Source organism: Salipiger sp. 1_MG-2023, assembly GCF_030547555.1.
In the GTDB taxonomy this organism is placed as follows: Bacteria; Pseudomonadota; Alphaproteobacteria; order Rhodobacterales; family Rhodobacteraceae; genus Salipiger.
The window spans coordinates 1-112,679 of the sequence record NZ_JAUOQN010000001.1; the positions used below are offsets into that span (position 1 = coordinate 1).

Here is a 112,679-nt window from a genome sequence, read left to right on the forward strand (position 1 = left end):
CGAACTTCCCTCAGAACCGATCTTGCCATGAAAAGGGCAGACCGCCGAGGGTTTATGTGATCATCCGGGATGGAACACCTAGGCTCTTCCGGCTCCACGACAAACTCAACACGGCCAGTCAATAGATTCCAGCTGCAGTTCTGAAACGTCCAATCTTCTTCGCTGTAGATCGTATCTGCATCGAAGCCAGCGATAACATAGTCCCCATCCCGGAAAGCGATCACAGTTTCATATCTCTGTCCCGCGCCCTGTAGCACTCCGCTTTCGACTGAGAAGGAACTGTCAGACCGAGACGTGAGGCTCCCATAGCCGTATGCCCGGAATGCATCCTGCAAACGCGCCACGAGACGAAGGTGTCCGTACTCACTACCTTCGTATATCTCGAGATCGGCCAGGAAGTTGTCAGACCCGACTTTGATGACAGCGAGGTCGTCATAACCATCGCGTGTCCAGTCTTGTTTCAGAACAGACTTTACGTCTCCACTTTGCTCTTCGCGCCAGCGCTTTGAGCGGTCGACCCAGAACTCAGGTAGTGTCACGAAAGCAAATTCATCAGGTTCTGCTGCTTGAGCGCCCGAACCGGAGATAAAATAGAATGCAGCCGCTAGCAGACCGGCCATCGCAAACAATCGCATGATAAACATCCTTGTTTTTCAATAGCCTTTTCCGCGAAATCTTGGACGGGATTAAGGCAGATCGATGAAAATCAAAGAACACTCAGATTCGCAAAAAAATACGCCCCGCACATTTCGGCACGGGGCGTCCTGAAACTCAGCTAAGCGTCAGATCACATGCGCGATGCGACGTTTTCCCAGTTCACCAGGTTGTCGAGGAAGTTGGCAAGATAGGCCGGGCGCTTGTTGCGGAAGTCGATGTAGTAGGAATGCTCCCACACGTCGCAGCCCAGAAGCGCGGTCTGGCCAAAGCACAGCGGGTTCACGCCGTTTTCGGTCTTGGTGATCTTGAGGCCACCGTCGGTGTCCTTGACCAGCCATGCCCAGCCCGAACCGAACTGGCCCGCACCGGCGGCGCTGAAGTCTTCCTTGAACTTGTCGACGGTGCCGAAGCTGTCCTTGATCGCCGCTTCCAGCTCCGAGGGCATGGACGAGGCGTCCGGCCCCATCATTTCCCAGAACTGCGCGTGGTTCCAGTGCTGCGAGGCGTTGTTGAACAGGCCCGACTGCGCCACGGCGCCCTTGTCATAGGTGCCGGTCACGATCTCTTCGAGCGACTTGTCGGCCCATTCGGTGCCGTCGATCAGCTTGTTGAGCATGGTGACATAGGCGTTGTGGTGCAGGTCGTGGTGGTATTCCAGCGTTTCCTTGGACATGCCCTTGGAGGCAAGCGCGTCATGTGCGTAGGGAAGATCGGGAAGGGTGAAAGCCATTTTGATATCCTCTCGTGTGTCAGTTTCTTTACGCCAAGACCTAACCCAGCGGGGGGCGAGGTCAAGCGGTCCCTGCTCTGCGCGGCTGCACAGGGCAGAAGTCTTTTTCGACGGTGGTCAAACGGGTTGCGCGATGTGAAAGCCCACCTCGCCGCCCGGCTCCGCCGCCAGCGTCAGCGCCTTGAACGCATACTCCGCCACCGAGCGGAAGCAGAACACCTGCGCCGTTGTTTCCGATTGCAGCCAGATCCCCGCCGCCACCTGCGCAAGCCGCGTGCGGCGGATCGTGCCGGGGGTCAGGGCGTGTGCGGCCATGTCGGCCGGGGTCAGCTTGGCCAGCACGTCGCGTAGCTGCGGGCCTTTGACCGCGATGAACGCCCGCGCGTCCGACACATCGGTGATCGCGATGAACCAGCCATCAAAGACCTTGGTCAGCTCGGCCATGGTCTCGGCGACCTTGTCATAGGGGCACAGCAACAGCAGCTCGTCCTGCGCCATCCAGAGCAGCGCCCCCGTCTCGCCCTGAGCCGAGCCCAGCGGCGCGGGCACCTCGAGGCCGATCGCCCCGCGCAGCGTTTCACGGAAATCGGCGCTGTGCTCGCAGCGGATGGAAATCTGCCCCTGCGCGCCAATCGGCCAGACGGCGCAGAGCCCCTCGGAGCGGGCACCCTGCATCGGGACGCGGATGGTATCAGACATCGGCCTTTTCCCCTTTCGGATCATAGAACACCGGGCTGACGATCCTTGCCTCGACAAGGCTCAGCTTGTGGGTGGTGTGGTCCTGTTCCTCGGCGGTGAACCAGATGCTCTCGCCCATGCGCTCGGGCCCGTTTTCGACCAGCCCCATGGCGATGCCCTTCTTCAGCGTCGGCGAGTAATAGGTCGAGGTGACTCGCCCCTGCACGTTGCGCTGCCCGTTGGCGTTCTTGCCAGCGGCAACGCAATAGGCGCCATCGGGCAGCACCGATCCATCGGGCGTTTCCAGCCCCACGAGCTGCCAGCGCCCTTCGCGCACCATGTCGGGGCGTTCCTGCGCGCGCTTGCCAAGGTAGTCGGCCTTCTTCTTCGAGATCGCCCAGTTCAGGCCCAGATCCTGCGGAATCACCGTGCCGTCGGTCTCGTCGCCGATCATGATGAAGCCCTTCTCGGCTCGCATGACATGCAGCGCCTCGGTGCCATAGGGGGTGATGTTCCACTCGGCCCCGGCCTCGATCAGCTTGTCCCAGAAGGCGCGGCCACGATTGGCGGGGATGGCGATTTCATAAGACAACTCGCCCGAAAAGCTTATGCGATAGACGCGGCAGGGCGTATCGGCCAGCGTGCCATCGACCCAGCCCATGAACGGCAGCGTGTCTTTGCTCAGATCCATGCCGCCCAGCTTTTCCAGCAGCTTGCGGGCATTGGGGCCGACCACGGCAATCTGGGCATATTGCTCGGTCAGGTTGGCGGTATAGACCTTCCAGTCCCACCATTCGCATTGCAGCCAGTCTTCCATATGGGCGTGAACGTGATCCGCGCCGCCCGAGGTGGTGTGGCACAGCCAGCTGTCCTCGGACAGGCGCACCACCACGCCGTCATCCATCAGAAAGCCGTTCTCGTTGCACATTAGCCCATAGCGGCATTTGCCCACCGGCAGGGTCGACATCATGTTGGTGTACATCATGTCGAGGAATTTGCCCGCGTCCGGCCCTTTGACAAGGATCTTGCCCAGCGTCGAGGCGTCGAGAATGCCAAGGCTGCCGCGCGTGGCGTCGATTTCCCGGTTGACCGCATCGCGGCGGGATTCCCCCGCCTTCGGGTAGCAATAGGGTCGGCGCCACTGGCCGACGATCTCCCATTTGGCGCCCTGCGCCTCGTGCCAGTCCTGCATCGGGGTGCGGCGCAGCGGCTGGAACAATTCGCCGCGCGCCTCGCCGGCAATCGCGCCAAAGCTGATCGGGGTATAGGGCGGGCGGAATGTGGTGGTGCCGACCTGCGGGATCGGCTTGCCAAGCGCATCGGACAGGATCGCCAGCCCGTTGATGTTGCTCAGCTTGCCCTGATCGGATGCCATGCCCAGCGTGGTATAGCGCTTGGCATGCTCGACGCTTTCATAGCCCTCGCGGGCGGCAAGCTGCACGTCCGACACCTTGACGTCGTTCTGATAGTCCAGAAACGCCTTCGTCTTCAGGTCCGGCCGCGCCCGTGCGGGCATGATCCAGACCGGCAACAGGGGCGCTTCATCGATGATTTGCGCTGACGGGGTGGCGGCGTCCGCGGCCTCGATCCCGAGGCGGCGGGCGGCGGCGACCCCGGCCTTGGCGGCGCAGCTCAGCGTGTCCGGCAGGCTCAGGAACCCGTTCGCCGCGCCGCAGGCCATCACAAACGGCTTGCCATCCGCGCCACTCGGCGCGCGGGCGGCATCGGGGCGAAAGAACGCCTCGACCTCGTCCCAGCTCAGCTTGCCGCCGCAATGCGACCACAGATGCACCACCGGCGACCAGCCGCCCGACATGGCCACCGCATCGCAAGGGATTTCCTCGATCACCGAGCCTTCGCTGACCTGAAGGCAGGTCGCAACGCCGCTGACGCGCTTGCTGCCCAGAACCTTGCTGACCGCCCGGCCCGGCTCGATGCGGATGCCAAGCGCGCGGGCCTCGTCGGCGATCTTGCCACCTCCAAACGGGCGGGCATCAAGGATCGCCGGAACCTCCAGCCCCGCCTTGACCAGCGTGATCGCGGTGCGATAGCCGTCGTCGTTATTGGTGACAACCACGGTGCGGGCGCCGGGAATGACCCCGTAATTCACCACGTAATCGCGCATCGCCGAGGCCAGCATCACGCCCGGCAGATCGTTGCCGGCAAAGCTGAGCGGGCGCTCGATCGCCCCTGTTGCGGTGATCACCTGCTTTGCCCGCATCCGCCACAGGCGGTGACGCGGACCGGGCGCGCCGGGGGTGTGATCGCTCAGCCGCTCATAGCCAAGGATATGGCCATGATCCTGCACCGCCGCGCCCATGAAGCGCAGGCGCATCTTTACATTGGGCATCGCCTTCAGCTCGGCGACAGTCTTGGCAACCCATGCATCCGGGTCCATGCCATCGATGCTGCCGCCATCGACCGGCGCGCGCCCGCCCCAATGGGCGCTCTGCTCGACCAACAGCACCTCTGCCCCGGCCTGTGCCGCCGATTTCGCCGCCTGCAAGCCCGCAACGCCGCCCCCGATCACCAGCAGATCGACATGGGCGTGGAAATGCTCATAGCGGTCGGCATCGCGGCTTTCGGGGTCGGGCGCCTTGCCAAGCCCCGCCGCCTGCCGGATCACCGGCTCATACAGGTGTTTCCACAGCGGGCGCGGCCACAGGAACGTCTTGTAATAGAACCCCGCCGGCAGGAACCGGGCCAGCTTGGCGCTGATCTCTCCGACATCGGTTTCCAGCGACGGCCAATGGTTTTGGCTGCTGCTTGTCAGCCCGTCGAACAGCTCAGTCGTGGTGGCGCGCTGGTCGGGCTCGAACCGCGCGCCCTGCCCCAGATGCACCAGCGCGTTGGGCTCTTCGGGGCCGGAGGCAACGATGCCGCGCGGGCGGTGGAATTTGTAGCTGCGCCCGACCAGCACCTGATCATTGGCAAGCAGCGCCGAGGCCAGCGTGTCGCCGGCATATCCGGTGAAATGCTTGCCGTTGAAGGTGAAGCCGATCTGCTTCTTGCGGTCGGTGAAACGACCGCCGGTTGTGAGTCTCGCGCTCATGCCTCGGGCCTCGTCGGGATTGCGCCGGGCATCGCCCCGGCCGGAGTGGTCTGAAAAACCAGAGTGGTCTGGAAAGGGTGCAAGCTCATGCGCGGGCGGCTTCGATGCGATCAAGGATGTCTTGCGGCGGCTCCTGCGTCTGGGCGGAATAGGTGCCAAAGACCTGCATGGTCACGCTGTCGCGCGCCGCAAGGAACCACTTTCCGCAGCCATAGCTGTGCCGCCATCGCTCGAGCACCACCCCCTTGGGGTTGTCGCGCAGGAACAGATAGCCTTCGAAATCCGCGTCGCTGCTGCCAGGGCCAAAGCGTTTCAGATGCGCCTCGCCGCCCGGCGTCAGCTCGATCTCGGCGGCGTCCACGCCACAGCAAGGACAATGCAGGATCAGCATGGGAAACCTCCGGCTTCTGGGATGCGGCGTTCGCTGGGCGCCGCTGGAATGACATTCTGTCCGCTCGCCTGCGCAAATGGCAGGCACACGGGTATTTCTTCGGAGTTTCTTAACGCGGCCTGCCCAGCGTCAAGTGGCGGTCTAAAGGTCACGCCTACCTCTGAGGAGAGGCACATAAGAAGGGAAAGCCCATGAGCAGATTGCTGACGCTGACGCTGACGTCCCATCGTGGCCGGGATTACCCGGTCGAACTGTTCACACCGGATACCAGCTTTACCGACAGCGGTGCGGTGTACCTGTTCCTGAGAATGCCGCAGGGCCGCTCGCTTCAGGCGCAGGTGCTGTATGTCGGCGAGGCCGACATGCTGCACAGGCAACTGATCGCCGACCGCCGCGCAGGCGCTGTCTGGCAGCGGGCCGAGGCGATGGGGTTTGATACCATCGGCGCGCTGGCGCTGGCCCGCCCCGAAGACCGCAGCGCCATCGCGCGCGAATTCATCCACAGCTGGAACCCACCGTGCAACGACGGGCATGGCGCGATGCTGGGCCTTGTCGGCCTTGCCGCGCCGATGCCCGAATTGCGGGTCGCCGGCCTGCGCCGTTGATCGATCCGGCTGCATCAATGCGCCACCCCCGCGGCGACGGATTCATCGATGAAGCGCCCTTCGCGGAACCGGTCCATGCCAAAGGCCGCCGTGAGGGGGGATGCGCCGGTGGCCATCAGCTCGGCAAAGCCCCAGCCAGATCCGGGGATCGCCTTGAATCCGCCGGTGCCCCAGCCGCAGTTGAAATAGCAGCCCTCAAGCGGGGTTTTGGACAGGATCGGCGAGCGATCGCCCGTCACATCGACGATGCCCGCCCATTGCCGCAGCATCTTGAGCCGCGAAATCATCGGGAAGGTCTCTACCAGCGCCCGAACGGTTTCCTCGATGTGCTGGAAACTGCCGCGCTGCGCGTAGTTGATATAGCCATCGGTGCCGCCGCCGATCACCAGCTCGCCCTTGTCGGACTGCGACAGATAACCGTGTACGGTGTTGGCCATCACCACCACGTCGATGCAGGGCTTGATTGGCTCTGACACCAGCGCCTGAAGCGCCACCGATTCCAGCGGCAAGCGGAAACCGGCCATCTCGGCCACCACCCCCGAATGCCCGGCCACCACGACGCCCAGCTTGTCGCAATCGATGCGGCCCAGCGTGGTCTCGATGCCGCGCACCCGGCCATTGGACTGGCGCACCGCGGTGACCTCGCAATTCTGGATGATGTCCATGCCCATGTCGGAACAGGCCCGCGCATAGCCCCAGGCCACCGCATCGTGGCGCGCCGTGCCGCCGCGCGCCTGATACAGCGCGCCCAGCACCGGATAGCGCGGCCCTTCGATGTTCATGATCGGGCACAGCCGCTTGACCTCGGCGGGCGAGATCATGTCGGTGTCGATGCCCTGTAGCCGGTTGGCGTGAACGGTGCGCTGATAGCCGCGCAGCTCGTGTTCGGTCTGCGCCAGCATCATCAGCCCGCGCGGGCTGAACATCACGTTGTAATTAAGATCCTGACTCAGCCCTTCGTACAGCGAGCGGGCCTTTTCATACAGCGCCGCCGAAGGATCCTGAAGATAGTTGGACCGGATGATCGTGGTGTTGCGCCCGGTGTTGCCGCCGCCCAGCCAGCCCTTTTCGATGATCGCCACATTGGTGATGCCGAAATTCTTGCCAAGGTAATAGGCCGTTGCCAGCCCGTGCCCGCCAGCACCGACGATAACCACGTCATATTTGGTCTTTGGCGCGGGACTGCGCCATGCGCGCCCCCATCCGCTGTGGTAACGGGCGGCCTCTCGGGCAACGGCGAACATGGAATAGCGTTTCATCAGGCCTCGAATCCGGATGCGTGGGTCGATCTGTCGCCGCAGACTTGATCACGGTCAGCGCCCCTTCCGCAACCGTCTCTTGCTGACGGGTTCGCGACTTTGCGGCGCAATGGGCGATCCGTCGCGCCTCTCGGGGCTTTTGTCCCGGCCCTTGCATCTATACATGAAGCATGGGCGGAAGTCCCGCAGCGCGCGGGAAGACGGGAGAACGCATGACCCTTTTCTGGATCATATCGGGCGCGGCGGTGCTGGTGGTATCGGCAGTGCTTGCGCTTGCCCTGCTGCGCGGGAAATCCGCTGGCGATGATGCACAGGCCAGCGATCTTGCGGTCTACCGCGACCAGCTGCGCGAGATCGAGCAGGGCGCAGCGCGCGGCGCCATCCCCCCCGAAGAGGCCGAGCGCCTGCGCACCGAAGTGTCGCGCCGTATCCTGTCTGCCGACGCACGCAAGGACGGCGCGCCGCAGCGCAAACAGTCGCGCGCCGCGACACTGCTGCTGTCGGGCCTGATTGCCCTGTTGCTGTTGGGCGGTAGCTTTGCGCTGTACTGGCGGCTCGGCGCGCCGGGCTATCGCGATCTTGGCCTGCAATCACGCGTTGCCATGGCCCAGGAGCGGCGCGAAAGCCGCCCCTCGCAGGCCGACGCCGAAGCGCAGCTGCCGCCCGCGCCCGTCCCCGATGCCTCCGAAGAATACCTTGCGCTGGTGGAAAAGCTGCGCAGCACCGTGCAGCAGCGCCCGGATGATCTGCGCGGTTTTCAGCTGCTCGCCCGCTCCGAGGCGGCGCTTGGCAATTACGCCGACGCCTACCGCGCGCAACAGCGGCTGATCGAATTGCAGGGCGACGCCGCGCAAGCGCAGGATTACGCCGATCTGGCCGATATGCAGGTGATGGCAGCGGGCGGCTATGTGTCGCCCGAAACCGAACGGGTGTTGGACGAGATCATGCGCCGCGACCCGGAAAACGGCGTCGCGCACTATTACGGCGGGCTGATGATGGCGCAAACCGGTCGCCCTGACGCCGCCTTCCGCATCTGGGACAAGCTGCTGCGCGAAAGCCCGGACGATGCGCCTTGGGTGCCCGCAATCCGCAACCAGATTGCCGAACTGGCGATGCTGGCCGGGGTCAATGATTATACCCCACCCGTCGCCGCGCTGTCTGGCCCCAGCGCCGAAGACATTCAGGCCGCCTCGCAAATGTCGGACGAAGATCGTCAGGAGATGATCCGCGGCATGGTCGAGGGGCTGAGCGACCGGCTTGCAACGCAAGGGGGCGGAGCGCAGGAATGGGCGCAGCTGATCGGCGCGCTTGCCGTGCTGGGAGAAACCGCCCGCGCCAGTGAGATCTGGAACGAGGCGCAGACCGTCTTTGCCGCGAAGCCTAGCGCACTTGCGACCCTGCGCGAGGCCGCCACCCGCAGCGGGCTGGTCGAATGAGCCGCTGCCACCGCCAGCCCCGCCACAAAAGGACCACCGCCCGATGATCCACGATGATATGGAAAGCTTTGCCGCCGCCCTCCCCCCGATGCGCGCGCTTGCCGGGCTGGACCTTGGCACCAAGACCATCGGGGTTGCGATCTCGGACCGGCTGCGCAGCGTCGCGACACCGCAGGAAACCGTCAAGCGCAAGAAATACACGCTGGATGCACAGCAGCTTCTGGCCATCCTAAAGGACCGCGAGGTCGGCGGCATCGTGCTGGGCCTGCCGCGCAACATGGACGGCTCCGAAGGGCCACGGTGCCAGTCCACCCGCGCCTTTGCCCGCAACTTCTCGCAGCTCTGGGACGGCCCGGTTACCTTTTGGGACGAACGCCTGTCGACCGTCGCCGCCGAGCGCGCCCTGCTCGAAGCCGACACCTCGCGCGCCCGCCGGGCCGAGCTGATCGACCACGTGGCCGCGTCTTACATCCTTCAGGGCGCGCTCGACCGGCTGGGGAACCTGTCGCGATGAGCCTCAGCCCCTGCACCAATATCTGCGTGATCGAGCCGAAAAGCCGTCTGTGCAAGGGTTGCCTGCGCAGCATCGACGAGATCACCGCATGGAGCCGCCTTGGCGACGACGCCCGCCGCACCATCATGGAAACACTGCCCGAACGGCGCCCGCTGCTGGCCGATTAGCCGAACAGCGCCTTGGCCTCTTCGGGGCTATAGCGCCCAAGCCGCACGTCTTCAGCCACCAGCGCCGGATCGCGTTTCGACGGATCGCCGAAACCGCCGCCACCGGGCGTGCAAACCCGCACCCGATCCCCCGCAGCCAGCTGGATGTCTTGCGCCTTGCTCAGATGCTCGGGCACAAAGCTTTCGCCGCCACGCGTCACCAGCACCCGGTTCTTCGCGCCATCCTTGCCGCCAAGCGCCCCCTGCGGGCCAAATCGGCCGTGATCCATCACGAAACTCGCCCGCGCATGACCCGCGCGCAGCTCGACCTCGTAATCAAGGCCAAAGCCGCCGCGATGCTCGCCCGCGCCGCCAGACCCCTCGTGCAGGGCATAGCGGTGATAGAGCACGGGAAACTGCTGCTCCATGATCTCGACGGGGGGCGCCTTGGATATGCCGATGGTCGAACAGCCGTTGGAAATACCGTCCCCTCCAGCATAGCCGCCATAGCCGCCGCCCGAAATCTGGTACATCACATAGGCCTGCCCGGTTTCGGGAACCTCGCCGCCCAGCGCAAAATTGCCCGAAGACCCGGCGGGCGAGGCGCTGACCTTGCCCGGCAGCGCCTGGATGAGCGCCGCAAACACCGCTTCGGCGATGCGCTGGCTGACCTCGGCGGCACAGCCCGACACCGGGCGCGGATAGCGCGCGTCCAGAAAGGTGCCCTCGGGCCGGATCACCTTCAGCGGCTCGAACGCCCCGGCGCTGATCGGAACGTCTGGAAAGATATGCCGCATGGCCAGATAGACCGACGACAGCGTTGTCGCGATCACCGAATTCATCGGCCCCTGACACGGCGGGCTGGTCCCGTCGAAATCAAAGGTCAGGCTTTCGCCGTCGCTTGTCACCGCAAGCTTGATCTCGAGCGGCTCGTTCACCACCCCGTCGCTGTCGATATAGGCGGTGCTGCGATAGGTGCCGACGGGGATCTGCCCGATCTGCACCCGCATCTGATCCGCTGCGCGGACCCGCAACTCGGTAATGGCCGCGCTGACGGTATCATCGCCGTAGCGATCCAGCAGCCGCGTCAGCCGCGCCTCCCCGACATAAAGCGCCGCCGCCTGCGCCTTGACGTCGCCGATGCGCTGATCGGCCACGCGGATGTTGGAACAGATGATGGAATAGATCTCCCGATCCAGCTCGCCGCTCTTGAACAGACGCACCGGCGGCAACCGCAGCCCCTCTTGCTCGACCGCCGTCGCCGAGGCCGAAAAGCCCCCCGGCACCGCGCCGCCGGTATCGGGCCAATGCCCGGTATTCGACAGCCAGCAAAAAATCTTGCCATCCCGCCAAACCGGCATGGCAAAGCGCACATCCATCAGATGCGTTCCGCCAAGATAGGGATCGTTGACGATATAGATATCGCCCGGCTTGGGCGCAGCCACCTTGCCCTCTGCAATCATCGAAATCAGCGTGGCGGTAGAATATTGCATCACCCCCACGAACACCGGCAGCCCCATCGAGCCTTGCGCGATCAGACTGCCATCTTCGGCGGAATAGATCCCGTCCGAGCGGTCATTCGCCTCGGCGATCACCGGCGAGAACGCCGCGCGCGAAAACGACAGGTCCATCTCGTCGCAGACCTGCTGCAAGCCCGACTGGATGACGGTGAGGGTAATCGGATCGAGGCTCATCGCGCTACTCCGGTGTTGGCAAGGGATGTCCGGCGGCCGGGCAGCCTCCGGCGGGAGTTTATCTGGCAAGATGAAGACAGGCGCCGCGCCCCAACTTCATCTTGCCGGGTAAACTCCACGGGGGTCCGGGGGTGTGAAACCCCCGGCCCGGCAGCGCGGGCAGGCACCGCGATCATGTCTGCGCTCCCACGGTGACGATCAGATTGCCATCGGCGTCCTGAGTGGCGGTGTCGCCCACTTCCAGCACCAGCGTGCAATCCATCTGTTCCACGATGGCCGGACCATGCAGCGCGGCATCCAGAGGTAGATGGTCGCGCCAATAGACCGGCACCTCGCACCAGCCATCGAAGAAAACGCGGCGTGCGCCGCTTTGCGCCTCGGCCAGCGTCGCCTTGCGCCCGGAGGCGTCGATCAGCGCGGCAAGGTCGATCTCGGGGCGGCGACCGATCACCGATGTCGCGACATTGACCAATGCGGCGCGGATCTCTGGCAGGCGCACCTGAAAGCGTTTGAAATACGCCTCCTCGAACAGCGCCTGAAGTTCATCCCGCGTGGGCGCATCGCTGGGCAGCGGCACGCGTAGCAGGTGAGTCTGGCCGATGAAGCGCATCTCGACCGAGAAGGCGATCTTTTCCTCGGCGATCTCAACCCGCTCGCGGGCGATGGCGGCGCGCCCATCGGCGACCTGCTTGGTGAACAGCGCATGAACCTCGTCCATGTCGCAGGCATCCAGCGGCCTGTTCACCGTGGCGACGTAATCATGCCGCAGATCGGCGACGATGCAGCCGAGTGCGTTGGTGATGCCGGGCCGGGCCGGCACCAGGACGCGCGGCACGCCCAGTTCGCGCGCGATGGCGCAGGCGTGCAGCGGCCCGGCGCCGCCAAAGGCAAACAGCGCGAAATCGCGCGGGTCTTCGCCCAGCGAGATCGACACCATGCGCACTGCATCCGCCATCTTGGCATTGGCAATGCGCAGCACGGCGGCGGCGGCCTCGTCGGCGCCAAGCCCCAGCTTTGCGCCCAGCGTCGCAAACGCCTCGCGGATGGTGTCCAGCGACACGCCTCCGGCCCCGGTGTTCAGCCGGTCGGGATTGAGCCTCCCGAGCAGCATGTTGGCATCCGAGATCGTCGGCAGCGTGCCGCCCTTGCCGTAGCAGATCGGCCCCGGCGTTGACCCTGCCGAGTCCGGCCCGACCTGCAACAGCCCTGCCGCATCGACCCGCGCGATCGACCCACCGCCGGCGCCGACGGTGCGCACGTCCACCATGGGGACGTGGATCGGCATGGCGTATTCCACCTCGATCTCGTGGCTGACGGCGGGATCGGCGCCCCGGATCATCGCCACGTCTGTCGAGGTTCCGCCCATGTCATAGGTCAGCAGATCGGGGATGCCCGCGCGCCGGCCCGTATAAGCCGCCGCCATCACGCCCGAAGCTGGCCCCGACATCACCGTCTTGGCCGCCTCATCCGCCACCACGCGGGCCGAGACCATGCCACCGTTGCCGTTCATCACCAGAAGGTCGCGATCATAGCCGCGTTCCGACAGCTTGTCGGCCAGCCGTTCCACGTAGCGCCGCAGCAGTGGCTGTACGCTGGCGTTCACCGCCGCCGTCACGCCGCGTTCGTATTCGCGCGATTCCGAAATCAGCGCGTGGCCCATGGTGATGTTGCCATTGGGCCAGACCTCGCGGGCGATCTGCCCGGCGCGCTGTTCATGCGCGGGATTGGCGTAAGAGTGCAGGAAGTGGATCACAAGCGCCTCGCAGCCCTTCTCCACCAGCTCCGCCAGCGCCGCTCGCAGTGCCTCCTCGTCCAGCGCCGTGTAAACCGCGCCGTCCGCCAGCATCCGCTCGGGCACTTCAAGCCGCAGATCGCGCGGGATCAGCGGGCGGAACTGCCCGGTCATGCCATAGGCATGGGGGCGGGTGCGGCGGCCCAGTTCCAGCACGTCGCGAAAGCCCATGGTGGTGACCAGCCCGGTCTTGCACAATTGCCGTTCCAGCACGGCGTTTGTCGTGGTCGTGGTGCCGTGCACGATCAGATCCAGCGCGGCGGCATCGACACCGGCCGCATCGAGTGCATCCAGAACACCGCGCGACTGGTTGTCGAGCGTGGTCGGCACCTTGGCCAGCTTCACGCTGCTGGCGCGACTGTCGTAATAGACAAGGTCGGTAAAGGTGCCGCCCACGTCGATGCCCGCGAAGGTGCCGGTAAGGGTGCTGTCGGTCATCTGCGGGGCCTTTTCAGAGTTATCCAGCATTCAAAGCGCCTTGATCGCGGCCCGCAGGCGCGCGGGCGTTGCGGGCAGGTGGTGGATGCGAGCGCCCGTGGCATGGGCAATCGCGTTGAGAACGGCAGGGGCGGTCGGGATCAGGCAATGCTCGCCCAGACCCTTGGCCCCATACGGCCCATGCGCATCGCCGCTTTCGATGATCAGCGTGTCGATGGGGGGGACGTCGCCAATGGTGGGGATCAGGTAATCGTGCAGATTCTCGGTGCGCCCGGGCAGGAATTCTTCCATCAGTGCAAGGCCGATGCCCTGCGCGACGCCGCCTTCGACCTGACCTTCGACCAGCAGCGGGTTGATGGCTTTGCCAACATCATGCGCCGCAACCATGCGGATCAATTTCGTAGTGCCAAGCGCCAGATCCACCTCGGCCACGCAAAGCTGCGCGGCGGTGCCAAAGACCGCATAAGGGTCGCCCTGCCCGTTCTCGTCCAGCGGCGTGGTGGGCGGATCGTAGCTCTCAACCGCCTCTAGCGCATAACCGTCGCCGGACAGCGGCACCTGAACCGTGGCGTCGCCATCGCTCAGCGTCAGGCCGTTGTCGAACGAGATGACCGCCGTATCCGACACGTTGCCAAGGCGCAGGATCTGCGCCCTGAGCGCCTCGCCGCACAGCCGCGCGGCATTGCCCGAGATATAGGTCTGGCGGCTGGCCGAGGTCTTGCCCGCGTCCGGCGTGATATCCGTGTCGGCGCCGATCAGCGAGACATCGGCGACGGACACGCCCAGCGCCTGCGCAAAGATCTGGGTGATCACGGTGTTAGAGCCCTGCCCGATATCGACAGCGCCCTGATGCAGGAACAGCTCGCCCGCAGCAGTGATCCCGGCGTGGATGGTCGAGGGGTTGGACATCGAGGTGTTGCCGCAGCCATACCAGCCCGACGCCACGCCGACGCCGCGCTTGACGCCCGAGTGTTCTGCGTTGAACGCCGCGCAGTCGGCCAGCGCCGTTTCCCACGCGGGCTTCAGCGCTTCGAGGCAAGCGTCGATGGCCATGCCGCGTTCGAACACCTGCCCGGTGACGGTGGGCTCGCCATTGCGCAGCGCGTTGCGCAGGCGGAACTCCAGCCGGTCGATGCCCAGCTTTTCCGCCATCATGTCGTACAGCTGTTCCTGTGCCACCGCCGATTGCGGCACGCCAAAGCCCCGGAACGCCCCGGCAGGCGCGGTGTTGGTGTGGATGCCAGCGCTGCGGGCCTCGTAATTGGGCGTGCGATACGGGCCCGAGGCATGGATCGGCACCCGGTTCGCCACGGTTGGCCCCCAGCTGGCATAGGCGCCGGTGTTGAACACCCCGTCGAAGCGGGCACCAAGGATATGGCCGTCGTCATCGGCGGCGATCTCCATATGCACCTCGGAGGGGTGGCGCTTGGTCGAGGCCATCAGGCTTTCGGTCCGGGTGAAGGCGATGCGCACCGGCTTGCCGGTGATCCACGCCGCCAGCGCCACAAAGGGCTGCGCCGTCAGGTCCAGCTTGGACCCGAAGCCGCCGCCGACCGCCGTGGGCAAGATGCGCACCTGATCGGGCGCAAGCCCCATCAGCCCGGCGATGCCGTCACGATTCATGAACGGTGCCTGCGTGCAGCAGCGGATTTCCAGCCGATCGCCAACGCGCACCGCCGAGGCAGCCTCGGGCTCGATATAGCCGTGTTCGATGAAGCCGGTGGAAAAATCGCCGCTGACAATGTGCGGCGCGCTGGCCAGCGCCGCGCCCGCGTCGCCGCGTGCGACATAGCCCCGGCACATGACGTTCTCGGCCCGGTCCGCGTGCAGCAGTGCCGCCTTGTCCGCGCCTTTCGGCGTGATGATCGACGGCAGTTCTTCCCATGTCACCGGAAAGGCGGGCATGGCGGCGATGGCCTCGGGGGTGCCGACAACGCAGGCAACCGCCTCGCCCTTGAACCGGGTCTCGCCCTCGGCCAGCATCGGCTGGTCCTCGAAGCCGGGGATGACGCCAAAGCGGTTCTCTCCGGGGATGTCGGCGGCGGTCAGAATGACCTCGAGCCCATGCGCATCGCGAAAGGCATCCAGATCGCCAAAGCGGAAGGCGGCGCGGTGATAAGGCGCGCGGATGGGCCGGGCGAGCAGCGCGCCCTCGGGGGCGACGTCATCGCCGAAACGCTCCGTGCCGCTGACCTTGGGCCAACCATCCAGCCGCGCGATGGGCGCGCCAACGCCCCCGGTGGCCAGCGGCGCGGTGCCCGATGCGTCCAGCACCGCGTCGATGATCTTGCGGTACCCGGTGCAGCGGCAGAGCACGCCGCCCAGCGCATCCTCGACCGCCTCGGAGCTCAGCGGCGCGCCAGAGCGCAGCAGCGCCACCGCCGACACCATCATTCCCGGCGTGCAGATGCCGCATTGCGCCGCCTGATGGCGCTGAAAGCTTTGCGCCAGCCTTGCCGCGTGCGGATCATCGGCCACCAGCCCAACCTGTGTTTCGATCACCGCGCCCTGCGCCTGCCCTGCCGCGATCATGCAGGCGCAGACCGGCGCGCCGTCGAGCAATACGGTGCAGGCACCGCAATCGCCGGCGTTGCAGCCGATCTTGACGTCCTTGGCCCCGGCGCTTTCGCGCAGCACCTCGGACAGGCGGGCGGTGGGCGAGGTGGCAACGGTGACGCTGTCGCCGTTCAGGGTGAAACCGATATGGTCGTGCGGGGCGTCGAGCGACATCAGAGGGTCTCCATGGCATTAGCAACGGTGCGGGCGACCAGCGCCGTCACCGCGTCAAGGCGGTAGCCCGCGCTGGCGCGGACGTCGTCGATGGGGGAAAGCTCGTCAAAAGCATAGGCGCCGGTGCGGGCAAAGACCTCGTCCTGCGTCGCCCCGACAAGCTGCGTCTCGAGCGCGCTCAGGCGGCGGGCGACGGGCGAACAGGCGCCAACGGCGATGCGCGCGGTTTCGATCCGGCCTGCGCTTGTGGTGACGGTGGCCGCGACCATGGCGATCGAGATCACAAGATACTTACGCGCCCCCAGCTTGAGGAACGCGCCCTGCCCCGGCACATCGGGGATATGAATGGCCGACAGGATCTCGCTCGGCTCAAGCGCGGTGCGGCGCGGGCCAAGGATGAACCCCTCCAGCGGCAGCACCCGCGTGCCCCCCGCCGAGGCCAGCTCCACCGACGCATCCAGCGCCAGCAGCGCCGGCACGCCGTCGGCCGCCGGCGAGGCGTTGCACAGGTTGCCCGCCAGCGTTCCGGCGTTCTGGATCTGCACCGATCCCACCTCGCGCGCGGCGGCCTTCAGCCCATCGAACAGCGGCGGCAGATCGGCCTTTACGATAGCGGTCCATGTGGTCGCACCGCCAATGCGCCAGCCGCTGTCGCTGCGCGTGATGCCCTTCATCGAGGCGATTCGCGTCAGGTCGATCAGCTTGGGCGGCGGCGCGCCGTCGCGCAGGCCCGGGTACAGATCGGTTCCGCCCGCCAGCAGCGCCGCGCCCCCGCCGCTCAGCGCAAGCGCGTCTTCAAGCGATTCGGGTCGGTGCAGGGTCATGGTCTCTCTCCGGGCGATCAGCTGGGTCATTTTCATTCGTATGCAAACGAAGATATTCGAGCCTAGGAGCAGGATATCAAACCTGTCAATGGCCGAAGACCGCCGCGCCGCATGGCATTTCGCGCTTTGCTGAATTTCGCATCATACGCCCTGCACGCCTAGCCCCGAACGCACGACAGGCTTGACAGCGCGCAAACCGCTGTGCGTTCGTATACAAACGAACTGACCCTGCCAGCCCCAAACGATGGAGCCCGCGAAGTGACGGCCGAAACCTCTCCCGTGAAACGTGACCGCCCCGAGCAGCCCGCAAAGATCCGCTGCGATGCCTGCCCGGTCATGTGCTACATCGCCGAGGGTCGCGCTGGCGCTTGCGATCGCTATGCCAACGAGGGCGGCGCGCTGGTGCGGCTTGATCCGCTGACCATCCTGTCGAACACGGATGTGCCGGTTGTGCCGTTTCTCGATCGTGAATGGGACGGCGAGATCGTCAGCGGCGAGGACAGCTTCATCACCGCCGTGGGCAGCGGCACGACCTACCCCGATTACAAGCCCGCGCCCTTCATCGTCGCCTCGACCGCGGCCGATACCGACATGATCACCGTGGTGACCGAAGGCATCTTTTCCTATTGCGGTGCCAAGGTGAAGATCGACACCGACCGCCATCTTGGCAATGAATGCGCCCCGGTGCGCAGCGATGGCGAGATCATCGGCCATGTGACCACCTCGGAATACGGCTCGCAGATGCTCTCGCTCGGGGGGGTGCATCACCTCACTGGCGGGTCCAAGAAGGAAGGGCGCGCCACCTGCGCCGCGCTGCTGGCGCTGTGCAACGGCGAAGAGGTGCCGCTGACCATCGATCAGGGCGCCGAGCTGCAGATCGCCGCCGGGCAGGCCCCCATCGTCAATGGCTTGCGCGAAGAACGCATGCGCGTCGGCTGCGGGTCGGCCACGGTGGGCATGTTCGCAGCGCAGTGGAAGGGGCTGGTCGACGAGGTCGTGGTGGTCGACGATCACATCACTGGCGTCATGTCCGAACATCAGGCTGGCAAGGTCATCGGCTGGGCCCCGACGGGCATCAAGATCAAGGGCCGCCGGTCCACCCCGGGCCGCTACTTTCAGGTCGCCGAGCCGGGCACCGGCTGGGGCGGCACCGACCTGACCGACCCGCTGGACATCCTTGATACGTTCAAGCCGCAGGCGTGGCCGGGGCTGTCGATCCTGATGGTGTCGACCACTGGCGAGCACGCCGCCTATTACGAACTGGATGACGCGCTTGTCCCCGTGCAGAAGGACATGCCCGAGCGGCTGCTGCCCTCGGTCGCGCGGATCGAGGAAAACTGCGAGCCGTCGCTGACCTCGGTGCTGTTCATGGCGGGGGCTGGCGGCTCGCTACGCTCGGGCGTGACGGAAAACCCGGTGTCGCTGACCCGTTCCGTGCAATCGCGGCTGACCCGCGTCACCTGCGGCGGCGCCCCGGTGATGATGTGGCCGGGCGGCGGCATCACCTATATGGCCGACGTGACGCAGATGCCCAAGAATGCCTTTGGCTACGTGCCGACCCCGGCGCTGGTCGCGCCCATCGAATTCACCATGACCCGCGACGATTATCAGGCGCTTGGCGGCCATATGGATTATGTCATGCCGCTCGAAGAGGCGCTGCAGGGCATGACGGGTCGGCAATCGGATCATCGCCTGTCGGGCCGCCGCGGCGAGGCGCGCAAGCCCGGCGCACCCTGGCCCGTGGGTCCGAAATGAGCTTTCTCGAGCGCCCCCAAATGCAATTGGCCAGCGGTGGCCGGATGCGCCTGACCCATGGGCCGATCGACGTGATCGTCACCGCAGAAGGCCCGGCAGAGGCGATGGACAAGGCGCTGATGCGCGCCCGCGATGGCTTTGCGCCGATCCTGACCGAGCTGAGCGCCGAACTGCCCCGCCTGCGCGCCCCCACTGGCCCTGCGCCGAAAGGCATCGTGGCGCGCCGGATGCAAAGCGCCGCCGATCTTTTCGCCCCGGCGTTTGTGACACCGATGGCGGCAGTGGCAGGCTCGGTTGCCGATCATCTGCTGGCCGCAATGCTGACGCCCGGCCACGGGCTGACCCGCGCCCATGTCAACAACGGCGGTGACATCGCGCTGTATACCCGCGCCGCGCCGCTGCGCCTTGCGATCTGCGAAGACCCGGTGACCCGTGCCCCCGGCGCCCGCGCGCTGATCGGCCCGCAGGATGGCATCGGCGGCGTCGCCACCAGCGGCTGGCGCGGACGCTCGCATTCGCGGGGCATCGCCGACGCCGTCACCGTGCTGGCCCGCGACGCAGCGCTGGCCGATGTGGCCGCCACTCTGATCGCCAATGCGGTGGATCTGCCCGACCATCCCGCCGTGACGCGGCAACGCGCCTGCGATCTGGCCCCCGACAGCGATCTTGGCCCGCGCCTTGTCACCACCGATGTCGGCCCGCTGACGCCGGATGACATCACCACCGCCCTTGGCGCCGGGCGCGCGCTGGCGCAGGATTACATCGCCTCCGGGCTGATCCGCGCCGCCTGCCTCGCGCTGGCCGGAACCCGCATCGCCCTTGGGCAACAGATTGAAACAAAGGAACTCCGCAATGCCTGAGGTCAAGGTCCGCAAGACCCTCGTACAGGTCGAAACCATCTATCACGAGGGCGGCCCCGCCCCGCAAACCCCGGCCAAGCGCGCCGCCGCCATGGCGGTGATCGAAAACCCCTACGCCGGGGATTACGTCGAAGACATCACGCCCTTCATGAAGGATCTCGAACCGCTGGGCGCTGAAATGGCGCAGATGTGCATCGATGCGCTTGGCGGCGATGCGAGCATCGTCGAAGGCTACGGCAAGGGCGCCATCACCGGCGTCAACGGCGAGATCGAACATGGCGCGCTGTGGCACGTGCCCGGCGGCTACGCCATGCGCGACAGCATCGAGAAAAGCCTCGCCATAGTGCCCTCGACCAAGAAGGTCGGCGCGGCGGGCACACGGATCGACATCCCGGTGACCCACACCAACGCATCCTACGTGCGCACCCATTACGACGCCATCGAGGTCGGCATCCCCGACGCCCCCCGCCCCAATGAAATCCTGCTGGTGCTGGTGATGACCACCGGCGGGCGCATCCACGCCCGCATCGGCGGGCTGACCAAGGACGCGATCAAGGGCGAGGACGGGCTCCGTTGAAGCTGCGCAAGCTCGTCACCCAGGTCGAAGAGGTCCGCAGCGAGATGGGCCACCCCGTCCAGCCTCCAGCCCGCCGGGCGCTGGCGGCGGCGGTGATCGCCAACCCGTTTGCCGGGGCGTTCACCGATGACCTGTCAGAGCTGATCGAGATGGGCGAGGCGCTTGGCGAACTGCTTGGGACCGAAGCGCTGGCCGCGCTTGGCGGCGCGCCCATCGAAGGCTACGGCAAGGCCGCGCTGGTGGGTGAAAACGGCGAACTGGAACACGCCGCCGCGCTGTTGCACCCGAAACTCGGCGCGCCGCTGCGCGCCGTGATCGGCGGTGGCAAGGCGCTGGTGCCCTCCTCCAAAGCCATCGGGCGCGCCGGCGAAATCCTCGACGTGCCGCTCGGCCACAAGGATGCCGCTTATGTGCGCAGCCATTTCGACGCCATGCGCATCCGCATCAACGACGCCCCGCGCCCCGGCGAAATCGTCGTTGCGGTGGCGCTGCAACAACATGGCCGCCCGCAGCCCCGCGTCGGCGGGCTGACACAGGACCAGATCACCGGCGCCGACGGTCTGCGCTAACCCAAGGAGACGGACACATGACGCAATTCGTAAGAAACGCCTGGTATGTCGCCGCATGGTCGACGGAAATCGACGACGACCTGCGCCGATTTACCATCCTTGGCGATCATGTCGTGATGTTCCGCAAATCCGATGGCACCGTGGCCGCGCTGGACGACCGCTGCCCGCACCGCCTGCTGCCGCTGTCCAAAGGCAAGCGCGTCGGCGATACGGTGCAATGCGGCTACCACGGGCTGACCTTCGATTGCTCGGGCGCCTGTGTGCGGGTACCGGGGCAGACCAACCTGCCCAAATCCGCCTTTGTCGATGCCTTCCCCATCGTGGAAAAGCACGGCATCGTCTGGATCTGGATGGGCGATCCGGACAAGGCCGACCCGGCAAAGATCTTCGACATGCCCGAATTCAGCGATCCGAACTGGGCGGTGCACCACGGCGATGCGCTGCATCTGGAATCGCATTACCTCAACGTTGCGGAAAACCTTGTCGACCCGGCGCATGTCAGCTTTGTCCACCCGACCACGCTGGGCAACGCCGCATCGGAAAACGTCCCCGTGCATGTGCAGACCGAAGGCGAGGCCATCGTCGCCTGGCGCTGGATCCGCGACGGCGAGCCCATCGGGTTTTTCAAGGCGTTTGGCGGGTTCACCGGCAATGTCGACCGCTGGCATTACTATTATCTTTACACCCCCTGCACCGCCGTCATCGACTTCGGCTCGATCGAGACCGAAAAGCAGTGCCGCGAAGAAGACCGCAATCAGGGCGTGCGCATCTTTGCGCTGCATTTCATCACACCGGTCACCGAGACCCACAGCATCGACCGCTGGATGCACATCCGCAACGCCGCCATCGACGATGACGAGGCCGCTGAGCGCATGGACGCGATGTTCCGCACCGCCTTCGCCGAGGACAAGGCCATCCTCGAAGCGGTTCAGGCCGAAGAGCTGCGCCCGCAAAAACGCCGCCCCCTGCGCATCGCCATCGACAAAGGGCCACTTGTCTATCGCAAGCGGATCAACGACCTTCTGGAACTGGAAAGGACCGAGGATATCGCCTCCGACCCTTCTCCAGCATTTGTTTACCACGATTAACCGGCAGAAAAGACCGGGCATCAAGGGCCAACGCGCCCACCCAACAGAGAGAAACCGCATGACCCTCATCAGACGCACCGTGCTTGGCATGATCGCCGCCACAGCCCTCGCCCCCGCCGCCATGGCGCAAGACACCATCAAGGTCGGCGAGATCAACCACTACAAGCGCATGGCCGCCTTCGCCGAACCCTATAAAAAGGGCATCGAACTGGCGCTGAGCGAAATCAACGCAGACGGCGGTGTGCTGGGCAAGCCGCTGGAATTCGTGTTCCGCGACGATCAGGGCGACCCTGCCGAAGCGGTCAAGATCGCCGAAGAGCTGATGACCCGCGAAGGCGCGGTGATGTTCACCGGCACCATCCTGAGCCACGTCGGCCTCGCACTGTCGTCCTTTGCTGCCGAAAAGGGCTATCTCTACCTCGCGTCCGAACCGCTGGCCGACAGCCTCGTGTGGAATTCGGGCAACCCCTGGACCTTCCGCCTGCGCGCCTCGACCTGGGTGCAGGCCGCGATGCTCGCCGAAGAGGCTGCCAAGACCGACGCCATCACCTATGCCACCATCGCGCCGAACTACGCCTATGGGCAGGACGCGGTGAATGCGTTCAAGGAAAACCTGCAACGGCTCAAGCCCGAGGTTGAATTCGTCGCCGAACAATGGCCCGCTCTGTTCAACATCGACGCCGGCGCCGAAGTGCAGGCCATCGAACGCGCCAAGCCCGACGCCATCTACAACGTCACTTTCGGCTCCGACCTTGCCAAGCTGGTGCGCGAAGGCGGCGATCGCGGCCTGTTCGACGGGCGCTCGGTCTACGGCCTGCTGACGGGTGAGCCTGAATACCTCGAACCGCTGGGCGACGAGGCCCCCGAAGGCTGGTACGTCACCGGCTTCCCTTGGTATGCCTTTGACGAGGGCACCCCCGCAGGCACCTTCGTCGCCGCCTATGAGGCCGCCACCGGCGAAACCCCCAAGATCGGCAGCCTCGTCGGCTACATGACCGCCCAATCCATCGCCGCCGCGATCAACACGGCCGGCAGCACCGACGGCGACGCCATCCGTCAGGCCTTCGAAGACCTCACCGTCGATGACACCCCCATCGGTGCGCTCACCTATCGCGCCATCGACAACCAGTCGACGCTGGGCGCCTGGGTCGGAACGACGGCTGTCGAAGATGGCAAGGGCGTGATGGTCGACTGGGAATACAAGGACCCGGCCCCCTACATGCCCAGCGACGAAGACATCACCGCGATGCGCCCCGCCGAATAAGCGCATCCGGGGGCGCCCCAGGCGCGGCGCCCCCCTTCATCTTGCCAGTTAAACTCCGGGGGAAATTCGCGCGGCACGCGCGAAGGGGGGGCAGCGCCCCCGGCCTGCGCCGTCCACGCGCGCGGCCTTTCCCCCGAATACCCCGCCGCACAAGGACACTTCCCCGGACCATGGCCTTTTTCCTCGCCCAGTTCCTGACCGGTCTCGCCAATGCGGCGGCCCTGTTTCTCGTCGCCTCCGGGCTGTCGCTGATCTTCGGCGTCACGCGGATCGTCAACTTCGCCCACGGCAGCTTTTACATGCTCGGGGCCTTCATCGGCATCACGCTGATGGATATCCTGTCCGGCCATGTCGGCTTCTGGGGCGCAATCCTGCTGACCGGGCTTGCGGTCGGGGTGATTGGCGCGCTGACCGAGATGATCGTTCTGCGCCCGATCTACCGCGCGCCCGAGCTGTTCCAGCTGGTCGCCACCTTCGGTGTGATCCTCGTCATTCAGGATCTGGCGCTGATGATCTGGGGCGCCGAAGACAAGCTTGGCCCCCGCGCCCCCGGCCTGCGCGGCGTCTGGCGCATTTTTGGCGAGCCGGTGCCGAAATACGACATCGTGCTGATCGCCATCACCCCCTTCATCCTGTTTGCGCTGTGGTACCTCATCACCAAGACCCGGCTTGGCATCCTCGTGCGCGCCGCGACGCAAGACCGCGAGATGGTCGGCGCGCTTGGCGTCAATCAGGCGTGGCTGTTCACCGGCGTCTTTGCCCTCGGCTCGGCGCTGGCGGGCCTTGGCGGCGCGCTGCAACTGCCCAAGGGCGGCGCCGACCTGCTGATGGATTTCAACATCATCGGCGAGGTCTTCGTGGTCGTCGTCATCGGCGGCATGGGCAGCCTGCCCGGTGCCTTCATCGCCGCCGTGCTGATCTCGGTGCTTAACGTCTTTGGTGTCACCTACCTGCCGCAATCGACGCTGGTGCTGATGTATGTGGTCATGGCCATCGTGCTGATCATCCGCCCCTGGGGCATCCTCGGGCGCGAGGAAGCCGCCGGCGAGCACGGTCAGGTCGGCAGCCCCGAGCGCCCGATCCGCCCCTATGGCCCCAAGGGCATCGCGCTGACCTCTGCCTTCGTGCTGGCCTTGGCGCTGGTGCCGCTGTTCGCCGAACAATTCGTGCTGACGCTGATCGTCGACATGATCGTCTTTGCGCTGTTCGCCGCCAGCCTGCATTTCATTCTCGGCACCGGCGGGCTTGTCAGCTTCGGCCATGCCGCCTTTTTCGGAGGCGGGGCCTATGCCGCCGCCCTGCTGGTGTTCCATACCGGCACCCCGATGGAACTGGCCTTCCTGTTCGCCCCCCTCGCCGCCGGGCTGCTGGCGCTGGCCATCGGCTGGTTCTGCATCCGGCTGTCGGGGGTCTATTTCGCCATGCTGACGCTGGCGTTCTCGCAGCTGGTCTGGAGCCTCGCCTTCCAATGGCGCGACGTGACGCGCGGCGATGACGGGCTGGTCAACATCTGGCCCGCCGAATGGCTGAATGCCCCGGCGCCGTTCTATTACTTCACCCTGATCCTTGGCACCGGCGGCATCATCTTCCTGCGCCATGTCATCCATTCGCCCTTTGGCTATGCCCTGCGCGCCGGCCGCGACAGCCCGCGTCAGGCCGAGGCCATGGGCATCGACGTCAAGCGCGTGCAATACGCCGCCTTCTGCCTTGCAGGCATCATGGCGGGCCTTGCCGGGGGGATCTTTGTCTTCTCCAAGGGCTCGGTCTTCCCGACTGTGCTGGAAATCGGCGAAAGCTTCGATGCGCTGATCGTGGTCTTCCTTGGCGGCGTGAAAACCCTTGCGGGCGGGGTTGTCGGCGCGGGCTTCATGACCGGCGTCGAAGACTGGCTGACCCGCCTTGAATACTGGCGCCTGCTGCTGGGTCTCGTGATCATCTCGGTGGTGATCCTGATGCCCGAAGGCATCGTGGGCACCCTGTCGACCCTCTGGCGCAAGATCCGCCACACCGACGAGGAAACCATCCGATGACCGAGATCCTGCGCGTCGAAAACCTCAAGAAAAGCTACGATGGCTTCGTTGCCGTGGGCGGCGTCACTTTCAGCGTCAAACAGGGCGAGCTCAAGGCCCTGATCGGCCCCAACGGCGCGGGCAAATCCACCTGCTTCAACATGCTGATGGGCCAGCTCAAACCCACCGAAGGCCGGGTGTTCTTCGACGGCAAAGACATCACCGGTCACAAGCCCCGCGACATCTGGCGCAAGGGCGTGGGGCGCACCTTCCAGATCACCGGCACCTACCAGTCGATGACGGTGATCGAAAACGTCCAGATGGCGCTGATGTCGCACCACCGGCGGATCTTTACCATCGGCCCGCGCGCCTGGAAACTCTACCGCGACGAGGCGATGGACCTGCTCGGCGTCGTCGCCATGCAGGATCAAGCCGACCGCCCCTGTTCGGTGCTGGCCTACGGCGATCTCAAACGGCTCGAACTGGCCATCGCGCTGTGCCACAAACCGCGCCTGTTGCTGATGGACGAGCCAACCGCCGGCATGGCCCCCTCGGCCCGGATCGAGCTGATGCAGCTGACCGCCGACATCGTGCGCGATCAGGGCGTCAGCGTGCTGTTCACCGAACACGACATGGACGTGGTCTTCGCCCATTCCCATCACATCATGGTGCTGAACCGGGGCGAGCTGATCGCCGATGGCAACGCCACCGAGGTGCGCAACAACCCGCAGGTGCAAGAGGTCTATCTTGGCGGCGGAACCCTCTTCAAGGAGGAAACCCATGCTTAGCGTCGAAGGCATCCACAGCTATTACGGCAAGGCTCACATCCTGTCGGACCTCAGCTTCGAGGTCCGCCGCGGCGAGGTCGTCGCGCTACTGGGCCGCAACGGCGCCGGCAAGTCGACCACGATGAAATCGGTGATGCAGCTGGTCAGGCCGCGCAAGGGCGGCGTGATCTTTCAGGGCCGCGAGCTGGTCGGCGAGCCCGCCTTTCGCGTCGCCAAATGCGGCATCGGCTACGTGCCCGAAGACCGGCGCATCTTTACCGACCTCACGGTGCTGGAAAACCTCGAAGTCGGCCGCCAGCCCGCCCGCAAAGACGCGCCGCACTGGACCACCGACCAGCTGTTCGAGATCTTCCCCAACCTCGATGAGCGCCGCGCCAACCGCGGCAAGCACATGTCGGGGGGCGAACAGCAGATGCTGACCATCGCCCGCACCCTGATGGGCAACCCGGCGCTGCTGCTGCTCGACGAGCCTTCCGAAGGCATCGCCCCGGTGATCGTCGAACAGATGGCCGCCACCATCCTGAAACTGAAAGCCCAAGGGCTGACGGTGATGATCTCGGAACAGAACCTGCATTTCGCCCGCGCCGTGGCCGACCGCGCCATCATCATCGAAGGCGGTGAAAAGAAGTTCGACGGCAGCTTCGCCGAGCTCGAAGCCCACCCCGAGATCCGCGATGCCTATCTGTCGGTCTGAGCCCCCAGCGCCAGCAACCCAAAAGCCGCGCCCGGTCTTCATCTTGCCGCATAAACTCCGGGGGGAGTCGCCCCTCAGGCGACGGGGGGCAGCGCCCCCCATGCCCCCGCGCAGACACGCGCCACAACAGATGCGCCGCCACCGTTGCCCTTGGCCGCGAATAGATCTAAGCCGCGCTCGCGCCATAGGAGACACCCCGTTTGAACGAGTACCCCAAAGCCCGCACCTCCGCCGATCACGGCTATCTTCTGGATGAGCAGATCGGCTTCCTGCTGCGCAAGGCCTACCAGCGCAATTCCACCATCTTCACCGAAAAGGTGCCGGGCAAGCTGACCCCAACCCAGTTTTCCGTGATGCATCGCCTCGCCGAAGACGGGCCGATGTCGCAGAACCGGCTTGGCCGCTCGGTGGCCATGGATGGCGCGACCACCAAGGGCGTGGTCGACCGGCTGATCCGGCGCGGCCTGCTCACCACCTCGGCAGACCCGGATGATCGCCGTCGCCACCTTGTCGCGCTCACCCTTGAGGGCATCGCGCTGATCGACGAGGCGACCGTCAAGGCCATCGAGGTCAGCGCCGAAACCCTCGCCCCCCTGCGCGAGCGCGAAAAGGAAACGCTGCTGCGCCTGCTGTCAAAGCTGGGCTAGCCCCGCCGCCGCGCCTCCCTCGCCCGCGCTCAGGCACACAGGCTTGGGAAACGCGGTGTGCCAGAAGCTCACTCGGGCGCCGCGTCGCCCAGGGCAAAGACCACCGTCACGCTGGCGCTCAGGCTCTGCTCGCCCGCCGCCACAGGGGCCGACATGACGCGCGCCATGTCCATCTTGGGCGAGGGCGCCTCATAGCTGCCACCCTCGGCGATGGTGACGATCGGCCCAAGCGTCACGCCCGCCGCCTCGGCCAGCACGCGCGCCCGCGCCATGGCATCGGCCACCGCGTTGCGCCGGGCGGCATCCATCACCGGCCCCGGCTCCTGTAGGCCAAAGCTCAGCCCGGCCAACCGGTTCGCCCCGCCCTCGGTCACCGAGGCCAGCACATCGCCCAGCGTGGCAAGGTCGCGCACCCGCACGGTCAGCTGGTTGCTCGCCTCATAGCCGGTGATGCGCGGATCTTCATTGTCGGACCGGGCCCAGACCGGCTGCAAACCAATATCCGAGGTCTGCCGGTCGCGCGCCGCGATGCCAAGCGCATCAAGCCGGGACAGGATCTCGGCCGCAACGCGCGAGGCCTCATCCATCGCAACGCCAGCTTCGGCGTTCTGCGCCGAGACGCCAAGCGACACCGTCGCCATGTCAGGCACCGCCGAAGCGCTGCCCTCGCCCGTCACTGTCAGGCGGGCCTGCTGTGCAAGCGCGGAAACCGGGGCCAGCGCCAGCGCGGCGGCAAGGCAAAGCGAAGCAGGGGCAAAGCGGATCATCTCAATCTCCCATGGGTCGTATACCTTGGGCAACATGTTCATGCGCTGCGCTGCGCACAACCCCGGTGGCATTGCTTTCTTCCGCTCGGCGGGCTGCTGCTGTATGATCTGCGAGGCCTCCCCATGATGACAGAGCAGTGATAAACAATGCGCATGGTACCGAACAACGCGCTTCTTATTTCATCTGATGGCATCGCCCTGCTGCGCCGCGACGAAGACGTCTGGCTCCGGCTGGGCGAGATGTCCTTTGCCGACGACGATCCGGGCGGCGCGCTGCAGGCGCTGAGCGCACGCGCCACCGGCCCGAACGGCACGCAGGTGCTGCTGATCCTGCCCGACGATCAGCTGCGCTATCTCGCGCTGCCCGATCCCGGCGATGACGCCAGCCGCGAGGCCGCCGTCAGCGCGGCGCTTGACGGCGCGACGCCCTATCCGGTCGACGAGCTGGTCTATGACTGGCTCATCGGCGCAAACGGCATTCAGGCCGCCGCCGTCGCGCGCGAGACCCTCGCCGAGGCGGAGGCCTTCATCGGCGCCCATGGGTTCACGCCCGTCGGGTTCTGCGCCGCGCCACAGACGCGCGATTTCCCCGGCATTCCGTTTTTCGGCAGCGCGCCGGGATGGACCGGGCCGCTGCCGCAGCGGCCGGACTGGCCCTTGCGCATCACCGATGCACCCCCACCCGGTCTGGAACAGGGGCCGCCTGCGGCTCAGGATGTGCCCGATCTCGGTCAGTCCGACGACGCTGTTGCCGACCCGCTGCCCAAAGCCGCCGAGCCCGAGTCCGGCGCACCGCTGCCGGTGATGCAGCCCGAGGCTATGGACGCGCCGACGCCCCTGCCTGACCCTGGACCTCCCCCTGCCTTTCTGGCCACCCCCAGTCCGACCCCGCCCAGTCCGACCCCGCCCAATCCGACCGCGCCTGCCCCCGAACCTGAACCTGAACCTGAACCTGAACCCGGCGTGGAACCAGCGCCGGCCAGCTTCAAGACCGGCATCTTCGGTCCCGGAGGCGAGGCACGCGCAACGTCGCTTGCCCCCCTGCCAGAGCCTGCCCAGAGCCCCATGCGCCCCGACCCGGCCCGCAGCGCCGATGCCGGGCCCGACGCCGCGCGCTTCAGCAGCATGCGCGCCAGCCGCGCCTTGCCAGAGGGCAGCAAGCCCGTACAGACCCAGAGTGCGCCACCAGCACTCACCACTGCCGCCCCATCGCCAAAGCCTGCCGAACCGGCAACGCCAACACCGGCGCCGGGCGTCTTGACCCCTGCGCGCGCCAAGCGTCAGGATGGGGGCGCCGCACCGAGCCAAGGCGGAGCGGCCAAGCCAAAGCCCGCTCCAGCGGCGCGGCAGAGCGCGCCGCCCCACACGGCCCCGCCAAAGATCGGGCCGAAGGCGGCGCCGGTCGATGCCACTCCGGTTGCCCCGGTCGAGGCCCAAGCACCCCGCCCCGGCTTCCCCATTCGCCAGCCCCTGCGCGAGAGCAAGCCCACGCAAATCAAAGACCCCGGCGAAGCGCCTCCGCCGTTGCAGGCCGCGATGGCAGGCCCTGTCGATCTCGAAGACGAACGTCGCCGCATGACCGTTTTCGGGGCGCGGCGCGGTGAGGATATCGGCGGCAAGCCCCGCTTTCTCGGGCTGATGCTGACCTTGGTGCTGCTGCTGTTCCTTTTGGGCGTCGCGGCATGGGCGGCGGTGTTCCTCGAAGAGGAACTGTCACGCTTCTTTGGTACCGGAGACGAAGCGAGCGAGATTGCCGCGACCCCACCCCCCGAGCCCGCCGCTGCGCCCGAGATCACCGCGCCGCTGCCACCCGCGCCAGCGGTCGAACCCGACGTGGTCGCCGTTGCCGTGCCCGAGCCCGCCGGAATTGCCCCGTCGCCCGAAGAGGCCGCGACCAGCTATGCCGCCACCGGCATCTGGCAACGCTCGCCCTCCGCGCCGCCCGAGGCGACGCCGGACACGCTCGACGATGTCTATGTCACCTCGGTTGATCCCAAGGTCGAGAAATCCGACGCGGTCGCGCTGCCCCCCGCGGCGCAGGCCGAAGACACCCCGCAGCCGATGCTGCTGCCACCGGGGCCGCAGGTGCGCTTTGACCTCGACGAGCGCGGGTTGGTGCGGGCGACGCCCGAAGGCGCGGTGTCCCCCGATGGCGTGCGCGTCTTTACCGGCCCGCCGCCGCAGGTGCCGCCGCCACGCCCCACGCAAGCCGGGGAACAGGCTGAGGCGACGCCCCCTAATGCAACGGACGGCCCTGCCGCCGATCCCGAGCTTGAAGCGCGCCGCCCCAGCGCACGCCCCGGCGATCTGATCGAGCAAAGCGAACGGGCAACGCAGGCCGGGTTCTCGGTGGCGGAGCTGGGCGGCAAGCGCCCGGTGTTGCGCCCGCAAACCGTGCAGCCCCCTGTCACCGCCGCAATCGCCGAGGCGCTGGACGCACCGGAACCCGCGCCCGAGCAAGCCGCGCTTGCTGAACCGGACGCCCCCGAGCAACCCACTGGCACCGATCTGGCGGTCGACCGCTCTGTCGGGCCCAAGCTGCGCCCCGGCAACATGGACAGCATCGTGCGCCGCGCCGAACCTGCGCCGGTTCAGACCGCATCGGCAGCAGCGGTGCGCCAGCCCGCGCCCAACATCCCGCAGAACGCCAATGTCGCCAGACAGGCGACGATCGAGAACCAGCTGAACCTGCGCGAAACCAGCCTGATCGGGGTCTTCGGCTCGTCCTCGAACCGGCGCGCTCTGGTGCGGCTGTCGAACGGACGGCTTCAGAACGTCAAGGTCGGTGACAGGCTGGACGGCGGGCGCGTCGCCGCCATCGGCGAGGCCGAATTGCAGCTGTCCAAGGGCGGACGCAATGTCGTGCTGCGGATGCCCAAAGGCTAAAACCCGCCCCCTTGTCAGAACGGCACGTCGTCCGATGCGTGCACGAAGCGCGCCACCACCTTCTTGGTCCCGGCTTTTTCGAACGCGATCTCCAGCTTGTCGCCCTCGATCCCGACGATCTCGCCATAGCCGAACTTCTGGTGGAACACCCTCTGCCCCATTTCGAACGCCGAGACCGCGGTCAGGTCGATCACCTGATGGCTGCTTTCGCGCGGCTGGCTGACCGGGCGCTGGGTTGAGCGCTGTTGCAGCCGCTTCCAGCCCGGAGAGTTGTAGACATTTGCCTCGGCGGCCTTGGTTTCCAGCCCCGAGCCCGCGCCATAAGGCGAGGCCGCGCCATAGGTGCCGCCGTACAGGCCCGGCGGGGTCAGCACCTCGACATGGGCTTCGGGCAGCTCGTCGATGAAGCGCGAGGGCAGCGCCGATTGCCATTGCCCGAACACCTGCCGGTTGCCCGCGAACGAGATCGTGCACAGCTCTTCGGCGCGGGTGATGCCGACATAGGCCAGCCGCCGCTCTTCCTCGAGCCCCTTGAGACCGCTTTCATCCATCGAGCGTTGCGAGGGGAACAGCCCATCCTCCCAGCCGGGCAGGAACACCGCCGGAAACTCCAGCCCCTTGGCGGCGTGCAGGGTCATGATGGATACTTTTTCACCCGCCTCGTCATTCTCATTATCCATGATCAAGGCGACATGTTCGAGAAATCCTTGCAGATTTTCGAACTGTTCCAGCGCCTTGACGAGCTCTTTCAGGTTTTCGAGCCGCCCCGGCGCTTCGGGCGTCTTGTCGTTTTGCCACATCGCGGTGTAGCCGGACTCGTCAAGGATGATTTCCGCCAGTTCCATGTGGGTCATGGTCGGCTTGCCGCGCAGGGCATCGTTCACCTCGATCGGCGCATCGTCTTCGATCACGTCGAACCCATCATCCGGCATCGGATCGCCAGCGCGGCGCAGCGGGCCAAGCATGGCCTCGCGCCAGCGGGCCAGCCCTTCGCACAGATGGCGCAGCTGGCCGCCGCCCTTGCCCTTGATGCGCCCCTCATCCACGGCAATGCGCGCACCGTCGATCAGCGACACGCCAAATTCGCGCGCCGTCTGCTGGATCAGCTGCTGCGCCTTGTCGCCAAGCCCGCGCTTGGGCGTATTGACGATGCGTTCGAAGGCCAGATCGTCGTCGGGCGACACCACCAGCCGGAAATAGGCCATGGCATCGCGAATCTCCATCCGCTCATAGAACCGGGGGCCGCCGATCACCCGATAGGGCAGACCGATGGTCAGGAACCGATCCTCGAAGGCGCGCATCTGGTGGCTGGCCCGCACCAGAATCGCCATGTCATCCAGCGAATAGGGTCGCAGGCCGCGCGTGCCCTTTTGCAGCGATTCGATCTCTTCGCCGGTCCAGCGGGCCTCGTCGACGCCATCCCAATGACCGATGAGCCGGACTTTTTCACCGCCCGCCGCCTCTGTCCACAGCTCCTTGCCAAGCCGCCCCTCGTTGCCGCGAATGACGCCGGAGGCGGCGGCAAGAATGTGCTCGGTCGAGCGGTAGTTCTGTTCCAGCCGCACCACATGCGCGCCGGGAAAATCCTTTTCGAACCGCAGAATGTTGCCGACCTCTGCGCCGCGCCAGCCATAGATCGACTGATCGTCATCGCCTACGCAGCAGACGTTGCGATGCTTGTTCGCCAGAAGCCGCAGCCAGAGATACTGCGCCACGTTGGTATCCTGATACTCGTCGACCAGAATATAGCGGAACCATTTCTGGTATTGTTCCAGCACGTCCGCATGTTGCTGAAAGATCGTCACCATGTGCAGCAGCAGGTCGCCAAAGTCGCAGGCGTTCAGCTCGCGCAGGCGGGCCTGATACCGGTCATACAGTTCGGTGCCACGGTTGTTATAGGCCGACGCCTCGGAGGCGGGCACCTTGGCCGGCACCCATGCGCGGTTTTTCCAACTGTCGATCAGCCCCGCCAGCTGACGGGCCGGCCATCGCTTTTCATCAATACCCGCTGCCGAAATCAGCTGTTTCAGCAGGCGGATCTGGTCGTCCGTGTCGAGAATTGTAAAGTTCGACTTCAGCCCGACCAGCTCGGCATGGCGCCGCAGCAGCTTGACGCAGATCGAATGGAAAGTGCCAAGCCACGGCATGCCCTCGATCTGCTGGCCGAGCATCCGGCCGACCCGGTTCTTCATCTCGCGCGCGGCCTTGTTGGTGAAGGTCACCGACAGGATCTCGTTCGGACGCGCCCGCCCGGTCATCAGCAGGTGCACGATGCGCGCGGTCAGCGCCTTGGTCTTGCCGGTCCCGGCCCCGGCCAGCATCAGCACCGGCCCGTCGAGCCGTTCGACCGCCTCGCGCTGCGCCGGGTTGAGATCGTCGAGATAGGGCATCGGCCGCGCGGCCATGGCGCGGGCGGACAGCGATGCGCCCTCGAAGGCGTCCATGTCATCGAATGTGCTCATGGCGGGTAATCTAGCGATCTGGCGCCCTGATGGGAAGAGACCGTTCCCCTTACGTTCGCAAGAAACCTGTGGACGGTTCAAAGCTGTGTGAAACTTGCGGAAAAACGGCGGCGCATCGGCCCGGGCCTGAGCCCGGATTTTAACGACCCGATAACACCTTGGGCGCAAACCGGGCATACTCTCTACAAGCGAAAGGTATGACAAATGTCCATGTCCGCGTTGGGCAGCGCAAGTGCTGGGCTTTACAGCGCCAGTGCCGTGTCCCTGTCCACCCCTCCCACCACCGAGGCCGCCGCCGAAGCGGGCGCCACCGGTGGCCAACCGCCCTCGGGCCCGCCGCCGGGAGGTGGGGCGCCGCCCTCAGGCCCGCCTCCGGGGGGATCCGCCGCAGCCAGTGGCGGGGTTGATGCCGAATCTCTGGTGGTTTCGTTGTTCGAAACCGATACCGAGAGCAGCAGCGACAGCACCTTGATCGACACCTACCCGGATGCCGATACCAATGACGACGGCACCGTCACCGACGCCGAACTGGCCGCCTATCAGGCCGCCCAGGCCGCAGACGCCAGTGCTGACGCCAACGCCGACGCGGCGGCCGAGATCGCCTCGGCCGCGGCCTCCTATACCCAGGCGCGCACCACGCTCAGCGCGCTTGACTGACCCGATTGCGGTGCCTGAATTTCCCTCTGGCGCCGCAAGCCCCGGCGGGTCCTGCGCCGTCATCCCATGGCGCAGGATATGCCCACGGCTGACCGTTGTTCGGCACGGCTATGCAAACCCGTCGCAATTCGTGGCAAAACTTGCAAACCCGCCTTGCGCCGCAACGCGGCATGGCGTTCACTCTGCGTCACGGTCGACAAGGCCTTAGACGGAGGAAAGAGACGCAATGCCCGAGTTCAACAAGATTCTCATTGCGAACAGGGGGGAGATCGCCATTCGCATCATGCGGGCGGCGAACGAGATGGGCAAGAAGACGGTCGCCGTCTTCGCCGAGGAAGACAAGCTTGGCCTGCACCGCTTCAAGGCGGACGAAGCCTACCGGATCGGCGAGGGGCTTGGCCCCGTTGCGGCCTATCTGTCGATCCCCGAGATCATCCGTGTGGCCAAGCTGTCGGGGGCGGATGCGATCCACCCGGGCTATGGCCTGCTGTCGGAAAACCCCGAGTTCGTCGATGCCTGCGATGCCGCCGGGATCACCTTTATCGGCCCCAAGGCGGCCACCATGCGCGCCCTTGGCGACAAGGCGAGCGCCCGCAAGGTTGCCATCGAGGCCGGCGTGCCGGTCATCCCCGCCACCGAGGTTCTGGCCGATGACTGGGACGCCATCACCAAAGAAGCCGAGGAAATCGGCTATCCGCTGATGCTCAAGGCCTCCTGGGGCGGCGGCGGGCGCGGCATGCGCCCGATCAACGGCCCCGAAGAGCTCAAGGAAAAGGTGCTTGAAGGACGGCGCGAAGCCGAGGCTGCCTTTGGCAACGGCGAAGGTTATCTGGAAAAGATGATCATCCGCGCCCGCCACGTCGAGGTGCAGATCCTTGGCGACAAGATGGGCAACATCTATCACCTGTACGAGCGCGACTGCTCGGTGCAGCGCCGCAACCAGAAGGTCGTCGAGCGCGCCCCCGCGCCGTATCTGTCCGAGGCGCAGCGCGAGGAAATCTGCGAGCTTGGCCGCAAGATCTGCGCCCATGTGAATTACGAATGCGCCGGTACCGTCGAATTCCTGATGGATATGGACAGCGGCAAGTTCTACTTTATCGAGGTGAACCCCCGCGTTCAGGTCGAACACACCGTCACCGAAGAGGTGACCGGCATCGACATCGTTCAGGCGCAGATCCTGATCGCCGAGGGTAAATCCCTCGCCGAGGCCACTGGCAAAGCCTCGCAATACGATGTGCGCCTGACCGGCCACGCGCTTCAGACCCGGATCACCACCGAAGATCCGACCAACAATTTCATCCCCGATTACGGCCGCATCACCGCCTATCGCAGCGCCACCGGCATGGGCATCCGCCTAGACGGCGGCACCGCCTATGCGGGCGGCGTTATCACCCGCTACTACGATTCTCTGCTGGTGAAGGTGACCGCCAAGGCCCCCACCCCGGAAAAGGCGATCAAGCGGATGGACCGCGCCCTGCGCGAATTCCGCATCCGGGGGGTTAGCACGAACATCGACTTCGTGATCAACCTGCTGAAACATCCGGTGTTCCTGAACAACCAGTACAGCACCAAGTTCATCGACACGACGCCCGAGCTGTTCGATTTCAAGAAGCGCCGCGACCGGGGCACCAAGGTGCTGACCTATATCGCCGATATCACGGTGAACGGTCACCCCGAGGTACAGAACCGCCCCAAGCCTGCCGCCGAACTGAAACCGGCGCGCCCGCCCCTGCTGCAGCACGAGGTGCCCCCCGCCGGCACCCGCACCCTGCTGGAAGAAAAGGGAGCGCAGGCGGTGGCAGACTGGATGTCAGCCCAGAAACGCCTGCTGATCACCGACACCACCATGCGGGACGGGCACCAGTCGCTGCTGGCGACGCGGATGCGGTCCATCGACATGATCAAGGTGGCGCCCGCCTATGCCGCGAACATGTCCGATCTGTTCTCGGTCGAATGCTGGGGCGGCGCGACCTTCGACGTGGCCTACCGCTTCTTGCAGGAATGCCCGTGGCAGCGGCTGCGCGACATCCGGGCACGGATGCCCAACATCATGACGCAGATGCTGCTGCGCGCCTCGAACGGGGTCGGCTATACCAACTATCCCGACAACGTGGTGCAAAGCTTTGTCGCACAGGCGGCCGCCAGCGGCGTCGATGTGTTCCGGGTGTTCGATTCGCTCAACTGGGTCGAGAACATGCGCGTGGCGATGGATGCGGTCATCGACTCGGGCAAGATCTGCGAAGGCACGATCTGCTACACCGGCGATATCCTCGATCCCGACCGGGCAAAGTACAACCTTGCCTACTATGTCGACATGGGCAAGGAACTGAAGGCCGCTGGCGCGCATGTGCTGGGGCTCAAGGACATGGCCGGGCTGCTCAAGGCCAATTCCGCCGGCGCGCTGATCAAGGCGCTAAAGGAAGAGGTCGGCCTGCCGATCCATTTCCACACCCATGACACCAGCGGCGCGTCGATTGCCACGGTGATCGAAGCCGCGCGCGCGGGCGTCGATGCGGTGGATGCGGCAATGGATGCGCTGTCGGGCAACACCTCGCAACCGACGCTGGGCAGCATCGTCGAGGCGCTGCGCCACACCGACCGCGACACGCTGCTGGATGTCGGCACCATCCGCGAGCTGTCGAACTACTGGGAAGCGGTGCGCGGCCAGTACGCCGCGTTCGAGTCCGGTCTTCAGGCGCCGGCCTCCGAGGTTTACCTGCACGAGATGCCCGGCGGGCAGTTCACCAACCTCAAGGCGCAGGCCCGCTCGATGGGGCTCGAAGAGCGCTGGCACGAGGTCGCGCAGACCTATGCTGACGTGAACAAGATGTTCGGCGATATCGTCAAGGTGACGCCCTCGTCCAAGGTGGTCGGCGACATGGCGCTGATGATGGTGTCGCAGAACCTGACCCGCGCCCAGGTCGAAGACCCCGCCACCGATGTCAGCTTCCCCGATTCGGTGATCGACATGATGCGCGGCAATCTCGGCCAACCGCCGGGCGGCTTCCCTGAAACCATCGTCAACAAGGTGCTGAAAGGCGAAAGCCCCAATCTGGAACGCCCCGGCGCGCATCTTGCCCCGGCCGATCTGGACGCGTTGCGCGCCGAGCTGGCGGCGAAATTCCCCGACGAAGACTTCGACGACGAGGATTTCAACGGCTACCTGATGTACCCCAAGGTCTTCACCGACTACGCCGCCCGCCACGAGGAATACGGCCCGGTGCGGGTGCTGCCGACGCTGACCTATTTCTACGGGATGCAGCCCGGCGAAGAGATCACCGCCGAAATCGACCCCGGCAAGACGCTGGAAATCCGGCTGATCACCGTGGGCGAGACGCAGGATGACGGCGAGGTCCGGGTGTTCTTCGAACTCAACGGCCAGCCGCGCGCGGTGCGCGTGCCCAACCGCAAGGCCAAGGCCACCAGCGTCGCCCGCCCCAAGGCGGAGGTCGGCAACCCCTCGCATATCGGCGCGCCGATGCCCGGCGTGGTGGCATCTGTCGCGGTGCAGGCCGGGGCGCAGGTCAAGACCGGCGATCTGCTTCTGACCATCGAGGCGATGAAGATGGAAACCGGCCTGCACGCCGAACGCGATGCGGTGATCAAGGCGGTTCACGTGGTGCCCGGCGGTCAGATCGACGCCAAGGATCTGCTTATCGAGCTTGAATGACCCCGCGCCACAGGCGTGGATGCGACTGACAGGGCGGCCCGGTGATTCCGGGCCGTCTTTTCGTTTCCGCGGGACGGCCTTGCGCTGCCCCGCCCCAGGATATTCGCCCAAAAACCCACCTTTTGCTTCCCGCATGGGGTGAATAACTGAGCCAATATCTGCAATTTATGGTTGCACATGTGCTGAAAACACACAAAATTTGCTTAAATGCTTTCGACACCTGCACCTTGGTATTGCCAGCCCCCCGAAAGGCCATTTATGCAGGTCGCGTAACGAAAGAAATTCGATTGAAGGCAGTTCCGATGAATCTTTTCACGACATCCGCCGCCGCGGTTCTGCTTTTTGCAGGCGCAGCGAATGCCGCGACCGTCAGCTACAGCGCGTCTATTGCGACCAGCACGACCAGCTGGGAAGATAGCGTTGCTCTTTCCATGTTTGACGAGACGCTCGGCACGCTCAACAGCGTCACCCTGTCCCTCTATGGTACGGCCAGCGGCACGGCAAAGGCGGAAAGCCTCGATGCCTCGCCGGCCGACGTTTCGCTCAGCCTTGGCGCGAACATCGTGGGTACCTACACCGGTTACGGCTTCGACGTTTCCGTCAATCCGCTTGCGAATAGTGTCACGAGCCTCAGCGCGTATGACGGCACCATCGATTTCGCCGGCACCTCCGGTGTCACCTACGAAGGTCTGACGGCAGACGATACCGACTCGGCAACCTTCACCAGTGCCCTCGAGGCCTTCATTGGCACCGGCACCTTCACGCTTGACCTGGCTGCCCAGGGCAACAGCAGCGGAACCGGTGCGGGCAACCTGATCACCCAGTTCGCCACCAGCGCCGGCGCCACCGCCTACGTGATCTACGACTACACCCCGACCTCGACGGTGCCGCTGCCTGCGGGTGCACCGCTGCTGCTGCTCGGTGTCGGCGGGATTGCGCTGCTGCGTCGTCGCAAGACGGCCTGACCCAAGCCCAGACGATTTTCAGGCCCGCCGCGCCCCCGCGCGGCGGGCCTTTTCATGCGCTCAGTCGCCCTGCCCCGCAATCAACGGGCTGGCATCGCGCTTGAACAGCGCTGACATGCCGGCAATCTGGCCAGCGCCCAAGCCTCATTGCAGATGGCCGCGCGAGCCACCCCCTATTGTTACGCAAGGGCACAGAGCCCCGCCGCGAATTTCCGCAAAAAGGTGACAATTTCCTCTTGCGGAGCGGCGCGGGAAACCGTAAATGCCCCCCTACCAACCGGTTGCGGGCGTAGCTCAGGGGTAGAGCATAACCTTGCCAAGGTTAGGGTCGGGCGTTCGAATCGCCTCGCCCGCTCCAGTTGGTCAACGACAGCTCGGCTGTCACGGTGCGGGCGTAGCTCAGGGGTAGAGCATAACCTTGCCAAGGTTAGGGTCGGGCGTTCGAATCGCCTCGCCCGCTCCAATATCTTCTTCGGAAGACGTGAAAAAGGGTCGCCTTCGGGCGGCCCTTTCGCGTTTCAGAGGCACCGAGGTATTGTTGATAAAGTTAATAAGGTATTGCAAGTCAGGGCCAAACGTGGTGTCACGGACCGTGACCTTCACGCCAGCATCCAGACGGGTGCAAGCACGTCCTGTTGATCTGTTTTCTAGGGAGCTGCCGGTGCCTCGCGTCATCCGTCCCCATGCCGTTTTCGCGCTGTTCTGCGCCATTGTCACGCTTTGCCTTGCCGCCCCGGTCGCGGCCGACGGCGATGCCCCCGGCGGGCTGTCGATCGAGCTTAATGCCCAGGAACAGACCGAGCGCGGCTGCAAGCTGAGCTTTCTGGCGCGCAACGGCAGCGGGGCCGACATTGCCTCGGCGATTTACGAGACGGTGCTGTTCGACAGCACCGGGCAGGTCAACCAGCTGACGCTGTTCGATTTCGGCGCGCTGCCGACGAACAAGCCGCGCCTGCGGCAATTTGTGGTGCCGGGGCTGCAATGCGATGCGCTGGGTCAGGTGCTGATCAACGGCGCCGCCACCTGCGAGGCGGATGCGGGCGCCGATGCCTGCACAAGCGCGCTGACCCTGACCAGCCGCACCGGTGTGGAGATGATGGGATGAACGCGCTTGATATGCTGACGGACGCAATCCAGCGTCTTTACGATCTTGGCGGGCCGGTGGTGCTGTTTCTTACGGCGGTATCAGTGCTGACGCTGGCGGTGGTGCTTTACAAGCTCTGGCAATTCCGCGCCGCAGGCGTTGGCCGCCACCGGGCGCTGCGCGATGCGGTGGCAGCATGGGATCGCGGCGAGCGCGCCGAATCCGCCCGCGCGCTGGAACGCTCGCGCAGCTATTTGCGCCCGGTGATCGCGATGGCGATGGCGGGCGATGTCGATAGCGCCCGGCTTGATGCCGAGGCCGAAACCCGTTTTGCCGCGTTGGAACGGGGCTTTCGCTTTCTCGACGGGGTGGCGCAACTGTCGCCGCTCGTCGGCCTGTTCGGCACGGTTCTGGGCATGATCACCGCGTTTCAGGCCCTGCAGGAAGCCGGCAGTCAGGTCGATCCGTCGCTGCTGGCGGGCGGCATCTGGGTGGCGTTGCTGACGACTGCGGTGGGCCTTGCCGTCGCCATGCCGACGCAGGTTCTGCTCAGCTGGCTTGAAACACGCATCGACGCCGAGCGGGTGCTGGCCGGTCAGGCGCTGCGCACCATCGAATCCCCTGCCGCCGGGCGCGAGGCTGCGCCAAAGCCGCAAGGGCTGCGCGTCCATGCGTAAGGCACGGCGCAGGAACCGGCTGTCGATGACCTCGCTCATCGACGTGATCTTCCTGCTGCTGCTGTTCTTCATGCTCAGCTCGACCTTTTCCAAATTCTCCGAGGTCGAACTGATGGCCGCCGGTGCCGGAGTCGGCACGGGCGATGCCCGCCCGTTGTTCCTGCGGCTGGGGCCGGACAGCGTAACGCTCAACGCCGCGGAGCTGACGCTCGACACCCTGCCCGAGGCGCTCAGCCCCGAAGCGGGCGAGCCCGAGGAAAACCGCCCGCTGCTGGTGTCGTTGCAACCGGGGGTCAGCGCCCAGCGGCTGACCGATCTGCTGGTGGTGCTGCGCCGCGTGCCCGGCTTTGCGCCAACAATTCTCGGAGGCGCCTGATGATCAGAACTCATCGCCCCAGATCGAAGTCAGAGCCGACCATCGCGCTGATCAACATCGTCTTCCTGATGCTGATCTTCTTTCTGGTAGCCGGTCAGGTGGCGCAGCCGCTGGGCGAATCGCTGACGCTGGTGCGCACCGCCGATCTCGATAGTGCCGCCGCGCCGTCGGATGCGCTGGTCGTGACGCCGGACGGGGCGCTGTCGCTGCGCGGCACGGCGCTTGCCAGCCCCGAGGCGTTTCTGGCGGCGCTCGATACCCCCCCGTCCGAGGTGCGCATCGTGCCCGACCGCGATCTTCCCGCAGAGGATCTGGTGGCGCTGGCCCGTGCCCTTCGTCGGGGCGGGGCAGAAAAGGTCATCGTGGTGACCGAACGGGGGCTGGAATGAACGCTGTACGGACATCCCGCGCCGCAAAGCTGGCGGCGGCCCTGCTGGCTTGCGGGGCGCATGGCGCACTAGCCCTGGCGCTGATGCAGACCGAGCCGCCGGTGAAGATCGAAGGCGCCTCTGGCGGCGAGGCAGCGCTTGGATCGAGCTTTGCCGACATGTCGCGCGGCACGCTGACGTCTGAGCCGACCGAAGAGGTGCTGACGCCCGAGGCCACCCCAACGCAGCCCACAGAACCCGAGCAAGCCATCGCGCCGGAGCCCGCGCCACAGCGCGCGGCAGAGGCCGCCGTTGCGCCCTCCCCAGAGCCTTTGACGCCAGAGCCCCTGACGCCCTCGGCGCAGCCCGACGTGATCGCCGCCTTGCCGCCAGAAACCGCGGAGCCGGCCAAGGCAGAACCGCCGGATCAGCCCGCGCCTTTGGTCGCCGAAGACACGCCTTCGGATGAGGCCGTTGCGGTATCGCGCCGCCCCGCCGTGCGCCCGGACACGCTGACACCGCCGCCCAAGGCCGAAGCTGCCAAGCCGACGCGCAAGGCAGAAGCCGCCGAGCCGACGAAAAAAACCCGCGCGGAGCCCGCGCCAAAGCGCCAGCAAGCGCCCCAAGGCAATGCCGAGCGCAGCGCACGCGCCGGGCAGGCGACGGGCAGCGACAGCGGGCGCGCCGCCTCCAGCGGCCAAGGCGGCAAATCGGACGCGGCCGGCAATGCCGCCGCGAGCAACTATCCCGGCGAGGTGATGCGCAAGCTGAGCCGCGTGGCGCGCCCCCGTCTCAACACGCGCGGCAGTGCGGTCATTGCCTTCAACATTGGCGGCAACGGCGGGCTTGCCGGGCTGTCGGTGGCGCGCAGTTCCGGGTCGGCGGCGCTGGATCAGGCGGCGTTGCGGGTGGTGCAGCGCGCCGCCCCCTTCCCCGCGCCGCCCTCGGGCGCGCGGCGCAGCTTTTCAATCGAGATCAAGGCGCGTTAAAGCGCAGCAAAAATCGCCTGCCGCATCGCTCCGAGGGGCCTGTCGCCTTAGGGCAGTTTCGGCAGCGTCGCGCCAAAGCTCCGCCCAGCTGCCTTGCCCGACACCAGATGCGCCGTGTCATCGGCATCAAATGGTGCCAAGGCGCATCTCGGGGCCCCCCAGCGCGCCCTGCTGCGGGCAACAGCTCGCGCGTCGGCTGTGCACCGCGTGATCCGCGATATGGCAAAGAGAGACTCCCCGCATCGCGGGCATGGCGCAGCTTCCCAGCTCAGATCCAGTGTCCTGCCCAATTCGAGGTCAGGGCTCAGCCCGATGCGCCGCCCCGGCAAGTTGCGCCAGTCGTCTGCGCTGCCATCTCCGGCGCTTTGCCTGCCCAACCCGGTCGAGCCGGCCAGATCAACATAGACCCCGCGTGCCAGCCCATCGGATGCTTCAAGCGGGCCTCCGTCACCGTGGACATGATCGAGCCCGCTGTCGCTGCTCACATGCCACCGCCGGGCATTGCAACCGTTCACCGGCACAAAACCGGTGTCGTCCGCGTCAACAGACCGGACGGGACGTGAGACACGCCGACGAACCATGTTTCGGAGTTTCTCGACATCCCCATGCAGCGAACTGTCGTGACCACATCGCCGATGATCGGCAAGAATTGCCGTATACACCCAACTGCCGAAATCATAGGCCAGCCGCCAAGGCTCATCTCGTAGAAACAGCGCAAGGTCGGTGTCCCTACCGCCCGGCGCGTTGCTGGCGCACACACGCTGCTGACCTTCGACATTGCGCCGACGATAAAGCACGCAGTGTTCTTCACCGTCAGCACCGTGGTCCGCTCGGTGTTCAACCTGGCCTGACGGAACGGCCATGTCGACGTCGATTTCAACGCCGCACCCAGCTCGCCCGCATTCTGGCGCAGATCGGCGCGCCTGCGGGCAAAGACGACCGCCGCAACTCTTCCTTGACGCGCCGGTCTCGGCGCTCAACATTGCCCACCAGCTGCACGTGATGCGGATCGCCCGCGAGTTTGCCGAGGCTGGCGACGGGGTGATCGCCATGATGCACGATCGTACACTGACGGCGATGTTCGCCGACCGTATCGCGATAATGTCCGGCTGGCACATCCGCGCCGCGCCACCCTCCGGAAAGGCCCCTGAATGTACCTCGCAATGAACCGCTTCACCGTCACGTCCGAAAACGCCGCCGCCTTCGAGGCGCTCTGGCTGTCGCGCGACAGCCGACTGCACGAAAACCCCGGCTTCGTCGCCTTTCACATGCTCAAAGGGCCCGAGGAAGACGGCCAGATCCTCTACGCCTCGCACACCGTCTGGGAATCCGAAGACGCCTTCCGCACCTGGACCCGCTCCGACAGCTTTCGCGCCGCCCATGCCCGCGCTGGAGGCACCCGAAAATTGCACGAAGGCACACCGAAATTCGAAGGCTTCACCGCCATCCAGCACATCCCGGCCCCGGCCTGACAGCGCCGCGCCCGCCCTTCATCTTGCCCCTAAACTCCGGGGAGCGCGAGGGGCTGGCCCCTCGCATCGCAACGCCTCGACCCGGCGCTTGGCTCGCCTGCGGCACCGGCCCCATCGCCCTTTGAAAACGAGTGGATCGGCCTGCGACTCAGGCCCATGCAATTGGCGCGCAACACAAAGTCGCTCGCGCCTCCATGTATCGCCATCTTCGGGGTGCCGGCTGACAATAAATCCGCACATGGCCTGCGCGATCTGATCACCCTTGCCACCAAAGCCCCGCCGCGACGGGTCTCACCCCCGCCCGGCACGCGATCGGCAAGGAATCTCGGGCAGTCTGCCAGCAGCGGTCGCAACCGGCACTCCGATGCTCTAGAACCACGGCAAACACCTCTGGGAGCCGCCATGCTATCCTATCAGCACCTTTACCATGCCGGAAACCTCGCGGATGTGCAGAAACACGCGATGCTTGGCTACATGCTCGATTACCTGATGCGCAAACCCAAGCCGATCAGCTACATCGAAACCCATGCCGGGCGCGGGCTATACGATCTGTCCGCCGCCGAGGCGCTGCGCACCGGCGAGGCCGAAAAGGGCATCGGTGCCTTGTCAGGCGATCTGCCGAGGGATCACCCCTATACTCTGGCCCTGTACCAGATCCGCGACGCGCAGGGGCCAGACGCCTACCCCGGCTCGCCGTTGATCGCCCGCACCCTGCTGCGCGACATCGACCGTCTGCATCTGGCCGAACTGCACCCGCAGGAACACGCCGCGCTCGAACGCGCGCTGAGCGGCCCCGGCGTTGCCATCCACCGCACCGACGGTTTCGAGCTGGCACAAAGTCTGTGCCCCCCCGAGCCACGGCGGGGCCTGATGCTGGTCGACCCGTCCTACGAGGTCAAGAACGACTACGACCGCATTCCGCGCTTTCTGGCGCAGGTGGCACGTAAATGGAATGTCGGGGTGCTGGCGCTTTGGTACCCGGTGCTGACTTCGGGGCTGCATCAGCCGATGCTGCGCGCCCTGACCGATGCCCACCCCGGCGCCCTGCGCCACGAGGTGCATTTCCCACCCATCCGCGACGGCCACCGGATGATCGGATCGGGCATGTTCGTGATCAACCCGCCTTGGGGGCTGGCAGATGAGACCCGCCGCATCGACCGGCTGTTTGCATCGGCCAGAAAACGCTGAGCGGATCGCTCCATCCTGTGTATTCTACCGTGATGACCAGCGCCCCGGCCCCGGTTGCCTTGTCAGAGCCCCCCGCCATCCTGCAGCGGGTTTCTGCACAACTGCGTCGGGGCGGCACTGGTTTGGCAGCGCCGCGGTGCGCTGACACGATTTTGCCCATTGCCGCAACTGGCCACGCGCCCCAGATTGTATCCGCGTAAACTGGAAAGGACTGACATGCCCGGACATCTTCACGCACAATCCCTCGGGGAACGAGCAACTTGGGCCGCAATCTGAGGTTCTGGCTGGCGGCTCCGAATGCCACCCCATTTGACCCGAGCGATGCGCCATTGGCGCTTGGCGCGCTGCTGTTGCGCGCGGCGCAAACCGATCATGCCGCGCTTTTCGCACGCCCCGGCGCGCTGGCCGCGATTCTTGCCCATTGTTACGACCTGACCGCGCGCGAGGCCGCCGAGATGCTGGAAGCCTGTGATCGGGTCGAAGCCGTCGCACCGCCGGGCTGCGATTTCGCTAGGCTGTTGCACAAGGCGATCTGCAATACCGACCGCCGCGCCATGGCCCGCCGCCTGTGCGAAGCACTGGTGGCCGGGGGGTATTGCGGCCCGGGCGATCCGCGCATCGCAACGCTGATCGAGGCCGTTCTTGGCATCGAGGACCATGACAGCGCGGCATCACGCCGCGCCAGCTAAGGTTGAATTCTCTGCCACCGCACCCGCTAACGTGTTAGGATCTGGCACAGCAAGATCCCGTCCCCGGCCAGAGGACCAAAGCCATGTTCGAGCGACTGAAAGCGATGCTGCACCTTGGAGAGGCGCCCGGCGCACCGTTGCCGGAACTCGATTACAGCCATGCGCTGGGGGCGTTGCTGGTCAAGGTCGCAATGGCGGATCAGGCCTATCTGTTCGAGGAAATCGAACAGATCGACCGCATCCTTGCCGAGGCCTGCGGGCTAGACCCGGTCAGGGCCGCGCGGATGCGCGCCACATGTGAAAAGCTCGCGTTGCACGGCCCGGAGATCGAAACCATGGCCGAGCACATCCGCGGCGCCGTGCCGCTGGCGCAGCGCCGTGCCGCCGCCGAAGCGCTGTGGAAAGTCGTTCATGCCGACGGCGTCACCGGCACCCGCGAATCCGCGCTGGTGGCATTGATCGAGGAACATCTCGGTCTTGGCGACGATGCCCTCGAACCCGACCGCCAGAGGCTGCTGAACACGCTATAACCTCACGCCCGCGCGAGAGGCGCTTTCCCGCCGGGCAACCCCGCGCTATATGCAGGGACATGTTCGCAGATTTCCTCCGCAGGCTCACCGAGCCGGGCCCGACCCGCCTTCCCGACACCGACGCGCGGCTTGCGCTGACGGCCCTTCTGGTGCGCGTCGCCCGGGCCGACGAAACCTACGATGCCGCCGAAAGCGCCCGCATCGACCGCATCGTGGCGCAGCGCTACGGCCTGTCGCCGTTCGAGGCGAGCAAGCTGCGCGGCGAGGCAGAGGCGCTTGAGGCCGAGGCCCCGGACACGGTGCGCTTTACCCGCGCGATCAAGGATGCGGTGGATTACCAGCACCGCATCGGCGTGATCGAGGCGCTGTGGCAGGTGGTGCTGGCCGATGGCGTGCGCGAGGCCGAAGAAGACGCGCTGCTGCGCCTTGTGTCGAACCTGCTGGGCATCAGCGACGTGGACTCGGCGATGGCGCGCAAGCGGGTATCGGGCGAGGCATAAGCGCCCCGCGCATGGGCGCCTGCCGCATGACGCGGCGAAAACCCTGCGTTTGGTGCTGTTTTGCACATTGCATTGGGCGCGGCTTTACGCCCATGTTTGCGTTGACCGACCAATCAAGACCCAGAGGTATGGCTTGCCAAACGCCACCCCCGTCATCGAGATCCGAAATCTCCACAAGGCCTATGGCAGCCTCGAAGTGCTCAAGGGCGTGCATGTCACCGCCCATCGCGGCGACGTGGTGTCGCTGATCGGCTCTTCGGGGTCGGGCAAATCGACGCTTCTGCGCTGTTGCAACCTGCTGGAGGACAGCCAGCGCGGCGAGATCCTGTTCAATGGCGAGCCGGTGGCATGGCAGGGCGAAGACCACGCCCGCCGCCCCGCCGATCCCAAGCAGGTTCTGCGCATCCGCACCAACCTGTCGATGGTGTTCCAGCAGTTCAACCTGTGGGCCCATATGACCATCCTTCAGAACGTGATGGAAGCGCCGGTGACGGTGCTGCGCCGCCCCCGCGCCGAGGTCGAGAAAGCCGCGCGCGCCTATCTCGACAAGGTCGGCATCGGTGACAAATGCGATGCCTTTCCCGCGCAGTTGTCGGGCGGGCAGCAGCAACGCGCCGCCATCGCGCGCGCGCTGTGCATGGAACCGCAGGCGCTGCTGTTCGACGAGCCGACCTCGGCGCTCGATCCCGAGCTCGAGCAGGAGGTCATCAAGGTCATCAAGTCGCTGGCCGAAGAAGGCCGCACCATGCTGATCGTCACCCATGACATGAAGATGGCCGCAGACGTGAGCGATCACGTGGTGTTCCTGCATCAAGGCCTGATCGAGGAAGAAGGCCCGCCGCAGACGCTGTTCGGCGCGCCCAAATCGGAACGCCTGCAAGGCTTTTTGAAATCCACGACCCACGCGTAAGCCGTGGGCGATACCAACCAAGGGATGAACAAGATGAACAAGATCCTTTTCGGCACCGCCGTTCTGGCACTGAGCGCTGGCGCGGCGCTGGCGCAGGACGTGGTGCGGCTGGGCACCGAGGGCGCCTATCCTCCGTACAACTTCATCAACGATGCGGGCGAGGTCGATGGCTTTGAACGCGTTCTGGGCGACGAGCTGTGCAAGCGCGCCGAGCTGACCTGCGAATGGGTCACCAACGACTGGGATTCGATCATTCCGAACCTCGTATCGGGCAACTACGACGCCATCATCGCGGGCATGTCGATCACGCCTGAGCGTGAAGAGGTTGTCGCCTTCACCCAGAACTACACCCCGCCGTCGCCCTCGGCCTTTGCGGCGATGATGGACGGGATCGATCTGGAAACCGCAGTGATCGCGGCGCAGACCGGCACCATCCAGTCGGCGCATGTGGCGACGATGGAAGGCGCGACCCTTGTCGAATACCCCACCCCCGACGAGACCGTCGCGGCGATGATGGCCGGCGAGGCCGATGTGGTGCTGTCCGACAAGGATTACCTGATCCCGGTGGTCGAGGAATCCGGCGGCGAGGTGATGTTTGTCGGCGATGACGTGCCACTGGGCGGCGGCATCGGCATGGCCTTCCGCCAGTCCGACCCGGAGCTGCGCGAGACATTCGACGCGGCGATCCAGAGCATGAAGGATGACGGCACGCTCAACGCCATGATCGTCGAATATCTGGGCGCCGACAGCCCCAAGTTCTGATGCTTTTTGCCCCGGCGCAACAGCCGGGGCATCCCTGACCGGAGAGCCCGCCATCTTCACCGCCTGCGCCGATCCTTCCGCCCTGACGGGCCTAAGCTGGCTTGCCTGTTATCTGACAACCGGCAAGCACATGGCGTTTTACGGCTCTTTCGGGACCGTGCTGCTGCTGCTCGCGATCACCGCGCCGGTGGCGTTGGGAATGGGGTTTCTGGGGGCGATGGGCGCGCGCGCGCGAATTGCGCCGCTGCGCTGGCTGGGCCAAGGCTATATCGCGGTGGTGCGCGGGGTTCCGGACATCGCGTTCTTCCTGTTCTTCGTGATCGCACTGGATCAGGGGTTCGAATGGCTACGCCATCAGGTGAAATGCCCCGACTGGCCCGATGCCATCCGTCAGGGCAATGATTTCGTGGTCTGCCCGGCGGCCAAGCTGCCGCTGAGTTCGTCGCCGCAGATCTGGCACGAGATCTATGGCTTTTCGCTGGCAGTACTGACCTTTGCCATCGTATTTGGCGCCTTCGCCGCCAATGTGCTGTACGGCGCGATGAAGGCGGTGCCCCATGCCCAGCTTGAAACCGCCGAGGCATACGGGATGTCGCACCGCCAGACCTTCTGGCGCATTCTGATCCCGCAAATGTGGGTTTATGCGCTGCCCGGCCTGTCGAACCTGTGGATGGTGCTGATCAAGGCCACCCCGCTGCTGTTCCTGCTCGGGGTCGAGGACATCGTCTACTGGGCACGCGAACTAGGCGGATCGAAGACGGCGCGCTTCACCGATTATCCGCATGGCGATTGGCGCGTGTGGTATTTCGCGGCGCTGCTGGTGTTCTACCTGTGCTTCACGCGGGTGTCGGAGATCGTGCTGGCGCGGCTGATGAGGCGGCTCACCCATGGTCAGGCGACCTTGGGCGGCGAAACGCAAAGAAAGGCGGCGTGATGCCTCTGGCGAAGGTCGCAGTGGGGCGCTGCCCCACACCCCGGGATATTTATGGCCAGAAGAAGCGCCTGCCGGGCACTGGGGGTGAGGCATGAGTTGCTGGGATGTGGTGGCCGATTACGGGCTGCGCTCGCTGGGCATTGGCGAGCGGCTGTTGCCGCGCGATGATTTCACTCTGTGCAAGCAGGTGGTGCTGATCGGATCGGGGATGATCTGGAACGTCTATTTCGGCATTTCGGCGTTGCTTTGCGGGTTCTTTCTGGCGACCGCGCTGGCGGTTGGCAAGGCATCGCGGGTGACGCCGCTGCGCAAGGCGGCGGAATGGTTCATCTTTGTCTTTCGCGGCTCGCCGCTGTTTATCCAGTTTTTCTTCGCCTACTTCCTGTTCCTGTCGCTGAAATCGGTCTCGCCGCTGTTCGACCCGCTGTCCTCGGCTTGGCTGGGGGCGCTGATCGTGCTGTTCTTCAACACCGCCGCCTATTCGGGCGAAATCTTTTATGGCGCGTTGTTGTCGGTTCCCAAGAGCGATATCGAGGCCGCGGATGCCTATGGCTTTACCGGCTGGTCGCGGTTTCGGCGCATCGTCTGGCCAACCATGCTGCGGCTGGCATGGCCTGCCTATACCAACGAGGCGATCTTTCTGTTCCACGCCACCACGCTGGTGTTCTTCAGTGGCTTTCCGGCATGGCAGCAACGCGGCGACGCGCTGTATTATGCCAGCTATTTCGCCGACAAGACCTTCAACCCGTTCGTGGCATACCCGATCCTTGCGGGCTATTTCATCCTGTTGACGCTGATCGTCATCGCGGTGTTCGGGGCGATCAACCAGCGTCTCAACCGGCACTTGCCGCAGGCACGCCGGCAAAAAATCCGCTACCGGCCGAATCTGATCCGCTGAGGTGCCTGCGCATTGCCTATTGCGGCAAATGCGCCACCCGACGGCGAGCCGCCGCTTGCCACAGAGCCCGGCCTCCGCTACCGTGGAATTTGATCATATTCCTCACTGGTGACCCATGAACGATCCCAAGAGCTGGCTGCGCAAGAACCCGCAGGTCCGTACGATCCGCGTCGGGGCCTCGGACCTCAACGGGCAGATGCGCGGCAAGCGCGTGCCTACCCGCTTTGCCGACAAGGTGGTCGAAGAAGGCACCCGGTTTCCGCTGTCTGTGATGAACCTCGACATCTGGGGCGAAGACATCGACGACAGCCCGCTGGTGTTCGAAACCGGCGACCGCGACGGCGTACTGCGCCCGACCGAGCGCGGCTTTGTGCCGATGCCATGGCTCGAGGCGCCCACCGCCCTGCTGCCGATCTGGATGTATCTTGAAGACGGCCGCCCGTTCGAGGGCGATCCGCGCCATGCGCTGGCGCAGGTGCTCAAGCGCTACAAGGCGCGCGGGCTGACCCCGATGGTGGCGATCGAGCTGGAGTTCTTTCTGATCGACGACAGCGGCAAGTCGTTGCAGGTGCCGCTGTCGCCCCGGTCGAACAAGCGGCGCAAGGCGGCGGAGGTGATGTCGATCCGGGCGCTCGATGCCTTCGACACCTTCTTTACCGATCTCTACGACGCCTGCGAAGACATGGACATTCCCGCTGATCAGGCGATTTCCGAGGCCGGGCTTGGCCAGTTCGAAATCAACCTGATGCATCAGGCCGACGCGCTGCACGCCGCCGACGATGCGTGGCTGTTCAAGATGCTGGTGCGCGGTCTGGCCCGGCGTCATGGCTTTGCCGCCAGCTTCATGGCCAAGCCTTATGAGGATTATCCCGGCTCTGGCATGCATGTGCATTTCTCGGTGATGGACGAAGACGGCAACAACATCTTTGACGATGGCGGCCCCAAGGGCACCGATACACTGCGTCATGCCGTGGGCGGCCTGCTCAATGCCATGCATGACAGCACGCTGATCTTTGCCCCGCACAAGAACAGCTACGAGCGGCTGGTGCCGGAAAATCACGCCCCCTGCGGCATTTCATGGGCCTACGAAAACCGCACCTCGGCGATCCGCATTCCCGGCGGCAGCGCCAAGGCACGCCGCATCGAACACCGTGTGGCGGGGGGCGATGTAAACCCGTATCTGCTGCTGGCGACCCTTCTGGGCGCGGCTCTGATCGGGATCGAGGATCAGGCAGAGCCGCCCGCCCCGATCACCGGCAACGCCTATGCGCAGGAGATGCCGCTTATTCCCGGCAGCTGGGGCGAAGCCATGGATGCGTTCGAGACCAGCACGATCATGCCGCGCATCCTTCCGCCCGGACTGATCCGCTATTTCCTCGCGACCAAGCGGCAAGAGCTGCACTACATGGCCGAGCTGTCGCCCGCAGAGCAGGTGGAAATCTATCTCGATACCGTCTGACCCCCCTTCCCGCGCCACGCGCGCGGGTCTACGGTCGGCCCATCACGAACATTGGTACTTGCATGAAAATCGGCATCCTTCAGCCCGGCCTCGTGCCGGACGTCATCCTCGAAGAGGTTGGCGATTACGACGCGCAATTCCGGGCGCTGCTGGCCGGACACGGGTTCGACTTCGAAACCTGGAAGGTGGTGAACGGCAACTTCCCCGCCGGCCCCGATGACGCCGACGGCTGGCTGATCACCGGCTCGCGCCATGGCGCCTACGAAAATCACCCGTGGATGGCGCCGCTCGAAGAGCTGATCCGCGCCATCTATGCCAGCGGCAAGCCGTTGATCGGGGTCTGCTTTGGCCATCAGATCATCGCGCAGGCGCTGGGAGGCAAGGTCGAGAAATCCGAGCAAGGTTGGGTCGTCGGCCCGACGCTGTACCGCTATGGCGACAGGCTGCGGCTGGTAAACGCGTGGCATCAGGATCAGGTTGTCACCCTGCCCGAGGGGGCCGAGGTGGTCGCCTCGTCCGAGATTTGCCCCTATGCCGCGATCCACTACCCCGGCCATGCCTACACGGTGCAGCCGCACCCGGAATTCCGCCGCGATTTCGCCCAGGCGCTGATCGTGCACCGTGCCCCCGGCGTGGTGCCGCCCGCGCTGGTCGACGAGGCCACGGCCAAGCTGGACATGCCGCTCGACAGTGCTGAAATCGGCGCGCAATTCGCCACCTTCTTCAAGGAAAAGAGGCTCGCATGACTCACCCGACCTCGAACCTGCCCGATGCCGCCGCCGCCTACCTGGAAGGCCGCCGGCTTGACGAGGTGGAATGCATCATTTCGGATCTGCCGGGCATCGCGCGCGGCAAAGCAGTGCCGGCGTCGAAGTTTCAACGCCAGGACTATTTCCATCTGCCGGATTCGATCTTTTACCAGACCATCACCGGCGAATGGGGCGAGGCTGCCGGCGAGGAAGGCTTTATCGAGCGCGACATGATCCTGAAGCCCGACATGAGCACGGCCACCGCCGCGCCATGGACGGCGGACTGGACGCTTCAGGTCATTCATGATGCCTATGACCGCAAGGGCAATGCCATTCCGTTTGCGCCGCGCAACGTGCTCAAGCGGGTGTGCAAACTGTACGAGGACCAGGGCTGGCAGCCGATCGTGGCACCGGAGATGGAATTCTTCATCGTGGCGCGCAACCTCGATCCGGCCAAGGACATCCAGCCGATGATGGGCCGTTCGGGGCGGCCCGCCGCCGCGCGTCAGGCCTATTCGATGACCGCCGTCGACGAATTCGGCCCGGTGATCGACGATATCTACGATTTCGCCGAGGCGCAGGGCTTCGAGATCGACGGCATCACCCAGGAAGGCGGCGCGGGGCAGCTTGAAATCAACCTGCGGCATGGCGATCCGGTCAAGCTGGCGGACGAGGTGTTCTATTTCAAGCGGCTGATCCGCGAGGCGGCGCTGCGCCATGACTGCTTTGCCACCTTCATGGCCAAGCCAATCGCCAACGAGCCGGGATCGGCCATGCACATCCACCATTCGGTGATGGATATGGAAACCGGGCGGAACATCTTTACCGGCCCTGCGGGCGGCGAAACCGATGCGTTTTTCAACTTCATCGGGGGCTTGCAGAAATACATGCCCGCCGCCGTGGCGGTGATGGCGCCCTATGTGAATTCCTATCGGCGCTACGTGCCGGGCCATGCGGCGCCGATCAACCTTGAATGGGGGCGCGACAACCGCACCACCGGCATCCGCATCCCGCTGTCGGGCCCTGACGCGCGCCGGGTCGAGAACCGGCTGGCAGGGATGGATTGCAACCCCTATCTGGGGATCGCGGCGTCGCTGGCCTGCGGCTATCTTGGCATGATGGAAGAGGTTCGCCCGTCCAAGCAGTTCCGCGGCGACGCCTATGAGGGCGAAGGCGACATCCCGCGGGTGCTCGGCTCTGCGCTGGATCTGTGGGATGAGGCGACAGCGCTGCACGAGGTGATGGGGCCGGAATTCGCGCGGGTCTACGCCATCGTGAAACGGGCGGAATACGAGGAATTCCTGTCGGTGATCTCGCCGTGGGAACGTGAGCATCTGCTGCTCAACGTGTAGGTGAGCAGCAGATGCTCAACCTCCGAGCCTGTGGCGGGGGAGGCAGGGGGGCCAGCCCCCCTCGGCGCCTGCGCGCCTCACCCCCCGGAGTTTATTTGGCAAGATGAAGGGCGGGCCTGATGGATCTGTTGTTCTCGAATGACCGGCAGGGTCACTATCCGGAAAGCTGGTACGCGGCGACGGCGCTACATGCGCAGGAGCATCAGCCCTTGCAGGGCGAGGTGCGGGCGGATGTCTGCATCGTGGGGGCCGGGTTTACCGGGCTGTCTGCGGCGCTGCACATGGCGCAGGCCGGGCTGGACGTGGTGGTGCTGGAGGCGCATCGCGTGGGCTTTGGCGCCTCGGGACGCAATGGCGGGCAGCTTGGAAGCGGGCAGCGGGTCGATCAATTGTCGCTGGAGGGGCTGATCGGGGCTGCGGATGCGCGCAAGTACTGGGATCTTGGCGAAGAGGCCAAGGATCTGGTGCGCGCGCTGGTGGCAAAGCACGGCATCGACTGTCAGCTGCGCGACGGCGTGGCGTGGTGTGGCTCGCGCCCCGGCGATGTGGCGCATCTGCATGAATACGCCGAGCATATGGCGACGCACTATGACTACGACATGGAGGTGATGGACGCAGATGCGTTTCGCGCGCTCTGCCCGTCGCCGGATTACTGCGGCGGCGTGTTGGACATGGGGGCGGCGCATCTGCACCCGCTGCGGCTGGCGCAGGGGTTGGCGCAGGCGGCCATTGGCGCGGGGGCGCGGGTGTTTGAACGCTCGCATGTCAGATCGGTCGACGAGGGGGCCGAATGTGTGGTGCATAGCGCCCAAGGCAAAGTGCGGGCCGGGCATGTGGTTTATGCTGGCAACGGCTATCTTGGATCGTTGCAGCCGAAGGTGGCGCGACGGGTGATGCCGATCAACAATTTCATCGTTGCGACAGAGCCTTTGCGCACGCGGGTGGCCGAGGTGTTGACCCGCGACGTGGCCGTGGCCGATTCGCGGCATGTGGTGAATTACTTCCGCCTGTCGCCGGACGGGCGGCTGCTGTTTGGCGGCGGCGAGAATTATTCCTACCGATTCCCGCAGGACATCCGCGCCAAGGTGCGCGCACCGATGCTGGAGATCTTCCCTTCGCTCAGGGATGTGCGGCTGGACTACGCCTGGGGCGGCACGCTGGGCATCACCATGAAGCGCCTGCCGCTGCTGGAGAGGTTGCGCCCCAATGTGCTCGCGGCGGCGGGATATTCCGGGCATGGTGTCGGCACCGCGGTTCATGCCGGGCGGCTTTTGGCCGAGGTGGTCAAGGGCAGCAGCGCTGGATTCGATGCCATGGCCGCGCTGCCGACCCCGCCCTTCCCCGGCGGTCCGTCCATGCGCACGCCCTTGTTGAAACTTGCAATGACATGGTTCGCACTGCGTGACCGGCTTGGCATCTGACACAGATTTGCAGCGTCTGGCGCCCTGACCGGCCGATCCCCGGCCGGTTTTAACTTGGTTGTCATGAAACTCGTGTTTAAGATTTCCCGAAACGGACATTCGGGAATTTGAAATATGAGCAGCCTGCCAAACATGCATGACGCCGAGCCGATCCCTGCCGAGGCGCGCGCCGAGATCGACCGCCTTTTGCAATCAGGCGATCTGTTCCGCTACACCGCCCCAGAGGATGCCCCCGTCGCGCTGCTGGAGCGTGAGTTCGCCGCGATGATGGGCAGCCGCTACGCGCTGGCGGTGTCGAGCTGTTCTGCGGCGCTGTTCCTGTCGCTCAAGGCGCTTGGCCTGCCGCGCGATGCGCGGGTGATGATCCCCGGTTTCACCTTTGCCGCCGTGCCCTCGGCCATCGTTCATGCCGATTGCATCCCGGTGCTCTGTGAGGTCGGCGAGAATTACCGCATCGACCTTGGCGATTTCGAAGCCAAACTGGACAGCGTGCAGGCGGTGATCATCAGCCATATGCGCGGCCACACCTCTGACATGGACGCGATCATGGCGCTGTGCGACGCGCGCGACATTCCAGTGGTCGAGGACGCGGCGCATTCGCTGGGCACCGTCTGGGGCGGGCGCAAGGTCGGCACCATCGGGCGCATCGGTTGCTTCAGCTTTCAGAGCTACAAGCTGGTGAACGCGGGCGAAGGCGGCATCCTGATCACCGATGATGCGGATATCGTGGCGCAGGCGGTGATCCTGTCTGGCGCTTACGAGCACACCTGGAAGAAACACGTGGCCCATGGCGACAATACCGGCGCGCTGGCCGAGGCCTTTGCACGCTGGCAGAACAAGCTGCCGCTGTACAATCTGCGCATGTCGAACCTGTCGGCGGCGGTGATCCGCCCGCAGCTGGCGCATGTAGAGCGCCGCATCCTCGACGGGCGGCGCAACCATGATTTCGTCGCCGAGCGGATCAATCGATCGCCATGGATTTATGTCCCGGACAAGTTGCCCCCTGAAGAGCGGGCACCGGATTCCCTGCAATTCAACCTGCAGAACATGACTCGCGATGAGATGCGCGCCTTTGCCGATGTCGCTGCCGCGCTGGGGGTCAAGGTGCAGGTTTTCGGCCTGTCGAGCGACAACGCCCGCGCCTTCTGGAACTGGCAGTTCCTGCCCGAGATGCCCGAGCTGCCGCGCACCCGCGCCATGCTGGAAGCGGCCTGCGACACCCGCCTGCCCGCCCGCCTGACGCTGGAGGATTGCGCTGCCGTGGCCGATATCCTCGTGACCGCCGCCGAACAGGTCATGTCCGAGACCCGCGCCTACGGCACCTGACACGCAAAAGGGGCGGCCTAAGGCCGCCCCCTGCCTGCCCCGCGGGCAGATTATTTCTGGATCTTCGCGAGCTTCGCCTGCAACTCGGCGAGCTGTTTCTTGACCGTCTCGAGGTCTTCAGCGTCCTCGGTTTCGGCTTCCGGCCCGGACCACTGGTTTCCCATGCCCCCGGTCATCGCCTTGAGAAACGCCTCCTGCTGCGCCTGCATCGCCTCGAAACCGGGAATCTTGGGCATCATCGGGTTCGAGGAGACGGTTTCCGCCCATTTGGACTGGCTGTCGCGGAACATCTCGAAGCTGGCAGCCAGAAACTGCGGCACCGCCGAGGTGGCTGTCGTGGTGTAGCTGCGCACCAGATCGGTCAACACGTTGATCGGCAAAACCGATTCCCCGCGTGATTCGTGTTCGGCAACGATTTGCAGCAAATATTGCCGGGTCAGGTCATCGCCCGATTTCAGATCGACGATCTGCACGTCCCGACCATCGCGGATGAACCCGGCGATGTCTTCGAGCGTCACGTAATCGCTCGTCTCGGTATTGTAGAGACGGCGGCTGGCATAGCGCTTTATCAGCAGCGGTTTGAGGTCGTCTGCCACGTCACCCTCCCTGGCCGTGAAACATTGTTGGCAAAGACTAAGCTCTCGCAGAATAAAAGGAAAGCACTAGCTTTCCCATGGGGATGCGAGCGGATGTCAGCCCGCCGCCGCGAGAATGGCATCCAGCAGCGCGCGGGTGCCCCGGCTTTGTTCCAGCGGTACGGGCCAGTCGGCACCGTCGCGCACGGCGCGGTTGAAGGCTTCGACCTGCAGAACATAGTGATTCTCGCGAGGGAACCGCCAGGTTTCCACATGGCCGCCGGGGCGGTGCAACTCGACGCGGGCCTCGCCAAAGACCTGCGCATTGTAGGGCACCGGCATCCGGATCACGCCGGTTTCACCATGGATCACGATTTCCTGCCACGGGGCGGCGCGCATCGACACCCGCCCGGTATAAAGAAACCCCGCGAACCGCGCCATCACATGCGCAGACACATCAACGCCGTTCTGCATCTCGATCTCGGCGGCGAGGATCGCTTGCGGCTCCTGCCCCGTCAGCAGACGGACCGAGCCAAAAGCATAGACGCCGATGTCGCCAAGCGCGCCGCCACCGGCGTCCGGCCGGTTGCGGATGTTTGCAAGGTCGTCGTTGAAGAAGCTGTGGGTCGAATCGATGCGCAGCAGCGGGCCAACGGCGCCCTCGTCCAGCAGGGCGCGCGCCTTGGCGTATTGCGGATGATGCGCGATCATCCATGCCTCGGCGATCAGCTTACCGCTGCGCTCGCGCGCGGCGATCAGCCGGTCGACCCCGGCCACATCCATCGCCACCGGCTTTTCGCACAGCACGTGCTTGCCCGCCTGCGCCGCCTTTTCCGACCACTCGACATGCAGCGCATTGGGCAGCGGGATGTACACCGCGTCGATGTCCGGCGACGCCAGCAGCGATTCGTAGCTGTCGAACACCGCGATACCCGGGGCGATCTCGGCAAAGGGCGCGGCCTTGTCCGGGCTGCTTGTGGCGATGGCGCTCAGCGTGCCGCCACGGGCGGCGTGGATCGCCGGCCCCATGTGCTCGCGCGCAAATTTCGCGGCCCCAAGAATGCCCCAGCGCAGATGATCGGTCATGATGCTGTCTCCTGTCCCGGCGCGGAGGATAGCCTATCGGCGCCTGCGGACAACCCGTTGAAAACGCAAACGGGCGACCCACAAGGGATCGCCCGTTTCGCTTAACGTCCAAAGGGTAGTTCACCCTAAGGACACAGTGGTGAGCCGTGATGGGTTCGAACCATCGACCTACTGATTAAAAGTCAGTTGCTCTACCAACTGAGCTAACGGCCCACTGTCTGTGTGGGGGGCTTCTAGAAATTGTGGCGGGTGGGGTCAATGCCTTTTTTCGAATTTTCCCAAGCTATTTTCACGAGCTCTGGAAAGGCGCACCCATGAGGCGTATATCCGCGCCCATGAACAGCTTCGCCAACAGACTGCCCTTCATGAAGATGCACGGGCTCGGGAACGATTTCGTCGTACTCGATGCGCGTGACCATAGCGTGACGGTCACCCCCGATCTTGCCCGCGCCATCGCCGACCGCCATCGCGGCATCGGGTTCGACCAGCTTGCCGTGATCGAGTCGGGCGAGGACGCAGCGCTGACCTTTTACAACGCCGATGGTTCGACCGCCGGGGCCTGTGGCAACGCCACCCGCTGCATCGCGCGCTTTCTGATGGACGAAACCGGCAAGACCGCGCTGCGGCTGACCACCGAGCGTGGCACGCTGCTGGCGCAGGACGCGGGCAACGGCCTGACCTCGGTCAACATGGGCCAGCCGCAGCTGGACTGGCACGAGATCCCCCTCGCCCGCGAAATGGAAACGCTGGAGCTGCCCATCGACGGCGCGCCCACGGCAACCGGCATGGGCAATCCGCATTGCACCTTTTTCGTCGACGATGCCGAGGCGGTCGATCTTGCCGCCTTTGGCCCGCCGCATGAGAATCATCCGCTGTATCCGCAGCGCACAAACGTGCAGGTCGCAAGCCTCATCGGGCCCGATCACCTGCGGATGCGGGTGTGGGAGCGCGGCGTGGGGCTGACGCTGGCCTCTGGCTCGTCGTCCTGCGCCACGGCGGTTGCAGCGGCGCGGCGCGGGCTGACCGGGCGCAAGGTCACCATCGAGCTGGATGGCGGAACGCTGATCATCGACTGGCGCGCGGATGGCGTCTGGATGACCGGCGCCACCGCGCATGTGTTCGATGGCAGTTTCACGCGCCACTGGCTGGAGAGCGTATCATGAGCGCGCCGATCTTCACCACGCTGGGCTGTCGGCTCAACGCCTATGAGACCGAGGCGATGAAGCGCCTCGCGGATGAGGCCGGCGTTGGCGATGCGGTGGTCATCAACACCTGCGCCGTCACCGCCGAAGCGGTGCGCAAGGCGCGTCAGGAGATTCGCCGCCTACGCCGCGAAAACCCCGAGGCCCGCGTGATCGTCACCGGCTGCGCCGCACAGATCGACCCCGACAGCTTTGCCGCGATGGACGAGGTCGACGCGGTGATCGGCAACACCGAAAAGATGTCGCCCGACACGTGGGCGGGGCTGTCGAACGGCTTTATCGGCGACACCGAAAAGGTTCAGGTCAACGACATCATGTCGGTGACGGAAACCGCCGGGCATCTGATCGATGGGTTCGGCACCCGTAGCCGCGCCTATGTGCAGGTGCAAAATGGCTGCGATCACCGCTGCACCTTCTGCATCATCCCCTATGGCCGGGGCAATTCGCGCAGCGTTCCCGCCGGGGTCGTGGTCGATCAGGTCAAGCGGCTGGTGCAGAAAGGCTTCAACGAGGTGGTGCTGACCGGCGTCGATCTGACCTCATGGGGCGCCGATCTGCCCGGCACACCGCGGCTTGGCGATCTGGTGATGCGGCTGTTGCGACTGACCGACGTGCCGCGCCTGCGCATCAGCAGCATCGACAGCATCGAGGCCGATGACAACCTGATGCTCGCCATCGCCACCGAACCGCGCCTGATGCCGCATCTGCACCTGAGCCTTCAGCATGGCGACGACCTGATCCTCAAGCGGATGAAGCGCCGCCACCTGCGCGACGATGCCATCGCCTTTGCCGAAGAGGCGCGCAAGCTGCGCCCCGGAATCACCTTTGGCGCTGACATCATCGCGGGCTTCCCGACCGAGACCGAAGCGCATTTCGAGAACTCGCTGAAGCTGGTCGAAGACTGCCACCTGACATGGCTGCATGTCTTTCCCTATTCCGCCCGCCCCGGCACCCCGGCGGCGAAGATCCCGTCGCGCGTCGATGGCAAGGTTATCAAGGACCGTGCGGCCCGCCTGCGCGCCGCCGGAGACGCCGCCGTGCTGCGCCACCTTGCCGCGCAGCAGGGCGCAGAGCACCGAATCTTGATGGAATCGCCCGACATGGGCCGCACCGAACAGTTCACCGAGGTCGATTTCGCCGCCCCCCAGGCCGAAGGCAGCATCGTCACCGCAACCATCACCGGCGTATCGGGAAACCGGCTGACCGCCTGACACAAATCGCACAGTCCCGGCGCGACGCGGGGGCGCGCCGTTTGAGCAATTGCGATAGCCGCCCCGATGCGGCATCACTGGCGTATGTCTCCCGTATCCCGTGCTCTTGCCGTTCATCTGTTCACCGCCACCGGGGCCGTTTTTGCCATGCTCGCGCTGCTTGCCGCCGCGCAGGAAAGCTGGTCGGTGATGTTCCTGTGGCTGGTGGTCGCCTTCTTTGTCGACGGGCTCGACGGCCCGCTGGCGCGCAAATACGACGTCAAGGCCAATGCGCCAAGGTTCGACGGCGTGCTGCTCGACCTGATCATCGACTATCTGACCTATGTGTTCATCCCCGCCTTTGCGCTGTTCGAATCGGGGCTGCTGCCGGGCTGGACCGGCTGGATTGCGATCATCATCATCACCTTCGCCTCGGCGCTGTACTTCGCCGACACCCGGATGAAGACCGATGACAACAGCTTTCACGGTTTTCCCGGCTGCTGGAACATGCTGATTCTGGTGTTGTTCGCGCTGCAACCAAGCTTCTGGGTGATCCTTGGGCTGGTGGCCGTGCTGTCCGTGGCGATGTTCCTGCCGCTGAAATTCATCCACCCGGTGCGCACCGAACGCTGGCGCTGCGTTTCGCTGCCCGTGGCCATGGTGTGGACGCTCTGCGCAGGCTGGGCGGCATGGTTCGACTTTCTCCCCGGCAGCTGGGCGCATTGGGGGTTGGTGGCAACCTCGCTCTACCTGATCGCCGTGGGCATCGTGCAACAGCTCGTCCCGGCGCGCCGCTAGAAGATCCCCATCGCCAGACCAGCCGCCAGCGCTTGGCCCAGTTCGCAGCACCGGCCCAGATCGGCCGAGCCAATCTGCTTGGGCGCAAGGATCTGCTCTGAGGTCTGCGCCTGCGTGTTGACGATCAGCGCCGGTTGCGCCTCCCGTAGCCGCCAGCCCTTGGCAATCCGCGCCAGCTGGCGCGCCGCGCCCTCGCCATCCGATCCGGCGCAGACCATATGCGCATAGGCCCGCCCCTCGATCCGGCCCAGAACCGGGTAATAACAGCGATCACAGAATTCCTTGAGCGCGCCCGACAGCGCGGCAAGATTCTCGGGCCCGCAGAACAGATAGCCCTGCGCCTGCAACAGATCCTCCGGCCCGGCCTCGCAGGCATCCATCAGCCGCACCGGCAGCTCCCCACGCGCGCCTTCGGCGGCGGCCTCGGCCATCTGGCGGCTGCCCCCGGTGCGACTATGAACGACGATCAGCAACTCCATGCCGCGCAGCCTAGCGCCCCCCGGCACCCGATCAAAGCCCTGAGCGGCACCGGCCTGCCAAACCCGCACCTGCGACGCCCCGGCGACAAGGTTCTGGCGCTGGATTGAACGACAACGTCTTGACCCATGCGCGCGCTTGATTTACCTCAGCACAACAGCCCGAGCGGGCGTTGTGTAATGGTAAGACCTCAGCCTTCCAAGCTGATGACGCGGGTTCGATTCCCGCCGCCCGCTCCATTCCCTCCCACAGACCACGGCAAGACTCCCCTTTCGCACAATGATGCGGTAATGGAACGCGGCACCGCGTCAGGAGGACACATGGCCAGAGGCAACCCCGCAACCGCCCCGGCGGAAGACCGCGCCAAATCCCGCAAGCTCGGTTCGCTGTCCGCGCTGGCCCCCTTTCTGTTGCCCTACAGAGGCATGGTGATCGCCGCGGTGCTGGCGCTGATGCTGACCGCCGCGGTGTCGCTGGCGCTGCCACTCGCGGTGCGCCGCGTGGTCGATAATTTCAATGCCGACGGTGCGCTGCTGAACGGCTACTTTATGGCCGCGCTCGGCATCGCCGCGCTGCTCGCCGCTGGCACGGCGCTGCGCTACGCGCTGGTGACCCGGCTGGGCGAACGTGTGGTGGCCGACATTCGCAAGGCGGTGTTCGACCGGGTGATCGGCCTGTCGCCGGTGTTCTACGAAAAGGTGATGACCGGCGAGGTGCTCAGCCGCATCACCACCGACACCACGCTGATCCAGTCGGTGATCGGCTCATCGGTGTCGATCGCCCTGCGCAACGTGCTGATGATGGCGGGCGGGCTGGTGCTGATGCTGCTGACCTCGGCCAAGCTGACGGGCCTCGTGCTGCTGATCGTACCGGTGGTGGTGGTGCCGATCATGACGCTGGGCCGCCGCCTTCGCACCCTCAGCCGCGAGAATCAGGACTGGATCGCCGCTTCCTCCGGCAATGCCGCCGAAGCGCTGCTGGCGGTGCAGACCGTGCAGGCCTTCACCCATGAGACGATCTCGCGCAACGCCTTCGGCGAGATCACCGAAAAAAGCTACGACGCCGCCCGCCGCCGCATCTGGGTGCGCGCAGCGATGACCGCCATCGTGATCTTCCTCGTGTTCTCCGGCGTGGTCGGCGTGCTGTGGATGGGCGCATGGGACGTGCGCGCCGGAGACATGAGCGCCGGCGCGCTGGTGCAATTCGTGATCTATTCGGTGATGGTCGCAGGCGCGGTCGCCGCCCTGTCGGAAATCTTCGGCGAATTGCAACGCGCCGCCGGGGCCACCGAACGCCTCGTCGAGCTGTTGCAAACCGAAGACCCGGTGCAGGACCCCGCAGCGCCCCGTACCCTGCCCGCCCCGGTGCGCGGTGAAATCCAGCTGACGGATGTCCATTTTGCCTACCCTTCTCGCCCCGAAATCTCGGCGCTGGACGGCGTCAGCCTGACCATCCAGCCCGGCGAAACCATCGCCCTCGTCGGCCCCTCCGGCGCCGGCAAAACCACCATCGTGCAGCTGATCCAGCGCTTCTACGATCCGGCCTCAGGGCAGATCACACTCGACGGCATCCCTCTGGCCGACATGGGCCGCGACGCCTTTCGCCAGCACATCGCACTGGTGCCGCAGGACCCGGTGATCTTCGCCGCCACGGCGCGCGAGAACATCCGCTTCGGTCGCCCCGACGCAAGCGACAGCGACATCGAATCCGCCGCCCGCGCCGCCGCCGCGCATGATTTCCTCAGCGCCCTGCCCGATGGCTACGACACCTACCTCGGCGAGCGCGGCGTCATGCTGTCAGGCGGGCAGAAACAGCGCATCGCCATCGCCCGCGCCATCCTGCGCGACGCGCCGGTACTGCTGCTCGACGAGGCGACCTCGGCACTGGATGCACAAAGCGAACGCGCGGTGCAGGCCGCCGTCGATACCCTGGCACAGGGGCGCACGACGATCATCGTCGCCCACCGCCTCGCCACGGTGAAAAAGGCCGACCGCATCGTCGTGATGGAAAACGGCCGCATCGCCGCCATTGGCACCCACGACGCGCTGGTGTCCGAAGGCGGCCTCTACGCCCGCCTCGCGCGCCTGCAATTCACCGACGGCATCGCCGCCGAATGAAAAAGGGGCGCGGCCCATCGACCCGCGCCCCTTCTTCATCTTGCCCCTGAACTCCGGGGGGTCCGGGGGGCTGGCCCCCCGGCGTGCAGCGCCGGTTCAATAGGGCATCGGATGCTCCCGGTGCACCGCGTCAAGCCGCTCCAGCAACTCCTCGCCCAGCACCACATCGACGGCCCCCAGCAGATGCTCCAGCTGCGCCAGAGTCGTCGCCCCAAAGATCGACGACGCCACGAAGGGTCGCCGCGCCGACCACGCCAGCGCCATGTGCACCGGGTCCAGCCCGAACTCCCGCGCCACCTGCAGATACGCCTCGACCGCCGGGAACGCCCGGTCGCTCTTGCGCCCGCCAAGGTTGCCGTTCAGTGCCATGCGCGAGCCCTCCGGCACCGCGCCATTCTGGTACTTGCCCGTCAAAAGCCCCGCCGCCAAAGGCGAATAGGGCAGCATCCCAACCTGCTCATTCACCATCAACTCGGCCAGATCGGTATCGGCAAGCCGGCACATCAGCGAATATTCGTTCTGAATCGACGCCACCCGAGGCCCGCCGACCTCCTCCGCCATGCGCAGCCACATCGCGGTGCCCCAGGCGCTGTCATTGGACAGGCCAAAGGCGCGAATCGTGCCGCGCTCCACCTCGCGGCCAAGCGCCCCCAGCGCATCCGCCATGTGCTGAACGGTTGTCGCGCGGTCCTGCCCCGACGGGTCGTAACGCCAGTTCTGACGAAAGTGAAAGCTCCCCCGGTTCGGCCAGTGAAACTGGTACAGGTCGATCACATCGGTCTTCAGCCGCTTCAGCGAGGCCTCGATCGCTCCCGGAATCGTCTCCGAGGAAATCGGCGCCTCGTCGCGCACCAGCTTCGACGTCCCGGTGTGCTTCGTCGCCAGCACGAACTCCTTGCGCCGCCCCGATGCCACGATCCAGTCACCGATGATCTCCTCGGTGCGCCCGACGGTCTCGGCCTTCACCGGGTTCACCGGATACATCTCGGCGGTGTCAAAAAAGTTGATTCCAGCCTCCAGCGCCCTGTCCATCTGGGCAAAGGCCTCCTCGGGCGGCGTCTGGTTGCCAAAGGTCATGGTGCCGAGGCAAAGCTCGCTCACCTCGATACCGGTCCGGCCGAGCGGATTCTTCTTCATTTTGGGGGAACTCCTGATCTGAAACTTGCCGCCAACCTAGCGGGCAGACCACAGAAGCCAAGCCCATGCGCCTTGATCTTTCCACTGCCCGCCCGATCCGTTAAAGCGGCGATCAAAGCGGCGCGGAGAAAAGGCAGATCATGGCACGGCATCTCATCACCTCGGCGATCCCCTACATCAACGGGATCAAGCACCTTGGAAACCTGGTGGGCTCGCAGCTTCCCGCGGACCTGTTCGCGCGCTACCACCGGGCGCGCGGCGACGAGGTGTTGTTCCTCTGCGCCACCGACGAACATGGCACCCCCGCCGAGCTCGCCGCCGCCAAGGCTGGCAAGCCGGTGGCGGAATACTGCGCCGAAATGCACGAGGTGCAGGCCCGAATCGCAGACGGCTTCCGCCTGTCCTTCGATCACTTCGGGCGCAGCTCCAGCCCGCAGAACCACGCCCTGACCCAGCATTTTGCCAGGGTGCTGGCCGAGCGCGGCATGATCCGCGAAGTCACCGAAACCCAGATGTATTCGCCCACCGACGGGCGCTTCCTGCCCGACCGCTACATCGAGGGCACCTGCCCCAATTGCGGCTTCGAGGATGCGCGCGGCGATCAGTGCGACAATTGCACCAAGCAGCTCGACCCGGTCGAGCTGATCAACCCGCGCTCGGTGATCTCGGGCGCGACCGATCTGCAAATGCGCGAGACGAAACACCTGTATCTGTGCCAGTCCACCATGAAGGAGCAGCTCGAACAGTGGATCGACACCCGCGAGGGCTGGCCGATCCTGACCACCTCAATTGCCAAGAAATGGCTGAACGACGGCGATGGCCTGCAAGACCGCGGCATCACCCGCGATCTCGACTGGGGCATCCCGGTCAAGAAGGGCGATCAGGACTGGCCGGGCATGGACGGCAAGGTCTTCTACGTCTGGTTCGACGCGCCGATCGAATACATCGCCTGCGCGCAGGAATGGGTCGATGCAGGCAAAGGCACGGATTGGCAGCGCTGGTGGCGCACCGACAAGGGCGCAAGCGATGTGACCTACACCCAGTTCATGGGCAAGGACAACGTGCCCTTCCACACGCTGGGCTTTCCGGCCACCATCCTTGGCTCGGGCGAGCCGTGGAAGCTGGTCGACTACATCAAATCGTTCAACTACCTCAACTATGACGGCGGCCAGTTCAGCACCTCGCGCGGGCGCGGCGTGTTCATGGATCAGGCGCTGGAAATCCTGCCGGCGGATTACTGGCGCTGGTGGCTGCTGAGCCACGCCCCCGAATCCTCCGACAGTGAATTCACGTGGGAGAATTTCCAGACCTCGGTGAATAAGGATCTGGCCGACGTGCTGGGCAACTTCGCCAGCCGCGTCACCAAATTCTGCCGCGCCAAGTTCGGCGAACAGGTTCCGACCGGCGGCAGCCTCGGCCCGCGCGAAGACCAGCTCATCGCCGACCTCACCGCAAGGATCCGCGAATACGAAACCCACATGGCCCATGCCGAGGTGCGCAAATCCGCCGCCGCCCTGCGTGCGGCCTGGGTGCTCGGCAACGAATACCTGCAAGACGCCGCCCCCTGGACCACCTTCAAGACCGATCCCGAAGCCGCCGCCGCACAGATCCGCCTCGCGCTGAACATGATCCGGCTCTACGCGGTGATCTCGGCCCCCTTCATCCCCGACGCCGCGGCCCAGCTGCTCACCGCGCTGAAGACCACCGATGACAGCTGGCCCGATGACGTCGCCGCGGCGCTGCAAACCCTGCCCGCAGGCCACGCCTTCGATGTCCCCGACGTGACCTTCCGCAAGATCACCGACGAAGAACGCACCGACTGGCAGACCCGCTTCGCTGGCAAGCGCGACTGACGCGACAGGCGCACGGCGCTTCTTCTGGCCCAAAATATCCCGGGGGGAGCGCAGCCGCGCGGGGGGCAGCGCCCCCCTTGCGACATTGACAACCCATGCCAGCGCTTGCTACCCCGCGCGCCTCATCACTCAAGGGGCGCACCGCATGGCACGCAAGAAGGGCCGCGACATTTCCGGCTGGCTGATCGTCGACAAACCGGCCGGAATCACCTCGACCTCGGTGGTCAACAAGGTCCGCTGGGCACTGGCCGCAAAAAAGGCCGGCCATGCAGGCACCCTCGATCCCGAGGCCACCGGCGTTCTTGCCGTGGCCCTTGGCGAGGCGACCAAGACCGTTCCCTATATCACCGACGCGCTGAAGGCCTACCGCTTCATCGTGCGCCTCGGCCAGCGCACCAACACCGACGACGCCGAAGGCGAGCTGCAGGCCCAAAGCGATGTCCGCCCCGATGATGCCGCCATCAAGGAAGCGCTGCACGGCTTTGTCGGCGACATCCTGCAGGTGCCGCCGCAATTCTCGGCGGTCAAGATCGACGGCGAGCGCGCCTACAAGCGCGCCCGCGATGGCGAAACCATGGAGATCGCCGCCCGCCCTCTCTGGGTCGAAGAGCTGACGATGGTCTCGCGCCCCGACGCCGATCATGTCGAACTCGAGATGGTCTGCGGCAAAGGCGGCTACGTGCGCTCCATCGCCCGCGATCTGGGCGAAACGCTGGGCTGTCATGGCCATGTCCTGCGGTTGCGCCGGGTGTGGTCAGGGCCGTTCGACGCCGCCGACGGAGTCTCGCTCGAGCAGGTCGATGCGCTGGCCAAGACCCCCGAACTGGATGCCCGGCTGCTGCCGCTCGAGGTCGGTCTGGTCGATCTGCCAGAGCTGAAATGCACCCCCGAGGGCGCCGCGCGGCTGCGCAATGGCAACCCCGGCATGGTGATCCCGGGCGATGTGGAATACGGCGACGAGGCTTGGGCCTCGTTCGAAGGGCGCGCCGTCGCCGTCGGCGTCTACAAGGCCGGAGAGCTGCACCCGACCCGCGTCTTCGTTCCGCAATCCAACGCCTGATCCCGGCGCCCAGACTTCCTTAGCAAGGCGTCTGGGCGCCCACCGGTCTTGCGCACCAGGCTCGGCTCCCGGAGCCCACCGGCGTCACGCTCCCTTCTCGGGGATCCCCTGAAGATCCTGCGCCACCAAGGTCAAACGCCCCTCTCAGCCCATCATCTTCAGCCAGCGGCGCAGCGCATCCAGCGATTGAGCCTCGTCCAGAAACGGCACATGGCCGCGCCCCGGCACGTTGACGGCAATCATATCCGGGCGGCGCGCCTGCATTTCGGCAAAAGTTGCCGCCGACAACAGATCGGAATTGGCCCCCCGGATCGCGCACAGTGGTATCCCCGCCAGCGCATCGAACAGCGGCCACAGGTCTGCTGTCGGCTGGGCACCGTCTCCCAGAACCGCATCGCGCAGCTTGGGATCATAGGTGATCACCAGCCCGTCGGGGGTTTCGCGGTAGAACTTCTCGGCCTCTTCACGCCAGCGGCTTTGCGGCACGCCTTCAAAGGCCGTCATCGCGGCGGCGCGTTTCTCGACCGCCTCATCCAAGGTCTTCCACGGCGGATTGCGCCCCAGATAGCCCTTGATCACCTCCAGCCCGGTATCGGCGATCTCGGGGCCGATGTCGTTCAGCGCCACGCCCAGCAGGCGGTCCTTGACCGTGGCGGCCAGCACCAGGGCGATCAGCCCGCCGCGCGAGGTGCCCAGAACCGCCGCGCGCTCGATCCCAAGATGATCGAGCAATTCAACCGCATCACGGCCTTCCACCGGAATGTTGTAGCCAGCGGGATTGCCCCAATCGGATTGGCCCCGCCCCCGGTAATCGAGCCGGATCAGCCGCACCCCGCCAAGATGCGGCGCAACGTAGTCGAAATCGCGCCCGTCGCGGGTCAGCCCGGCAAGGCAGAGCAGCGGCAGCCCCTCGCCTTCGTCGGTGTAATACAGCGACAACCCGTCCGAGGTGGTGAAACGCGGCATCAACAAAGCTCCGGTATCGTGGTCAGGTCGGTCAGAACGTGGCGCGGGCGGGCGGACAGCCGATCCATCGGCAGATTGCCGCGATTGACCCATGCGGTGTGAAAGCCATAGCCCGAGGCCCCCGACGCATCCCAACCGTTGGACGACACGAACAGCACTTGCTCTGGTGTGCAGCCCATGCGCGCGCCGACAAGGTCATAGACTTCGCGGGCGGGCTTGAAGATGCCAACCTCTTCGACCGACAGCACCGCGTCCAGCTGCGCACCGATACCGGCGCTGTCCACCGCCGCCGCCAGCATCTCGGGCGAGCCGTTCGACAGGATCGCCGTGCCCAGCCCCTTGGCCTTCAGCGCCGCCAGCATCGCGGGCACCTCTTCATAGGCATCAAGCACTTGGTAAAGCGCCATCAGCCGACCGCGCAAGCCTTTGTCGGTCAGGCCCTGCCGCTCCATCGCCCAGTCAAGCGCGTCGCCGGTGACCTCGGCAAAATCCACATGGTCGCCAGTGATCGCCCGCAGCCAGCTGTATTCCAGCTGCTTGCGCCGCCAGTCTTCGGACAGCGCCTGCCAGCAGCGCCCCAGCGCCGCATCCTCCTGCGCCGCGCGGCGGGCGGCGGCGGAAACGTCGAACAGCGTGCCATACGCGTCGAAAACACAGGTTGTAATGGTCATGATAGCCTCCGTTGCGGGCGAGCCTTGCACGCTGCGCGGGGACAGGAAAGGCCCCCGTTTGCAATTTGCGCCCTGCGGGACTATCTTATTGCCGAGAAATATGAGCACCCGCATTTGCGGCCTCATCCATTCACGCAAATCCCAGACATGAACGGAGCATCCATGACGCAGGTCAAGACCGGCGATACCGTCCGCATCCACTACACCGGCACGCTGAACGACGGCACCACCTTCGATTCCAGCGCGGGCCGCGATCCGCTTGAATTCGTGGTCGGCTCGGGTCAGATCATCCCCGGACTCGACAAGGCCATCCCCGGCATGACCGTCGGCGACAAGAAAACCGTCGAGATCGCCCCGGAAGAAGCCTATGGCCCGGTCCACGCCGAGGGTCGCCAGGCCGTGCCGCGCCAGGAAATCCCCAATGATATCCCGCTCGATCTTGGCACGCAGCTTCAGGTCCAGACGCCGAACGGCCAGACCATGAACGTGACCGTCGCCGAAGTGACGGAAACCGAGGTGACGCTTGACGCCAATCACCCGCTTGCCGGCAAGGATCTGACCTTTGCCATCGAGCTGGTCGAGATCGCCTGATCTTCAGGCTCGGGCCGTCCCGCGCCGCCCGAGCCACTTGCCAAGCGCCGGATGTTCGGCGCCCCGGCGCAGATTTCTGCAAGCTGCGCCGTGCCATGACGCCCAGCGGGCCGCGCCCGCATCTGGCATCACACCGCCCCTGCAGCGTGCTGCCCCCTGCCAAAACTCCCTGAAAGGCTTGACCACGCCGCCCCGCCTTGGCTTTCTTGACGCCATGCGCAACCTCACCGCGGCGCTTACGGAAAGGGACGGCTGATGGATCACCCTCTGATCGACCTGATCAACGCCCGCATCACGGCGGCAGAGCGCGACGGCGCCTTCGACAACCTGCCCGGCGCGGGCAAGCCGCTGCCGCCCTGCGATGACCCCGAGAACGCGGTGCTGAACCGCATCCTGAAAGACAATGGCGCGGTGCCCGAGGCGGTGGCGATCCACCGCGAATTGTCGCGGCTGCGCGCCGAACTGCTCGAGACCGCCGACCGGAGCGAACGCAAGCGCCTGATGCAAGACATCGCCCTGCTTGACGCCCGCTTCGAGATCGCCCGCAAGCGCCCCTGACGTCTTGTCCCCGCTGCCCCGCGCGTGCCACTGTCCGGGCCGAGCAGGAGGCACCCGCAATGGTCACGGTCAAGCAGCAATATGAAACCTACCCCTATCCAGAACGCGACCCGGCGGACGAGGATCTGCGGCTGATCACCGGTTCGCCGTCGCACCCGTTCGAGATGGATCACTTCCTGTGGCAAGGCGCGCGCGACTGGTCGGAGCCGCTGCGGGTGCTGGTTGCGGGGGGCGGCACCGGCGATGGGCTGATCCAGCTGGCGACGCTGCTCGACATGGCCGGGGCCAAGGCCGAGATCACCTATATCGACCTGTCCACCGCCTCGCGTGCCGTGGCCGAAGCGCGGGCGGCCCGGCGCGGGCTGACAACCATAACCTTTCACACCGGCAGCCTGCTGGAGGCCGCGCAGTACGGCCCGTTCGATTACATCGATTGCTGTGGCGTCTTGCACCACCTGCCCGACCCGTGCGCCGGCTTTGCGGCCCTGCGTGAGGCGTTGGCACCGGGCGGCGGCATGGGCTTCATGGTCTATGCGCCCTATGGCCGCTCGGGCGTCTACCCGTTGCAGGATGCGTTCAGCGCGCTGTTCGATGGGTTGCCCCCCGAACAGCGGCTCGCGCAAGCGAAACGCATCGTCGCCGAACTGCCCGAAGGCCACCCCTTTGTCGCCAACCGCAACCTTGGCGATCACCACGCCAGCGATGCGGGCTTTTACGATTTGCTGCTGCACGGGCAGGACCGGGCCTACAGCGTGGCCGAACTGCTTGAAACGCTGAAGGACACCGGCTGGCGGCTGGCGGATTTCACCGCCCCCGCGATGTATGATCTTGCCCGCCTCGCCCCGGTGCCCGAGGGCATGGACAAGGCGCGGCAGATGGCGGTGGCGGAAAAGCTGCGCGGCACCATCCGCATGCATGTCGCCTACGCGGTGCCCAGCGATGCACCCGACACCATCGCCAAACCATCGAACCGGGCGCTGGTGCCGCATCTGCGCGGCGTCAAGCGGCAGGCGCTGGCCAAGGCCGTGGCGCAACGCCGCCCCCTGCCCCTGCAACTGGGCCAGCTCAAGACCGAATTGCATCTCCCGCGCGAGGCGGCCTCGGTGCTTGCCGCCATCGACGGGCGGCGCAGCCTTTCCGAAATCGGCAGCGCGGCAAAGCTCGACCCGCTGGCGCTTGGCAAGGTCTGGGCGCAACTGCACGACGGGCTCGCGCCATGGGGGCTGTTGCACTACTCTGGTCTTCTCCGGCAGACCGGGCGGACGATCAAGGGGATCTAATCGCCGCGCGAAACGTTGCGTTTCAAGGCGCTTGTCGTTACGTCGCAGAGTCTTGCGCGGGCGGGCGATCCTTTTCACACTGCCCTTGAGGAGAGAGGCCCCGCCGGGGCACGACAGGGAGGGAGACCCATGCGTTTCGCGTCAATCGCCGACCGCGATGCCATCGAGGCCGACGAACCGTGGGAGGCGCGCGACCTGCCGCCGACCCTCTATGGCCAGCTTGAACGCACTGCACAGGCGTTCCCGGACCGCCCGGCGATCAGCTATCAGCTGCTCTCCGGCCCCAAGGATCCCGCCGAAACGCTCAGCTGGTCCGAACTGCACAGCCAGACCACCCGCGCCGCCAACCTGTTTCGCAGCCTGCGCATCAGCGAAACCGACGTGATCGCCTATGTGCTGCCCAACTGCACCGAGGCGGTCGCCGCGCTGCTTGGCGGCGCAGTGGCGGGGATCGTGCTGCCGATCAACCCGCTGTTGGAACCCGAGCAGATCGCGGCCATCCTGCGCGAATCCGACGCGCGGGTCGTGGTGACGCTCAAGCCCTTCCCCAAGACCGATGTGGCGCAAAAGGTTGCCGAGGCCTGCCGCCATGCGCCCCGTGTGGGCACCGTACTCGAGGTCGATCTCAATCGCTACCTGACGGCACCGAAACGCTGGATCGTGCCGTTTTTGCGCCCCCGGCGCGGGCCCTCGCATGCCGATATCAAGTGCTTTCGCAAGGAGATGGCGCAACAACCCGCCACGCTGACCTTCGAAGATCGCCAGCAAGACCGGGTCGCCGCCTATTTCCATACCGGCGGCACGACGGGCATGCCCAAGGTGGCGCGGCACCTGTATTCGGGAATGCTCTACAACGGATGGCTGGGCCACCAGCTGCTGTTTTCCGAAAAAGACAACATCATCTGCCCGCTGCCATTGTTCCATGTCTTTGCTGTTCACGTGATCTTGATGGCGGCGCTGTGTTCGGGCGCGCATGTGGTGCTGCCGACCCCGGCGGGCTATCGCGGCGATGGCGTGTTCGACAATTTCTGGAAACTGTGCGAGCGCTGGAAGATCAGCTTTGTCATCACCGTACCCACGGCGGTTTCGGCGCTGATGCAGCGCCCGGTGAATGCCGATCTCTCGACGGTCAGGATGGCGTTTTCGGGCTCGGCCCCGATGCCGCTGGAACTGTTCAAGCGATTCGAGGCGACCTGCGGCATCACCATCTGCGAAGGCTACGGGCTGACCGAGGCCACCTGCCTCGTGTCGGTGAACCCGCCCGAAGGTGAAAAGAAGGTCGGCTCCGTTGGCATCCCTTTCCCCTACACCCATGTGAAGATCGTCCAGCAAGGGCCGGAGGGCAGCGATGAATGCCCCCTCGGAGAGATCGGTGAGATCTGCGTCGCCAGCCCCGGCATCTATCCGGGCAGCACCTATACCGAGGAAGACCGCAACCGCGAGCTGTTCCATCAGGGCATCTACCTGCGCACCGGCGATCTGGGCCGGCTGGATGAGGACGGCTATCTGTGGATCACCGGCCGCGCCAAGGATCTGATCATCCGCGGCGGGCACAACATCGACCCCGCGGAGATCGAAGAAGCGCTTCTGGCCCACCCCGCCGTCGCCTTTGCCGGGGCCATCGGCCAACCGGACAGCCACGCCGGGGAATTGCCCTGCGCCTTCGTCGAACTGTGCGAGGGGGCCGATGTGACGCCGGAGGCGCTGCTGGCCCACGCCCGCGTGCACATCCATGAACGCGCGGCGGTGCCCAAGCACCTTGCGATCCTGCCGGAATTGCCGAAGACCGCCGTTGGCAAGATCTTCAAGCCCGCGCTGCGTATGCTGGCCATTGCACGGGTCTATGACGATGCGCTGATCACGGCAGGGCTGCCCGCCCGCGTCATCGACGTGGTCGACGACAAGCATCGCGGCCTTGTCGCCCGCATCGCCCGCAATGAATCAGAGGAAGGCGCCGTGGGCCAATGCCTCGGCGCCTTTACCCGCCCCTGGGAATGGGCCGAGGCCTGATCAGCGCTCGGTTCCTTCGCAGAAGATCTCGTGAAGCAGCCCGATGACCCGGGCGGTATCCTCGTTGGCAAGACTGTAGAAAATGGTCTTGCCCTCGCGCCGTGTGCTGACCAGCTCTTCTTCGCGCAGTCGGGCCAGCATCTGGCTCACCGCCGCCTGACGGGTGCCGAGCAGCTCTTCGAGCGCGCCCACCGATTTCTCGCCGGTGACCAGATGGCACAGGATCATCAGCCGCCCCTCGTGAGCGAGCGTCTTGAGAAAGCTGGTGGCGCCATGGGCGTTAGCAGCCATCTGTTCGGGCGGGGCAATGACGGTCGTTTCGGGCACGGGAGAAACCTTCTGGCGGGTCCTGATAATGTACGATGTCAGGCTGGACCAATAAGATGCAACCTATACGCATATTAAAATCGCATATCACCTGCACAACCTAAGGCAAAGCGCTTTGGTTCCCGTAAAGAGCTCTGCGGGTTGATCGCGCTGCCGCGACATTATCCCGAAAACCACCCCGGGCTTGGTCCGGCGAGGGGCCTAGCTGCCAAGCTGATCGCTGACCGGGGGCACGCTGTGGCCCTGCGCAGACAGGAAGGCGCCAAGAATGGCCGCGTAATCAGCGGGCTTTTCCACGCAGGCCAGATGCCCTGCCCCGCGCATCAGGTGAAACTGCGCGCCGGGGATCAGCCCGATGGTCTCGCGCACAAGGTCGGGCGGGGTGGAGCCGTCTTCGGAGGCCGCGATGCCAAGCGCGGCGCAGCGCAGCCCGGAGGTCGGCGTCATGAAATCGGTTCCCGAAATCGCGTGGCAGCATCCGATGTATCCCTGCAGCGGGGTCCGCTCGAACATGTGGCGGATCGCCAGCGCGTCCGGCGCTGCCCGATACGCCGGGGCCAGCCATTTCTCGAGCGTGCCGTCCGAGATCGCGGCAAGGCCCCTCGCCTCGACGGCGGCGATGCGATCCTCCCAGATCGCCCGGGTGCCGATCTTGCACGCGGTGTGCGAGAGCACCAGCGCGCGCACCAGATCCAGCCGCTTTGCCGCCAGCCCCTGCGCCACCATCCCGCCGATCGACAGCCCGACGAACACCGCATCCGTCATCCCGACATGCTCCATCAGCCGCTCGACGTCGCGCACCAGATTGCCCATGGAATAGGGCCCGTCCGGCGCATCGCTGAGGCCATGGCCGCGCATATCGTAACGCAGCACCCGCAGCCCGTCGGGCAGTGCCGCCAGCACCCCGTCCCAGATCCGCAGATCGGTTCCCAGCGCATTGGCAAACACCAGCGGCGCGCCGTCTTCGGGGCCATCAAGGCGGTAGTGCAGGCGGATGTCGCCAAGGTCTGCGATCGGCATGGGCTCTCCTGTGTCGGCTGGCGGCACAAAACGCGAAGGGCGCGCCCATGGCAAGGCGCGCCCTGTGTGGTCATCGTGGCAGGATCATTCCTTGATGGTGATCCGCCCGTCGACATAGGGCGTGTAAGGCGCGTTGGCCGCGAGGAATTCCGCCGTCACATCGGCCAGATCCGGGCCGAAGTCATAAGCGTTCTGCGCGTCGATGAACATCTTGTAGCCATCCCCGCCGTTGCGGACATAATTGTTCGACACGACGCCATACAGCTTTTCTGCGTCGATCGGGGCGCCACCGACCATCACCTCGGAAATCCGGCTGCCCGGCTCGGCCGACGGATCGACGGTAAAGGTGATGCCCGCCACCTGCGGGAAGCGCCCACCGCCGTCTTCGATCTGGCTGACGCCGTTTTCAAGCGCCTCGATCATCGTCGCGCCAGTGACCTGAAAGGTCGACAGCGTGTTCTGGAACGGCAGCACCGTCAGCACTTCGCCCATGGTGACCTCGCCCGCGTCGATCGACGCGCGCAGACCGCCGCCGTTCTCCAGCGCGATCTCGATGCCCTGATCCTTGACCCGATCCAGCATCGCATCGACCACGAGATTGCCCATCGGGCATTCCTCGGCGCGGCACATGTCGCGGGCGCCGACGATCTCTTCGGCGGTTTGCGCGACCACCTTGCTGCGGATCTCTTCCAGCGGCGCGGCGGCCTCGGCGATGCGCGCCTTGACGGGGGCATCCTCGGACACGCCCGCGTCCATGATCAGCGGCTGGCCAGAGGCCTCGATGATCTCGCCAGCGTCGTCGAAGGTCACGTTCAGCTCGCCAAGGAACTTGCCATAGGCATAGGCCGACACGATTGCGGTGTTGTTCACCATGGTGGGGTACGGGCCCTCGGCGCCGTCCATGTCGCCCAGCAGGGTGTTGCTGTGCCCGCCCACGATGACATCGACGCCAGTGGTGTTCCTGGCCACCGTGATATCGGTGTTGTAGCCCGAATGCGACAGCACGACGATCTTGTTGACCCCCGCCTCGGTCAGCTTGTCGACCTCGCCCTGCACCGCCTCGGACGGATCGGTGAAGGTGATGTTCGGCCCCGGCGAAGCCAGCTCATGAGTGTCCTGCGGCGTCAGGCCGATCAGGCCGATCTTTTCGCCATTTTTCTCGATGATGGTGGATTTCTGGATGGCATCGGCGATCAGCGGTTCGCCCGAGATGTCGGCATTCGACATCAGCACCGGGAAATCGACCGAATCGACAAAGCCGCGCAGCACCTCGGGGCCGTCGTCGAATTCGTGGTTGCCCACGGTCATCGCGTCATAGCCCATCTTGTTCATCATTTCGGCGGCAAGCTTGCCCTTGTAATAGGTGTAGAACAGCGTGCCCTGAAACTGGTCGCCGCCATCCACAAGGATATAATTGTCGAGCTTGGACTTGGCGTCATTCAGCGCCGTCATCAGGCGGGCCGAACCGCCAAAGCATTCGCCCGCCGCGTTGTCTTCCTCGCCGCAGGTCGAGTCGTATTTCGAGATCGGCTCGAAACGCGCATGGAAATCATTTGTATGCAGAATGGTCAGCGCGTAATCGGCGCTGGCGCTGCCGGCGCTCAGCGCCAGCGCCGCAGCCGTGGACAAAAGACGGAACGACATCGGGAAACCCTCTCTCATGGCGGTATGTGGGCGAAGTGTTGCAACGACAGAGCAGCGCTGTCAAAGCGCGGCTTCACCTGACGTAACGCGAAGCCGCGCCATTGTCCGTTTCGTGGCAGCTCACCGGGTCCAGCCGCGCACCAGCGCGCGCGCCATTGCGCCGGTGTCGGCATCCAGCTGGTCGGTCAGCAGATGCAGCCATGCCATCGCCATCAGCGCACGCGCCATGTCACGCTCTGGCACCGCGCCCGACACTTCGCCCTTTGCGCGGGCCCGGGCAAAGATCGCGCCCAAGCTGTCCAGCCGGTCCTGACGGTAGATCTCGAGCGCCTCGCGCACCTCGTCATCGCCCTGCGCCGCCGCGATGATATGGCGGAACACCGCCCCCTCGGGCCGCGCCCAATGGGCAAAGAGCGTATCTAGCAACGCCGCCGCGTCGCCTTCAAGGCTGCCGGTATCAGGATAGGCGGTGATCTGTTTCTGCCGCTTGTAAACCGCCAGAAGCAGCGCACCGCGCGTCGGCCACCAGCGATACAGGGTCGCCTTGCCAGCGCGGGCGCGGCGGGCCACCGCCTCCATCGTCACGCCGGCGATGCCCTTTTCCTCCAGCAGCGCGGTGGCCGCATCCAGCACCGCCGCTTCGGTGTCCGGGTTGCGCCTTGCGCCAATAGAGGCCCGTTTTTCGCTCATCTCGCCGCCCCTGCCTGTCTGCGTCGCTGCCTGCATCGCTTTAGCGCTTTACAGGACGGGTGGCCAGTGATTATCAGAACGGTACGTTCCGTTCTTATAAGGCATCACTCATGACCACGCATTCTTCTTCCGCGCCGAAACTGCCGTCTCGCCCGCGCCTTGCGCTCTTTGCCTTTCTGGGCGTCTACCCGCTGGTGACGGCGCTGCTGTATCTTCTGGTGCCGCTCACGCTCGACTGGGCGATCTGGCAGCGCAACCTTGTGATGGTGCCGATCATCGTGGTGATGATGGTCTGGGTGATCATTCCGCGCATCCATCGCCACCTTGGCCACCTTCTGTAAGGCGGCGTGCCGCGCCGGGGATTGACCGGCGCGACGTTCCCCTGCATTGCATGGCCATGTTGATCTACAAGATACTCCGGAGCGGCGAATGGGCCGACCTTCAGGCCACGGGCGAAACCGCCGGTGCGCCGATCGACGTGGCCGACGGCTACGTGCATTTCTCGACGCTGGAGCAGGTCCGAGAGACCGTCTCCAAGCATTTCGAGGGCGTCGACGGGCTGTATGTGCTCGCCTTCGAGACCGAGACGCTTGGCGAGGCGCTGCGCTGGGAGCCATCGCGCGGCGGCGCGCTGTTCCCGCATCTCTACGCCCCGATGCGGCTGGCCGATGTGCGCTGGTCGCGCCCGCTGCCGTTGGGACTGGGCGGACACATGTTCCCGGATGACATGACATGAGCCTGATCGAACGCGCTGGCCTTGCGCTGATGCACCGCATCGACCCCGAAACCGCCCATGGGCTGGCGCTCAGGGCGCTGTCATCGGGGTTGGCACCGTTGCCCGAAAGCTATAGCTCGGACCGGCTGCGCTGCACCGTGGCGGGAATGACACTGGCCAATCCGCTTGGCCTTGCCGCGGGCTTTGACAAGAATGCCGAGGCGCTGGCGCCGTTGTCGCGCGCGGGCTTTGGCTTTGTCGAGGTCGGCGCGCTCACGCCCCGCGCCCAGCCCGGCAACCCCAAGCCGCGCCTGTTCCGCCTGACCGAGGATCGCGCGGTGATCAACCGTTTTGGCTTCAACAACCGTGGCATGGATGATGCGCTGCCCCGGCTGGCGGCGCGCCCCAAGGGCATGGTGCTGGGGCTGAACCTTGGCGCCAACAAGGACAGCGACGACCGTGCCGAGGATTTCGCCCGCGTGCTGACCCGCTGCGGCGCGCATCTGGATTTCGCCACGGTCAACGTCAGCTCTCCCAACACCGAAAAGCTGCGCGACCTGCAAGGCAAGGCGGCGCTGAGCGCGCTGCTGGCTGGCGTCATGGCCGCGCGCGCCGATGCCGGGCTGACGCTGCCGGTCTTCGTCAAGATCGCCCCCGATCTTGATACGCAAGGGCTTGAAGACGTGGCCGAGGTGGCGCTGGCCTCGGGCGTGGCAGGGGTGATCGCCACCAATACCACGCTGTCGCGCGACGGGCTGGCATCGGCCCACAAGGCCGAGGCAGGCGGGATGTCGGGCGCGCCGCTGTTCGAACGCTCGACACGGGTGCTGGCGCGGCTGTCAGATCTGACCGGCGGCGCGGTGCCGCTGATCGGCGTCGGCGGCGTGGCGTCGGGGGCCGATGCCTATGCCAAGATTCGCGCCGGGGCGTCTGCGGTGCAGCTTTATTCGGCGCTGGTCTACGAGGGGCTGTCGCTGGTGCCGCGCATCCTGCGCGAGCTTGACGCGCTGCTGGCCCGCGATGGCTTTGCATCGGTGGCCGAGGCGGTGGGCAGCGGACGGCAGGACTGGCTGTGATCCTCTGGCACAATCCCCGCTGTTCGAAATCGCGCGAGGCGCTGGCGCTGCTTGAGGCCAATGGCGCGACGCCCGAGCTGCGCAGATACCTTGACGAGCCGCCCTCGCTGGCAGAGCTGCGGGCGGCACAGGTCGCGCTTGGCATACCGGTGATCGAGATGATGCGGGTCAAGGAAGCCGCCTTTGCGCAGCGCGGGCTGCGCGGCGCGGATGATGCGACGCTGCTGCAGGCGATGGCCGAAGAGCCGAAGCTGATCGAACGCCCGGTGCTGTTCGCAAAGGGCCGTGCGGTGATCGGCCGCCCGCCGGAAAAGGTGCTCGACCTGCTCGACTGACGCGGCACAATTCGCCATCGGTGCGCCATACCTATGCCCGAGAGCGCGGTTAGCCTTGCCGCAGACGCCCTGCAAGGACGCCCCATGCGCAACGACCGGATCGACGCCCTCAGAGGGATTGCCGCGCTTGGCATCATCGCGCTGCATATCCCGCACTATCCCGAATTCCCGGCGGATCTTGTCGCGGCGCTGCGCGGCCTGCTGCGCTGGTGTGTGCCGTTTTTCTTCCTGCTGACAGGCTATTACCTGACCCGCCCCGGCGAAGCCCTGCCCTGGTTCAGCCGCCAGCGCCTGCTGCGCCTCGTGCTGCTGACGGCGCTGGCCAACCTGCTTTATCTGCCAATCGGCCTATGGCGCTATGGCGAGCTGATGGGAGCCGGGCAGGCGCTGTTTTTCGGCACATGGTATCACCTGTGGTATCTCAACGGCCTGCTGATGTCGGCAATGCTGATCGAGGCGCTGGGGCGGCGCGATCGTGTGGTTCTGGCGCAAGGGCTGGGGCTGGTGATAGCCTTGGGCTTTGCAGTGACGAGCGTCATGCTGGCATTCGGGCATGGTTCGGAATTGATCAATGCGACAGTGCGCCAGTTCCTTGGCCTGCCCTGCCTGCTGGCGGGCGCGGCGCTGCACCGGGTAGAAACGCCGCGCCTGCGCCCGGCGCTTGTGGTGCTGGGTCTGGGCATCACGCTGCTGCTGGGCGAGATGGCGGTGGTCCATATGCTCGGCGGGTCGTGGATGATCGTGCAATAGAGCATCGGCACAGCAGTTCTGACGATCGGTCTGTTCCTGACCGGGCTGGCCGCGAATTGGCGCGTGCCCGAAGCGTTGGCGCGCTGGGGGCGCGACGAGGCGCTGGGGATCTACCTGTTTCACCCGGCGCTGATCATCGCCGCAGGCGCAATCCTGACCGGCAAGCTGGCGAGCGTGCCGCAGGGCGCGCCGGGCCTTGCGCTTCTGGCGCTGACCGGGCTGCTGTCTATCCTGCTGATGCGCGGACTGGCGCGGCTGCCGCGCCTGCGGGCGGCGCTGCTTGGAGAGTTCCCCCTTGGGCGCCGCGCCGCAGCTCAGTCGTAGACCCGCGTGTCTTCGATCACCACCCCATCGCGTGGCAGCGCCCCCGGCTTCACCAGCTCGACGATGCCCTTGAGCTTGAGAAGCTCGGCGATGCTTGCCGCATATGGCGCAGGATCCTCCGAAGCGGTCTCAATCCGCACCGTCATCACGTCCATCTCACCGTCACGGCTGGCGATCACGCGCGCCCGGTCAATCTCGGCGTGGCGGGCGACAAGCGCGGCGACCTGCTCGGGGCGCACGAACATGCCTTTGATCTTGGCCGTCTGATCGGCGCGACCCATCCAGCCCTTGATGCGCAGATTGGTGCGCCCGCAGGAGGATTCGCCCGGCATCACCGCGCTCAGATCGCCAGTCGCGAAGCGGATCAGCGGGTAATCGGGGTTGAGCGTGGTGACCACCACCTCGCCCACCTCGCCGGGCGCGACGGGATCGCCGGTGCCGGGGGTGACGATCTCGACGATGACCTGTTCGTCGACGATCATGCCCTCCATCGCCGGGCTTTCATAGGCGATCATCCCCAGATCGGCGGTGGCATAACACTGGCGGCAGGCGATGCCGCGATCCGCGTACCAGCCGCGCAGGCTGGGAAACAGCGCGCCACCCGACACCGCCGCCTTGGCGATCTTCAGCGGCAGACCCAGTGCCTCGGCCTTTTCGACGATCAGCTTGAGGTAATCGGGGGTGCCCGCATAGGCGGTGACCGCAACATCATGCGCGGCGCGCGCCTGCAATTCGGTCTGCCCGGTGCCTGCGGGCAGCACGCTGGCCCCCACCGCCCGCGCGCCGTTTTCAAAGATCATCCCCGCCGGCGTCAGGTGATAGCCAAAGCAGTTCTGCACGATGTCGCCCTGCCCGATGCCGCAGGCATGCAGAAACCGCCCCAGCCGCCACCAGTCATGCCCGCCGCCGCCCGGCTCGTAGATCGGGCCCGGCGACTGGAACACATGCGCAAAGCCATGCGCCGGTTTCGCGGCATAGCCACCAAAAGGCGCATCCCCGGATTGCGCCGATGCCAGTGCCGATTTGCGCAGCACCGGCAGGGTTGCCAAGCTTGCAAGGTCGCACACCGCGCTTGCATCGATGCCGTCCAGAGCAGCGGCATAGCCCGGCAGGCCCTGCGCATGGGCGATCTGCTGCGGCAGGCTTGAGGCCAGCGCCGCGGCGCGCGCATCGGCGCTGCGCGTTTCCAGATCGTCGTAATAGCTGGTCATCCTCGCGTCCTTCCGCTGCCTGTCCGGCGGGAAAGGCTCAACCCAAGGGCCACTCCGCCAATGTCTCGTAAATTGCTCCGCCGGGGGTCAGCACCGATCCGACAAGCCGCAGGGCGCACGCGGGTTCCGGTGCAGAGCGCAGCCCCGCCACCTGCGCCACGCCCGCCTCGAGCCGCGCCCGGTCGGACTCGCGCAGACCCGCGCCAAAACGGATCAGCGTGATATGCGGGCGAAAGCGCTCGCGCGGCAATTCGATGCCCGCCGCACGCACCGCCGCCAGCACGGTCGCGCGCAACGCAACCAGCCCCGGCTCGGGCACCACGCCCGCCGCCAGCAGCTTGACCCGTCGCCCTCCAAAACTGACCAGCCCGTCGAGCGCCAACGCGCAGCCCGGCAGCACCGGGGCAAGCGCCGCGTCCAGCTCGGCCAGCGCATAATCCGGCTGCTCGTCGAGAAAGGCCAAGGTCAGGTGCAGGTTTTCCTCGGGAACGGCGCGGCCCACGGGAATCGCCTCTTGCACCGCCAGCAGGGGCGGGATCAGCGCATCCGGCACGGGAAGGGCAAGAAAGCATCGCATCGCCCCCCGTCATGCCAGCCAACGCTTGCGGCGTCGATAGCTGCGCACGTCGCGAAAGGATTTGCGCCCCTCGTCCGACATGCCGAGGTAGAATTCCTTGACGTCGGGGTTCTCGCGCAGATCGGCGGCGGGGCCGTCCATCACCACCCGGCCATTTTCAAGGATATAGCCGTAATGGGCATAGCGCAGGGCAACGTTGGTGTTCTGCTCGGCCAGCAGAAAAGACACACCCTCGCCCTCGTTCACCGCCTTGACGATCTCGAAGATCTGCTCGACCAGCTGCGGCGCAAGGCCCATCGACGGCTCGTCGAGCAGCACGGTTTCGGGACGCGACATCAGCGCCCGCCCGATGGCGCACATCTGTTGCTCACCGCCCGAGGTATAGCCCGCCTGCGATTTGCGCCGCTCGCGCAGGCGGGGGAAATATTCGTAGACCATCTCCAGATCACGCTCGACGGCGGCCTTGCCATCGCGGCGGGTGAAAGCGCCGGTCAGCAGGTTTTCCTCGACCGTGAGATGGCCGAAGCAATGCCGCCCCTCCATCACCTGAATGACCCCCTTGCGCACCAGCGCCGCCGGGTCGAGATCCTGCACCCGCTCACCGCGATAGATGATCGAGCCCTTGGTGACCTCGCCGCGTTCGGAATGCAGCAGGTTGGAAATCGCCTTGAGCGTCGTGGTCTTGCCCGCGCCATTGCCGCCCAGAAGCGCGGTGATGCCGCCCTTGGGCACCGACAGCGACACCCCCTTCAGCACAAGGATGACGTGGTTGTAGATCACCTCGATGTTGTTGATCTCGAGAAGCGTCTCGCTGCGCCCGGCGTCCAGCATGGTCTATGTCTCCAAATCCGCATGATCCGGCGGCGCGTCGCCGCGCCGCCGAAGGCCAGATCACATCTGGCAGTCTTCGTTCACCGGCCAGGGGGCGTTTTCCTCGGCGTATTCCTGCGCCTTGGCGGTTTCGAGTTCGGAAATCGCCTCGCTGTCGGGCATGATCAGATCCGAGGCCTTGACGAATTTCGCGCCGTCCCATTCCAGCATCCAGCCGCCCGAATGCCCGGTGTGGTTGGAACAGGATGTCGAGAACGTTGGCACCATGCCGGTCAGTCCAAGCTCGTCGATGCGCGCCTCGGTGAAATTGAGGTTTTCCAGCCCCCAGCGCAGATCAGATGGCGTGATGTCCGCCGTGCCCGCGTGTTCCTGCGCCACGGTGATGCCCTCGGCCAAAATCGCCGAGATGATCAGGCCGCGCGAATAGAACACGCCCTCCATCTCTTCGGGGGTGGTCTGCGATTTGCCCGCATCGATCACGAGGCTCTTGATATCGGCCATGACCGGCGCGTCCATGTTGGGAAACGACCAGCTGACCGATTTGTAGCCCTTGCCATCCTCGCCCACCAGCTTGAGGTCGGCGTCATGCCCGGCCCACCAGACGCCCAGCATGTTGTCCATCGGGAACTTGGTCTTGACCGCCTCGGTGATGGCCCCGGCGTTCATCGCGCCCCAGCCCCACATGATGACATAATCGGGCCGCTCGCGGCGGATCTGAAGCCATTGCGCCGACTGGTTCTGCATTTCCTTGAGGCCGACCGGGATCGGCAGCAGCTCGAAGCCGAGGCTTTCGGCCTTCATTTCAAGATAGGGCAGCGGCTCCTTGCCGAACGGGTGATCGAGGTGCAGGAACGCCACCTTCTTGCCCGACAGATCGCCCATGTCCTGAAGATATTTCAGGATGATCGACGCCCCGTCCCAATAAGACAGCGGCGTGTTGAACGCCCATTGGAACACCTTGCCGTCGCCCATCGGCGAAAAGCCGTAGCCGGGGGCAAGGATCGGGATCTTGTCGATGTTGGTCTTGGGCAGCACCTGAAGCGTGATGCCGGTCGACCACGGCTGCGTCACCAGCGCGGAGCCTTTGGTCTTTTCATAGCATTCCGCGCCCTTTTCGGTGGAATAGCCGGTTTCGCATTCGCTGAAATCGACCATCATGCCGCCGATGCCGCCATCGCGGGCGTTGAGCATGCTCATATAATCGGCCTGCCCGTTCATCAGCGGAATGCCGGTGGCGGCAAAGGGTCCGGTGCGATAGGCAAGGTTGGGCGTGGAAAGCCCCTCGGCCATCGCGGTGGTGCCCATCAGGGTTGCCAGCGCCGCGGCAGCGGCGATCCGTCCTGTAAAAGTCATCGTCAAAGTCTCCTCCCTTGTATCGATGAAATGGCCGGCCCTAGTGCGGAAAGGGCCAGATGATCAGCTTTTCCCGGATCAGCGCCCACAGGCGTGCCAGCCCATGCGGTTCGATGATCAGGAAGAACACGATAAGCGCGCCGACGATCATCACGTTCAGATGTTCGACCATGGCCGAGCTGATCGGAATGCCCAGCGCCTCGGGCACCGTGCCCAGCACCACCGGCAGTCCCACGATCAGGATCGCACCAAGGTAATTGCCCATGATCGATCCCAGCCCGCCGATGATGGCGATGAACAGGATGCGAAAGCTCAGCGGGATATCGAACAGGTTCGGCTCTGCCGCCCCGCGCCACATGAACACGAACAGCGCCCCGGCAACGCCCACCACATAGGATGACACGGCAAAGGCGGTCAGCTTGGAGCGCATCAGGTTGATGCCGATCAGCTCGGCGGCGATGTCCATGTCGCGGGTGGCCTTCCACGTCCGCCCCAGTGTGCCGCGCGTCAGGTTGATGCAGACCAGCGTCAGCAGCGTCACCACCCCCAGTACCACGTAATATTGCACCATCGAGCTGGCCTGCGGCCCGGCGACATAGACGCCGAACATGGTCAGGTTCGGCACCTGAATGGCGCCTGAGGCGTTGTAATTGTAGAGCCAGCCCCATTTCTCGAACAGCCAGACCAAGAAGAACTGCGCCGCCAGCGTTGCGATCGCAAGGTAGAACCCCTTGATCCGCAAGGACGGAATGCCAAACGCCACCCCCACCCCGGCGCTGAACGCCCCGGACATCAGGATCGCCACCACCGGGTTCAGCCACGGCATCAGCGTTACCATCTTGTAGCAGGCATAGGCCCCGACCCCCATGAAGGCGGCGGTGCCCAGCGACAGCTGCCCGGCAAAGCCCGTCAGCAGGTTCAGCCCCAACGCCGCCAGCGAATAGATCAGGATCGGGATCAGCAACGTCTGAAAGGCGAATTCGCTGGCCAGAAGCGGCGCGACGAGCCATGCAAAGATCAGGATAAGCCCCAGCAGCACCGCATCCTGGCGCACCGGAAACAGTGCCTGATCGGCCTGATAGCTGGTCTTGAACTGTCCTGCGGTGCGATAGAGCATCCGTTTTTCTCCCTTTTGTGCGCCTCAACGGGCCGCACTGCCCGAGCGCGGTCCCGTACCGGGCCGCCGCTGTGTCCTGCCTGGCCGTCGGCGTCAGTGGCCGGTCGGCAGCGTGAATTCCTCGTCCGGGTAACCGCGCCGGGGCGCCGGGGCGTATCCCGTCGCCTCCGAGTGCTTCACCAGCCAGAGCCAGGCCCAGAGCCCAAGCCCTCCGCCCAGCGCCGCCAACGCCACCTGCCCGCCCGCGTGCCCGGCGCTCAGCGCCAGATACCCGAAGGCCCAGAACCCTGCCCAGGCCACCACGTTCAGGGTTGCGATCAGTTTTGCCATTCCCGTCGTCTCCTCCTGAAAGGCCGACTCCTCTTGCGGCCTTTGCATCCCGTTTCCTGCCACGCGGGCAGCGCTAGACCCTTTCGATGATGCGTTCCCCGAACAGCCCCTGCGGGCGGAACAGCAGCACGATCAGCGCCAGCACAAAGGCGAACCACGTCTCGGTGTTGCCACCCAGCAGGGGTTGCCCCCAGTAGATCTCGAACAGCTTTTCCAGCATCCCGATCATCAGCCCGCCGATGACGGCGCCGGTGATGCTTTCCAGCCCGCCCAGCATCAGCACCGGCAGCGCCTTGTAGGCGATGACCTCCAGCGCAAAGCTGACCCCGGCCCGCGCGCCCCATGCAATGCCGGTGACCAGCGCGATGATGCCCGCGATGAACCACACCAGCACCCAGATCTGTTGCAGCGAGATGCCGACCGACAGCGCCGCCTGATGATCGTCGCCCAGCGCCCGGATCGCCCGACCCATCCGCGTCTTGGTCAGGAAGGCCAGCAAGGCGACGACCAGCAGCCCCGCCACGATCACGGCGGTGATGTCCTTTTGTTCAAGGATCAGCAGCCCGCCCCACGGTTCCAGCACAAGGCTGCCGGTCGGGATGCCCAGTTCTTCGGTGATCATCACCTTGTTTTCGCCGCCAAAGATGATCTCGCCGAGGCCGATCAGGAACAGCGTGATGCCGATGGTCGCCATGAACAGGATGATGTCGGGCTGCCCGACAAGGGGCCGCAGCACCACCCGTTCGATGCTGAGCGCCAGCACAAACATCACCCCCAGTGTCAGGATCACGCAGATCCACGCCGGAATGCCCATCGCATGCAGACCCACCAGCGTCAGCGCGGCGAACACCACCATGATGCCCTGCGCAAAGTTGAAAATCCGCGACGAGCGGAAGATCAGCACGAACCCCAGCGCGATCAGCGCATAGAGAATGCCAGACACCAGCCCTTCCCACAGCACCTGCAACAGGAAATCCGGCGCCTCGACCATATCGACGAAGGGCGTGATGAAGATATCTTTCAGCATGTTGTTCTCCTCAAGGCACCGGTCAATGCGCCACGCCAAGATAGGCGTCGATCACGGCCTGATTGGCGCGCACCTCGTCGGGCGCGCCATCGCCGATCTTTTTGCCGTAATCCATCACGACGACACGGTCGGACAGATCCATCACCACCCCCATGTCATGTTCGATCAAGACGATGGTGGTGCCGAATTCGTCATTCACATCAAGGATGAAGCGGCTCATGTCCTCTTTCTCCTCGACATTCATCCCCGCCATCGGCTCGTCGAGCAACAGCATCGACGGTTCAGCTGCCAGCGCCCGCGCCAGTTCGACGCGCTTTTTCAGCCCGTAAGGCAGACGCCCGACCGGCGTCTTGCGGATCGCCTGAATCTCAAGGAAATCGATGACCTTTTCCACGACCTCGCGGTTGGCGATTTCTTCATCGCGGGCCTTGCCCCACCACAGCGCCTGACGTGCGATCCCCGCCTTCATATGCGTCAGCCGCCCGGTCATGATGTTGTCGAGCACCGACATGCCCTCGAACAGCGCGATGTTCTGAAAGGTGCGCGCGATGCCCATGCGCGCCACCTCGTAGGGCTTCATCGGAGGGCGCTCAGCCCCCTTGTACCAAAGCGCCCCTTCGGACGGGGTGTAAAAGCCGCTGATGATGTTCAGCATCGAGGATTTCCCCGCACCGTTCGGGCCGATAATGGCCCGGATCTCGCCCTCGCGGATGTCGAAGGAAATATCCTTGATCGCCACCACCCCGCCGAATTTCAGCGTGATGTTGCGCAGCTCCATCAGGGTGCCGCCGATCTGCCGCCCGTCGGCGGTGATGTATCCCGTATCGGACACGGCCCCCTCCTTTTCGTCGTTCCGGTAAATGCTTGTCGTGCCGTCCATCATGACATCCATCCCTGCCAGCTTCGGCCCGCGAGATGGTGGGGTTCGCCCCGGCCCGCCATGGGCGGCAAATCGTCCGGGGGACGGTTTGAGGTGCGAACGGGCCAAGCCCCGCGATTTGCGCAGCAAGAGCGCCCGCCCATCATTGTGCCGCCATCGCGGGCGGCGCCACCGGCACCACCTTTGCGTCCATCAGCGTCAGCGTCGCCTTGATCTTGCCCTTGCGCCCGTCCTCGTAGGTGACTTCGGTCTCGGTGTAGACGCTGTCTGAGCCATCGTACAAAGCCGCCACCAGATCGTGGAATTTCTCGGCGATGATCTTGCGCCGCACCTTGCGAGTGCGCGTCAGCTCGCCGTCATCCGCGTCCAGCTCCTTGTGCAGCACCACAAAGCGGTGGATCTGGCAGCCCGACAGCATCGGGTCTTCGGCGACGCTGGCGTTGACCTCTTCGACATGGCCCCGGATGGTTTCCAGCACCTTGGGATGGCCGGCCAGCTCCTGATAGGAGGCATAGGCGATATTGTTGCGCTCGGCCCAGTTGCCCACTGCGGTCAGGTCGATGTTGATGAAGGCGGCGCAGCGGTCGCGATCGGCGCCGAACACCACCACCTCAAGGATATTGGGAAAGAACTTCAGCTTGTTCTCGACGTATTTGGGCGCAAACAGCGCGCCGTCGGCCATCTTGCCCACGTCCTTGGCCCGGTCGATGATGCGCAGATGCCCGGTGCCTTCCTCGAAGAACCCGGCATCGCCCGTGGCGACCCAGCCGTCGGCATCCTTGGTGTCAGCGGTGCTTTCGGCGTTCTTGTAATATTCCACGAACACGCCGGGCGAGCGGTAGAACACCTCGCCGTTCTCGGCGATGCGGATTTCCACGCCCGGCGACGGCACGCCGACGGTGTCGGGGCGCACCTCGTTGTCGGGCTGCTGGGTGATGAACACCGAGGCTTCGGTCTGCCCGTAAAGCTGTTTGAGGTTGATCCCCAGCGCGCGGTAGAAATCAAAGATCTCGGGGCCGATCGCCTCGCCAGCGGTATAGCCCACCCGGACGCGCGAAAACCCCAGCGCGTTCTTCAGCGGCCCATAGACCAGCGCCGCGCCCAGCGCATAATGCAGCCGATCCAGCGCGCCCACCTGTGCGCCATCAAGGATCTTCGGCCCCACGCGTCGGGCCAACGCCATGAAATGATCGAACATCCGCTTCTTGAGCGCGCCCGCGTCCTCCATCCGGATCATGATCGACGTCAGCTGGGTTTCGAACACCCGTGGCGGCGCGAAATAATACGACGGCGCGATCTCGCGCAGGTCGGTCAGCATGGTCTCGGGGCTTTCGGGGCAGTTGACGCAGAACCCTGTCCAGAACGCCTGCCCGATGGAAAAGATGAAATCCCCGACCCAGGCCATCGGCAGCCATGCCAGCACTTCCTCGCCCGGGCCAAGGTGGTCGAATTCCGACGACGCCTTGGCGGTCTCGATGATGTTGCGGTTCGACAGCACCACGCCCTTGGGCTTGCCCGTCGTCCCCGAGGTATAGAGCATGACGCAAGTGTCATCATACCCCAGCGCCCCGCGCCGCGCGTCCAGCTCGCCGATCAGCTCGTCTCGGGCCGCCCGCCCCTGCGCCTGAATGTGCCCGTATTCATGCAGCTGCCGGTGATCGTATTTCCGCATCCCGCGCGGATCGACATAGATCATGTGTTCGAACTGGTGCAGATCGTCCTGAATCTCGATGACCTTGTCGACCTGTTCCTGATCGGCGGCGATGACAAAGCGCGCGCCGCAATGCGACAGCACGTATTCCATCTCTTCGGCAACGGCGTCCTGATACAGCGGCACCGGCACCGCGCCGCACATCTGGGCTGCGACCATCGCCCAATACAGCGTCGGGCGGTTGCGCCCGATCACCGCGACATGATCGCCCCGCGCCAGCCCGAGGTTCAAAAGCCCCAGTGCAAAGGCCTCGATCTCCTGCGCTCCTTCGGCCCAGCTCCAGCTTTGCCAAATCCCGTATTCCTTTTCCCGCCACGCAGGCCGGTCGCCATAGAGCGACACATTGCGCTGCAACAGCTGCGGAATCGAGCGCAGACCCTCTGCGCCCTCGGACATATACGCCAAGTCTCATTCCTCCCTTGATCGCCCGGGGCTCCTCTTCCCCGGTTGCCCCGAAGGGCAGCGCGATTCCGATCCCATTAGGATCAAGGACAGGCTGGCGGTCAATCTTTACGTCATCTTTGCGGGATTCTAACGAATTGTAACAGATGCTCCCCCGACCCGATGGCAACGCGCGCCATCCCCGCCAAGCCGGGCGCAAAGGCTCGCGGCCCTTGACCGGTTGCACGCCCGCTAGCCCTCGCCGCGCCCCGGTGCTAGCGTCACGCCCGGAGGGGGGGGCGCGATGCACAAACAAGGGTTTACACAGGCGGGGCTGAACCTGATCCAGCAGGCGCTGTCGATCTATGACAGCGATCTGCGGCTGGCGGTCAGCAACCGCCGCTTTGCCGAAATGTTCGACCTGCCGCAGGCGCTCTATACCGAAGGCGCGCGGTTCGACGACACCATCCGCCACCTCGTGGATTGCGGCGAATACGGACAGGTCGATGACGTTGATGCCTTTGTCGCCGCCCGCGTCGAGCAGGCCCGCGCCTTCGAGGCGCATTACATGGAACGCACCCGTGCCAATGGCCGCACCATCAGCGTCGAGGGCGCGCCGCTGCCGCAGGGCGGCTGGGTGACGGTCTATACCGACATCACCAGCGTCAAACGCCACGAAGCGCTGTTGCGCACCCGCTCGGAACTGCTCTCCGAAGAGGTGCTGCGCCGGTCCGAGGAACTGTCGGCCACCAACCGCCAGCTGGCCGCAACCAATGCCGCGCTGGAAGAAGCCCAGCGCGAGCTGCGCGAGATCGAGGCCCGCACCCGCCTGACCACCGAAATGATGCCCGCCCATATCGCCCGCGTCGATGCGCGCGGGGTCTATACGTTTTCCAACCGGCGGCTGTCGTCGGTGATGCCGGGGCGGCCCTCGGAGATTGCCGGGCTGCATATTTCCGAAGCGCTGGGGCCGGCGCATGTCAAGGTCGCGCCGCATCTGGACCGGGCGCTGAACGGCGAGCAGAGCATCTTTGAATTCACCGATGATGGCTCGCAGCGGCGCATCCGCGCGGTGTTCACCCCCGACCCGGTCGAACCGGGGGTCTATATCCTGTCCCATGACGTGACCGAGGAAACGCAGGCCCGCGCCGCGCTGCAACAGACACGGCGTCGCGAAATGGCGGCGCAGCTGATTTCCGGCCTTGCGCATGATTTCTCGAATCTGCTGACCATCATCCTCGGGATGCAATCGAAGCTGCGGCGCATGGTGCCGCCCGACGCGGCACCGCTGGTCACCGGCACGCTTCAGGCCGCCCGGCGCGGCGGAGACCTGCTGAACCGCATTGCCGACATCACCTCGCACCGGGCATGGCGACCGGGGCCGGTGTCGCTTGGCGGGTTTCTAAGCGATCTGGCCACGCTGGCGCGGCCCTCGCTGCCCGGATCGCTGCGGCTCGAGGTGCGGGCCGAGGCAGAGGGCTGCTATCAGCTCGACGCCGGGATGCTGCAGGATGCGGCGCTGAACCTCGTGCTGAACGCCGCCGACGCCTGCGGCGCGCAGGGCCGCATCGACGTGGTCTTCCGCGCCGTTGGCGATACATGGCTGGAACTGGTGGTCACCGACACCGGCCCCGGTTTCAGCCCGCAGGCGCTGGCGCATGGGCTTGACCCGTTCTTCACCACCAAGGGCAGCAACGGATCGGGGCTTGGGTTGGCGATGGTCTATGACATGGCGAAACTGGCGGGCGGCGATGTGCGCCTTGCCAATGACGCACGGGGCGCGCGGGTGACATTGCGCCTGCCGCTGCGCAAGGCGGCGGCGCAGGCCCGCTCTGGCCTCGTGCTGCTGGTCGAGGATTCGACCGACCTGCGCGCCCAGCTGCGCGATATGCTGACCGGGCTGGGCTATGCGGTGGCCGAAGCCTGCTCGGTCGATGAGGCCTGCGCGCTGGCGGGCGGGCTGCCGGTGGATCTGGTGCTGTCGGACATCACGCTTGAAGGCGACGCCCCCGGCACCGATCTGCCCGCGCGGCTGCCGCATCTGCCGGTGCGGCTGATGACCGCGCTGCCCGGCAGCGACCCGCTGTACCGGCGCGCGCAGGCACAGGGCCCAGTGCTGCGCAAACCCTTTTCCCCCGAGGCGCTGACCGCCTTCCTGACCCCGGAGAGTGCATGAGCGCGCCCCTTGTCTCGATCCTCGACGACGAACCGGCGATCCGCGCCATGCTGGCCGAAGCGCTGGCCGAGGCGGGCTTCCGCACCAGCGCCTTTGCCCGCGCCAGCGACTTCGAGGCGGCGCTGAAGCGCAGCCAGCCCGACGTCTGCCTTGTCGATCTGGGCCTGCCCGACCGTGACGGGCTGAGCCTCGTGCACCGGCTGGCGCTGGAACAGGGGGCGGTGGTGATCATCATCTCGGGGCGCGCACAGGTGCAGGACCGGGTGACCGGGCTGGAACTGGGGGCCGACGATTACATCATCAAGCCGTTCGATCCCTCCGAGGTCGTGGCCCGCATCCGCGCCCGCCTGCGCACCCCGAGGCGCGAGGCGCAGCGCGGCGAGACCGCCCGGTTCGCCGGCTGGACAGCGCATTTCGACCGCTACGCTCTGGAAGACGCGAACGGCGCCGAAACGCCCTTTAGCCATGCCGAAGGCGAGGTGCTGCGCATGTTCCTCGAAGCGCCCAAACGGCTGATCACCCGCGCCCAGATGCAGGAAACGCTGGGCGGCGCGGCAGGAGAAAGCTTTGATCGGGCGATGGATGTGCGGATCTCGCGGCTGCGCACGAAGCTGCGCGAAGACCCGAAAAACCCGCGCCTGATCAAGACGATCTATGGCGCGGGCTATCTCTTTCTGGGGGATGTCGACTGGGGCTAGGTCAGACTGGGGTCAGGCCGCATCCTCATCGGCCAGCAGTTTGACCAGCTCGCCCTTCATTTGGCACAGCTCGTCGCGATAGGGCGAGGGCGGCAGACAGCTGAGCGCCGCGTCGAAATCGCCCAGCACCTGCGCTTCGGCGTCTTCGATGCCGCTCATCATGTCTCCGTCAATCTCTTCAAAGAGCGCGCGCACCGAGACAGCCGTGCGGTGCAGCGCGGCACTCAGCCCTTCGGAGCCATCAGGATCGCCGCCCATGGCGGTGATGATCGATGCGATGCGATCGCAGTGCGCGACATGTAGGCCGCGAAATTTCAGGGCGATAAAGCGGAAATCGGGTTCGGCCTTGTCGGCCATCTGCTCGTACCAGGCGCGGCAATCGGCGCTGCGCGACAAGAGATTCTGAAGAACCGAAAGCTGGTCCTTGCTTGCGGTGATCGGCGTCACGTCAGTCATCGGGATATTCCTTGCGGCTTACGGGGCCGAACGTATCAGACATGGATCGGGTTCCGTGATCTGCTCGCGCTTGCCGTTACGAAATCTTGCCCCGATATTCCCCTTTGACGAGAAAGCTGGCAGTTTGTTGCAATGCCTGTGCGTAGCGCCCTTTCCTCTGATGCGTCAAGCATCGCCGCTCTCTCGATCGAGGTCTGGATCGGCACCTATATCAAGCGCGGCGTCAGCGCCTTTTTTGCCGATTATGCGCTACAGACCTTCACGCCGGACAAGACCCTCGCGCTGATCGCGAACCCGGAGCAGATCATCCTCGTGTCTGAAAATGTCGAAGGCATCGACGGTGTCCTGCGCCTGTCGCGCAACAGCCCCGCCCCGGTCGAGGGCTGCGGCGATCTGGATATCGCAACGCTGTACGTTCAGCCGCGCCACCACGGCAAGGGCATCGGGCGCGCCCTGCTGAGGGCTGCCTTTGAACGGCTTGGGGATGCCGAAACGGTCTGGCTTGCCACCAATTCGGAAAACACGCCCGCCATCGGCTTCTATCTTGCACAAGGGTTCCAGCAGGTCGGCGAGACCCAGTTCCGCATCAAGGATCAGGCCTACCGCAACAACGTCTACGCTTATCGCCTGTCCTGATCCGCCTCGCCCTTGGGCATCACGGGGCAGATCGGTGTCTTGCCAGCGGGGCTGAACCGGGAAACGCCGGGTACAGGCGCTGCGGAGGGTTCAGCCCGGCGCCTTACGACGATCTCAGCGCCCGGAACGCCGCCGAGGCGCCCCAGCCCGCAGCGATGGCGATCACGATCGACAAAAGCCCGTAAAGCGCCGGCTGCTGGCGCGACAGGTTGAAGAGCCATCGTTCCAGCCCGACCTTGCGGACCTCGATGCTTGACGCGTGCTGAGACAGGACCTTGCCAGAGCGGGTGAGCAGGACGCGGATGGTGTAGGTGCCCTCGACGATGGTGGCGGGCATGCGGATCGCCACGTCGAACAGCGTCGCTTCGCGGAATTCCACCGAATCGTAGAAGGTTTCGAACAGCCCGTCATTGGTCCGCATCCGGATCAGCCCGTCGGTAAAGCTCTGGCTGTCGGTGATGCCCATCGGCGCGCCGACCGAGCGGATGGCGCGTTCGACCGAGACCTTGTGGCGCAGATCCTCGACCTCGGAGATCGACTGATCCCAAGGGGCAGAGCTGGCCACCGCGTAGAACGAGGGCGCGGCGTCGATCTCGACCGCGTCGGCATTGACCCAGATGCCAAGCCGCCGCTCCTTGCGCCAGACGGTGACGGGGGTCACCGGGCCCGAAACGGTGACGATGACCTGAAGCGGCGGGTCGGTGAGGATCTCGGTCTGGCGCTTGACGGCGCCAAAGATCAACACTTCGGAGCCGTCGAAATCGGTGGTGATCGCGACGCTGTCGCGGCTCAGCCCCATGACCACCTCTTCGGCACTGGCCGGCAGCGCCAGCAGCAGCAAGAGAGCAAGCGCGCGGATCATTCCCCAGCCCCCAGTTCGTAGAGATCAGCCGGGGTCAGGAACAGATCGAGCGCCAGCTTGAAACAGACCAGCAGCACAAGGCTGGCCAGCGCGATGCGCAGCTGTTCGGCTTTCAGCTTTGTGCCAAGCGCGGTGCCGATCTGTGCGCCGATGACGCCGCCGATCAGCAGCACCAGCGCCAGCAGGATATCCACCGTCTGCGAGGTGATGGCATGGGCCATGGTGGTGAAGGCCGTGACAAAGATGATCTGGAACAGCGAGGTGCCGATGACCACCTTGGTCGGCATGCCCAGCAGATAGATCATCGCGGGCACCATGATGAACCCGCCGCCCACGCCCATGATCGCCGACAGCACCCCGACCGACAGCCCCACCAGCGCTGGCGGAATCGCCGAGATATACAGGCCCGAGGTGCGGAACCGCATCTTGAACGGCAGGCCGTGCACCCAGACGTGATGCTTGCGCTTGGGCGCAGCACCGCGTTTCGAGCGGCGCAGCGCCCGCAGGCTTTCGATGAACATCAGCCCGCCGATGATGCCCAAAAACACCACGTAGCAGAGCCGCACCAGCAGATCGACCTGCCCCATTCCCTTGAGCAGGTTGAACAGCCACACCCCAAGCGCCGCCCCGATGATGCCGCCCACCAGCAGCACCGTGCCCATGCGCAGATCAACCGTTCGCCGCTTGAGATGCGCCAGCACCCCCGACACCGAACTGGCGACGATCTGATTCGACCCGGTGGCCACCGCGACGGCGGGCGGGATGCCCATGAAGAACAGGAAAGGCGTGATCAGAAAGCCCCCGCCCACTCCGAACATGCCCGACAGGATGCCCACGAGTCCCCCCAGCCCGAACAGCAGGAAGATATTGACCGAGACCTCGGCGATGGGGAGGTAAATCTGCATGGCCCGGACTTTGCGATCACAAGCGGGAATTGGCAAGGTGGGCCGGCCACGGATGCCGTCGCAGCGGTAAAAAACTTCGGGCGCTAACGGGGACGGCACGCCAAACGCCGCTTGCGGCGATTGCATTGGCCAAAGCGCCCAGATCCGCACGCCGCAAATGCCATGCCGGGGAATCGCCCCACGGCATCGGCGCATGGCTTAACGCGGCCGCATGCCGTTGAGGAAAATCTCGACCGCGCGGTCGCGGCGCTGGCGTTTTTCCTCGTAGAGGTCGTTGGCGCGCTCTGCGCCGGGTGTCAGCAGGTGATGCAGCGCATTGCCCATCACCATGTCGCACAACAGCTCGGCCGCCTGCCCCGGCTCCATGCCATGCAGCACGATCTCTTTGTTATCCACCGCAACGATCAGTTCGGCGGTGATGTAGGTGATGACAGAGCCGCGCCCCTCGCAGTCGAACTGCTCGGCGATACCGGGGAACAGCGGCGCCTCGGCCACCACCGCGCGCAGCAGTTCCAGCGGCGCCTGTTCGAACTGCGGCATGGCATTGACGGTCAGCAGCTTGCGCAGCCGTTCGCTCAGCGGGAGTGCGTGGTCTTCGGGGGCGAGCGGGCGAAAGATCGTGCGCCCGATCCGGGCAAAGGTCGCGCCCAGCAATTCCTCGCGGCTGCCGAACAGCGCGTAAAGCGTGCGTTTGGACATCCCCGCCTTGCGGGCAATGGCCGCCATGCTCACGTCTTCGAGGCGGCACTGGCCCAGCAGCTCTCCGACGGCATCCAGCACCATGGCCTCACGTGTTGGCGCATCGATCTGTACCGGGCGCCCGCGACGGGGCCGACATTCATTCTCAACTGCCTTGTCTTCCGGCACTGCACACCTCCTGTGCTTAAACGCAGGGTAAAACCGGTCGGTTCCAAGCTTGCGCGCTTTACAAAACTTGCCGGTTTCCATATCGCACTTCAAGAGCCAACCGCACGCGCTGCGGCCCTTTGCCTTTCCGGAGTGACGACATGCACATCAATGCACCGTGCAATCTGCGCCGCCTGCTCGCCGTGGCGGGCCTTGCGCTGGCCGCGACAGCCCTGCCCGCATCTGCCCAGCAACAGGGCGGCGAGCGCCCGCCGCAGCCGGTCACCGTGGTGACGCTGGCCGCCGAAGACGTCACGCTGACCACGACCCTGCCGGGCCGGGTCGCGGCCTCTGGTGTGGCCGAGGTGCGCCCGCAAGTCAGCGGCATCATCACCGAGCGCCTGTTCAAGGAAGGCGCCGCCGTGCAGCAGGGCGATGCGCTCTATCAGCTTGATTCCGCCAGCTACGGCGCCTCGAAAGCCGCCGCCGAGGCGTCGCTGGCGCAGGCCGAGGCCACGCTGCGTTCGGCAGAACGCGAATCGAAGCGCCAGCAAGAGCTGCGCGATCGCAACGTCACCAGCCAGCAGACCTTTGACGACGCGCTCGCCGCGCGCGATGTGGCCGAAGCGGCGGTAAAGGTGGCCGAAGCCAACCTGCTGGCCGCGAACATCGACCTTGATCGCGCCACGATCCGTGCGCCGCTGACCGGGGTCGCGGGCCTGTCCGAGGTATCGCAGGGGGCGCTCGTCACCGCCGGGCAGACCACGGCGCTGACCACCATCCGCCAGCTTGACCCGGTTTATGTCGACGTGACGCAATCGGCGGCAGAGCTGCTGCGCTGGCGCCGCTCGGGGCAGGATGCCTCGGATGATGCCGTGGTCAGCCTGACCCTCGCCGATGGCACCAGCTACGAGCACACCGGCCACCTTGCCGCCGCCGAGCCGCATGTGAACGAGCAGACCGGCGTTGTCGTGCTGCGGCTGGAATTCCCCAACCCCGATCAGTTCCTGCTGCCCGGCATGTATGTGCAGGTTGAGATGCCGCAAGGTCAGGTAGATGGCGCGGTGATGGTCCCGCAAGAGGGTGTCACCCGCGACCGCCGTGGCCGCCCCATGGCACTGGTCGTCAATGCAGAGAACGCCGTCGAAACCCGCGAGCTGATCGTGCAGCGCGACCGCGGCGCGATGTGGGTGGTGACCGAAGGCCTTGCCGCCGGTGACCGCGTCATCGTCGCCGGGCTTCAGAAGGTCGCGCCCGGCATGACCGTCGCGCCGACAGAGCGCGGCGCAGACGCCCCCGTTTCGCAGTAACCACCGGAATCCAAGGGCGCCCGCGCCCCGCCAGGAGACAATCATGGCCCGTTTTTTCATTGATCGTCCGGTGTTTGCCTGGGTGATCTCGATCCTGATCATGGGTATCGGGGTCCTGTCGATCCTGACCCTGCCCATCGCGCAATATCCGCAGATCGCACCGCCGTCGGTGCGCGTCGACGCAACCTACCCCGGCGCCTCGGCCGAAACCGTCGCCAACACCGTCACCCAGATCATCGAACAGCAGATGACGGGCCTTGACGGGATGCGCTACATGTCGTCGTCCTCGTCCTCGGCAGGTTCCGCCAGCATCACGCTGACCTTTGAATCCGGCACCGATCCGGACGTGGCGCAGGTGCAGGTGCAAAACAAGCTCAGTCAGGCCACCGCGCTGCTGCCCGAAGCGGTGCAGCGTCAGGGCGTGACCGTGGCCAAGGCGTCTTCGTCGTTCTTCATGGTGATCGGCCTGATTTCCGAAGACGGCAGCCTGGAACAGACCGACCTTTCGGATTACCTCAACTCGAACCTCGTCGATGAATTCAGCCGCATCGAAGGCGTCGGCGGCACACAGGTCTTTGGCGCGCAATACGCCATGCGGATCTGGCTGGACCCGTCCAAGCTGTCGGCCTTCGAAATGACCCCGTCGGATGTGGTCAGCGCCGTCTCGGCGCAGAACGCGCAGATCTCGGCGGGCGCGTTCGGCACGCTGCCCGCCCCCGCAGGCCAGCAGCTCAACGCCACGATCACCGCGCAATCCCTGCTGTCGACTCCCGAAGATTTCCGCAACATCGTGCTGCGCTCCGAAACCGACGGCGGCCTCGTGCTGCTGAACGACGTGGCCGAAGTCGAAATCGGTGCCGAGAACTACGCCACCCTCGCCTATTACAACGGCCAGCCCGCATCGGGCATGGCGCTGCAACTGGCATCGGGGGCGAACGCGCTCGACACCTCGGAACGGGTGAAGCAGAAGCTCGAGGAATATTCGCAGTATTTCCCCGACAGCGTGCGCTACGTCATTCCCTACGACACCACCCCGTTCATCGAAATCTCGATCCACGAAGTGCAGAAGACGCTGCTGGAAGCCATCGTTCTGGTGTTCTTCGTGATGCTGCTGTTCCTGCAGAACCTCCGTGCCACGCTGATCCCGACGCTGGCGGTGCCGGTGGTCATCCTTGGCACCTTCGGCATTCTCGCGGCGGCGGGCTTTACCATCAACACGCTGACCATGCTGGCCATGGTTCTGGCCATCGGCCTGCTGGTCGATGACGCCATCGTGGTGGTGGAAAACGTCGAACGCATCATGGAAGAAGAAGGTCTGAACCCGCGCGAGGCGACCCGCAAGAGCATGGGCCAGATCACCGGCGCGCTGATCGGCATCGCGCTGGTGCTGTCGGCGGTGTTCGTGCCTATGGCGTTCTTTCCCGGCTCGACAGGGGTGATCTACAAACAGTTCTCGATCACCATCGTCTCGGCGATGGGGCTGTCGGTTCTGGTGGCGCTGACGCTGACGCCCGCGCTCTGTGCCACGCTGCTGAAATCAAAGGATGCGCATCACGCCAAGCGCGGCGTGTTCGGGCTGTTCAACAAGGGTTTTGAAAAGACCACCAACGGCTATGGCGGCACGGTCGGCTACATGATCAAGCGCCCGCTCCGGATGCTGATCGTCTATGCGGCACTTGCGGGCGGCATGGTCTGGCTGTTCGACAACACGCCCTCGGGCTTTCTGCCAGCCGAGGATCAGGGCATCCTGATGACGATCGTTCAGGCACCGACCGGCGCCACCGCCGAGCGCACCCTTGATGTGGTGGATCAGGTGAAGACGCATTTTCTTGAAAATGAATCCGACAATGTCGAGGCCGTGTTCGGTGTCGTCGGCTTTTCCTTCGGCGGTCAGGGCCAGAACATGGGCCTTGCCTTCGTGAGGCTCAAGGACTGGGCCGAACGGCCCAGCCCCGCCCAGTCCGCGCAGGCCGTGGCGGGCCGTGCCTTCCCGGCCTTCATGGGCATTCAGGATGCGATGGTGTTTCCCATCGTGCCGCCCTCGGTGACCGAACTTGGCAACGTGTCGGGTTTCGACTTCTACCTGCAGGCGCCGGGCGGGCAGACCCATGAGCAATTGCTCGAAGCGCGCAACCAGCTGCTGGGCATGGCCTCGCAAAGCGAGCTGATCGCATCGGTCCGCCCCTCGGGGCTTGAAGATGCGGCGCAGTTCAACATGGATATCGACTGGCGCGCCGCCGGCGCGGTGGGCGTGTCCCCGACCAATGTCGGCAATGTGCTGTCCATCGCATGGGCCGGGCAATACGTGAACGATTTCAACGACAATGGCCGGATCAAACGGGTCTATGTGCAGGGTGCGCCCGACAGCCGCGCCACGCCCTCCGATCTGCAAAAATGGCGGGTGCGCAATTCCAGCGGCGAACTGGTGCCCTTTGCCAATTTCACCACCCAAAGCTGGACCTACGGCCCGCAGGGTCTGACCCGCTACAACGGCATCCCGTCGATGCAGATTCAGGGCTCGCCGGTGCCCGGCGTCACCACCGGCGAGGCGATGGCGGAAATGGAGCGGCTGGTCAGCCAGCTGCCCCCCGGCTACCAGATCGCCTGGACCGGCCTGTCGCTCGAAGAGCGCACCTCGGGCGGTCAGGCACCGCTGCTCTATGCGCTGTCGCTGGCGGCGATCTTCCTGTGCCTCGCGGCGCTGTACGAAAGCTGGACCATTCCGTTCTCGGTGATGCTGGCGATGCCGATCGGCGTGCTGGGCACCATGGGCGCGGCCTATTGGTTCGGCTTTGAAAACGGCGTGTTCTTTCAGGTCGGCCTGCTCACGGTCATCGGCCTGACCGGCAAGAACGCCATCCTGATCGTCGAATTCGCCCGCGAGCGGTTCGAGGCCGGTGAAGACCTCTATACCGCGACCAAGGAAGCCGCCAAGCAACGCTTCCGCCCGATCATCATGACCTCGCTGGCCTTTACGCTGGGCGTGGTGCCGCTGGCGATCTCGACCGGCGCGGGTGCGGGCGGGCGCACGGCGGTCGGCTCGGCGGTGCTGGGCGGCACCATCACCGGCACCGTGCTGGGGGTGATCTTTGTGCCGCTGTTCTTCGTGGTGGTCTACCGGATCTTTGCCCGCAAGCAGGTGCGCGAACACGCCAAAGCCGCGGCCACCCCCGCCGAGTGATCGTTTCGGCCGGTCAGACACAGACGCCGCCCCACCCCGGGGCGGCGTTTTTCGTTTTGCCGCGGGGCGTGGACAGATGCGATTTCAGGAACATGTTCCGCTCAAGGGCGTTGTTTCACACGCTCACCGCGGACAGAAGAGGATCGACATGACCCATAGCCCCATCGTGAAAAGCTTCTGGGACGAGACCACCGGCAGCTGGCAATATGTCTTTCACGATCCCGCCACGATGAAAGGCGCGATCGTCGATCCGGTGCTGGATTTCGACCCGCAGGCCGCCGCCATTCTGACCGGAAATGCGCAACGCATCCTGTCCTATATCGCGGACACCGGCATCGAGATCGTCTGGATTCTCGACACCCACCCGCATGCCGACCACCTGACGGCAGCGCATTGGCTGAAGGACAAGCTGGGCGCACCGCAGGCCATCGGCGAGATGGTGACCGGGGTGCAGAGGCTCTGGAAAGGCATCTACAATTTCGGCGAGGATTTTTCCACCGACGGCGCGGCATGGGACCGGCTCTGGGCCGACGGCGAGTGTTTCATGGTTGGCGAAATCCCCATCACCGTGATGTTTTCGCCCGGTCATACGCTGGCCTCCGTCAGCTATGTGGCTGGCGATGCGGCCTTTGTGCATGATACCTTCATGATGCCCGACAGCGGCACCTCGCGGGCCGATTTCCCCGGCGGATCGTCGGCGGAGCTTTACGCGACGCTGATGCGCATTTTGTCGCTGCCCGATGACACCCGGCTGTACGTCGGCCACGATTATGCGCCGGATGGCCGGGCTGCCGCCTGCTGCGCCACGGTGGCCGAGCACAAGGCGTCGAACATTCATCTTAAGGACGCGCCCTCTGAGGATGAATATTGCAAGATCCGCGACGAACGTGACGCCACCCTGCCCTTACCCAAGCTGATGCTTGCAGCGCTGCAGATCAACACCCGCGGCGGGCGGATGCCACCCGCCGAGGACAACGGGCGCAGCTATCTCAAGATTCCGCTGGGGTATTTCGAGCCTCGGTGAGAACAGCCTTGGCGGTTGCGCGAGTTGCGTGGGCAGGATGCCTCCGGCGGGAGTTTTTCTGGCAAGATGAAGCTAAGGGGCATCGCGCCGGTCACCTGTGATCGCCCGACGATTACCAGCGGGCCAGCGAGGTGAGCGGCATCGATCAGAGCGGCGTTGGCGTCGCGCATCGCCCAAGGCACAAAACGAGACAGGCAGATCCGGATCAGCAGCGACGTGTTGCGGATCCGTTCAGGATACATCGTCGCCGGTGCCTGCCCTTGTGCCGCGCAGGACCAGCGCCCGGTTGTTGTGTTGGTGCGCATGCGGCGCTGCATCAGCAGAGCGCCGAGGTCGGTCTGGCTGCTCATGTCCGGCGTATCGCCCCCGGATGGCGCGCACATAGCACGGACGGAAATCGCGCAATGGCAAAGCTGCATGGCGCCGCGCCCCTTTCCCCTTGCCCTTCGATGCGGTAAGGCCCTGCCGATACCGATCACAACTCCCGGCGGCACCGCGATGAAATTCACGCTTTCCTGGCTGAAAGAGCACCTCGACACCACGGCCTCGGTCGATGAGATCACCGAGGCCCTGACCGACCTTGGCCTTGAGGTCGAAGGGGTGGAAAACCCCGCCGAGACGCTGTCCGCCTTCAAGATCGGCAAGGTGATCGCCGCCGAGAAACACCCCGACGCCGACAAGCTGAACCTGTGCAAGGTGCTGACGGACACCGGAGAAACCCAGATCATCTGCGGTGCGCCCAACGCGCGGGCGGGGATCACCGTGGTTGTGGCCAGCCCCGGCACTTATGTGCCCGGCATCGACACCACCATCCAGATCGGCAAGATCCGCGGCATCGAGAGCCACGGCATGATGTGTTCCGAACGCGAGATGGAGCTGTCCGAAGAACACGACGGCATCATCGAATTGCCCTCGGGCGAGGTCGGCCAGAGCTTTGCCGACTGGCTGGCGCAGAATGACCCGGCCAAGGTCGACCCGGTGATCGAGATCGCCATCACCCCCAACCGCCCTGATGCGCTTGGAGTGCATGGCATCGCCCGCGATCTTGCGGCGCGTGGTCTTGGTACGCTGAAAGCCATCCCCGAGGTCACGGTGCCCGGTGCCTTCCCCTGCCCTGCCTCGGTGACCATCGAGGACAGCGCGCAGGAGGGCTGCCCGGTGTTCTACGGTCGCCTGATCAAGGGCGTGAAGAACGGCCCCTCGCCCGAGTGGCTGCAACAGCGGCTCAAGGCCATCGGACTGCGCCCGATCAGCTTCCTTGTCGATGTGACCAACTTCTTCACCTTTGATCGCAACCGCCCCTTGCATGTGTTTGACGCCGGAAAGCTGAGTGGCGGTCTGCGCATCCACGCAGCCACGGGCGGCGAGACGCTCGCGGCACTGGACGAGCGCAGCTATACGCTGGCCAGCGGCATGATCGCGATTTCCGACGACAACGGCGTGCAAAGCCTTGGCGGCGTGATGGGCGGCGAGCCGACCGGCGTCTCTGACGAGACCACCGAGGTGTTCCTCGAGGCGGCGTATTTCGACACCATCCGCACCGCCTACACGGGCCGCGCGCTGAAGATCAATTCCGACGCCCGCTACCGGTTCGAGCGCGGCATCGACCCCGCGTCGGCAAGCGCCGGCATCGAGGCAGCCACGCAGATGATCCTCGATATTGCCGGGGGCGAGGCCTCGGACGTGGTCAAGGCTGGCGCCGAGCCCGACGTGGCCCGCGCCTACAAGCTCGATACCGATCGCGTTGTCTCGCTCGTCGGGATGGAGATCGCGGCCGAGACCCAGCGCGCCACGCTGACGGCGCTTGGCTTTACCCTGAACGGCGACATGGCCTCGGTGCCAAGCTGGCGCCCCGACGTCATGGGCGAAGCGGATCTGGTCGAGGAGGTCGCCCGCATCGCCTCGCTGACCAAACTGCAGGGCCAGCCGCTGCGCCGCCCGCTGCCGGGCGTGCCCGCACCGATCCTGTCGCCGATGCAAAAGCGTGAACAGATCGCGCGGCGCACCACGGCAGAGCTGGGCTACAACGAATGCGTCACCTACAGCTTTGTCGACAAGGCCTCGGCGGCGCTGTTCGGCGGCGACGATGACACCATGAAGCTGGCCAACCCGATCTCGGCCGACCTGTCGCATATGCGCCCGCAACTGCTGCCCGGCTTGCTGCAGGCCGCGGCCCGCAATCAGGCGCGCGGTTTCAACGATCTGGCATTGTTCGAATGCGGCGCGGCCTTCCATGGCGCCGAGCCGGGCGAACAGCATCTTCAGGTCTGTGGCCTGCTGGTCGGGCGCACCGGGCCAAAGGATGTGCACGGGGCCTCGCGCCCGGTCGACGTCTACGATGCCAAGGCCGATGCCGAGGCGGTTCTGGCCGCCATCGGTGCCCCCGCCAAGATGCAAATCCTGCGCGGGGCCGAAAGCTGGTGGCATCCGGGCCGTCATGGCAAGCTGTGCCTCGGGCCGAAAAAGGTGCTTGGCGTGTTTGGCGAGATCCACCCCAAGGTGCTCTCCGAGATGGGCGTAAAGGGCCCGGCGGTCGGCTTTGTGCTCTACCCGCAGGACATCCCCCTGCCGCGCGCCACGGGGGCTGCGCGCCCGGCGCTGGTGTCGAACGATCTGCAGGCGGTCGAGCGCGACTTTGCCTTTGTCGTCGGCGCTGACGTGGCCGCGCTGGATCTGGTCAACGCGGCGACGGGCGCCGACAAGGCGCTGATTTCCGAGGTTCGGGTGTTCGACGAATTCATCGGCGGCAGCCTTGGCGAGGGACAGAAGTCGCTGGCGATCACCGTGCGGCTTCAGCCCACCGGTGCGACGCTCACCGAAAAGGACATCGAGGCGGTCGCCGCCAAGATCGTCGCCAAGGTCGAAAAGGCCACCGGCGGTACGCTGCGCGGCTGATCCTTGTAAAGTCATGGAAAAAGGCCCGGCGCTGCCCTGCGCCGGGCCTTTTGTCGTCTCGGGCTGCGCCCGTCAATTTAGGATGTCGGGCTGCGCCTTTCAGGCGGACAGTTCGTCATAAGCGGCCAGAGCCTTTGACCCGTACATGACCCCCGGCCCGCCGCCCATTTCCACCGCGACAGCAAGCACCTCGGCCACCTCTTCGCGCGTTGCGCCCATGCGGATCAGCGCTTCGGTGTGAAACAGGATGCAGGGCTCGCAGCGGATGGCCACGGCGATGCCGAGCGCAACGAATTCCTTTTGCTTATGGCTCAGCGCCCCGTCGCCGCACAGGCTGGCAGCGATCGCGCCAAAGCCCTTGGCCGTCTCGCCAATCGCGGCGTTGAAGCTTTTGACCTGCGGTTTCAGATCACCAAGGCTGGCTTTGTAACTCATCTTCGGTCTCCATATGCAATTTACCGAAGATGTACGCCGGGGCGCGCCGCCGGGCCTTGATCAGGATCACACCGCGCCGTCAGTCGGGCACATAAAGCTGGGAATAGGCCAGCCGCACCAGCGCGCGCGTCTCTTCGGCGCGGCGTTCGATATGGCCGCGCAGGGCCGCTTCGGCGGCACCGGCATCGCGGCGCAGAACCGCTTCGGTGATGCGGCGATGCGCGCTCAGATCCTCGCCCGCGCCGCTGCGCAGCTGGCGCAGGTTGACCATGCGGACATAACGGATGCGCTCATTGACGTTGGTCAGCATCCGCAACAGCTCGCCATTGCCCGCAAGCCCGGCCAGCGCAAGGTGAAACGCCTCGTCCATGCGCACCAGCTCGGCGACATCGGTGCAGGCGGCATAGCTGGCTTCCGATGCATCCAGATGCGCGCCAAGCGCCGTCAGCGCCGCATCCTCGGCCTGAAGCCCAAGCCGCAGCGCCTCGACCTCCAGCGCGGTGCGCAGCTGGTACAGCTCGGCGACCTGCTGCGGATCTAGCGCGCGGCAAAAGAACCCCTGCCCGGGGCGCAGCGTCAGGAACCCCTCGGCCACCAAGCGGTTCAGCGCCTCGCGCAGCGGCGTGCGCGACACGTCCAGCGCGCGGGTCAGCGCCGATTCATTGATCCGCTCGCCGGGTTTAAAGGCAAACCGGATCGCCATGTCGCGCAGTTGCGCGTGAACCCGGCTGGCACTGCTTTTCTCGGTCATTGACGACTTCCCAACTGCATCAAGAGTTGCATACAGATTGTGATACACATCAGAAAGGGGTCAGAGATGGGCAAGCGCGTGAATGGGATGAACGGCGCCGAAGCGATGGTGCGCCAGCTTGAAGCGCAGGGCGTGACGCATATCTTCGGCCTTTGCGGCGACACTACGCTGCCGTTCTACGACGCCATGCTACAGCTCGATCACGGCATCACCCATGTGCTGACCCGCGATGAACGCTCGGCCTGCTACATGGCCGATGGCTATAGCCGCGTGACCGGGCGCGTCGGCGTGTGCGAAGGGCCATCGGGCGGCGGCGCGACCTATATTCTGCCGGGGCTGATCGAGGCGAATGAATCCTCTTACGCCGTGCTGTCGATCACCACCGACATTTCCGTGGCGAGCTACGGCAAATACCCCCTGACCCAGGTCGATCAGGAGGCGCTGATGCGCCCGTTGACCAAATGGAACACGGTGATCTCTCGCGCCGATCACATCCCGCGCATGGTCCGCGCCGCGTTTCGCGCCATGACCACCGGGCGGCCCGGCTCGGCCCATCTGGGCTTGCCCTATGACATCCAGTACGATGCCGTCCCGCCCGAGGATATATGGGCCGATCCCGCGCTTGCCAGCTACCCCGCGCAGCGCGCCGCCCCCTCACCCGGCGCGGCCGAGGCGGCGGTTGAGGCGATCCTCAGCGCCAAAGCCCCGCTGGTGGTCTGCGGCGGCGGCGTGGTCATCGCGGGCGCGATGGGTGAGCTCGCCCAGTTTGTCGAAGCTTTGGATCTGGCGGTTGCCACCTCGATCTCGGGGCAAGGCGCGCTGGCCGACACCCATCCGCTGTGTCTTGGGGTTGTGGGATCGAACGGCGGCACCGACGAGACATGGGAGATGATGGAAAGCGCCGATCTGGTGATCTTTATGGGCTGCCGCGCCGGGTCCACCACCACCGCGCGCTGGGAACAGCCCAAGCCCGGCCAGCGCATCGTGCATATCGACAGCGATCCCATGGTGATCGGGGCGAATTACCCGACAGAGGTCGGCGTGGTCGCCGACCTGCAACTGGCGCTGAGCGCGATGAACGCCGCGCTTCAGGGCCGCAGCCTGCCGCAGTTTGGCGGCGCCGCGCGGATCGCCGATATCAAGGCGCGCAAATTCGCCCGCTTCGATACGCTGGCGCAGCGCAGCGGCGATCAGATCCGCCCCGAAATGGTCATCGACGCGCTCAACCACCTGTTGCCCGAAACGGCGACGGTGGTGTCCGACCCCGGCACCTCCTGCCCGTACTGGAGCGCGTATGGAAAGCTGACCCTTCCGGGGCGGCGGTTCATCACCAACCGGGCGCATGGGGCGCTTGGCTATGCGCTGAGCGCGGCGCTGGGGGCGTGGTTCGGCAGGCCTGATAGCAAGGTTGTCGGCCTGATGGGCGATGGCAGCTTTGCCTTTGCCTGCGGCGAGCTGGAAACCGTGGCGCGCACCGGCGCACCGGTGAGCTATATCGTGCTGTCCAATGCGTCCTTCGGCTGGATCAAGGCCAGCCAGCGCGACGATTGCGACAAGCGCTATTACAACGTCGATTTCAACCGCACCGATCAGGCGATGGTCGCGGCGGGGTTCGGCATCAAGAGCTATTCGGTGAGCGACCCGGCGCAGCTGGATGCCACGCTGGCCGAGGCGCTGGCCTTTGACGGGCCGTCGCTGGTGGATGTGCGCTGCCAGCCACTGGAAGAGGCCGCCGCCCCTGTGCGGCGCTGGATGGGATAAGACATGAGCGATCACCAGATCACCAGCCTGCGAGTTCACCGCATTCTGATCCCCGGCAAGGCGGTGCATTCGCATGGCATCGGCGATGTTGCGGGCATTCATACCGTCATTCTGCAGCTGACCACCGACACCGGCCTGACCGGTTGGGGCGAGGCCGCGACATGGCCCGCCTTTACCGGCACCGCCGAGGCCGCCGTCCCCGCGCTGCATGTCTATCTGCGCCCGCATATCATCGGCGCCGACCCGGTGCAGGTCGAACCGTTGATGAAGACCGCCGAAACCGCCATCGTCGGCCACCCCGAGGCCAAGGCGGCGCTGGAAATGGCGCTGCTGGATCTTGTCGGCAAGATCTGTGGCCTGTCGGTGTCGGAACTGGTGGGGGGCCGGATGCGCGAAAGCATGGGGCTCAGCTTTTCCGTCGCCAACCCGGATTTCGGCAAGGATCTGGAAGACGTCGCCGAGATGTGGGCCGACGGGGTGCGCATCTTCAAGATCAAGACCGGGTTTCGCGGCCATGATTTCGACCTGATGCGGCTGGAAAAACTGCGCGAGACCTACGGATTCGAGGCCGACCTGCGCATCGATTACAATCAGGGTCTGACCGCGTTTGATGCGGTGCGCCATATCCGCGATCTTGAAGCGTTTCGCCCGACCTTTGTCGAGCAGCCCGTCAAGATGCACGAACGCGAGGCGCTGGCCCATATCACCCATGTCATCGACACGCCGATCATGGCCGACGAGTCGGTGTTCGGCCTGCGCGAGGCGCTGTATGGCGTGCAGATCCGCATGGCGGATATCTACTCGCTCAAGGTCTACAAGGCGGGGGGCATCCGCCGCGCGCTCGAGGTCGCAGCTGTTGCCCGCGCGGCGGGGATCGAGGTCTATGGCGGCTGCATGTTCGAAACCGGGCTGGCCCATGCGGCGGGCGCGCATCTGATGGCGGCACTGCCCGAATTGCGTCTGGACTGCGAATTCTACATGTCGCGCTATTACGCCGTCGAAGACATCCTGACAGAGCCGTTCCCCGTGCACGCCGGGCGCGTGCATGTGCCCACGGGGCCGGGCCTCGGGGTCAGTGTCGACCCGGCCATGCTCGACAAATACCGGCAGGAACCGCCGCTGGGATAGCTCTCAGCGCTTGCCGACAGCTTCGTCGAGAAGGCGCGCGATCACCAGCGCCGCGCCACCGATCATCAGCGAGCGGCCGATGGAATCGGTGACGTTGGTCGGCGCAAAGGTGCTCGCCCCGTCGCGCCCGACCTGCGCCGCCCTGCGCCAGCGACTGCCCTTTGGTGCATCTTTCGACAGCATCGAGGCAGGCACATTGCCGATGCGCGGCTTGGCGACCAGCAGCGCCGCGCCGATGGCCAGCAGCCCGCCAGCATAGGCCAGCGGCGCCAGCCGCTCGCGCCGCGACGGCGCACGATTTCCGGGAAAGCTGGGAAGCGCATTGCGGTTGGGCAGGTGAATCGACATGGGCAATCTCCTTTTGCCCGCTCAACCCCCGGCCCGCCCACCGGGTTCCCAAAAAGGAAAAAGCCCCCGGAGAGAGAACCGGGGGCATTCAGGTCTCTGGAGGATACGGCCGGGATGTCTCCTCCTCCCGGTCCGCGGTAATCAGGTCAGGAACTTGGCCCCATCATGAAGCAGGTCACCTGACGCGCCTGAAGACGGCGACAGGCAAGGTCGGCCATTTCGCGCGTCATGCCGACGAAGTTGGCATCATAGCCGCCCCCGCGCCCAACGACCTTGCGCAGCGAGCCGTCCAGCGTCGAGCTTTCCATCAACGAGGTCTTCAGCAGCACCTTCTCGGCCTCGTACTTGTTGCCGTAGCGCCCGACGTTGATGCCCCAGTGATGCCCGCCAGAGGTGGACAGCCGCGTGACCACCTCCTGCTCGGGCGTCGAGGCGGCATCGCTGACAACCGCCCCCGCGCCACCGCCGACGCTGGCAAGCTGCACACCCGTCAGATCCGCAGGGCGGCGGACCGGCTTGGCCGAAGCCTCGGGGGCGACATCGGTCGCGACGATCTGCGCCACCACCGGCTGGGCGGACTGAACCGCAGCCAGCACCGTTTCGATATCGCCTTCAAGCGAGGCGACCAGCGGCGCAACATCGGCGCCCTTGGCACCGGCGCGCGATTGCGGACGCAGCGAACGGGTCGGCGCAGCGGCCACCACGCGGATGGTCTTGCCGCGCGCGCCCTCGGGATCGGGGTTGGCGCTTTCGGCGATGAAGACGTTTCCAAGGTTCTTGTTCCCCATGTAGGGCGGCAAGGCCGGCTTGTTCAGCGCCACGCGCTTCTTGGCCTTGCTGAAACCGTAATCCAGAAGCTCGACCACCCGTGCATTGCGCGACGCGGTGGAGCGCCCGCCAAAGACCACGGTGATGATCCGCGTATCGCCGCGCTGCGCCGAGGCCACGAGGTTGAAGCCCGCCGCATTGGTGTAGCCGGTCTTGATGCCGTCGGCCCCCTTGTAAGCGGCAAGGAAACGCCGGTTGGTATTGGACACCTGACGGATGCCCGCGTCTTCCGAGATGCGCGAGAACAGGTTGTAATACTGCGGATAGTCATAGACCATGTGCCGCCCGAGGATCGCCATATCATGCGCCGTCGACAGGTGCCCGGCAAGGGTCAGGCCATGGGCGTTCTTGAAAGTGGTCTTGGACATGCCAAGCGCCCGCGCCGTCCGGGTCATCCGCGCCGCAAAGGCATCTTCCGAACCCGCGATATGTTCGCCGATCGCGGTCGCCGCGTCATTCGCCGACTTGATCGCCGCCGCCCGCACCAGATAGCGCAGCTTGATCTTCTGCCCCTGCCTCAGCCCCAGCTTCGAGGGCGGTTCCGCCGCGGCATTGCGCGACACCGTGACGTAATCGTCCATGGTGATTTCGCCGTGCTGCACCGCCTCGAAAGTGATGTACAGGGTCATCATCTTGGTCAGAGACGCCGGGTGTAACGGCGTGTCCGCGTTTTCGCTGTGAAGTGTTTCACCGGAGCGCGCATCCATCACATAGCCCGCATAGGGCGCTGCGAATGCAAGCGCTGGTGCCATCGCCAGGCACCAGATGAGCATGAACAAATGAAGGCCTGCTCGGCCCGGCGAATGCCTGTGCCGTCCCGTCACGGTATCTGCCTCTTTTCTGCCTCGGGTTCCCGGGTTGATCCCGGTGAACAGTCTGTTTTGATTGTCTGTGAGCGTAGCACGGAGACTGCTTTAAAGAAAGCCTGCAATCATTTGATCCGGGTCGGTTTTTACGTCAATTTCATCGCTATATATGGGGAGTTTCGGCGCCCCTTCCCCCAGAAAAGCGATTGTGGCGAGATTAAGGCATGCTGCTCAAATCACCTTTAGCCACCCTCGCGAATCCGTGAGACAAGCCCCGGCAAGCCGCCAAGATCGGGCAGATCGACAAAGCGCGCATGGTCCGGCGCCTCGGCCAGTTCCAGCCCCCACACCAGTTCATGCGGGACATGGACGCCCCATGCGCCGACCTCGATCGCCGGCAGCACGTCGGATTTCATCGAATTGCCGACCATCATCGCCCCCTCTGGCCCGCCGGGGGTATCCGCGAAGATGCGGGCATAGGTGTCCGGGGTCTTGTCCGACACGATCTGCACCGCGTCGAACCAGTTGCCCAACCCCGATTGCGCCAGCTTGCGCTCCTGATGCAGCAGATCGCCCTTGGTGATCAGCACGAGATGATGCGCGGGGGCAAGCGCCTCGATCGTCTCTTCGACATGGGGCAGCAGCTCGATCGGGTGGGCCAGCATGTCCTGCCCCGCCAGCATGATCTGGGAAATCACCGCGCCGGGAACCCGCCCTTCGGTCACCTCGATGGCGGTTTCGATCATCGACAGCACAAAGCCCTTCACCCCAAAGCCGTAATGCCCGATGTTGCGTCGCTCGGCCGCCAGAAGCCGCGCGTCAAGATCGGTGGTGTCGGCGTGATCCTTGAGCAGCTCGGCGAAATGCTCCTGCGTCAGCTTGAAGAAGCGCTCGTTGTGCCAAAGCGTGTCATCCGCGTCGAAACCAATTGTTTGCAAATTTGTGGCCATATGAAGACACTCCTTGTTGCGCTCTTTCCCTCAGGGGCGCATCGCTATATATAAGCGCTTCGACCCCAACACCGCAAAGCGCCAGATGGTCTGGCGCGCCTGATCGCGAGCCGAGTGACCGAGATGCCCCACACCATCACGGAGAGCCCCTTCCGCCTTGCCAACACGCCCTTCGATGACGATGGGGGCAACAGCGATTCCGATATCGTGGTGCAGACCAAGCCGAAGACAAAGCGCCCGCCGCTGTACAAGGTTCTGTTGCTGAACGACGATTACACCCCGATGGAATTCGTGGTGCATGTGCTCGAACGGTTCTTCGGCATGACCCATGCAGAGGCTTTCGAGATCATGCTGACCGTGCACAAGAAGGGCGTCGCCGTTGTCGGCGTTTTCAGCCACGAGATCGCCGAAACCAAAGTGGGCCAAGTGATGGATTTTGCGCGGCGGCACCAGCACCCGCTGCAATGCACCATGGAAAAGGAGTAGGCTGGCACCGTCCAGCCCTTGCATGACAGCCGACAGACT

106 protein-coding genes and 4 tRNA genes (1 of these 110 running past the window's edge) are annotated in these 112,679 nt (G+C 65.3%); 68 read left to right on the top strand and 42 right to left on the bottom strand.

The features are described 5' to 3' along the window. The 5 genes from Q4543_RS00005 to Q4543_RS00025 all read right to left on the bottom strand — a co-directional run. A partial coding sequence (locus Q4543_RS00005; RefSeq protein ID WP_303435691.1) for a hypothetical protein occupies window positions 1–635 on the bottom strand: 635 nt, incomplete at its 3' end. Between the two features lie 152 nt (window positions 636–787). Next, window positions 788–1,387, bottom strand: a complete 600-nt coding sequence (locus Q4543_RS00010; RefSeq protein ID WP_216004313.1) for a superoxide dismutase — start codon at window positions 1,385–1,387, stop codon at window positions 788–790. Window positions 1,388–1,504: 117 nt separating this feature from the next. Next, window positions 1,505–2,086, bottom strand: coding sequence for a sarcosine oxidase subunit gamma (locus Q4543_RS00015; protein ID WP_303435692.1), 582 nt, complete (start codon window positions 2,084–2,086; stop codon window positions 1,505–1,507). Then, window positions 2,079–5,117: a sarcosine oxidase subunit alpha family protein gene (locus tag Q4543_RS00020; RefSeq protein WP_303435693.1), complete on the bottom strand. Its 3,039-nt coding sequence runs from the start codon at window positions 5,115–5,117 to the stop codon at window positions 2,079–2,081. Before Q4543_RS00020 ends, Q4543_RS00015 begins: the two co-directional genes overlap by 8 nt. A gap of 85 nt (window positions 5,118–5,202) precedes the next feature. Then, window positions 5,203–5,508, bottom strand: a complete 306-nt coding sequence (locus tag Q4543_RS00025) for a sarcosine oxidase subunit delta (RefSeq protein WP_216004310.1) — start codon at window positions 5,506–5,508, stop codon at window positions 5,203–5,205. 191 nt (window positions 5,509–5,699) lie between these two features. Between Q4543_RS00025 and Q4543_RS00030 the strand changes: the two genes are divergently transcribed. Next, the gene (locus tag Q4543_RS00030) at window positions 5,700–6,113 is read left to right on the top strand and encodes a hypothetical protein (protein WP_216004309.1); all 414 of its coding nucleotides are present in this window, start codon (window positions 5,700–5,702) and stop codon (window positions 6,111–6,113) included. 14 nt (window positions 6,114–6,127) lie between these two features. Here the strand turns inward: Q4543_RS00030 and Q4543_RS00035 are convergent, their stop codons facing one another. Continuing rightward, window positions 6,128–7,372: a sarcosine oxidase subunit beta family protein gene (locus Q4543_RS00035; protein ID WP_216004308.1), complete on the bottom strand. Its 1,245-nt coding sequence runs from the start codon at window positions 7,370–7,372 to the stop codon at window positions 6,128–6,130. Between the two features lie 212 nt (window positions 7,373–7,584). Between Q4543_RS00035 and ccmI the strand changes: the two genes are divergently transcribed. The 3 genes from ccmI to Q4543_RS00050 are packed head-to-tail and all read left to right on the top strand — an operon-like array spanning window position 7,585 to window position 9,489. Continuing rightward, window positions 7,585–8,808, top strand: coding sequence for a c-type cytochrome biogenesis protein CcmI (ccmI, locus tag Q4543_RS00040; RefSeq protein ID WP_303435694.1), 1,224 nt, complete (start codon window positions 7,585–7,587; stop codon window positions 8,806–8,808). A 43-nt stretch (window positions 8,809–8,851) separates the two neighbouring features. Beyond that, window positions 8,852–9,322 (top strand): Holliday junction resolvase RuvX, encoded by a 471-nt coding sequence (gene ruvX, locus Q4543_RS00045; protein ID WP_216004306.1) that lies wholly within the window; start codon window positions 8,852–8,854, stop codon window positions 9,320–9,322. After that, window positions 9,319–9,489 (top strand): DUF1289 domain-containing protein, encoded by a 171-nt coding sequence (locus Q4543_RS00050; RefSeq protein WP_303435695.1) that lies wholly within the window; start codon window positions 9,319–9,321, stop codon window positions 9,487–9,489. The genes ruvX and Q4543_RS00050 overlap by 4 nt, the downstream gene beginning before the upstream one ends. Here the strand turns inward: Q4543_RS00050 and Q4543_RS00055 are convergent. From Q4543_RS00055 to Q4543_RS00070, 4 genes are all read right to left on the bottom strand, one after another. Then, the gene (locus Q4543_RS00055) at window positions 9,486–11,162 is read right to left on the bottom strand and encodes a hydantoinase B/oxoprolinase family protein (protein ID WP_303435696.1); all 1,677 of its coding nucleotides are present in this window, start codon (window positions 11,160–11,162) and stop codon (window positions 9,486–9,488) included. The genes Q4543_RS00050 and Q4543_RS00055 overlap by 4 nt on opposite strands. 172 nt (window positions 11,163–11,334) lie before the next feature. Further along, window positions 11,335–13,392: a hydantoinase/oxoprolinase family protein gene (locus tag Q4543_RS00060; RefSeq protein WP_303435880.1), complete on the bottom strand. Its 2,058-nt coding sequence runs from the start codon at window positions 13,390–13,392 to the stop codon at window positions 11,335–11,337. 30 nt (window positions 13,393–13,422) lie between these two features. Beyond that, window positions 13,423–16,122, bottom strand: coding sequence for a molybdopterin cofactor-binding domain-containing protein (locus Q4543_RS00065; protein WP_303435697.1), 2,700 nt, complete (start codon window positions 16,120–16,122; stop codon window positions 13,423–13,425). Then, complete coding sequence (locus tag Q4543_RS00070) at window positions 16,122–16,946, bottom strand: xanthine dehydrogenase family protein subunit M (RefSeq protein WP_303435698.1); 825 nt, start codon at window positions 16,944–16,946, stop codon at window positions 16,122–16,124. Before Q4543_RS00070 ends, Q4543_RS00065 begins: the two co-directional genes overlap by 1 nt. Before the next feature lie 336 nt (window positions 16,947–17,282). Here Q4543_RS00070 and Q4543_RS00075 point away from each other — a divergent pair, with 336 nt between their 5' ends. From Q4543_RS00075 to Q4543_RS00120, 10 genes are all read left to right on the top strand, one after another. Continuing rightward, window positions 17,283–18,701, top strand: a complete 1,419-nt coding sequence (locus Q4543_RS00075) for a 6-hydroxynicotinate reductase (protein ID WP_303435881.1) — start codon at window positions 17,283–17,285, stop codon at window positions 18,699–18,701. After that, entirely contained in the window at window positions 18,698–19,561 is an 864-nt protein-coding gene (locus tag Q4543_RS00080) for a UPF0280 family protein (protein ID WP_303435699.1), read from the top strand. The genes Q4543_RS00075 and Q4543_RS00080 overlap by 4 nt, the downstream gene beginning before the upstream one ends. Then, on the top strand, window positions 19,554–20,138 hold the full coding sequence (locus tag Q4543_RS00085; protein ID WP_303435700.1) for an amino acid synthesis family protein: 585 nt from the start codon (window positions 19,554–19,556) through the stop codon (window positions 20,136–20,138). The genes Q4543_RS00080 and Q4543_RS00085 overlap by 8 nt, the downstream gene beginning before the upstream one ends. Beyond that, a complete protein-coding gene (locus Q4543_RS00090; protein ID WP_303435701.1) occupies window positions 20,135–20,707 on the top strand; it encodes an amino acid synthesis family protein in 573 nt (190 codons plus the stop codon). Before Q4543_RS00085 ends, Q4543_RS00090 begins: the two co-directional genes overlap by 4 nt. A gap of 17 nt (window positions 20,708–20,724) precedes the next feature. After that, the gene (locus Q4543_RS00095; protein ID WP_303435702.1) at window positions 20,725–21,795 is read left to right on the top strand and encodes an aromatic ring-hydroxylating dioxygenase subunit alpha; all 1,071 of its coding nucleotides are present in this window, start codon (window positions 20,725–20,727) and stop codon (window positions 21,793–21,795) included. A gap of 58 nt (window positions 21,796–21,853) precedes the next feature. After that, entirely contained in the window at window positions 21,854–23,059 is a 1,206-nt protein-coding gene (locus Q4543_RS00100; protein ID WP_216004296.1) for an ABC transporter substrate-binding protein, read from the top strand. A 170-nt stretch (window positions 23,060–23,229) separates the two neighbouring features. After that, window positions 23,230–25,089, top strand: coding sequence for an ABC transporter permease (locus Q4543_RS00105; RefSeq protein WP_303435703.1), 1,860 nt, complete (start codon window positions 23,230–23,232; stop codon window positions 25,087–25,089). After that, window positions 25,086–25,856, top strand: a complete 771-nt coding sequence (locus Q4543_RS00110; protein ID WP_303435704.1) for an ABC transporter ATP-binding protein — start codon at window positions 25,086–25,088, stop codon at window positions 25,854–25,856. Before Q4543_RS00105 ends, Q4543_RS00110 begins: the two co-directional genes overlap by 4 nt. Beyond that, complete coding sequence (locus tag Q4543_RS00115; protein ID WP_303435705.1) at window positions 25,849–26,550, top strand: ABC transporter ATP-binding protein; 702 nt, start codon at window positions 25,849–25,851, stop codon at window positions 26,548–26,550. The genes Q4543_RS00110 and Q4543_RS00115 overlap by 8 nt, the downstream gene beginning before the upstream one ends. 200 nt (window positions 26,551–26,750) lie before the next feature. Next, on the top strand, window positions 26,751–27,197 hold the full coding sequence (locus Q4543_RS00120) for a MarR family winged helix-turn-helix transcriptional regulator (RefSeq protein WP_303435706.1): 447 nt from the start codon (window positions 26,751–26,753) through the stop codon (window positions 27,195–27,197). 68 nt (window positions 27,198–27,265) lie between these two features. Here the strand turns inward: Q4543_RS00120 and Q4543_RS00125 are convergent, their stop codons facing one another. Beyond that, the gene (locus Q4543_RS00125; protein WP_303435707.1) at window positions 27,266–27,964 is read right to left on the bottom strand and encodes an SIMPL domain-containing protein; all 699 of its coding nucleotides are present in this window, start codon (window positions 27,962–27,964) and stop codon (window positions 27,266–27,268) included. Between the two features lie 147 nt (window positions 27,965–28,111). Here Q4543_RS00125 and Q4543_RS00130 point away from each other — a divergent pair, with 147 nt between their 5' ends. Further along, entirely contained in the window at window positions 28,112–30,850 is a 2,739-nt protein-coding gene (locus Q4543_RS00130; RefSeq protein ID WP_303435708.1) for a hypothetical protein, read from the top strand. 14 nt (window positions 30,851–30,864) lie between these two features. Here the strand turns inward: Q4543_RS00130 and Q4543_RS00135 are convergent, their stop codons facing one another. Then, entirely contained in the window at window positions 30,865–33,312 is a 2,448-nt protein-coding gene (locus Q4543_RS00135) for an ATP-dependent helicase (RefSeq protein WP_216004289.1), read from the bottom strand. Window positions 33,313–33,741: 429 nt separating this feature from the next. Here Q4543_RS00135 and Q4543_RS00140 point away from each other — a divergent pair, with 429 nt between their 5' ends. From Q4543_RS00140 to Q4543_RS00260, 25 genes are all read left to right on the top strand, one after another. After that, window positions 33,742–33,969 carry a hypothetical protein gene (locus Q4543_RS00140; protein WP_303435709.1) on the top strand — a complete coding sequence of 76 codons (228 nt, stop codon included), beginning with the start codon at window positions 33,742–33,744 and terminating at the stop codon, window positions 33,967–33,969. Between the two features lie 226 nt (window positions 33,970–34,195). Then, on the top strand, window positions 34,196–37,639 hold the full coding sequence (locus Q4543_RS00145) for a pyruvate carboxylase (RefSeq protein WP_303435710.1): 3,444 nt from the start codon (window positions 34,196–34,198) through the stop codon (window positions 37,637–37,639). A 302-nt stretch (window positions 37,640–37,941) separates the two neighbouring features. Then, complete coding sequence (locus Q4543_RS00150; protein ID WP_303435711.1) at window positions 37,942–38,604, top strand: choice-of-anchor E domain-containing protein; 663 nt, start codon at window positions 37,942–37,944, stop codon at window positions 38,602–38,604. A 283-nt stretch (window positions 38,605–38,887) separates the two neighbouring features. Continuing rightward, window positions 38,888–38,962, top strand: a tRNA-Gly gene (locus tag Q4543_RS00155). 30 nt (window positions 38,963–38,992) lie between these two features. Continuing rightward, window positions 38,993–39,067: transfer RNA gene (locus Q4543_RS00160), tRNA-Gly, on the top strand. A 198-nt stretch (window positions 39,068–39,265) separates the two neighbouring features. Further along, a complete protein-coding gene (locus tag Q4543_RS00165; protein WP_303435712.1) occupies window positions 39,266–39,709 on the top strand; it encodes a hypothetical protein in 444 nt (147 codons plus the stop codon). Next, on the top strand, window positions 39,706–40,365 hold the full coding sequence (locus Q4543_RS00170; protein WP_303435714.1) for a MotA/TolQ/ExbB proton channel family protein: 660 nt from the start codon (window positions 39,706–39,708) through the stop codon (window positions 40,363–40,365). The genes Q4543_RS00165 and Q4543_RS00170 overlap by 4 nt, the downstream gene beginning before the upstream one ends. Then, a complete protein-coding gene (locus tag Q4543_RS00175; protein WP_303435715.1) occupies window positions 40,358–40,741 on the top strand; it encodes a biopolymer transporter ExbD in 384 nt (127 codons plus the stop codon). Before Q4543_RS00170 ends, Q4543_RS00175 begins: the two co-directional genes overlap by 8 nt. Next, on the top strand, window positions 40,741–41,130 hold the full coding sequence (locus Q4543_RS00180; RefSeq protein WP_303435716.1) for a biopolymer transporter ExbD: 390 nt from the start codon (window positions 40,741–40,743) through the stop codon (window positions 41,128–41,130). Before Q4543_RS00175 ends, Q4543_RS00180 begins: the two co-directional genes overlap by 1 nt. Then, complete coding sequence (locus Q4543_RS00185; protein ID WP_303435717.1) at window positions 41,127–42,098, top strand: TonB family protein; 972 nt, start codon at window positions 41,127–41,129, stop codon at window positions 42,096–42,098. Before Q4543_RS00180 ends, Q4543_RS00185 begins: the two co-directional genes overlap by 4 nt. Window positions 42,099–42,959: 861 nt before the next feature. Next, entirely contained in the window at window positions 42,960–43,265 is a 306-nt protein-coding gene (locus Q4543_RS00190; protein WP_303435718.1) for a hypothetical protein, read from the top strand. Next, entirely contained in the window at window positions 43,250–43,570 is a 321-nt protein-coding gene (locus Q4543_RS00195) for an antibiotic biosynthesis monooxygenase (RefSeq protein ID WP_303435719.1), read from the top strand. The genes Q4543_RS00190 and Q4543_RS00195 overlap by 16 nt, the downstream gene beginning before the upstream one ends. A 402-nt stretch (window positions 43,571–43,972) precedes the next feature. Beyond that, entirely contained in the window at window positions 43,973–44,758 is a 786-nt protein-coding gene (locus Q4543_RS00200; RefSeq protein WP_303435720.1) for a 23S rRNA (adenine(2030)-N(6))-methyltransferase RlmJ, read from the top strand. Between the two features lie 260 nt (window positions 44,759–45,018). Further along, window positions 45,019–45,447, top strand: coding sequence for a hypothetical protein (locus Q4543_RS00205; protein ID WP_303435721.1), 429 nt, complete (start codon window positions 45,019–45,021; stop codon window positions 45,445–45,447). Between the two features lie 83 nt (window positions 45,448–45,530). Further along, the gene (locus Q4543_RS00210) at window positions 45,531–45,977 is read left to right on the top strand and encodes a TerB family tellurite resistance protein (protein WP_303435722.1); all 447 of its coding nucleotides are present in this window, start codon (window positions 45,531–45,533) and stop codon (window positions 45,975–45,977) included. A gap of 59 nt (window positions 45,978–46,036) precedes the next feature. Continuing rightward, window positions 46,037–46,477 carry a TerB family tellurite resistance protein gene (locus Q4543_RS00215; RefSeq protein ID WP_216004275.1) on the top strand — a complete coding sequence of 147 codons (441 nt, stop codon included), beginning with the start codon at window positions 46,037–46,039 and terminating at the stop codon, window positions 46,475–46,477. 133 nt (window positions 46,478–46,610) lie between these two features. After that, complete coding sequence (locus Q4543_RS00220) at window positions 46,611–47,387, top strand: ABC transporter ATP-binding protein (RefSeq protein ID WP_303435723.1); 777 nt, start codon at window positions 46,611–46,613, stop codon at window positions 47,385–47,387. Window positions 47,388–47,420: 33 nt separating this feature from the next. After that, window positions 47,421–48,149: a transporter substrate-binding domain-containing protein gene (locus Q4543_RS00225; protein WP_303435724.1), complete on the top strand. Its 729-nt coding sequence runs from the start codon at window positions 47,421–47,423 to the stop codon at window positions 48,147–48,149. Between the two features lie 52 nt (window positions 48,150–48,201). Further along, window positions 48,202–49,083 (top strand): ABC transporter permease, encoded by an 882-nt coding sequence (locus tag Q4543_RS00230; RefSeq protein WP_303435882.1) that lies wholly within the window; start codon window positions 48,202–48,204, stop codon window positions 49,081–49,083. A 91-nt stretch (window positions 49,084–49,174) separates the two neighbouring features. Then, window positions 49,175–49,981 (top strand): ABC transporter permease, encoded by an 807-nt coding sequence (locus Q4543_RS00235; protein ID WP_303435725.1) that lies wholly within the window; start codon window positions 49,175–49,177, stop codon window positions 49,979–49,981. Window positions 49,982–50,096: 115 nt separating this feature from the next. After that, window positions 50,097–51,440 (top strand): glutamine synthetase family protein, encoded by a 1,344-nt coding sequence (locus Q4543_RS00240; protein WP_303435726.1) that lies wholly within the window; start codon window positions 50,097–50,099, stop codon window positions 51,438–51,440. A gap of 62 nt (window positions 51,441–51,502) precedes the next feature. Next, window positions 51,503–52,186 (top strand): type 1 glutamine amidotransferase, encoded by a 684-nt coding sequence (locus tag Q4543_RS00245; RefSeq protein WP_303435727.1) that lies wholly within the window; start codon window positions 51,503–51,505, stop codon window positions 52,184–52,186. Further along, complete coding sequence (locus Q4543_RS00250; RefSeq protein ID WP_303435728.1) at window positions 52,183–53,541, top strand: glutamine synthetase family protein; 1,359 nt, start codon at window positions 52,183–52,185, stop codon at window positions 53,539–53,541. The genes Q4543_RS00245 and Q4543_RS00250 overlap by 4 nt, the downstream gene beginning before the upstream one ends. Before the next feature lie 119 nt (window positions 53,542–53,660). After that, a complete protein-coding gene (locus Q4543_RS00255; protein WP_303435729.1) occupies window positions 53,661–54,962 on the top strand; it encodes an FAD-binding oxidoreductase in 1,302 nt (433 codons plus the stop codon). Between the two features lie 114 nt (window positions 54,963–55,076). After that, window positions 55,077–56,288, top strand: coding sequence for a DegT/DnrJ/EryC1/StrS aminotransferase family protein (locus Q4543_RS00260; RefSeq protein WP_303435730.1), 1,212 nt, complete (start codon window positions 55,077–55,079; stop codon window positions 56,286–56,288). Window positions 56,289–56,338: 50 nt separating this feature from the next. Here Q4543_RS00260 and phaR read toward each other — a convergent pair whose 3' ends face one another. The 3 genes from phaR to Q4543_RS00275 form a co-directional block, all read right to left on the bottom strand. Continuing rightward, window positions 56,339–56,884, bottom strand: coding sequence for a polyhydroxyalkanoate synthesis repressor PhaR (gene phaR, locus Q4543_RS00265; protein WP_216004266.1), 546 nt, complete (start codon window positions 56,882–56,884; stop codon window positions 56,339–56,341). A gap of 96 nt (window positions 56,885–56,980) precedes the next feature. Further along, on the bottom strand, window positions 56,981–57,949 hold the full coding sequence (locus Q4543_RS00270; protein ID WP_303435731.1) for a Gfo/Idh/MocA family protein: 969 nt from the start codon (window positions 57,947–57,949) through the stop codon (window positions 56,981–56,983). Between the two features lie 137 nt (window positions 57,950–58,086). Continuing rightward, window positions 58,087–58,162, bottom strand: a tRNA-Lys gene (locus Q4543_RS00275). A gap of 101 nt (window positions 58,163–58,263) precedes the next feature. Here Q4543_RS00275 and dapF point away from each other — a divergent pair. The 3 genes from dapF (at window position 58,264) to Q4543_RS00290 (ending at window position 61,139) form a co-directional block, all read left to right on the top strand. After that, on the top strand, window positions 58,264–59,112 hold the full coding sequence (gene dapF, locus Q4543_RS00280) for a diaminopimelate epimerase (RefSeq protein WP_303435732.1): 849 nt from the start codon (window positions 58,264–58,266) through the stop codon (window positions 59,110–59,112). After that, window positions 59,109–60,362: a tRNA (N(6)-L-threonylcarbamoyladenosine(37)-C(2))-methylthiotransferase MtaB gene (gene mtaB, locus Q4543_RS00285; RefSeq protein ID WP_303435733.1), complete on the top strand. Its 1,254-nt coding sequence runs from the start codon at window positions 59,109–59,111 to the stop codon at window positions 60,360–60,362. The genes dapF and mtaB overlap by 4 nt, the downstream gene beginning before the upstream one ends. A gap of 84 nt (window positions 60,363–60,446) precedes the next feature. Beyond that, window positions 60,447–61,139, top strand: coding sequence for a phosphatidylcholine/phosphatidylserine synthase (locus Q4543_RS00290; protein WP_303435734.1), 693 nt, complete (start codon window positions 60,447–60,449; stop codon window positions 61,137–61,139). On the opposite strand, the gene Q4543_RS00295 is transcribed toward Q4543_RS00290, so the two are convergent. Then, window positions 61,136–61,618, bottom strand: a complete 483-nt coding sequence (locus Q4543_RS00295) for a flavodoxin family protein (RefSeq protein WP_303435883.1) — start codon at window positions 61,616–61,618, stop codon at window positions 61,136–61,138. The two genes, Q4543_RS00290 and Q4543_RS00295, sit on opposite strands and share 4 nt — an antisense overlap. A gap of 163 nt (window positions 61,619–61,781) precedes the next feature. On the opposite strand from Q4543_RS00295, the gene Q4543_RS00300 reads away from it, so the two are divergent. Then, a tRNA-Gly gene (locus Q4543_RS00300) sits at window positions 61,782–61,855 on the top strand. 81 nt (window positions 61,856–61,936) lie between these two features. Next, window positions 61,937–63,733: an ABC transporter transmembrane domain-containing protein gene (locus tag Q4543_RS00305; RefSeq protein ID WP_303435735.1), complete on the top strand. Its 1,797-nt coding sequence runs from the start codon at window positions 61,937–61,939 to the stop codon at window positions 63,731–63,733. Between the two features lie 96 nt (window positions 63,734–63,829). Here the strand turns inward: Q4543_RS00305 and Q4543_RS00310 are convergent, their stop codons facing one another. Next, window positions 63,830–64,870: an aldo/keto reductase gene (locus Q4543_RS00310; protein ID WP_303435736.1), complete on the bottom strand. Its 1,041-nt coding sequence runs from the start codon at window positions 64,868–64,870 to the stop codon at window positions 63,830–63,832. Between the two features lie 140 nt (window positions 64,871–65,010). Here Q4543_RS00310 and metG point away from each other — a divergent pair, with 140 nt between their 5' ends. Both metG and truB read left to right on the top strand, forming a co-directional pair. Beyond that, a complete protein-coding gene (metG, locus tag Q4543_RS00315; RefSeq protein ID WP_303435737.1) occupies window positions 65,011–66,723 on the top strand; it encodes a methionine--tRNA ligase in 1,713 nt (570 codons plus the stop codon). A gap of 145 nt (window positions 66,724–66,868) precedes the next feature. After that, the gene (gene truB / locus Q4543_RS00320; RefSeq protein WP_303435738.1) at window positions 66,869–67,783 is read left to right on the top strand and encodes a tRNA pseudouridine(55) synthase TruB; all 915 of its coding nucleotides are present in this window, start codon (window positions 66,869–66,871) and stop codon (window positions 67,781–67,783) included. A gap of 144 nt (window positions 67,784–67,927) precedes the next feature. Here truB and Q4543_RS00325 read toward each other — a convergent pair whose 3' ends face one another. Both Q4543_RS00325 and Q4543_RS00330 read right to left on the bottom strand, forming a co-directional pair. Further along, the gene (locus Q4543_RS00325) at window positions 67,928–68,749 is read right to left on the bottom strand and encodes an alpha/beta fold hydrolase (protein WP_303435739.1); all 822 of its coding nucleotides are present in this window, start codon (window positions 68,747–68,749) and stop codon (window positions 67,928–67,930) included. Beyond that, window positions 68,749–69,420, bottom strand: coding sequence for a haloacid dehalogenase type II (locus tag Q4543_RS00330; RefSeq protein ID WP_303435740.1), 672 nt, complete (start codon window positions 69,418–69,420; stop codon window positions 68,749–68,751). Before Q4543_RS00330 ends, Q4543_RS00325 begins: the two co-directional genes overlap by 1 nt. A gap of 162 nt (window positions 69,421–69,582) precedes the next feature. Here Q4543_RS00330 and Q4543_RS00335 point away from each other — a divergent pair, with 162 nt between their 5' ends. From Q4543_RS00335 to Q4543_RS00350, 4 genes are all read left to right on the top strand, one after another. Beyond that, the gene (locus tag Q4543_RS00335; protein ID WP_303435741.1) at window positions 69,583–70,011 is read left to right on the top strand and encodes a peptidylprolyl isomerase; all 429 of its coding nucleotides are present in this window, start codon (window positions 69,583–69,585) and stop codon (window positions 70,009–70,011) included. 255 nt (window positions 70,012–70,266) lie between these two features. Then, window positions 70,267–70,569, top strand: a complete 303-nt coding sequence (locus tag Q4543_RS00340; RefSeq protein ID WP_216004255.1) for a DUF1992 domain-containing protein — start codon at window positions 70,267–70,269, stop codon at window positions 70,567–70,569. Window positions 70,570–70,628: 59 nt separating this feature from the next. After that, a complete protein-coding gene (locus Q4543_RS00345; protein ID WP_303435742.1) occupies window positions 70,629–71,849 on the top strand; it encodes a bifunctional 2-polyprenyl-6-hydroxyphenol methylase/3-demethylubiquinol 3-O-methyltransferase UbiG in 1,221 nt (406 codons plus the stop codon). A 129-nt stretch (window positions 71,850–71,978) separates the two neighbouring features. After that, on the top strand, window positions 71,979–73,859 hold the full coding sequence (locus Q4543_RS00350; RefSeq protein WP_303435743.1) for an acyl-CoA synthetase: 1,881 nt from the start codon (window positions 71,979–71,981) through the stop codon (window positions 73,857–73,859). Here the strand turns inward: Q4543_RS00350 and Q4543_RS00355 are convergent, their stop codons facing one another. From Q4543_RS00355 to Q4543_RS00370, 4 genes are all read right to left on the bottom strand, one after another. Beyond that, complete coding sequence (locus Q4543_RS00355; protein ID WP_216004319.1) at window positions 73,860–74,150, bottom strand: metalloregulator ArsR/SmtB family transcription factor; 291 nt, start codon at window positions 74,148–74,150, stop codon at window positions 73,860–73,862. Between the two features lie 237 nt (window positions 74,151–74,387). Continuing rightward, window positions 74,388–75,206: a 3-oxoadipate enol-lactonase gene (gene pcaD, locus Q4543_RS00360; protein WP_303435744.1), complete on the bottom strand. Its 819-nt coding sequence runs from the start codon at window positions 75,204–75,206 to the stop codon at window positions 74,388–74,390. Between the two features lie 84 nt (window positions 75,207–75,290). Beyond that, window positions 75,291–76,850, bottom strand: a complete 1,560-nt coding sequence (locus Q4543_RS00365; RefSeq protein WP_303435745.1) for a bifunctional UDP-sugar hydrolase/5'-nucleotidase — start codon at window positions 76,848–76,850, stop codon at window positions 75,291–75,293. 120 nt (window positions 76,851–76,970) lie between these two features. Beyond that, the gene (locus tag Q4543_RS00370; protein WP_303435746.1) at window positions 76,971–77,540 is read right to left on the bottom strand and encodes a TetR/AcrR family transcriptional regulator; all 570 of its coding nucleotides are present in this window, start codon (window positions 77,538–77,540) and stop codon (window positions 76,971–76,973) included. A gap of 110 nt (window positions 77,541–77,650) precedes the next feature. Here Q4543_RS00370 and Q4543_RS00375 point away from each other — a divergent pair, with 110 nt between their 5' ends. From Q4543_RS00375 to Q4543_RS00400, 6 genes are all read left to right on the top strand, one after another. Continuing rightward, window positions 77,651–77,881: a hypothetical protein gene (locus Q4543_RS00375; protein WP_303435747.1), complete on the top strand. Its 231-nt coding sequence runs from the start codon at window positions 77,651–77,653 to the stop codon at window positions 77,879–77,881. Window positions 77,882–77,937: 56 nt separating this feature from the next. Continuing rightward, complete coding sequence (locus tag Q4543_RS00380; RefSeq protein ID WP_216004248.1) at window positions 77,938–78,276, top strand: DUF952 domain-containing protein; 339 nt, start codon at window positions 77,938–77,940, stop codon at window positions 78,274–78,276. Further along, a complete protein-coding gene (locus Q4543_RS00385) occupies window positions 78,273–79,331 on the top strand; it encodes a quinone-dependent dihydroorotate dehydrogenase (protein ID WP_303435748.1) in 1,059 nt (352 codons plus the stop codon). The genes Q4543_RS00380 and Q4543_RS00385 overlap by 4 nt, the downstream gene beginning before the upstream one ends. Beyond that, on the top strand, window positions 79,328–79,666 hold the full coding sequence (gene arsC / locus Q4543_RS00390) for an arsenate reductase (glutaredoxin) (RefSeq protein WP_303435749.1): 339 nt from the start codon (window positions 79,328–79,330) through the stop codon (window positions 79,664–79,666). The genes Q4543_RS00385 and arsC overlap by 4 nt, the downstream gene beginning before the upstream one ends. Window positions 79,667–79,750: 84 nt before the next feature. Next, complete coding sequence (locus Q4543_RS00395; RefSeq protein ID WP_303435750.1) at window positions 79,751–80,416, top strand: acyltransferase family protein; 666 nt, start codon at window positions 79,751–79,753, stop codon at window positions 80,414–80,416. Window positions 80,417–80,479: 63 nt separating this feature from the next. Then, window positions 80,480–80,740, top strand: coding sequence for a hypothetical protein (locus tag Q4543_RS00400; RefSeq protein WP_303435751.1), 261 nt, complete (start codon window positions 80,480–80,482; stop codon window positions 80,738–80,740). Here the strand turns inward: Q4543_RS00400 and Q4543_RS00405 are convergent. The 9 genes from Q4543_RS00405 to Q4543_RS00445 form a co-directional block, all read right to left on the bottom strand. Beyond that, entirely contained in the window at window positions 80,731–81,951 is a 1,221-nt protein-coding gene (locus tag Q4543_RS00405) for a phenylacetate--CoA ligase family protein (protein WP_303435752.1), read from the bottom strand. The genes Q4543_RS00400 and Q4543_RS00405 overlap by 10 nt on opposite strands. Before the next feature lie 37 nt (window positions 81,952–81,988). Next, on the bottom strand, window positions 81,989–82,528 hold the full coding sequence (thpR, locus tag Q4543_RS00410) for an RNA 2',3'-cyclic phosphodiesterase (protein ID WP_303435753.1): 540 nt from the start codon (window positions 82,526–82,528) through the stop codon (window positions 81,989–81,991). A gap of 9 nt (window positions 82,529–82,537) precedes the next feature. After that, on the bottom strand, window positions 82,538–83,359 hold the full coding sequence (locus Q4543_RS00415; protein ID WP_303435754.1) for an ABC transporter ATP-binding protein: 822 nt from the start codon (window positions 83,357–83,359) through the stop codon (window positions 82,538–82,540). Between the two features lie 60 nt (window positions 83,360–83,419). Continuing rightward, the gene (locus Q4543_RS00420; protein WP_303435755.1) at window positions 83,420–84,712 is read right to left on the bottom strand and encodes an ABC transporter substrate-binding protein; all 1,293 of its coding nucleotides are present in this window, start codon (window positions 84,710–84,712) and stop codon (window positions 83,420–83,422) included. Window positions 84,713–84,752: 40 nt separating this feature from the next. Next, window positions 84,753–85,829 (bottom strand): branched-chain amino acid ABC transporter permease, encoded by a 1,077-nt coding sequence (locus tag Q4543_RS00425; protein WP_216004241.1) that lies wholly within the window; start codon window positions 85,827–85,829, stop codon window positions 84,753–84,755. A 93-nt stretch (window positions 85,830–85,922) separates the two neighbouring features. Beyond that, window positions 85,923–86,159, bottom strand: coding sequence for a hypothetical protein (locus tag Q4543_RS00430; protein WP_303435756.1), 237 nt, complete (start codon window positions 86,157–86,159; stop codon window positions 85,923–85,925). A gap of 73 nt (window positions 86,160–86,232) precedes the next feature. Next, on the bottom strand, window positions 86,233–87,186 hold the full coding sequence (locus tag Q4543_RS00435; protein ID WP_303435757.1) for a branched-chain amino acid ABC transporter permease: 954 nt from the start codon (window positions 87,184–87,186) through the stop codon (window positions 86,233–86,235). 22 nt (window positions 87,187–87,208) lie between these two features. Beyond that, window positions 87,209–87,964, bottom strand: a complete 756-nt coding sequence (locus Q4543_RS00440) for an ABC transporter ATP-binding protein (RefSeq protein ID WP_216004317.1) — start codon at window positions 87,962–87,964, stop codon at window positions 87,209–87,211. A 244-nt stretch (window positions 87,965–88,208) separates the two neighbouring features. Continuing rightward, entirely contained in the window at window positions 88,209–90,173 is a 1,965-nt protein-coding gene (locus Q4543_RS00445) for an AMP-binding protein (RefSeq protein WP_303435884.1), read from the bottom strand. Window positions 90,174–90,462: 289 nt separating this feature from the next. Between Q4543_RS00445 and Q4543_RS00450 the strand changes: the two genes are divergently transcribed. After that, window positions 90,463–92,334 carry a PAS-domain containing protein gene (locus Q4543_RS00450; RefSeq protein WP_303435758.1) on the top strand — a complete coding sequence of 624 codons (1,872 nt, stop codon included), beginning with the start codon at window positions 90,463–90,465 and terminating at the stop codon, window positions 92,332–92,334. Further along, window positions 92,331–93,032, top strand: coding sequence for a response regulator transcription factor (locus Q4543_RS00455; protein ID WP_303435759.1), 702 nt, complete (start codon window positions 92,331–92,333; stop codon window positions 93,030–93,032). Before Q4543_RS00450 ends, Q4543_RS00455 begins: the two co-directional genes overlap by 4 nt. A 12-nt stretch (window positions 93,033–93,044) precedes the next feature. Here the strand turns inward: Q4543_RS00455 and Q4543_RS00460 are convergent, their stop codons facing one another. Next, window positions 93,045–93,488: a DUF2383 domain-containing protein gene (locus tag Q4543_RS00460; protein WP_216004236.1), complete on the bottom strand. Its 444-nt coding sequence runs from the start codon at window positions 93,486–93,488 to the stop codon at window positions 93,045–93,047. A gap of 132 nt (window positions 93,489–93,620) precedes the next feature. Here Q4543_RS00460 and Q4543_RS00465 point away from each other — a divergent pair, with 132 nt between their 5' ends. Beyond that, window positions 93,621–94,124 carry a GNAT family N-acetyltransferase gene (locus Q4543_RS00465; RefSeq protein WP_303435760.1) on the top strand — a complete coding sequence of 168 codons (504 nt, stop codon included), beginning with the start codon at window positions 93,621–93,623 and terminating at the stop codon, window positions 94,122–94,124. A 103-nt stretch (window positions 94,125–94,227) separates the two neighbouring features. Here the strand turns inward: Q4543_RS00465 and Q4543_RS00470 are convergent, their stop codons facing one another. The 3 genes from Q4543_RS00470 to Q4543_RS00480 all read right to left on the bottom strand — a co-directional run bounded on the left by Q4543_RS00470 (window position 94,228) and on the right by Q4543_RS00480 (window position 96,758). Continuing rightward, entirely contained in the window at window positions 94,228–94,986 is a 759-nt protein-coding gene (locus Q4543_RS00470; RefSeq protein ID WP_216004234.1) for a TIGR02186 family protein, read from the bottom strand. Further along, the gene (locus Q4543_RS00475) at window positions 94,983–95,891 is read right to left on the bottom strand and encodes a sulfite exporter TauE/SafE family protein (RefSeq protein WP_216004233.1); all 909 of its coding nucleotides are present in this window, start codon (window positions 95,889–95,891) and stop codon (window positions 94,983–94,985) included. The genes Q4543_RS00470 and Q4543_RS00475 overlap by 4 nt, the downstream gene beginning before the upstream one ends. Before the next feature lie 198 nt (window positions 95,892–96,089). Further along, window positions 96,090–96,758 (bottom strand): TetR/AcrR family transcriptional regulator, encoded by a 669-nt coding sequence (locus Q4543_RS00480; protein WP_303435761.1) that lies wholly within the window; start codon window positions 96,756–96,758, stop codon window positions 96,090–96,092. A gap of 140 nt (window positions 96,759–96,898) precedes the next feature. Between Q4543_RS00480 and Q4543_RS00485 the strand changes: the two genes are divergently transcribed. From Q4543_RS00485 to Q4543_RS00495, 3 genes are all read left to right on the top strand, one after another. Next, on the top strand, window positions 96,899–98,047 hold the full coding sequence (locus tag Q4543_RS00485; protein ID WP_303435762.1) for an efflux RND transporter periplasmic adaptor subunit: 1,149 nt from the start codon (window positions 96,899–96,901) through the stop codon (window positions 98,045–98,047). A gap of 43 nt (window positions 98,048–98,090) precedes the next feature. Continuing rightward, window positions 98,091–101,228 (top strand): efflux RND transporter permease subunit, encoded by a 3,138-nt coding sequence (locus Q4543_RS00490; RefSeq protein WP_303435763.1) that lies wholly within the window; start codon window positions 98,091–98,093, stop codon window positions 101,226–101,228. Window positions 101,229–101,376: 148 nt separating this feature from the next. Further along, entirely contained in the window at window positions 101,377–102,252 is an 876-nt protein-coding gene (locus Q4543_RS00495) for an MBL fold metallo-hydrolase (RefSeq protein ID WP_303435764.1), read from the top strand. Here Q4543_RS00495 and Q4543_RS00500 read toward each other — a convergent pair. Next, entirely contained in the window at window positions 102,213–102,602 is a 390-nt protein-coding gene (locus Q4543_RS00500) for a hypothetical protein (protein WP_303435765.1), read from the bottom strand. The genes Q4543_RS00495 and Q4543_RS00500 overlap by 40 nt on opposite strands. 148 nt (window positions 102,603–102,750) lie before the next feature. Between Q4543_RS00500 and pheT the strand changes: the two genes are divergently transcribed. Then, window positions 102,751–105,147: a phenylalanine--tRNA ligase subunit beta gene (gene pheT / locus Q4543_RS00505; RefSeq protein WP_303435766.1), complete on the top strand. Its 2,397-nt coding sequence runs from the start codon at window positions 102,751–102,753 to the stop codon at window positions 105,145–105,147. A 99-nt stretch (window positions 105,148–105,246) separates the two neighbouring features. Here the strand turns inward: pheT and Q4543_RS00510 are convergent, their stop codons facing one another. Next, window positions 105,247–105,582, bottom strand: a complete 336-nt coding sequence (locus Q4543_RS00510; RefSeq protein WP_303435767.1) for a carboxymuconolactone decarboxylase family protein — start codon at window positions 105,580–105,582, stop codon at window positions 105,247–105,249. 79 nt (window positions 105,583–105,661) lie between these two features. Continuing rightward, window positions 105,662–106,333 (bottom strand): GntR family transcriptional regulator, encoded by a 672-nt coding sequence (locus tag Q4543_RS00515; protein ID WP_216004225.1) that lies wholly within the window; start codon window positions 106,331–106,333, stop codon window positions 105,662–105,664. A 66-nt stretch (window positions 106,334–106,399) separates the two neighbouring features. Here Q4543_RS00515 and Q4543_RS00520 point away from each other — a divergent pair, with 66 nt between their 5' ends. Continuing rightward, entirely contained in the window at window positions 106,400–108,094 is a 1,695-nt protein-coding gene (locus tag Q4543_RS00520) for a thiamine pyrophosphate-binding protein (protein WP_303435768.1), read from the top strand. 3 nt (window positions 108,095–108,097) lie between these two features. After that, window positions 108,098–109,222: an enolase C-terminal domain-like protein gene (locus tag Q4543_RS00525; RefSeq protein WP_303435769.1), complete on the top strand. Its 1,125-nt coding sequence runs from the start codon at window positions 108,098–108,100 to the stop codon at window positions 109,220–109,222. Between the two features lie 3 nt (window positions 109,223–109,225). Here the strand turns inward: Q4543_RS00525 and Q4543_RS00530 are convergent, their stop codons facing one another. The 3 genes from Q4543_RS00530 to Q4543_RS00540 all read right to left on the bottom strand — a co-directional run bounded on the left by Q4543_RS00530 (window position 109,226) and on the right by Q4543_RS00540 (window position 112,154). Then, window positions 109,226–109,570: a hypothetical protein gene (locus Q4543_RS00530; RefSeq protein WP_216004222.1), complete on the bottom strand. Its 345-nt coding sequence runs from the start codon at window positions 109,568–109,570 to the stop codon at window positions 109,226–109,228. Window positions 109,571–109,716: 146 nt separating this feature from the next. Beyond that, on the bottom strand, window positions 109,717–111,171 hold the full coding sequence (locus Q4543_RS00535; RefSeq protein WP_303435770.1) for a D-alanyl-D-alanine carboxypeptidase family protein: 1,455 nt from the start codon (window positions 111,169–111,171) through the stop codon (window positions 109,717–109,719). Between the two features lie 275 nt (window positions 111,172–111,446). Then, on the bottom strand, window positions 111,447–112,154 hold the full coding sequence (locus tag Q4543_RS00540; RefSeq protein ID WP_303435771.1) for an HAD family hydrolase: 708 nt from the start codon (window positions 112,152–112,154) through the stop codon (window positions 111,447–111,449). Window positions 112,155–112,277: 123 nt separating this feature from the next. Here Q4543_RS00540 and clpS point away from each other — a divergent pair, with 123 nt between their 5' ends. Together clpS and Q4543_RS00550 are read left to right on the top strand one after the other, a co-directional pair. Beyond that, a complete protein-coding gene (clpS, locus tag Q4543_RS00545; protein ID WP_216004219.1) occupies window positions 112,278–112,640 on the top strand; it encodes an ATP-dependent Clp protease adapter ClpS in 363 nt (120 codons plus the stop codon). A 22-nt stretch (window positions 112,641–112,662) separates the two neighbouring features. Further along, on the top strand, window positions 112,663–112,679 hold the beginning of the coding sequence (locus tag Q4543_RS00550; protein ID WP_303435772.1) for a class I SAM-dependent methyltransferase. Its footprint extends 961 nt past the window's final position; 17 of the gene's 978 nt are visible here — the first part of the coding sequence; its start codon is at window positions 112,663–112,665; its stop codon lies off the right edge, out of view.

Coding starts and splice junctions, on each gene's coding strand:
- Q4543_RS00010 (WP_216004313.1), bottom strand. CDS start 1,387: ATGGCTTTCACCCTTCCCGATCTTCCCTACGCACATGACGCGCTTGCC.
- Q4543_RS00015 (WP_303435692.1), bottom strand. CDS start 2,086: ATGTCTGATACCATCCGCGTCCCGATGCAGGGTGCCCGCTCCGAGGGG.
- Q4543_RS00020 (WP_303435693.1), bottom strand. CDS start 5,117: ATGAGCGCGAGACTCACAACCGGCGGTCGTTTCACCGACCGCAAGAAG.
- Q4543_RS00025 (WP_216004310.1), bottom strand. CDS start 5,508: ATGCTGATCCTGCATTGTCCTTGCTGTGGCGTGGACGCCGCCGAGATC.
- Q4543_RS00030 (WP_216004309.1), top strand. CDS start 5,700: ATGAGCAGATTGCTGACGCTGACGCTGACGTCCCATCGTGGCCGGGAT.
- Q4543_RS00035 (WP_216004308.1), bottom strand. CDS start 7,372: ATGAAACGCTATTCCATGTTCGCCGTTGCCCGAGAGGCCGCCCGTTAC.
- ccmI (WP_303435694.1), top strand. CDS start 7,585: ATGACCCTTTTCTGGATCATATCGGGCGCGGCGGTGCTGGTGGTATCG.
- ruvX (WP_216004306.1), top strand. CDS start 8,852: ATGATCCACGATGATATGGAAAGCTTTGCCGCCGCCCTCCCCCCGATG.
- Q4543_RS00050 (WP_303435695.1), top strand. CDS start 9,319: ATGAGCCTCAGCCCCTGCACCAATATCTGCGTGATCGAGCCGAAAAGC.
- Q4543_RS00055 (WP_303435696.1), bottom strand. CDS start 11,162: ATGAGCCTCGATCCGATTACCCTCACCGTCATCCAGTCGGGCTTGCAG.
- Q4543_RS00060 (WP_303435880.1), bottom strand. CDS start 13,392: ATGACCGACAGCACCCTTACCGGCACCTTCGCGGGCATCGACGTGGGC.
- Q4543_RS00065 (WP_303435697.1), bottom strand. CDS start 16,122: ATGTCGCTCGACGCCCCGCACGACCATATCGGTTTCACCCTGAACGGC.
- Q4543_RS00070 (WP_303435698.1), bottom strand. CDS start 16,946: ATGACCCTGCACCGACCCGAATCGCTTGAAGACGCGCTTGCGCTGAGC.
- Q4543_RS00075 (WP_303435881.1), top strand. CDS start 17,283: ATGTGCTACATCGCCGAGGGTCGCGCTGGCGCTTGCGATCGCTATGCC.
- Q4543_RS00080 (WP_303435699.1), top strand. CDS start 18,698: ATGAGCTTTCTCGAGCGCCCCCAAATGCAATTGGCCAGCGGTGGCCGG.
- Q4543_RS00085 (WP_303435700.1), top strand. CDS start 19,554: ATGCCTGAGGTCAAGGTCCGCAAGACCCTCGTACAGGTCGAAACCATC.
- Q4543_RS00095 (WP_303435702.1), top strand. CDS start 20,725: ATGACGCAATTCGTAAGAAACGCCTGGTATGTCGCCGCATGGTCGACG.
- Q4543_RS00100 (WP_216004296.1), top strand. CDS start 21,854: ATGACCCTCATCAGACGCACCGTGCTTGGCATGATCGCCGCCACAGCC.
- Q4543_RS00105 (WP_303435703.1), top strand. CDS start 23,230: ATGGCCTTTTTCCTCGCCCAGTTCCTGACCGGTCTCGCCAATGCGGCG.
- Q4543_RS00110 (WP_303435704.1), top strand. CDS start 25,086: ATGACCGAGATCCTGCGCGTCGAAAACCTCAAGAAAAGCTACGATGGC.
- Q4543_RS00115 (WP_303435705.1), top strand. CDS start 25,849: ATGCTTAGCGTCGAAGGCATCCACAGCTATTACGGCAAGGCTCACATC.
- Q4543_RS00125 (WP_303435707.1), bottom strand. CDS start 27,964: ATGATCCGCTTTGCCCCTGCTTCGCTTTGCCTTGCCGCCGCGCTGGCG.
- Q4543_RS00130 (WP_303435708.1), top strand. CDS start 28,112: ATGCGCATGGTACCGAACAACGCGCTTCTTATTTCATCTGATGGCATC.
- Q4543_RS00135 (WP_216004289.1), bottom strand. CDS start 33,312: ATGAGCACATTCGATGACATGGACGCCTTCGAGGGCGCATCGCTGTCC.
- Q4543_RS00145 (WP_303435710.1), top strand. CDS start 34,196: ATGCCCGAGTTCAACAAGATTCTCATTGCGAACAGGGGGGAGATCGCC.
- Q4543_RS00150 (WP_303435711.1), top strand. CDS start 37,942: ATGAATCTTTTCACGACATCCGCCGCCGCGGTTCTGCTTTTTGCAGGC.
- Q4543_RS00170 (WP_303435714.1), top strand. CDS start 39,706: ATGAACGCGCTTGATATGCTGACGGACGCAATCCAGCGTCTTTACGAT.
- Q4543_RS00175 (WP_303435715.1), top strand. CDS start 40,358: ATGCGTAAGGCACGGCGCAGGAACCGGCTGTCGATGACCTCGCTCATC.
- Q4543_RS00180 (WP_303435716.1), top strand. CDS start 40,741: ATGATCAGAACTCATCGCCCCAGATCGAAGTCAGAGCCGACCATCGCG.
- Q4543_RS00185 (WP_303435717.1), top strand. CDS start 41,127: ATGAACGCTGTACGGACATCCCGCGCCGCAAAGCTGGCGGCGGCCCTG.
- Q4543_RS00190 (WP_303435718.1), top strand. CDS start 42,960: ATGTCGACGTCGATTTCAACGCCGCACCCAGCTCGCCCGCATTCTGGC.
- Q4543_RS00195 (WP_303435719.1), top strand. CDS start 43,250: ATGTACCTCGCAATGAACCGCTTCACCGTCACGTCCGAAAACGCCGCC.
- Q4543_RS00200 (WP_303435720.1), top strand. CDS start 43,973: ATGCTATCCTATCAGCACCTTTACCATGCCGGAAACCTCGCGGATGTG.
- Q4543_RS00210 (WP_303435722.1), top strand. CDS start 45,531: ATGTTCGAGCGACTGAAAGCGATGCTGCACCTTGGAGAGGCGCCCGGC.
- Q4543_RS00215 (WP_216004275.1), top strand. CDS start 46,037: ATGTTCGCAGATTTCCTCCGCAGGCTCACCGAGCCGGGCCCGACCCGC.
- Q4543_RS00225 (WP_303435724.1), top strand. CDS start 47,421: ATGAACAAGATCCTTTTCGGCACCGCCGTTCTGGCACTGAGCGCTGGC.
- Q4543_RS00235 (WP_303435725.1), top strand. CDS start 49,175: ATGAGTTGCTGGGATGTGGTGGCCGATTACGGGCTGCGCTCGCTGGGC.
- Q4543_RS00240 (WP_303435726.1), top strand. CDS start 50,097: ATGAACGATCCCAAGAGCTGGCTGCGCAAGAACCCGCAGGTCCGTACG.
- Q4543_RS00245 (WP_303435727.1), top strand. CDS start 51,503: ATGAAAATCGGCATCCTTCAGCCCGGCCTCGTGCCGGACGTCATCCTC.
- Q4543_RS00250 (WP_303435728.1), top strand. CDS start 52,183: ATGACTCACCCGACCTCGAACCTGCCCGATGCCGCCGCCGCCTACCTG.
- Q4543_RS00255 (WP_303435729.1), top strand. CDS start 53,661: ATGGATCTGTTGTTCTCGAATGACCGGCAGGGTCACTATCCGGAAAGC.
- Q4543_RS00260 (WP_303435730.1), top strand. CDS start 55,077: ATGAGCAGCCTGCCAAACATGCATGACGCCGAGCCGATCCCTGCCGAG.
- Q4543_RS00270 (WP_303435731.1), bottom strand. CDS start 57,949: ATGACCGATCATCTGCGCTGGGGCATTCTTGGGGCCGCGAAATTTGCG.
- dapF (WP_303435732.1), top strand. CDS start 58,264: ATGAGGCGTATATCCGCGCCCATGAACAGCTTCGCCAACAGACTGCCC.
- mtaB (WP_303435733.1), top strand. CDS start 59,109: ATGAGCGCGCCGATCTTCACCACGCTGGGCTGTCGGCTCAACGCCTAT.
- Q4543_RS00290 (WP_303435734.1), top strand. CDS start 60,447: ATGTCTCCCGTATCCCGTGCTCTTGCCGTTCATCTGTTCACCGCCACC.
- Q4543_RS00295 (WP_303435883.1), bottom strand. CDS start 61,618: ATGGAGTTGCTGATCGTCGTTCATAGTCGCACCGGGGGCAGCCGCCAG.
- Q4543_RS00305 (WP_303435735.1), top strand. CDS start 61,937: ATGGCCAGAGGCAACCCCGCAACCGCCCCGGCGGAAGACCGCGCCAAA.
- Q4543_RS00310 (WP_303435736.1), bottom strand. CDS start 64,870: ATGAAGAAGAATCCGCTCGGCCGGACCGGTATCGAGGTGAGCGAGCTT.
- metG (WP_303435737.1), top strand. CDS start 65,011: ATGGCACGGCATCTCATCACCTCGGCGATCCCCTACATCAACGGGATC.
- truB (WP_303435738.1), top strand. CDS start 66,869: ATGGCACGCAAGAAGGGCCGCGACATTTCCGGCTGGCTGATCGTCGAC.
- Q4543_RS00325 (WP_303435739.1), bottom strand. CDS start 68,749: ATGCCGCGTTTCACCACCTCGGACGGGTTGTCGCTGTATTACACCGAC.
- Q4543_RS00330 (WP_303435740.1), bottom strand. CDS start 69,420: ATGACCATTACAACCTGTGTTTTCGACGCGTATGGCACGCTGTTCGAC.
- Q4543_RS00335 (WP_303435741.1), top strand. CDS start 69,583: ATGACGCAGGTCAAGACCGGCGATACCGTCCGCATCCACTACACCGGC.
- Q4543_RS00340 (WP_216004255.1), top strand. CDS start 70,267: ATGGATCACCCTCTGATCGACCTGATCAACGCCCGCATCACGGCGGCA.
- Q4543_RS00345 (WP_303435742.1), top strand. CDS start 70,629: ATGGTCACGGTCAAGCAGCAATATGAAACCTACCCCTATCCAGAACGC.
- Q4543_RS00350 (WP_303435743.1), top strand. CDS start 71,979: ATGCGTTTCGCGTCAATCGCCGACCGCGATGCCATCGAGGCCGACGAA.
- Q4543_RS00355 (WP_216004319.1), bottom strand. CDS start 74,150: ATGGCTGCTAACGCCCATGGCGCCACCAGCTTTCTCAAGACGCTCGCT.
- pcaD (WP_303435744.1), bottom strand. CDS start 75,206: ATGCCGATCGCAGACCTTGGCGACATCCGCCTGCACTACCGCCTTGAT.
- Q4543_RS00365 (WP_303435745.1), bottom strand. CDS start 76,850: ATGTCGTTCCGTCTTTTGTCCACGGCTGCGGCGCTGGCGCTGAGCGCC.
- Q4543_RS00370 (WP_303435746.1), bottom strand. CDS start 77,540: ATGAGCGAAAAACGGGCCTCTATTGGCGCAAGGCGCAACCCGGACACC.
- Q4543_RS00375 (WP_303435747.1), top strand. CDS start 77,651: ATGACCACGCATTCTTCTTCCGCGCCGAAACTGCCGTCTCGCCCGCGC.
- Q4543_RS00380 (WP_216004248.1), top strand. CDS start 77,938: ATGTTGATCTACAAGATACTCCGGAGCGGCGAATGGGCCGACCTTCAG.
- Q4543_RS00385 (WP_303435748.1), top strand. CDS start 78,273: ATGAGCCTGATCGAACGCGCTGGCCTTGCGCTGATGCACCGCATCGAC.
- Q4543_RS00395 (WP_303435750.1), top strand. CDS start 79,751: ATGCGCAACGACCGGATCGACGCCCTCAGAGGGATTGCCGCGCTTGGC.
- Q4543_RS00405 (WP_303435752.1), bottom strand. CDS start 81,951: ATGACCAGCTATTACGACGATCTGGAAACGCGCAGCGCCGATGCGCGC.
- thpR (WP_303435753.1), bottom strand. CDS start 82,528: ATGCGATGCTTTCTTGCCCTTCCCGTGCCGGATGCGCTGATCCCGCCC.
- Q4543_RS00415 (WP_303435754.1), bottom strand. CDS start 83,359: ATGCTGGACGCCGGGCGCAGCGAGACGCTTCTCGAGATCAACAACATC.
- Q4543_RS00420 (WP_303435755.1), bottom strand. CDS start 84,712: ATGACTTTTACAGGACGGATCGCCGCTGCCGCGGCGCTGGCAACCCTG.
- Q4543_RS00425 (WP_216004241.1), bottom strand. CDS start 85,829: ATGCTCTATCGCACCGCAGGACAGTTCAAGACCAGCTATCAGGCCGAT.
- Q4543_RS00430 (WP_303435756.1), bottom strand. CDS start 86,159: ATGGCAAAACTGATCGCAACCCTGAACGTGGTGGCCTGGGCAGGGTTC.
- Q4543_RS00435 (WP_303435757.1), bottom strand. CDS start 87,186: ATGCTGAAAGATATCTTCATCACGCCCTTCGTCGATATGGTCGAGGCG.
- Q4543_RS00440 (WP_216004317.1), bottom strand. CDS start 87,964: ATGGAGCTGCGCAACATCACGCTGAAATTCGGCGGGGTGGTGGCGATC.
- Q4543_RS00445 (WP_303435884.1), bottom strand. CDS start 90,173: ATGTCCGAGGGCGCAGAGGGTCTGCGCTCGATTCCGCAGCTGTTGCAG.
- Q4543_RS00450 (WP_303435758.1), top strand. CDS start 90,463: ATGCACAAACAAGGGTTTACACAGGCGGGGCTGAACCTGATCCAGCAG.
- Q4543_RS00455 (WP_303435759.1), top strand. CDS start 92,331: ATGAGCGCGCCCCTTGTCTCGATCCTCGACGACGAACCGGCGATCCGC.
- Q4543_RS00460 (WP_216004236.1), bottom strand. CDS start 93,488: ATGACTGACGTGACGCCGATCACCGCAAGCAAGGACCAGCTTTCGGTT.
- Q4543_RS00465 (WP_303435760.1), top strand. CDS start 93,621: ATGCCTGTGCGTAGCGCCCTTTCCTCTGATGCGTCAAGCATCGCCGCT.
- Q4543_RS00470 (WP_216004234.1), bottom strand. CDS start 94,986: ATGATCCGCGCGCTTGCTCTCTTGCTGCTGCTGGCGCTGCCGGCCAGT.
- Q4543_RS00475 (WP_216004233.1), bottom strand. CDS start 95,891: ATGCAGATTTACCTCCCCATCGCCGAGGTCTCGGTCAATATCTTCCTG.
- Q4543_RS00485 (WP_303435762.1), top strand. CDS start 96,899: ATGCACATCAATGCACCGTGCAATCTGCGCCGCCTGCTCGCCGTGGCG.
- Q4543_RS00490 (WP_303435763.1), top strand. CDS start 98,091: ATGGCCCGTTTTTTCATTGATCGTCCGGTGTTTGCCTGGGTGATCTCG.
- Q4543_RS00495 (WP_303435764.1), top strand. CDS start 101,377: ATGACCCATAGCCCCATCGTGAAAAGCTTCTGGGACGAGACCACCGGC.
- Q4543_RS00500 (WP_303435765.1), bottom strand. CDS start 102,602: ATGAGCAGCCAGACCGACCTCGGCGCTCTGCTGATGCAGCGCCGCATG.
- pheT (WP_303435766.1), top strand. CDS start 102,751: ATGAAATTCACGCTTTCCTGGCTGAAAGAGCACCTCGACACCACGGCC.
- Q4543_RS00510 (WP_303435767.1), bottom strand. CDS start 105,582: ATGAGTTACAAAGCCAGCCTTGGTGATCTGAAACCGCAGGTCAAAAGC.
- Q4543_RS00515 (WP_216004225.1), bottom strand. CDS start 106,333: ATGACCGAGAAAAGCAGTGCCAGCCGGGTTCACGCGCAACTGCGCGAC.
- Q4543_RS00520 (WP_303435768.1), top strand. CDS start 106,400: ATGGGCAAGCGCGTGAATGGGATGAACGGCGCCGAAGCGATGGTGCGC.
- Q4543_RS00525 (WP_303435769.1), top strand. CDS start 108,098: ATGAGCGATCACCAGATCACCAGCCTGCGAGTTCACCGCATTCTGATC.
- Q4543_RS00530 (WP_216004222.1), bottom strand. CDS start 109,570: ATGTCGATTCACCTGCCCAACCGCAATGCGCTTCCCAGCTTTCCCGGA.
- Q4543_RS00535 (WP_303435770.1), bottom strand. CDS start 111,171: ATGCTCATCTGGTGCCTGGCGATGGCACCAGCGCTTGCATTCGCAGCG.
- Q4543_RS00540 (WP_303435771.1), bottom strand. CDS start 112,154: ATGGCCACAAATTTGCAAACAATTGGTTTCGACGCGGATGACACGCTT.
- clpS (WP_216004219.1), top strand. CDS start 112,278: ATGCCCCACACCATCACGGAGAGCCCCTTCCGCCTTGCCAACACGCCC.